98 protein-coding genes, 1 tRNA gene and 1 pseudogene (1 of these 100 running past the window's edge) are annotated in these 106,063 nt (G+C 65.1%); 56 read left to right on the forward strand and 44 right to left on the reverse strand.

Features of this window, described 5'->3' with window-relative positions:
• Positions 1-453, forward strand: the 3' portion of a protein-coding gene (locus J6525_RS15615; RefSeq protein ID WP_057017853.1) for a hypothetical protein. 183 nt of this gene lie to the left of the window's left edge; the window shows 453 of its 636 coding nt (coding positions 184-636); its start codon lies beyond the left edge, outside the window; the stop codon is at positions 451-453.
• Between the two features lie 232 nt (positions 454-685).
• Here the strand turns inward: J6525_RS15615 and J6525_RS15620 are convergent, their stop codons facing one another.
• Positions 686-1,774, reverse strand: a complete 1,089-nt coding sequence (locus tag J6525_RS15620) for a TRAP transporter substrate-binding protein (RefSeq protein WP_057017852.1) — start codon at positions 1,772-1,774, stop codon at positions 686-688.
• Between the two features lie 307 nt (positions 1,775-2,081).
• Between J6525_RS15620 and J6525_RS15625 the strand changes: the two genes are divergently transcribed.
• A complete protein-coding gene (locus J6525_RS15625; RefSeq protein WP_225645338.1) occupies positions 2,082-3,167 on the forward strand; it encodes an NAD-dependent epimerase/dehydratase family protein in 1,086 nt (361 codons plus the stop codon).
• A 232-nt stretch (positions 3,168-3,399) separates the two neighbouring features.
• Here the strand turns inward: J6525_RS15625 and J6525_RS15630 are convergent, their stop codons facing one another.
• The 5 genes from J6525_RS15630 to J6525_RS15650 all read right to left on the reverse strand — a co-directional run bounded on the left by J6525_RS15630 (position 3,400) and on the right by J6525_RS15650 (position 8,789).
• Positions 3,400-4,707 (reverse strand): NAD(P)H-dependent oxidoreductase, encoded by a 1,308-nt coding sequence (locus tag J6525_RS15630; protein ID WP_225645339.1) that lies wholly within the window; start codon positions 4,705-4,707, stop codon positions 3,400-3,402.
• A 130-nt stretch (positions 4,708-4,837) separates the two neighbouring features.
• Positions 4,838-5,638 carry a phytanoyl-CoA dioxygenase family protein gene (locus J6525_RS15635; protein WP_092080650.1) on the reverse strand — a complete coding sequence of 267 codons (801 nt, stop codon included), beginning with the start codon at positions 5,636-5,638 and terminating at the stop codon, positions 4,838-4,840.
• Positions 5,639-5,686: 48 nt separating this feature from the next.
• Entirely contained in the window at positions 5,687-6,361 is a 675-nt protein-coding gene (locus tag J6525_RS15640; protein ID WP_092080653.1) for a GntR family transcriptional regulator, read from the reverse strand.
• Between the two features lie 246 nt (positions 6,362-6,607).
• Complete coding sequence (locus J6525_RS15645; protein WP_225645340.1) at positions 6,608-7,858, reverse strand: M20/M25/M40 family metallo-hydrolase; 1,251 nt, start codon at positions 7,856-7,858, stop codon at positions 6,608-6,610.
• Positions 7,859-7,922: 64 nt separating this feature from the next.
• The gene (locus J6525_RS15650) at positions 7,923-8,789 is read right to left on the reverse strand and encodes a sigma-70 family RNA polymerase sigma factor (protein WP_225645341.1); all 867 of its coding nucleotides are present in this window, start codon (positions 8,787-8,789) and stop codon (positions 7,923-7,925) included.
• A 111-nt stretch (positions 8,790-8,900) separates the two neighbouring features.
• Here J6525_RS15650 and J6525_RS15655 point away from each other — a divergent pair, with 111 nt between their 5' ends.
• Positions 8,901-9,356, forward strand: a complete 456-nt coding sequence (locus J6525_RS15655) for a carboxymuconolactone decarboxylase family protein (RefSeq protein ID WP_225645392.1) — start codon at positions 8,901-8,903, stop codon at positions 9,354-9,356.
• A 161-nt stretch (positions 9,357-9,517) separates the two neighbouring features.
• Here J6525_RS15655 and J6525_RS15660 read toward each other — a convergent pair whose 3' ends face one another.
• Positions 9,518-10,327, reverse strand: coding sequence for an alpha/beta fold hydrolase (locus tag J6525_RS15660; RefSeq protein WP_225645342.1), 810 nt, complete (start codon positions 10,325-10,327; stop codon positions 9,518-9,520).
• Between the two features lie 144 nt (positions 10,328-10,471).
• Here J6525_RS15660 and J6525_RS15665 point away from each other — a divergent pair, with 144 nt between their 5' ends.
• Positions 10,472-11,014 (forward strand): methylated-DNA--[protein]-cysteine S-methyltransferase, encoded by a 543-nt coding sequence (locus J6525_RS15665; RefSeq protein ID WP_225645343.1) that lies wholly within the window; start codon positions 10,472-10,474, stop codon positions 11,012-11,014.
• Between the two features lie 231 nt (positions 11,015-11,245).
• Here J6525_RS15665 and J6525_RS15670 read toward each other — a convergent pair.
• The 4 genes and pseudogenes from J6525_RS15670 to J6525_RS15685 all read right to left on the reverse strand — a co-directional run bounded on the left by J6525_RS15670 (position 11,246) and on the right by J6525_RS15685 (position 15,128).
• Positions 11,246-12,114 (reverse strand): annotated as a pseudogene (locus J6525_RS15670) (MBL fold metallo-hydrolase).
• 315 nt (positions 12,115-12,429) lie between these two features.
• A complete protein-coding gene (locus tag J6525_RS15675; protein ID WP_038385276.1) occupies positions 12,430-13,044 on the reverse strand; it encodes a glutathione S-transferase family protein in 615 nt (204 codons plus the stop codon).
• A gap of 252 nt (positions 13,045-13,296) precedes the next feature.
• A complete protein-coding gene (locus tag J6525_RS15680; RefSeq protein WP_076827518.1) occupies positions 13,297-14,139 on the reverse strand; it encodes a fumarylacetoacetate hydrolase family protein in 843 nt (280 codons plus the stop codon).
• Positions 14,140-14,279: 140 nt separating this feature from the next.
• The gene (locus tag J6525_RS15685; RefSeq protein ID WP_225645344.1) at positions 14,280-15,128 is read right to left on the reverse strand and encodes an MBL fold metallo-hydrolase; all 849 of its coding nucleotides are present in this window, start codon (positions 15,126-15,128) and stop codon (positions 14,280-14,282) included.
• Positions 15,129-15,247: 119 nt separating this feature from the next.
• Between J6525_RS15685 and J6525_RS15690 the strand changes: the two genes are divergently transcribed.
• Complete coding sequence (locus tag J6525_RS15690) at positions 15,248-15,661, forward strand: DUF3775 domain-containing protein (RefSeq protein WP_225645345.1); 414 nt, start codon at positions 15,248-15,250, stop codon at positions 15,659-15,661.
• Between the two features lie 182 nt (positions 15,662-15,843).
• On the opposite strand, the gene J6525_RS15695 is transcribed toward J6525_RS15690, so the two are convergent.
• From J6525_RS15695 to J6525_RS15705, 3 genes are all read right to left on the reverse strand, one after another.
• Complete coding sequence (locus tag J6525_RS15695; protein ID WP_225645346.1) at positions 15,844-16,833, reverse strand: NADPH:quinone reductase; 990 nt, start codon at positions 16,831-16,833, stop codon at positions 15,844-15,846.
• Positions 16,830-17,612, reverse strand: a complete 783-nt coding sequence (locus J6525_RS15700) for an SDR family oxidoreductase (RefSeq protein ID WP_225645347.1) — start codon at positions 17,610-17,612, stop codon at positions 16,830-16,832. Before J6525_RS15700 ends, J6525_RS15695 begins: the two co-directional genes overlap by 4 nt.
• Before the next feature lie 133 nt (positions 17,613-17,745).
• Positions 17,746-18,261, reverse strand: a complete 516-nt coding sequence (locus tag J6525_RS15705) for a CvpA family protein (protein ID WP_225645348.1) — start codon at positions 18,259-18,261, stop codon at positions 17,746-17,748.
• A 111-nt stretch (positions 18,262-18,372) separates the two neighbouring features.
• Here J6525_RS15705 and J6525_RS15710 point away from each other — a divergent pair, with 111 nt between their 5' ends.
• Entirely contained in the window at positions 18,373-19,122 is a 750-nt protein-coding gene (locus tag J6525_RS15710) for an SDR family NAD(P)-dependent oxidoreductase (protein WP_225645349.1), read from the forward strand.
• A 317-nt stretch (positions 19,123-19,439) separates the two neighbouring features.
• On the opposite strand, the gene J6525_RS15715 is transcribed toward J6525_RS15710, so the two are convergent.
• A complete protein-coding gene (locus tag J6525_RS15715) occupies positions 19,440-21,047 on the reverse strand; it encodes a GMC family oxidoreductase (RefSeq protein ID WP_225645350.1) in 1,608 nt (535 codons plus the stop codon).
• 124 nt (positions 21,048-21,171) lie between these two features.
• The gene (locus J6525_RS15720) at positions 21,172-22,605 is read right to left on the reverse strand and encodes a coniferyl aldehyde dehydrogenase (protein WP_225645351.1); all 1,434 of its coding nucleotides are present in this window, start codon (positions 22,603-22,605) and stop codon (positions 21,172-21,174) included.
• Between the two features lie 317 nt (positions 22,606-22,922).
• On the opposite strand from J6525_RS15720, the gene J6525_RS15725 reads away from it, so the two are divergent.
• Positions 22,923-22,999: transfer RNA gene (locus J6525_RS15725), tRNA-Met, on the forward strand.
• A gap of 133 nt (positions 23,000-23,132) precedes the next feature.
• Here J6525_RS15725 and J6525_RS15730 read toward each other — a convergent pair.
• Positions 23,133-23,702: a hypothetical protein gene (locus J6525_RS15730; RefSeq protein WP_225645352.1), complete on the reverse strand. Its 570-nt coding sequence runs from the start codon at positions 23,700-23,702 to the stop codon at positions 23,133-23,135.
• Positions 23,703-23,750: 48 nt separating this feature from the next.
• Here J6525_RS15730 and J6525_RS15735 point away from each other — a divergent pair, with 48 nt between their 5' ends.
• On the forward strand, positions 23,751-24,935 hold the full coding sequence (locus tag J6525_RS15735) for a hypothetical protein (RefSeq protein WP_225645353.1): 1,185 nt from the start codon (positions 23,751-23,753) through the stop codon (positions 24,933-24,935).
• A 166-nt stretch (positions 24,936-25,101) separates the two neighbouring features.
• Here J6525_RS15735 and J6525_RS15740 read toward each other — a convergent pair whose 3' ends face one another.
• Entirely contained in the window at positions 25,102-26,616 is a 1,515-nt protein-coding gene (locus J6525_RS15740) for a helicase HerA domain-containing protein (protein WP_225645354.1), read from the reverse strand.
• Positions 26,617-27,070: 454 nt separating this feature from the next.
• On the opposite strand from J6525_RS15740, the gene J6525_RS15745 reads away from it, so the two are divergent.
• The 3 genes from J6525_RS15745 to J6525_RS15755 all read left to right on the forward strand — a co-directional run bounded on the left by J6525_RS15745 (position 27,071) and on the right by J6525_RS15755 (position 28,689).
• Positions 27,071-27,259, forward strand: coding sequence for a hypothetical protein (locus J6525_RS15745; RefSeq protein ID WP_225645355.1), 189 nt, complete (start codon positions 27,071-27,073; stop codon positions 27,257-27,259).
• 140 nt (positions 27,260-27,399) lie between these two features.
• A complete protein-coding gene (locus J6525_RS15750) occupies positions 27,400-27,567 on the forward strand; it encodes a hypothetical protein (protein ID WP_225645356.1) in 168 nt (55 codons plus the stop codon).
• 48 nt (positions 27,568-27,615) lie between these two features.
• Entirely contained in the window at positions 27,616-28,689 is a 1,074-nt protein-coding gene (locus J6525_RS15755) for an MFS transporter (protein WP_225645357.1), read from the forward strand.
• A gap of 46 nt (positions 28,690-28,735) precedes the next feature.
• Here J6525_RS15755 and J6525_RS15760 read toward each other — a convergent pair whose 3' ends face one another.
• The 3 genes from J6525_RS15760 to J6525_RS15770 form a co-directional block, all read right to left on the reverse strand.
• Positions 28,736-29,926, reverse strand: coding sequence for an OpgC domain-containing protein (locus tag J6525_RS15760; protein ID WP_225645358.1), 1,191 nt, complete (start codon positions 29,924-29,926; stop codon positions 28,736-28,738).
• Between the two features lie 291 nt (positions 29,927-30,217).
• Positions 30,218-30,832, reverse strand: coding sequence for a TetR/AcrR family transcriptional regulator (locus J6525_RS15765; RefSeq protein ID WP_050386137.1), 615 nt, complete (start codon positions 30,830-30,832; stop codon positions 30,218-30,220).
• A 154-nt stretch (positions 30,833-30,986) separates the two neighbouring features.
• Positions 30,987-32,159 (reverse strand): acyl-CoA dehydrogenase family protein, encoded by a 1,173-nt coding sequence (locus J6525_RS15770; RefSeq protein WP_225645359.1) that lies wholly within the window; start codon positions 32,157-32,159, stop codon positions 30,987-30,989.
• Between the two features lie 89 nt (positions 32,160-32,248).
• On the opposite strand from J6525_RS15770, the gene J6525_RS15775 reads away from it, so the two are divergent.
• Positions 32,249-32,665: an AMP-binding protein gene (locus tag J6525_RS15775; protein WP_225645360.1), complete on the forward strand. Its 417-nt coding sequence runs from the start codon at positions 32,249-32,251 to the stop codon at positions 32,663-32,665.
• Positions 32,666-32,777: 112 nt separating this feature from the next.
• Entirely contained in the window at positions 32,778-33,872 is a 1,095-nt protein-coding gene (locus J6525_RS15780) for an asparaginase (protein WP_225645361.1), read from the forward strand.
• Here J6525_RS15780 and J6525_RS15785 read toward each other — a convergent pair.
• The gene (locus J6525_RS15785; protein ID WP_225645362.1) at positions 33,851-34,495 is read right to left on the reverse strand and encodes a sigma factor-like helix-turn-helix DNA-binding protein; all 645 of its coding nucleotides are present in this window, start codon (positions 34,493-34,495) and stop codon (positions 33,851-33,853) included. The two genes, J6525_RS15780 and J6525_RS15785, sit on opposite strands and share 22 nt — an antisense overlap.
• Positions 34,496-34,569: 74 nt before the next feature.
• Between J6525_RS15785 and J6525_RS15790 the strand changes: the two genes are divergently transcribed.
• The 5 genes from J6525_RS15790 to J6525_RS15810 all read left to right on the forward strand — a co-directional run bounded on the left by J6525_RS15790 (position 34,570) and on the right by J6525_RS15810 (position 41,158).
• Entirely contained in the window at positions 34,570-35,550 is a 981-nt protein-coding gene (locus tag J6525_RS15790) for an AraC family transcriptional regulator (protein WP_225645363.1), read from the forward strand.
• 60 nt (positions 35,551-35,610) lie between these two features.
• Positions 35,611-36,417, forward strand: a complete 807-nt coding sequence (locus J6525_RS15795) for an MBL fold metallo-hydrolase (RefSeq protein WP_225645364.1) — start codon at positions 35,611-35,613, stop codon at positions 36,415-36,417.
• Positions 36,418-36,508: 91 nt separating this feature from the next.
• Entirely contained in the window at positions 36,509-38,371 is a 1,863-nt protein-coding gene (htpG, locus tag J6525_RS15800; RefSeq protein ID WP_225645365.1) for a molecular chaperone HtpG, read from the forward strand.
• Between the two features lie 261 nt (positions 38,372-38,632).
• Positions 38,633-39,838, forward strand: coding sequence for a zinc metallochaperone GTPase ZigA (zigA, locus tag J6525_RS15805; RefSeq protein ID WP_225645366.1), 1,206 nt, complete (start codon positions 38,633-38,635; stop codon positions 39,836-39,838).
• A gap of 171 nt (positions 39,839-40,009) precedes the next feature.
• Complete coding sequence (locus tag J6525_RS15810; RefSeq protein WP_057018114.1) at positions 40,010-41,158, forward strand: DUF3095 domain-containing protein; 1,149 nt, start codon at positions 40,010-40,012, stop codon at positions 41,156-41,158.
• A 244-nt stretch (positions 41,159-41,402) separates the two neighbouring features.
• Here J6525_RS15810 and J6525_RS15815 read toward each other — a convergent pair whose 3' ends face one another.
• From J6525_RS15815 to J6525_RS15825, 3 genes are all read right to left on the reverse strand, one after another.
• Complete coding sequence (locus tag J6525_RS15815; RefSeq protein WP_225645367.1) at positions 41,403-41,846, reverse strand: DUF2147 domain-containing protein; 444 nt, start codon at positions 41,844-41,846, stop codon at positions 41,403-41,405.
• A gap of 263 nt (positions 41,847-42,109) precedes the next feature.
• Entirely contained in the window at positions 42,110-43,495 is a 1,386-nt protein-coding gene (locus J6525_RS15820; RefSeq protein ID WP_092080727.1) for an MATE family efflux transporter, read from the reverse strand.
• Between the two features lie 136 nt (positions 43,496-43,631).
• A complete protein-coding gene (locus tag J6525_RS15825) occupies positions 43,632-44,162 on the reverse strand; it encodes a GNAT family N-acetyltransferase (protein WP_092080730.1) in 531 nt (176 codons plus the stop codon).
• 139 nt (positions 44,163-44,301) lie between these two features.
• Here J6525_RS15825 and J6525_RS15830 point away from each other — a divergent pair, with 139 nt between their 5' ends.
• The 14 genes from J6525_RS15830 to J6525_RS15895 all read left to right on the forward strand — a co-directional run bounded on the left by J6525_RS15830 (position 44,302) and on the right by J6525_RS15895 (position 60,252).
• Positions 44,302-44,901 carry a superoxide dismutase gene (locus J6525_RS15830; RefSeq protein WP_016846956.1) on the forward strand — a complete coding sequence of 200 codons (600 nt, stop codon included), beginning with the start codon at positions 44,302-44,304 and terminating at the stop codon, positions 44,899-44,901.
• Between the two features lie 245 nt (positions 44,902-45,146).
• Complete coding sequence (gene crcB, locus J6525_RS15835; protein WP_225645368.1) at positions 45,147-45,533, forward strand: fluoride efflux transporter CrcB; 387 nt, start codon at positions 45,147-45,149, stop codon at positions 45,531-45,533.
• Positions 45,534-46,207: 674 nt separating this feature from the next.
• Positions 46,208-46,921: a protein TolQ gene (gene tolQ, locus J6525_RS15840; protein ID WP_016846954.1), complete on the forward strand. Its 714-nt coding sequence runs from the start codon at positions 46,208-46,210 to the stop codon at positions 46,919-46,921.
• A 34-nt stretch (positions 46,922-46,955) separates the two neighbouring features.
• A complete protein-coding gene (locus tag J6525_RS15845; RefSeq protein ID WP_016846953.1) occupies positions 46,956-47,423 on the forward strand; it encodes a biopolymer transporter ExbD in 468 nt (155 codons plus the stop codon).
• A gap of 30 nt (positions 47,424-47,453) precedes the next feature.
• Complete coding sequence (gene tolA, locus J6525_RS15850) at positions 47,454-48,386, forward strand: cell envelope integrity protein TolA (protein ID WP_092080736.1); 933 nt, start codon at positions 47,454-47,456, stop codon at positions 48,384-48,386.
• 37 nt (positions 48,387-48,423) lie between these two features.
• Positions 48,424-49,782, forward strand: a complete 1,359-nt coding sequence (tolB, locus tag J6525_RS15855) for a Tol-Pal system beta propeller repeat protein TolB (RefSeq protein WP_092080739.1) — start codon at positions 48,424-48,426, stop codon at positions 49,780-49,782.
• A gap of 184 nt (positions 49,783-49,966) precedes the next feature.
• Positions 49,967-52,291, forward strand: a complete 2,325-nt coding sequence (locus J6525_RS15860) for a putative bifunctional diguanylate cyclase/phosphodiesterase (RefSeq protein ID WP_076828017.1) — start codon at positions 49,967-49,969, stop codon at positions 52,289-52,291.
• A 171-nt stretch (positions 52,292-52,462) separates the two neighbouring features.
• Complete coding sequence (locus tag J6525_RS15865) at positions 52,463-53,197, forward strand: N-acyl amino acid synthase FeeM domain-containing protein (protein ID WP_225645369.1); 735 nt, start codon at positions 52,463-52,465, stop codon at positions 53,195-53,197.
• A gap of 271 nt (positions 53,198-53,468) precedes the next feature.
• Positions 53,469-53,951 carry a peptidoglycan-associated lipoprotein Pal gene (gene pal, locus J6525_RS15870; RefSeq protein WP_016846948.1) on the forward strand — a complete coding sequence of 161 codons (483 nt, stop codon included), beginning with the start codon at positions 53,469-53,471 and terminating at the stop codon, positions 53,949-53,951.
• A gap of 250 nt (positions 53,952-54,201) precedes the next feature.
• Positions 54,202-55,242, forward strand: a complete 1,041-nt coding sequence (gene ybgF / locus J6525_RS15875; RefSeq protein ID WP_225645370.1) for a tol-pal system protein YbgF — start codon at positions 54,202-54,204, stop codon at positions 55,240-55,242.
• Positions 55,243-55,289: 47 nt separating this feature from the next.
• Entirely contained in the window at positions 55,290-56,324 is a 1,035-nt protein-coding gene (gene tilS / locus J6525_RS15880; RefSeq protein WP_225645371.1) for a tRNA lysidine(34) synthetase TilS, read from the forward strand.
• Positions 56,325-56,582: 258 nt separating this feature from the next.
• Entirely contained in the window at positions 56,583-58,505 is a 1,923-nt protein-coding gene (gene ftsH, locus J6525_RS15885) for an ATP-dependent zinc metalloprotease FtsH (protein ID WP_057018122.1), read from the forward strand.
• Between the two features lie 39 nt (positions 58,506-58,544).
• Positions 58,545-58,931, forward strand: coding sequence for a DUF3052 domain-containing protein (locus tag J6525_RS15890; protein WP_225645372.1), 387 nt, complete (start codon positions 58,545-58,547; stop codon positions 58,929-58,931).
• A 121-nt stretch (positions 58,932-59,052) separates the two neighbouring features.
• On the forward strand, positions 59,053-60,252 hold the full coding sequence (locus J6525_RS15895) for an ABC transporter substrate-binding protein (protein ID WP_225645373.1): 1,200 nt from the start codon (positions 59,053-59,055) through the stop codon (positions 60,250-60,252).
• Between the two features lie 206 nt (positions 60,253-60,458).
• Here J6525_RS15895 and J6525_RS15900 read toward each other — a convergent pair whose 3' ends face one another.
• Entirely contained in the window at positions 60,459-61,961 is a 1,503-nt protein-coding gene (locus tag J6525_RS15900; RefSeq protein WP_225645374.1) for a hypothetical protein, read from the reverse strand.
• A gap of 395 nt (positions 61,962-62,356) precedes the next feature.
• On the opposite strand from J6525_RS15900, the gene J6525_RS15905 reads away from it, so the two are divergent.
• The gene (locus J6525_RS15905) at positions 62,357-63,031 is read left to right on the forward strand and encodes a TetR/AcrR family transcriptional regulator (RefSeq protein WP_026191806.1); all 675 of its coding nucleotides are present in this window, start codon (positions 62,357-62,359) and stop codon (positions 63,029-63,031) included.
• 94 nt (positions 63,032-63,125) lie between these two features.
• Positions 63,126-63,554: an OsmC family protein gene (locus J6525_RS15910; RefSeq protein WP_016841620.1), complete on the forward strand. Its 429-nt coding sequence runs from the start codon at positions 63,126-63,128 to the stop codon at positions 63,552-63,554.
• A gap of 63 nt (positions 63,555-63,617) precedes the next feature.
• Here J6525_RS15910 and pyk read toward each other — a convergent pair whose 3' ends face one another.
• Together pyk and J6525_RS15920 are read right to left on the reverse strand one after the other, a co-directional pair.
• On the reverse strand, positions 63,618-65,054 hold the full coding sequence (gene pyk, locus J6525_RS15915) for a pyruvate kinase (RefSeq protein ID WP_028340635.1): 1,437 nt from the start codon (positions 65,052-65,054) through the stop codon (positions 63,618-63,620).
• Positions 65,051-65,659, reverse strand: coding sequence for a DUF1036 domain-containing protein (locus tag J6525_RS15920; protein WP_038377731.1), 609 nt, complete (start codon positions 65,657-65,659; stop codon positions 65,051-65,053). The genes pyk and J6525_RS15920 overlap by 4 nt, the downstream gene beginning before the upstream one ends.
• 196 nt (positions 65,660-65,855) lie before the next feature.
• On the opposite strand from J6525_RS15920, the gene J6525_RS15925 reads away from it, so the two are divergent.
• The 3 genes from J6525_RS15925 (at position 65,856) to J6525_RS15935 (ending at position 68,546) form a co-directional block, all read left to right on the forward strand.
• On the forward strand, positions 65,856-66,158 hold the full coding sequence (locus tag J6525_RS15925; protein ID WP_050422684.1) for a DUF1244 domain-containing protein: 303 nt from the start codon (positions 65,856-65,858) through the stop codon (positions 66,156-66,158).
• 174 nt (positions 66,159-66,332) lie between these two features.
• Complete coding sequence (locus J6525_RS15930) at positions 66,333-66,605, forward strand: DUF2312 domain-containing protein (protein ID WP_016841616.1); 273 nt, start codon at positions 66,333-66,335, stop codon at positions 66,603-66,605.
• A 177-nt stretch (positions 66,606-66,782) separates the two neighbouring features.
• Complete coding sequence (locus J6525_RS15935; RefSeq protein WP_225645375.1) at positions 66,783-68,546, forward strand: adenylate/guanylate cyclase domain-containing protein; 1,764 nt, start codon at positions 66,783-66,785, stop codon at positions 68,544-68,546.
• A 36-nt stretch (positions 68,547-68,582) separates the two neighbouring features.
• Here the strand turns inward: J6525_RS15935 and J6525_RS15940 are convergent, their stop codons facing one another.
• The 3 genes from J6525_RS15940 to J6525_RS15950 form a co-directional block, all read right to left on the reverse strand.
• Positions 68,583-70,178 carry a peptidoglycan L,D-endopeptidase MepK gene (locus J6525_RS15940; protein WP_092080762.1) on the reverse strand — a complete coding sequence of 532 codons (1,596 nt, stop codon included), beginning with the start codon at positions 70,176-70,178 and terminating at the stop codon, positions 68,583-68,585.
• Between the two features lie 265 nt (positions 70,179-70,443).
• A complete protein-coding gene (locus tag J6525_RS15945; RefSeq protein WP_225645376.1) occupies positions 70,444-72,741 on the reverse strand; it encodes a L,D-transpeptidase family protein in 2,298 nt (765 codons plus the stop codon).
• Positions 72,742-73,047: 306 nt separating this feature from the next.
• Positions 73,048-74,538 (reverse strand): sigma-54-dependent transcriptional regulator, encoded by a 1,491-nt coding sequence (locus J6525_RS15950; RefSeq protein ID WP_225645377.1) that lies wholly within the window; start codon positions 74,536-74,538, stop codon positions 73,048-73,050.
• Positions 74,539-74,680: 142 nt separating this feature from the next.
• Here J6525_RS15950 and J6525_RS15955 point away from each other — a divergent pair, with 142 nt between their 5' ends.
• The 10 genes from J6525_RS15955 to J6525_RS16000 all read left to right on the forward strand — a co-directional run bounded on the left by J6525_RS15955 (position 74,681) and on the right by J6525_RS16000 (position 83,717).
• Positions 74,681-76,597, forward strand: a complete 1,917-nt coding sequence (locus tag J6525_RS15955; protein ID WP_225645378.1) for a M3 family oligoendopeptidase — start codon at positions 74,681-74,683, stop codon at positions 76,595-76,597.
• A 268-nt stretch (positions 76,598-76,865) separates the two neighbouring features.
• Entirely contained in the window at positions 76,866-77,018 is a 153-nt protein-coding gene (locus J6525_RS15960; protein WP_092080774.1) for an aa3-type cytochrome c oxidase subunit IV, read from the forward strand.
• 146 nt (positions 77,019-77,164) lie between these two features.
• Positions 77,165-78,289 (forward strand): Re/Si-specific NAD(P)(+) transhydrogenase subunit alpha, encoded by a 1,125-nt coding sequence (locus J6525_RS15965; RefSeq protein WP_225645379.1) that lies wholly within the window; start codon positions 77,165-77,167, stop codon positions 78,287-78,289.
• A gap of 11 nt (positions 78,290-78,300) precedes the next feature.
• Positions 78,301-78,618, forward strand: coding sequence for a proton-translocating transhydrogenase family protein (locus tag J6525_RS15970; protein WP_016841609.1), 318 nt, complete (start codon positions 78,301-78,303; stop codon positions 78,616-78,618).
• 43 nt (positions 78,619-78,661) lie between these two features.
• Entirely contained in the window at positions 78,662-80,059 is a 1,398-nt protein-coding gene (locus J6525_RS15975) for an NAD(P)(+) transhydrogenase (Re/Si-specific) subunit beta (protein ID WP_028335992.1), read from the forward strand.
• 10 nt (positions 80,060-80,069) lie between these two features.
• Entirely contained in the window at positions 80,070-80,240 is a 171-nt protein-coding gene (locus J6525_RS15980; RefSeq protein WP_225645380.1) for a hypothetical protein, read from the forward strand.
• 15 nt (positions 80,241-80,255) lie between these two features.
• Positions 80,256-81,068: an alpha/beta hydrolase gene (locus J6525_RS15985; protein ID WP_092080785.1), complete on the forward strand. Its 813-nt coding sequence runs from the start codon at positions 80,256-80,258 to the stop codon at positions 81,066-81,068.
• A 53-nt stretch (positions 81,069-81,121) separates the two neighbouring features.
• Complete coding sequence (locus J6525_RS15990; RefSeq protein ID WP_038387334.1) at positions 81,122-82,219, forward strand: calcium:cation antiporter; 1,098 nt, start codon at positions 81,122-81,124, stop codon at positions 82,217-82,219.
• Between the two features lie 37 nt (positions 82,220-82,256).
• Entirely contained in the window at positions 82,257-82,541 is a 285-nt protein-coding gene (locus J6525_RS15995; protein WP_028340624.1) for a cupin domain-containing protein, read from the forward strand.
• Between the two features lie 264 nt (positions 82,542-82,805).
• Positions 82,806-83,717 carry a hypothetical protein gene (locus tag J6525_RS16000; protein WP_225645381.1) on the forward strand — a complete coding sequence of 304 codons (912 nt, stop codon included), beginning with the start codon at positions 82,806-82,808 and terminating at the stop codon, positions 83,715-83,717.
• Between the two features lie 48 nt (positions 83,718-83,765).
• Here J6525_RS16000 and J6525_RS16005 read toward each other — a convergent pair whose 3' ends face one another.
• Together J6525_RS16005 and rpsU are read right to left on the reverse strand one after the other, a co-directional pair.
• Positions 83,766-84,428, reverse strand: a complete 663-nt coding sequence (locus tag J6525_RS16005) for a tetratricopeptide repeat protein (RefSeq protein WP_225645382.1) — start codon at positions 84,426-84,428, stop codon at positions 83,766-83,768.
• A 113-nt stretch (positions 84,429-84,541) separates the two neighbouring features.
• Positions 84,542-84,838, reverse strand: coding sequence for a 30S ribosomal protein S21 (gene rpsU, locus J6525_RS16010; RefSeq protein ID WP_021078544.1), 297 nt, complete (start codon positions 84,836-84,838; stop codon positions 84,542-84,544).
• Between the two features lie 264 nt (positions 84,839-85,102).
• Here rpsU and aqpZ point away from each other — a divergent pair, with 264 nt between their 5' ends.
• Positions 85,103-85,825 (forward strand): aquaporin Z, encoded by a 723-nt coding sequence (gene aqpZ, locus J6525_RS16015; RefSeq protein WP_225645383.1) that lies wholly within the window; start codon positions 85,103-85,105, stop codon positions 85,823-85,825.
• A gap of 173 nt (positions 85,826-85,998) precedes the next feature.
• Here the strand turns inward: aqpZ and J6525_RS16020 are convergent, their stop codons facing one another.
• The gene (locus J6525_RS16020) at positions 85,999-87,105 is read right to left on the reverse strand and encodes a 5-(carboxyamino)imidazole ribonucleotide synthase (RefSeq protein WP_225645384.1); all 1,107 of its coding nucleotides are present in this window, start codon (positions 87,103-87,105) and stop codon (positions 85,999-86,001) included.
• Entirely contained in the window at positions 87,102-87,590 is a 489-nt protein-coding gene (purE, locus tag J6525_RS16025; RefSeq protein WP_028335999.1) for a 5-(carboxyamino)imidazole ribonucleotide mutase, read from the reverse strand. Before purE ends, J6525_RS16020 begins: the two co-directional genes overlap by 4 nt.
• A gap of 145 nt (positions 87,591-87,735) precedes the next feature.
• Between purE and J6525_RS16030 the strand changes: the two genes are divergently transcribed.
• On the forward strand, positions 87,736-88,452 hold the full coding sequence (locus J6525_RS16030; RefSeq protein ID WP_225645385.1) for a GGDEF domain-containing protein: 717 nt from the start codon (positions 87,736-87,738) through the stop codon (positions 88,450-88,452).
• Positions 88,453-88,466: 14 nt separating this feature from the next.
• Here the strand turns inward: J6525_RS16030 and J6525_RS16035 are convergent, their stop codons facing one another.
• The 3 genes from J6525_RS16035 to J6525_RS16045 all read right to left on the reverse strand — a co-directional run bounded on the left by J6525_RS16035 (position 88,467) and on the right by J6525_RS16045 (position 89,373).
• The gene (locus J6525_RS16035) at positions 88,467-88,718 is read right to left on the reverse strand and encodes a hypothetical protein (RefSeq protein WP_018268738.1); all 252 of its coding nucleotides are present in this window, start codon (positions 88,716-88,718) and stop codon (positions 88,467-88,469) included.
• A 42-nt stretch (positions 88,719-88,760) separates the two neighbouring features.
• On the reverse strand, positions 88,761-88,970 hold the full coding sequence (locus tag J6525_RS16040) for a hypothetical protein (protein ID WP_028336001.1): 210 nt from the start codon (positions 88,968-88,970) through the stop codon (positions 88,761-88,763).
• A 196-nt stretch (positions 88,971-89,166) separates the two neighbouring features.
• Complete coding sequence (locus tag J6525_RS16045) at positions 89,167-89,373, reverse strand: YdcH family protein (protein WP_016847372.1); 207 nt, start codon at positions 89,371-89,373, stop codon at positions 89,167-89,169.
• 240 nt (positions 89,374-89,613) lie between these two features.
• On the opposite strand from J6525_RS16045, the gene J6525_RS16050 reads away from it, so the two are divergent.
• A complete protein-coding gene (locus tag J6525_RS16050; protein WP_016847370.1) occupies positions 89,614-89,799 on the forward strand; it encodes a YdcH family protein in 186 nt (61 codons plus the stop codon).
• A 96-nt stretch (positions 89,800-89,895) separates the two neighbouring features.
• Here J6525_RS16050 and J6525_RS16055 read toward each other — a convergent pair whose 3' ends face one another.
• The gene (locus J6525_RS16055; protein WP_225645386.1) at positions 89,896-90,999 is read right to left on the reverse strand and encodes an NAD(P)/FAD-dependent oxidoreductase; all 1,104 of its coding nucleotides are present in this window, start codon (positions 90,997-90,999) and stop codon (positions 89,896-89,898) included.
• 274 nt (positions 91,000-91,273) lie between these two features.
• On the opposite strand from J6525_RS16055, the gene J6525_RS16060 reads away from it, so the two are divergent.
• The 3 genes from J6525_RS16060 (at position 91,274) to J6525_RS16070 (ending at position 97,642) form a co-directional block, all read left to right on the forward strand.
• Entirely contained in the window at positions 91,274-93,961 is a 2,688-nt protein-coding gene (locus J6525_RS16060) for a sensor domain-containing protein (protein WP_225645387.1), read from the forward strand.
• Between the two features lie 354 nt (positions 93,962-94,315).
• Positions 94,316-95,839, forward strand: coding sequence for an ABC-F family ATP-binding cassette domain-containing protein (locus tag J6525_RS16065; protein ID WP_225645388.1), 1,524 nt, complete (start codon positions 94,316-94,318; stop codon positions 95,837-95,839).
• Positions 95,840-96,175: 336 nt separating this feature from the next.
• Complete coding sequence (locus J6525_RS16070) at positions 96,176-97,642, forward strand: glycerol-3-phosphate dehydrogenase (RefSeq protein ID WP_225645389.1); 1,467 nt, start codon at positions 96,176-96,178, stop codon at positions 97,640-97,642.
• Between the two features lie 343 nt (positions 97,643-97,985).
• Here the strand turns inward: J6525_RS16070 and J6525_RS16075 are convergent, their stop codons facing one another.
• Positions 97,986-99,215 (reverse strand): tetratricopeptide repeat protein, encoded by a 1,230-nt coding sequence (locus tag J6525_RS16075; protein WP_092080822.1) that lies wholly within the window; start codon positions 99,213-99,215, stop codon positions 97,986-97,988.
• 296 nt (positions 99,216-99,511) lie between these two features.
• Here J6525_RS16075 and J6525_RS16080 point away from each other — a divergent pair, with 296 nt between their 5' ends.
• Genes J6525_RS16080 through J6525_RS16090 form a run of 3 tightly spaced genes read left to right on the forward strand, consistent with a single transcriptional unit; the run spans position 99,512 to position 102,338 of the window.
• A complete protein-coding gene (locus J6525_RS16080) occupies positions 99,512-100,612 on the forward strand; it encodes an ABC transporter ATP-binding protein (RefSeq protein ID WP_225645393.1) in 1,101 nt (366 codons plus the stop codon).
• Positions 100,609-101,523, forward strand: coding sequence for an ABC transporter permease (locus J6525_RS16085; RefSeq protein ID WP_225645390.1), 915 nt, complete (start codon positions 100,609-100,611; stop codon positions 101,521-101,523). The genes J6525_RS16080 and J6525_RS16085 overlap by 4 nt, the downstream gene beginning before the upstream one ends.
• Positions 101,523-102,338 carry an ABC transporter permease gene (locus tag J6525_RS16090; protein ID WP_092085061.1) on the forward strand — a complete coding sequence of 272 codons (816 nt, stop codon included), beginning with the start codon at positions 101,523-101,525 and terminating at the stop codon, positions 102,336-102,338. Before J6525_RS16085 ends, J6525_RS16090 begins: the two co-directional genes overlap by 1 nt.
• Positions 102,339-102,430: 92 nt before the next feature.
• Here J6525_RS16090 and J6525_RS16095 read toward each other — a convergent pair whose 3' ends face one another.
• The 4 genes from J6525_RS16095 to J6525_RS16110 form a co-directional block, all read right to left on the reverse strand.
• Entirely contained in the window at positions 102,431-103,282 is an 852-nt protein-coding gene (locus J6525_RS16095) for a carbohydrate ABC transporter permease (protein WP_092085063.1), read from the reverse strand.
• Positions 103,279-104,148 carry a carbohydrate ABC transporter permease gene (locus J6525_RS16100; protein ID WP_038387345.1) on the reverse strand — a complete coding sequence of 290 codons (870 nt, stop codon included), beginning with the start codon at positions 104,146-104,148 and terminating at the stop codon, positions 103,279-103,281. The genes J6525_RS16095 and J6525_RS16100 overlap by 4 nt, the downstream gene beginning before the upstream one ends.
• A gap of 186 nt (positions 104,149-104,334) precedes the next feature.
• On the reverse strand, positions 104,335-105,720 hold the full coding sequence (locus J6525_RS16105; RefSeq protein ID WP_092085237.1) for an ABC transporter substrate-binding protein: 1,386 nt from the start codon (positions 105,718-105,720) through the stop codon (positions 104,335-104,337).
• Between the two features lie 63 nt (positions 105,721-105,783).
• On the reverse strand, positions 105,784-106,063 hold a 280-nt coding region (locus J6525_RS16110; protein WP_225645391.1), incomplete at its 5' end, for a transposase.

The raw sequence follows: 106,063 nt of genomic DNA on the forward strand, positions 1-106,063 counted from the left end.
GCCCCGCCGATCAAGCAGATCGCGCTGACCGACAAGCAGGTCGATGGCGCGCTCGCCGCGGCCAAGGAAATGGACCCGATCACCGCGAAGCTTTCCCAGGACGCCAAGCCGGATCCGAAGATCGTCGGCCAGCTCGAGGGCATCGCCAAGAAGAACGGCTTCGCCAGCTATGACGAGTACAACAACGTCGTCGACAACATCTCGCTGGTGCTCGGCGGCTTCGATCCGCAGACCAAGAAGTATATCGGTCCCGAGGCCGTGCTGAAGGCGCAGATCGCCCAGGTCCAGGCCGACAAGAAGATGTCGGCCAAGGACAAGAAGGACGCGCTCGCCGACCTCAACGACGCCCTGAAGTCGCCGCCGCCCGCGGTCGAGAACAAGGGCAACATCGATCTCGTGACCAAGAGCTACGACAAGCTGATGGAAGAGTTCGGCGGCAGCGACGACAATTAATGCGTCGCATCGAATCAGGAATCGAATCAGGAAGAGAGCCCCGGAGAAATTCTCCGGGGCTTTTTTATTGTCTCGGAACGCGCCCGGCTCAAGATGAACGAAATAATAAGCGCTGCTCCAGCCCCGTCATTGCGAGCGAAGCGAAGCAATCCATCTCACCGCAAGCGGAGAAATGGATTGCTTCGTCGCTATCGCTCCTCGCAATGACGGCAGTGTAAAGCCATCGTCCGGTTCAGGTGCGCGTGCGCATCCGCATCATGAAGCTGTCGAACGAGAGCTCGGCGACCTGCATCCAGGCCAGCGATTCGTTGCGATAGGCGGCCAGGCTCGCATGCATCTTGCCGAAATGCGGATTGCTCTTGGAAAGATCCGCGTAGATCTCGTTGGCCGCGTTGTAGCAGGCTTCCAGCACCTCCTGCGGGAATGGTCGCAACTGCGCGCCGGCCACGATCAGGCGCTTCAGCGCCGGCGGGTTGACCGCGTCATATTTGCCGGTCACCCAGGTGAAGGTGTCCTCGGAAGCCGCCTGGATCGCTGCCTGATAGTGCTTCGGCAGCGCGTTCCACTTGTCCTTGTTCATCACATTGTGGCCCTGGCCGGTGCCTTCCCACCAGCCGGGGTAGTAGTAGAACTTCGCGACCTTGACGAAGCCGAGCTTCTCGTCGTCATACGGCCCGACCCATTCGGCGGCGTCGATGGTGCCTTTTTCCAGCGCCGGATAGATGTCGCCGCCCGCGATCTGCTGCGGCACCCCGCCGACCTTGGCGATGATGGTGCCGGCGAAGCCGCCGACCCGGAATTTCAAGCCCTGGAAATCCGCCATCGACTTGATCTCCTTCCGGAACCAGCCGCCCATCTGGGCGCCGGTCGAGCCGGTCGGAATGCCGATGCAGTTGAATTCTGCGAGCAGATTGTTGAGCAGGTCGGTGCCGCCGCCCCATTGCAGCCAGGAAATGTGCTGGCGCGTGTTGAGGCCGAACGGCAGCGACGTGCCGAAGGTGAAGGCGGGATTCTTGCCCCAGTAGTAATACAGCGCGGTATTGCCCATCTCGACCGTGCCGTTGGAGACGGCGTCCAGCACCTGCAAGCCGGGCACGATCTCGCCGGCGGCGAACGGCTGGATCTGGAAGCGGTTGTCGGTGATCTCGGCGACGCGCTTGCAGAAGAATTCACACCCGCCATAGAGCGTATCGAGTGCCTTCGGCCAGCTCGCCGCGAGCCGCCACCTGACCTCCGGCATCGATTGCGCGACCGCGGGCGCGGCGACCGCCGTCGCAGCCAGGCCGACGCCGCCTGCCTTCAAGAATTCACGACGTTTCATGCGTATCCCTCCTGTGTGCCGATACCTCGACAAGGGGAACGATCTTGGTGTCGTCTTTCTTCGCCGATCGATCGACGTTCTGTGATGAATGTGTCCGGTGGCCCTCGACGGGCTCTTGTTGTGGAAATCCGAGTTTCCGGTTCCGCCGGTCAGGATGATCGTTTGCCGGAGGAAATCAAGCGCCTGCCTTCGTTGCAGGTGCGAAGGACAATCGGCGCTGTCGGTCTCATCCGATACCCGCCGCGATGGCTGCCGGCCCTGCTGCGATCTGCTACGCAGGCGGGTGGGTTGATGGGAGTTCAAGGACATGGCCAACAAGAAAATCGTGGTTGCCGGCGCAACCGGCCTCGTGGGCAACGCCGCCTTGCGACACTTCGGCGCATCCGACGATTGCGAGCGCATTGCGCTGTCGCGCCGCAAGCCACGCGATCTCTACGGCGCACGGCATGTGCGAATCGATCTCACCAGCGTGGAGGATTGCCGTCGCGCCGCGGCCGAGCTCGCCGGCGCAACGCACCTGATCTACGCCGCGCTCTATGAGGCGCCCAGCCTGGTCGATGGCTGGCGCGATGCCGGGCAGATCGAAACCAACGACCGGATGCTGCGGAATTTGATGGGCGTGCTCGAACCCGTCGCGCCCGATCTCAAGCATGTCGCGCTGCTGCAGGGCACCAAGGCCTATGGCGTGCATGTCCGGCCGCTCACGGTGCCGGCGCGCGAGGGCCGTTCCGAGATGTACGAGCAGCCGAATTTCTATTGGGCACAGGAGAATTTCTTGCGCGAGCTGCAGCGGGGCAAGAACTGGCACTGGAGCATCCTGCGCCCGGTCCTGATCATCGGCGAAGCGATGGGCGGCGCGATGGACCTGATCCCGCCGCTCGGCGTCTACGCGGCGGTGCTGCGCGCGCAGGGCAGGCCGCTGGATTATCCGGGCGGCGCGCCGCGCGTCGCGCAAGCGGTCGATGTCGATCTGCTGGCACGCGCGATCGCCTGGTCGGGCGGCGCCGAGGCCGCGCGCAATGAAGCGTTCAACGTCACCAATGGCGACGTCTTCACCTGGGAAAATATCTGGCCGGCGGTCTCGGACGCGCTCGAGATGACGCCGGGCCGGCACGTGCCGCTGTCGCTGGCGCAGGAGTATCCGAAATGGATCGCGCCGTGGGACGAATTGCGCAGGACGCACGACCTGATCGCGCCCGGCCTGGAGGAATTCGTCGGCCTGTCCTTCCAATATGCCGATTACAGCATGCGCTACGGACAGACTGAATCGGGTCCGCCGTCGATCGTCTCGACGGTGAAGATCAACCAGGCCGGCTTCACCGAGATGATGGATACGGAAGCCATGTTCCGGAAGTGGTTCAGGCTGGCGAAGGCGAGCCGGCTGCTGCCGTAGTTAGGAATCAGTCTAGCCGCTCCCTCGCCCCGCTCTTGCGGGGAGAGGGTTGGGGTGAGGGGCATCTATCCGGCGAGCACTTCGCCGCTTGTTGAGCAGTTTGCCTCGCCCCTCACCCGGATCACACCGGACGATGCTTCGCATCGCCGGGGCGATCCGACCTCTCCCCGCAAAGAGCGGGGAGAGGTGAAGGGCACACTCGCTCTTTCGGCGAGCGGAGCGACCGAAGACGTTACCGCGAAAACGCCTGCTCCATCGCCTTGCGCGTCTTGATCGTATCGTTGCTCTCGTCGACCTCGACATCGCTCCAACGCACCACCGCGCCATGGGCGACGTCGCTCTTCAGCTTCACCCGATGGGCGAGCCCGATCGGCAATGCGCCGGCGGCGAGGCTGGCGGCGGCCGGCATCAGCTTGCCCCACACCGTGTAGCCGCCTTCGCCGTCGAGCATCTCGCCGGCGCGCAGATTGCGCTTGGCCACCGCTGCGACGTCGCCGCGGAAGCCGCGCGGCTGCCCGGTCGGCTCGTTGCGCAGCGCCGCCGACAGCACGGAGATGTTCAGCTCGAGTCCGATCAGATGATACGGCTTGTACATCGCCGCATAGCGGCCGGAGGCGTCGGTCTTGAGGCCATACTGCTTGAAGCAATCGGCGGCATAATCGTTGGGCGCCTCCAGCACGACATAAACGCCCCAGCGCAGATCGCGAAACACCGGACGGCCGTCGCGCTCCAGCGACGACACCACTTCGACGATGCCGGATTTCTCCAGCACGCCGCCCTTGTCGCGCGGCCGCATCACATGCGGCAGATCGTCGACGCCGCACGGCGGGAACAGCAATCCCTCCGACGGCACGTCGAGGGTGCAGGCATTGGCGATCGCCGCCATCTCGATCGCGGATTTGGTGCCGTCGAGGAAGGAGTTGAACATCTGCGGATTCATGCCGGCGGATTGCGCCTCGCCGGCGGTGAGCCCGTAATGCTGCCACACACCGTCCGGGGTGACGTCGTGATAGGCCGGCAGGTACTTCGTGCCTTTGCCGGCAGCGACGACGCGGAAGCCTGTCGCGCGGGCCCAGTCGACCATCTCGGCCGTCAGCGCCGGCTGGTCGCCATAGGCCAGCGAATAGACCACGCCGGCCTTGCGTGCCTCCTCGGCGAGCAGCGGCCCCGCCAGCACATCGGCCTCGACATTGACCATCACGACATGCTTGCCGGCGGCAATCGCCGCGCGGGCATGGCGGATGCCGACGGCGGGATTGCCGGTCGCTTCCACCACGACATCGAATGCGCCGCCGGCGATCGCACGTGCACCGTCGTCGGTGAAGGTGGTGGCGCTGATCCGCGCGTCGTCCCAGCCGACGGTGCGGCACGCCTCGCGGGCGCGGTCGCGGTCGAGATCGACGATCACGGGCACCTCAAGCCCCGGCGTGTGCGGCACCTGCGACAGGAACATCGAGCCGAATTTTCCGGCGCCGATCAGGACGACGCGTACCGGCTTGCCGGCGGCGGCGCGGGTTTTGAGGAGGTGATGCAGGTTCATGATGCTTTCCAAACAAAAGGGTCGTTCCGGGGCGCGTGAAACGCGAACCCGGAACCTCGAGATTCCCCGATGCGCAATTGCGCATCTGAGGTTCGACGCTAACGCGCCGCCGCGGAATGACGGCCGATTCTTACTCCGCTGCCTGCCGCGGTGCACGGGCGAGCCGCAGCAGCGCGTCGTCGGCAACCGTCTGGATCGGCCTGAAGTCGCGGTGCGCGATGTAGTCGGGCCGCGTCGGGGTGCGGATGTAGTTCGAGACCGCGTTCAGCGTCAGGTAGACGATCTTGCGCGGATAGGGCGTGATGTTGCCGCTCGATCCGTGCACCAGATTGCCGTGGAACATCAGCATGCCGCCGGGCTTTCCGGTCGGCGCGACGATGCCGCCCTGCTTCACCAGGCGGGTCACCGTCTCTTCGTCCAGCGTCCACAGCGGGTAGGATGTGGTTTCGAGATCGTGCGAGGCCTTTAAATCGCCCGCGGTCTGGCTCTGCGGCACCAGCATCAGCGGGCCGTTGATCGGCATCACCTCGTCGAGGAAGATCGCGATGTTCATCGCGCGCGGCTCCGGCATGCCGTCATCGCGCTTCCAGGTGCCGTAGTCCTGGTGCCACTGCCAGACGTCGCCGGTGAAGGCCGCCTTCGCGTTGATCTTGAACTGATGCATGTAGACCTTCTCGCCGAACAGCTGCTCGATGGGGTCGATCATGCGCGGATGCGCGCCGAGGGTGCCGAACGCCTCATTGTAGAGATGCGCGGCGAAGGCCGTGCGCGGCGCGCCGCTCTTCTCGCGCCACACCTCGGGACGGTTGGCGTCATAGATCGAGACTGCCTCGCGCGCGAGGAAATCGACCTCTTCCTGGCTGAACAGCTCGGGCAGGAACAGCCAGCCTTCGCGATGGAAAAATTCGACCTGCTCTTGGGTCAGTTTCATGGTGCTTTCCTCCTGTTGTTATTGTCATTCCGGGGCGATGCGTGAACGTCACGCCGCCACGTCGATTGCCCTCAGCTTCTCCTCGGTCATCCGTCCTGCCGTCTGCGCATGCGCCAGCGCGGCGGCTTCTGCCGCTGCGGCATTGCCGGAAAAAACATGCGCGGCGATGGTCTCGTGCTCGGTCCAGGCGCTGCCGCGGTAATCGAGCTCGGCGAGCACGGTCGCCATCGAGCGGCGCATATGCGGCCATTGCGGCGCGATCATCTCCTCGATCGCGGAATTGCCGGCGAGGCGATAGATCGCGCTGTGGAAATCGACGTCGAGTGCGATCAGGCGCGCCAGCGGCGTGCCGTCGTCGATCGCGCGTCCGGCTTCGAGCGCGGCTTCGAGCTGCGTACGTGCCGCGGCATCCTCCTTTACACGCGTAGCGGCAAGCCGTGCCGCCAGCGCATCGATGGCGCCGCGGACTTCATAGAGTTCGCGGATGCGCTGCGGATCGAGCTGCGTCACCTCGAAGCCGCGTCTGCCGCTCTCCGCGACGAGGCCCTGGCGATGCAACAGATGTAGCGCGTGCGAAATCGGCTGGCGCGAGACGCCGAGCCGATCGGCAAGTTCGTTCTGGGTGATGCGCTGGCCAGGCAGCAGCGTGCGGTCGATGATCGCTTCGAGCAATCGCCCGTAAACCTGGTCGATGAGATTTGGAAGCGGGTCCAACGGGATCATACCGACTGTCCAGTTTGGAATACGGAATTCCGTGTTCGAAAATGAGGTTACTGCGGGTTGGGGGAGCGGTCAAGGCTCCGGTTTGCGACCACGCTAAGCGATTGAGAATGGGCCGGTTTTTGACCGGGCCGCGCTGCGGCAGCCGTCCCAACGTCGTGATGGCCGGCCGTCCGCGTCTTTTTTGATGTAGGACCAGAGACGCGGATGCCCGGGACAAGCCCGGGCATGACGAGTTTCTCGGAAACGCTACTTCGCCTTGCCCAGCTCCATCAGTATCCGCGTCATCAGATAAAGCCGCGGCACGATCGAGTTGGTGTCGATGTACTCGTCGCGGGCGTGATAGCCCCAGCCGGCGAGGCCGAAGCTTTCGACCACGACGGCCTTGCCGCTGCGCGCGGCGTAGCCGGCGTCGGTCGCGCCGCCGGTCATTTCCGCGATGTCGAGCGTGCGCCCGAGCTCGGTGTAGATCGCCTGTCCCTGCCTGGCGAGCGCGCGGCCGCGATCATCGGCGACGAAGGGCGGACGGCCCGCGACGACCTTCACGGTCACCTCGGTGTCCGCGATCAGTCTGTTCTTCACTTTCTCGTCGAGCGCGGCCTGCAGCTTCTGCACGCCGTCGGGAATGGTGAGGCGGATGTCGGCACCGGCTGTGGCATGATCGGGGATCTGGTTGCGCACGGTGCCGGCCTTCGCGGTGGTCCAGTTCAGCTGCGTGCCCGGAATCGATTTCGCAACGTCCTGGGTCTGCAGCAATTGATGCGCGAGCTCGATCAGCGCGTTGCGGCCGAGCTGCGGCGCGGCGCCGGCATGCGAGGCCTTGCCCTTCACATCGATCGTGCCGGTGGCGGTGCCGCTGGCGCCGAGCAGCAGGCTTTCATTTTTCGCGACCGGCGGCGCCACCGTCGGCTCGAAGGACAGCACCACGTCGTGCTGGTCGGCGAGCTCGGCGATGATCTCGCCGGAGCCGATCGAGCCGACCTCCTCATCCGGATTGAACGACACCGTGAGCTTGGCGTAGTCGCGCCAGCCTGCATCGTTCAGGATCTTCAGTGAATGCAGGATGACGGCGATGCCGCCCTTGTCGTCGGCAATGCCGGGTCCATAGATCCTGTTGCCGTCGACCTTGTAGGGCTGGGTGTCGAGGATGCCGTGCTCATACACCGTGTCCATATGCGCGATCAGCATCAGCTTCTTCGTGCCGGTGCCCTCAAAGGTGCCGATCACCATGCCGGCGCCGGCGCCCTTCGTGGTCTTGCGGCGTTCGGTCTTGGCGCCGAGCGCCTTCAGCCGTGCCTCGGTGTAGTCGGCCATCTTCTTCAGGCCTTCGACATCGCTGGAGCCCGATTCGATCAGCACCATGTCGTGCAGGCTCTCGATCACCGCCGGCTGGGCCTGCTCGGCGGCCGCACGTAGTTTTTCGTCTGCGGCGGCTAAGGCGGAGGAGGAGGCAAGGGCGAGCAGGCCGGCCGACGCGAGCAATTTGATGGACAGTTTCATGATTGTCCTCCCTGCGCAGATGCAGAGAGACATTAGCATTGCGACTTGTCTGCCTCCAGCTGTGTCAGCTGCGCTCAAGCACCTCGACATCGAAGGTCTCGATCTCCGAGGCGTCGGCGGTCGCATCGATCGCCGCGATCCGGTCGCCTGAGATCGTGACCCGCAGCACAATGCGCAGCGCGCCGCCGAAGATGACGGCAACGCCGATCCCGCCGTCGACCAGCGCGGGCTTCGCCGCCTGTGCGCGTCCCTTGAAGCTTTCGGCCACCGCTGTGGCGCCGCGGATCACCGGCAGCGAGCCGAGCCGCTGCGCTGCCTGATCGGCGCGCACCACGACGTCCGGCGCCAGCACGGCCAGCAGCCCTTCGAAATCGCCGTTGCGGGATGCCGCGAGGAAGGCCTCGACGATGCCGCGCTGCCGGCTGAGATCGGCATCCGGTGCGGGCGGCGTACCCTGCACGCGACGCCTGGCACGGCTGGCGAGCTGCCGCGCGGCGGCCGGCGTGCGCCCGACGATCGGCGCGATCTCCTCGAACGGCACCGCGAACATGTCGTGCAGCACGAAAGCCAGCCGCTCGGCCGGCGCCAGCGTTTCCAGCACCACGAGCAGCGCCGCGCCGACGGAATCGGCCATCTCGGTCTCGCGCTCGGACGGATTGTCCGCGATCGGCTCCGGCACATGTGGGCCGATCGGCTCCTCGCGGCGCGATTTGCGCGAGCGCAGCATGTCGAGGCAGATGCGCGCGATCACCGTGGTCAGCCAGCCCCCGAGATTGTCGACCGCCGCCGTGTCGGTGCGGCCGAGCCGCAGCCAGGTTTCCTGCACGGCGTCGTCGACCTCCGCCGTCGAGCCCAGCATGCGATAGGCCACCGCCCGCAAGCGCGGCCGGTTGGCCTCGAACTGTTCGGTGAGAAAATTTCTCTCGTCCATCGGTCACATTCCCTTTGTCCACTCCGTCATGGCCATGACGAACGAAACTGCGCCGATGTGACAACAGATCGGCACGGCGCCGTCAAAAAGGCAAATCAGGAGAATGACATGATGAAAGCCCGCATGAACCACCCGGTGATGGTTGTTCCCGAGGCTATGAAGGCGCTGCAGGCGCTGAGCGAGAGCACCAAGCAGGCTTTGCCGGAAAAGCTGCTGGAACTGGTGCATCTGCGCGCCAGTCAGATCAATGGCTGCAGCGTCTGCGTCGATATGCACCCGAAGCTCGCCCGGCGCGCCGGCGAGACCGACGAGCGGCTGTTCGCGGTCGGTGCCTGGCGCGACGCGCCGTATTTCACCGAGGCCGAGCGCGCCGCGCTGGCGCTGACCGAAGCGGTGACCCGGCTCAGCGACCGCGAGGATCCGGTGACGGACGCGGTGTGGGACGAGGCGGCGAAGCACTTTGACGAGCAGCAGCTCGCGTCCCTGGTGCTGGGGATCGCGGCGATCAACGTCTGGAACCGGCTGAATGTCGCCGTGCGTCAGCCGGTCGGCGCCTGGAAGGTGTGATCTGCTCCCTCTCCCCGTACTTCACGGGGAGAGGGTTGGGGTGAGGGGCTCTCTCCCCGAGTGGTGTGGTCGGATAGACCTGTACCCCCTCACCCGGATCGCATCTCGCGATGCGATCCGACCTCTCCCCGCAAGCGGGGCGAGGTGAAAAGGGGCACCGCCTATGCCGCCAGAAACTCCAGCACGATCTCGCAGTAGCGCTGCGGGGCCTGTTCGAACATCGGATGGGTGGTGCCCGGGATCATCTCGGTGCGCGAACCCTTCACATTGGCGGCGAGCGCGTGCAGCACCTTCGGCAGCACGCCCTTGGTGTTGGCGCCGCCGATGAACAGCGTCGGCGTCTTGATCGCTTCCGCGTCCGCCTTCGAGAATGGCGGGCGCTGGTCGCGGGTCTGGCCGATCAGCGTGGTCGCATTGTCGCGCAACAGCTGCTTGGAGGTCGCCGGAATCCGTTTCCACGCGCCGGGGCCTTCGAGCGCGTCCATGAAGATCTGCAAGCCGCCGTCGATGTCGCCTTTGGCGATCTCCGCCGCGCATGCCGCGAAGCGTGCCGCCAGCGGTGAGGGGCCCGGCTTGAAATCGGGATCGAGGGTTTCGTCGAGCTCGCCGCCGGGCTCGGCAAGGATCAGCTTGCGCAACAGGTCGGGCCGCCGCTGCGCGGCGCGGAAGCAGATATGGCCGCCGCGGGAATGCCCCATCAGGTCGACCGGTCTGGTGTCGAATTCTTCGATAAAGGCGATCACATCGTCGACGTGCTGCGCGATCGAATAGGTGTCGCCGATGCCGTCCCAGTGCGCCGGGAAGAAATGCCGCAGGCTGACCGCGATCACGCGGTGCCGCCGCGTCAGCGGGCCGAGCACCGCCGACCAGATCCGGAAGTCGCACAGCGAGCCGTGCACGCAGACCAGCGGCGGGCCCTCTCCGACATCGAGATAGGGCATGTCGAAACCGTTGACGTGGATGCTGTGCATTTTGGGCTCGCGGAGAGGCAGGAGATGTTGTTGATTTGGCCGAAGTTCCCACGGAATTCGGGTGGATAGCAACATTCTCCAAGCCTAGATTCCGGATCAACAGCAGGCTCACGCGAGAGCCGAAGGGAACATCTGGAGCGAGCCATGACCGGCCAGCATTTTGCAATCTTCGAGACCATGATCGGCGCCTGCGGCGTCGTCTGGGGCGAGCACGGCGTCACCGGCGTGCAGCTGCCGATGGGCACCGAGGAGAAGACTCGCAAGCGGATTGCCCAGCGCAACGGCGAGGTCACCGAGGCGGCGCCGCCGGCCGAAGTGCAGCACGCGATCGACGGCATGATCGAGCTGCTCGCCGGCAAGCCGAACGACCTTGCCGACATCGTGCTCGATCTCGACGGCGTGCCGGAGTTCAACCGCGGCGTCTACGACATCGCGCGGAAAATTCCGCCGGGCAAGACCATGACCTATGGCGACATCGCCAAGCAGCTCGGCGGGGTCGAACTGTCCCGCGATGTCGGCCAGGCGCTCGGCCGCAACCCGTGCCCGATCGTGGTGCCTTGCCACCGCGTGCTTGCGGCGGGCAACAAGCCGGGCGGCTTCTCGGCCAATGGCGGCGTCGTCACCAAGCTGAAGATGCTGCAGATCGAAGGCGCGATCGTGAACCACACGCCGAGTTTGTTTGATTGAGGTGCGCGCGCTCTTATCCTCCCCTGGAGGGGGAGGATCGGTTCGCATGAAATGCGAACCGAGGTGGGGTGAAGGTCTCTCGTAACGGGCGCTGCCCGCGTTGAGAGATCACCCCACCCCGTCTCACATTGCGCTGCGCTTCATGTGAGCCGACCCAGAGAGCGAGCTACGCTCGTCTCGACCCCTCCAGGGGAGGGTGGCAGAATGCGACTATCGCGAGTTTGGCTCACGTCACACCGTCTCGCATACGAACCCGCTGCCCTTCCGCCTGATCTTGCCGATCGACGGCGAAGGGAAATGGGCGGGGCAGCACAGCGTGTCGGTGTCGCAATAACGCTCCAGGAAGCCGCGCCGCGTCTTCGCGGCTTGCGCCTGGTCGACATCGAACTTCGCCGACAGCTCCGGATAATGCGTCTGGATCGGCGAGTGCATCAGATCGCCCGAAAAGACCGCAGCGTCCTTGCCGCGGCCGAAGGCGAAGGCGACGTGGCCCGGCGTGTGGCCGGGCGTCGGCAGGATGCGGGCGTGGTCGCCGATCGCAAAGTCATGGCCGACGATCTCGGCCCGCTTGGCCTCGACCACCGGCAGCACGCTGTCCACGAAAGGCGGGACTTCCGCCTTCGCGTTGCTCTCGGTCCAGTAGTCGAACTCGGCCTTGTCGAACACGTAGCGCGCATTTGGAAAGGTCGGCACCCAGCGGCCGTTCTCCAGCCGCGTGTTCCAGCCGACATGATCGACATGCAGATGCGTGCACATCACATAGTCGATGTCACCGACCGAAAAGCCGGCTGACGCCAGACTGCGCAGATAGTTGTCGTCGTCTTCATGTTCCATTTCGGCCGCGCCGGCCGCGGCTTGTCGTTGCCGATACAGCTGTCGATCAGGATGGTGTGGTGCGGCGTCTTCACGACATAGGACTGGAACGCCAGGATCAAGGTGTCGCTGTCGTCGAGTGCACCGGTGGCCTGCATCCAACCGCGGTTCTCGGCGAGCACGTCCGGCGTCAGTCCGGGCAGCATGTCGTGCGCGGGCAGGAACGTGGTCTCCTGCTCGACGATGCGATGAATGGTGAGATCGCCGGCGGCAAACTTCAGGCTCATGGTGATTCCTTGGGTTAGCGTTTTCGAGCGAGGTGGAGTCCGGTTCGCGTGAAGAAAACGCGCAGGAAAGTTCTAGTGCGCGTCGCGCACGGCGGGAATGATGATGTTGGCAAGGATATCCATCGCCGCAAGGCCTTCCTTCGGCTGGCCGTACCGGGCTGCCGTCGTCATCATCACAAGGTCGAGATCACGACAATGACGGCGAGATATTGACCGGTCGTGGGTTGAGCCCGGCCGGCGATGCACAAGACCTGCGCCGGGAGGTGAGAGTCGGGGAGGCATTCGCGCGTCACATGCTCCCCGCTGTTGCCGTGGTCACGCCGCCGGCGGCGCCGAGATCTTCACCGACGGCCGCTCCAGCATCTTCTGGTAGAAGGCGTCGAGCTTGGGATAGGCCTTGCGCCAGCCGCAATCGGCGAAGCGGAAATCGGCATAGCCGAGCACGCACACGAGGCCGATCTGCGCGATGTCGAAGGACGAGCCGTTCAGCACGTCCGGCCGGTTCTCGAACCGCGCCATGCCGGCCCAGGCCCTGTTCCAGTGATCGTCGTGCCAGGCCTGCCACAGCGAGCCCTGCGGCCGCACCATCTTCTCGTAGCGGCACAGCAGCATGGAATCGAGCATGCCGTTGAGCAGGGAATGATCGGTCTTCAGCTTCCAGCGCCGCGGGCCGTAGCCCGGGATCAGCCGGCCGCCGCCGAGCTCGTTGAGATATTCGACGATGACATAGGAATCCAGAATCACGTCGCCATGGTCGAGGATCAGCACCGGCAGCTTCTTCAGCGGTGAGATCTTGGAATATTCGTCGTTGGCCGTGCCCGGTGCGACGGTCGCCGGCACCAGCTCGATCTTGTCGATCAGGCCAAGCTCGATCGCCGCGATGCGCACCTTGCGGGCGAACGGGGAGGCGGGAGAGAAGGTGAGTTTCATGGAGATGACCTCTTTACGAACACACAGTCGTCATCCTGAGAGACCGTGAATGTATGACTCTCGATGACGCAACATACTCGATGTCGTCCCGGCCTAGTGCGCAATTGCGCACGGGAGCCGGGACCCATAACCACCGAAGGTCATTGTTGCGCGACGCTGGGGCCACAGCCTTCTAACAACTCAACCCTGTGGTTATGGGTCCCGGCTTTCGCCGGGACGACGAGGGGAGAGATTGCGCTGTATCCCCGTAAACTACGCCCCAACGATTTCCTGGCGCTGCTCGCCGAGGCCTTCGATGCCGAGCGTCACGACGTCGCCGACATTGAGATATTGCGGCGGCTTCATGCCGGTGCCGACGCCGGGCGGGGTGCCGGTCGTGACGATGTCGCCGGGCAGCAGCGTCATGAACTGCGAGACGTAGGAGATGCACTTCGCCATCGTGAAGATCATGGTCGAGGTCGTGCCGGTCTGGCGGCGCTGGCCGTTGACGTCGAGCCACATCGACAGCTTCTGCACGTCGGCGATTTCATCCTTGGTGACGAGCCACGGGCCGACCGGGCCGAACGTGTCGTGCGACTTGCCCTTGGTCCACTGTCCGAGGCGCTCGATCTGGAAGTTGCGCTCGGAGACGTCGTTGCAGATGCAGTAGCCGGCGACGTGGTTCAGCGCGTCGGCCTCCGAGACATATTTGGCGCGGGTGCCGATGATGGCGGCGATCTCGACTTCCCAGTCGAGCTTGGTCGAACCGCGCGGCTTCTCGACCGGATCGTTGGGACCGGACAGCGCGGTGTTGGCCTTCAGGAAGAAGATCGGCTCGGACGGGATCGGGTTGCCGGTTTCCTTGGCGTGGTCGGAATAATTCAGGCCGATCGCGACGAATTTGGAGATGCCGGTGACGGGGGCGCCGAAGCGCGGCTTGCCGGCGACGGCGGGCAGGGAGGCGGGATCGAGGGCAGCAAGCTTCTTCAGCGATTCCGGCGTGTAGGCGTCGCCGGTCAGGTCCTTCAGATGGGCCGAGAGGTCGCGGAGCTGGCCGGATTTGTCGATCAGACCGGGCTTTTCCGCACCCTTTTCGCCATAACGAACAAGCTTCATATTGATCACTCCCTACGATGTCCTGAGGATTGTTACTGGTATACCTCGACACGCTTCATGGAACAGCGCGCCAGGAAATTCAACCGCCCTGAGCGCGCTGCATTGCTGCCAAGCCTTATTTCAAGGCCATTTCGGTCCAATCAGCCCAGCGCGATAAACCTGAACGCGTCGCCGTCGCGCCTGATGTGGCCGGCATTGAAATGCCCGCCGATCACCAGCGTGGGCGTATCGGCAAAGCGCGAGAACAATTCGTGCCGCGTGGCGGCCGATTGCTTCTGATCGGAGTCCGCGGTCGACGACCAGTCGAGGTGGTACATCTGGCAGGGATGATGCGCGACGTCGCCGGTCAAGAGGCCTTCCTCGCCGCCGGACCTGATGTGGATGCTGATATGGCCGGGGCTGTGTCCCGGCGTCGGGATCAGCGTGATCTCCTCGGTCAGCCGGTGGTCGCTCGGCACCAGCTCGGCCTTGCCGGCATCCGCGATCGGCTTCACGGAATCGGCGAACACAGCGGCATGCGCGGGATCGTCGCTATGGTCGCGCCAGTGCTCGTATTCGGTCTTGCCGAACACGTAGCGCGCATTGGCGAAGGTCGGCACCCATTTGCCGCCGACGAGCTTGGTGTTCCAGCCGACATGGTCGACATGCAGATGCGTGCACAGCACGGTGTCGATGCTGTCGGGCGCAAATCCGGCGGCGGTCAACTTCTCCAGGAACGGATCGCTGCGGTTGTTCCAGGTCGGCACGTTGCGGCCCTGCTTGTCGTTGCCGAGCCCGGTGTCGACGATGATGCGCTGCTCCGGCGTCTCCACCAGCAGCGAATGGATCGACATTTTCAGCCGGCCGTCCTCGTTGGCGAAATGCGGGATCAGCCAGGGCAGGCTCTGGATCTCCTCCCGGCCGGCCAGCGGCAGGATGAAGCGGGTGCTGCCGACGGTCTCGAGCTCGACGACTTTCGTGATCCTGACCTTGCCTACGGTCCAGTGCATGCGGCGTGTCCTCTATTTTTTTGTTGCTCTTGCCGGACCATGCGGGTTTCCGCACGCCGACGCAATGGATCAAGTCGGCGCCTCCTGCGTTACCGCCTCGTTGGACGAAGGAGTGTGCAATGCCGGAACTCGCAATCTCCCCTGAAAAGGTCGGCTTCTTGATCGAGAAGGCGCGCGAATTCGACGTCAAGGAGGGGCTCGTCGATCCCGACTCCGGCTCGAACGGCGCCGACGACGACATGATCGATGTGCTGGAAGATGACGGCAGGGACCCGGTGGCGCGCGAGATCACCGGCTTCATCAACGCGCTCAGCGAGGACGAGCAGGTCGACCTCGTCGCCCTGATGCGGCTCGGCCGCGGCGACGGCACGATTGAGGAATGGGCCGATCTCCGCCGCGAGGCGGCGCGCGGACGCACCGGCCATGTCGCCAACTATCTGTTGGGCGAGCCGATGCTCGGCGATCTCCTAGCCGAAGGACTCGACGAGTTTGGCCTGGGGCCGAGCGACGAACGCATCACGCCGATCCACTAAGGATGCGGCTCCTTGCTTACCTCGCCCCGCTTGCGGGGAGAGGTCGGAATTCAAGCGTAGCTTGAATTCCGGGTGAGGGGGGCCTCCGCAATCTTTGCCTTCACCGTCTTTGCGGTGACAGCCCCTCACCCCAACCCTCTCCCCGTAAGAACGGGGAGAGGGAGTAGGAAGGAGAAACCGTGCTATCGCGCGCAGTCGACGATCACGGTGCCGATCTTGTCGCCCTTCTCGACGGCGAGATGGGCGTCGGCGGTCTCGGCGAGCGCGAATTGCCCGGCGATATTGTGCACGCGGGTGCCCGACGCCAGCCATTTGGTGACGTCGGCCTGCGCGGCCGCGAGCAGCGGCGGCGGCAGCGCGAACAGCACCAGCGAGCGCACGGTGATGCATTTCTCCATTAATTCGCGCACCGGCAGCGTGGGGGTGCGGTTGCCGTTGGTGGCGTAGACTGCGATCGTCGAGTTCATCGCCATGATCTTCAGCGTGGTCGCGAGATTGCCGCCGAAATCGACGTCGATCACGCGGTCGACACCGCGGTTCTCGGTGAAGGCCATCACCTTCGAGACGACATCCTCGGTCCGGTAGTTGACGACCGTGTCGGCGCCGGCAAGCCGCGCCTCGACGTCCTTGACTTGCGAGCTCACCGTCGCGATTACGCGCGCGCCGCCCCACTTTGCCAATTGCACGGCATAGTGGCCGACTGCGCCGGCGCCGCCGGTAACCAGCACCGTCTGCCCCGAGATCGGGCCGTCCGCAAACAGCGCGCACCACGCCGTCATGCAGGGGATGCCGAGCGTAGCACCTGCCGCGAACGACACGTCCTGCGGCAGCGGCGTCACCAGGTAATCGGCGAGCGTGATGTATTCGGCCGCGGTGCCGAAGGCGCGGCCGTTGCGCTGGCCGTTGAACAGCCAGACGCGGTCGCCGACGGCAAAGCGCGTGACGCCTTCACCGACCTGGTCGATGATCCCGGCACCGTCGCTGTTCGGGATCACGCGCGGGAATTCCATCGCGCGATAGTTGCCGCTTCGGCGGCCGACATCGGCCGGGTTGACGCCGGACGCCTCGAGGCGAACCCGGACTTCACCGGGACCAGCCTCGGGCGTCGGCATCTCGCCGACGGTAAGCACCGTCGGCGCCGCGCCGGTCCGTTCGTACCAAACAGCTCTCACAACGTACCTGGGAAAGCACCGCCGTCGAGCAGCAGGTTCTGCCCGGTGATGAAGCCGGCCTTGGCGCCGCACAGGAATGCGCAGGCATAGCCGAATTCGTCGGGATGGCCGAAGCGGCCCGCGGGATTCAGCTTGGCGCGTTCGGCCAGCACCTGCTCGGCCGAAATGCCGCGCTTCTCGGCCTCGGGCTTCGCGGTGCCGCGCAGGCGGTCGGTCTCGAACGGGCCCGGCAGCAGGCCGTTGATGGTGACGTTGTTGATCACGGTCTTGCGCGACAGGCCGGCGACGAAGCCGGTGAGGCCGGCGCGGGCGCCGTTGGACAGGCCGAGGATCTCGATCGGTGCCTTCACCGCGGCCGAAGTGATGTTGACGATGCGGCCGAACTTGCGCGCCATCATGCCGTCGACGGTCGCCTTGATCAGCTCGATCGGCGTCAGCATGTTGGCGTCGATCGCCTTGATCCAGTCGTCGCGGGTCCAGTTGCGGAAATCGCCCGGCGGCGGCCCGCCGGCATTGTTGATCAGGATGTCCGGGTCGGGGCAGGCCTTGAGCACGGCTTCGCGTCCCGCCGCCGTCGTGATGTCGCCGACGATCTCGGTGACGGTGACACCGGGATGCGCTTTGCGGATTTCGTCGGCGGTCTGCTTCAGCGCCTCGGCGCCACGTGCCGTCAGGGTGACATGCACCCCCTCATTGGCGAGCGCGATCGCGCAGGCGCGGCCCAGTCCCTTGCTCGATGCGCATACGATGGCGCGGCGGCCTTTGATTCCAAGATCCACGGTTCACTCCCTGTGATGTCGGTCGGTTTGTAAAGGTTTGATGGCACCAGTCTAGCCAAGCTCGGCGGCGCCGATAAGGGACGTGCAATGCATATGTGCATGCCGGACAGGAACAGTGCGGTGGGCTGGCGCCCTAGATGCGTTGCTCGCGCCGCAGCCGCTCGATCGCCATGGTGGCTTCGGGCGGCAGCGAGCGGAAGCCGGCCTGTCCGGCCGCGGAGAACAACGGCCGCAATTGCGATCCGTTGAGGAATTGCGGCTGCCTGGCGAGCGGCACCAGCTGATCGAACACCAGCACCAGCGTGGTCACGACGAGACCGACCCTGATGGCGCCGAGCAGCGCGCCGCCGAGACGGTCGCCGATCCCGATCTCCGCGCCGATAGTGTCGTCGAGCATCGTCCGCGCCATCTTTCCGAGGATGACGCCGATCACGAGAAAGAGGCCGAACAGCAGCACGCCATTGGGCGGAAACGGCGACGACGGCAGCGTCGCGATGTGAGGCCCGATCATCGCCAGCGCGGCGACAGCAAGCGGCATGGCGACGAGATAGGCCAGGATCGTGACCGCGCTGCGCAACAGGCCGGTCGTGAAGCCGGTCGCCACCGCGAACACCAATCCGAGGATGACGGCAAGGTCGAAGAGATTCATGGATGAGGAATTCCTGCCCCAATCTCCTACTGTCCCCTGGGTTGATCAAATCTGCTTACATCAGGGACAATTGTCGCTATCACTCGTCCGCTTCAATCCGGGAACCTGTCGATGTCCGACCTATTCGATGTCAGTAAAGAAATCATCCTCATCACCGGCGCCTCGCAGGGGCTCGGGCGGCAATTCGCCCGCGTGCTGGCGGCACATGGCGCCGCGGTGGTGCTGGCCGCGCGCCAGACCGCGAAGCTGAAAAGCCTCGAGGAGGAGATCAAGGCCAAGGGCGGCCGCGCTGCCGCGGTGCAGATGGACGTCGCGGATACTTCCGGCATCGCGAAAGCACTCGACGCCGCGGAAGCCGCGCTCGGTCCGGTCACTGTCCTGATCAACAATGCCGGCATCGCGATCGAGAAGCTGTCGACGGAGCAGACCGAGGCGGATTGGGACGCCGTGATTGGCGCTAATCTGAAGGGCGCCTACTTCCTCGCCACCGAACTTGCGCGGCGCATGATGGCGCGCAAGCAGCCGGGCAATATCATCAACGTCGCGTCCGTGCTCGGACAGGGCGTGCTCAAGGCGGTGTCGCCCTATGCGATCTCCAAGGCCGGCATGATCCAGGGTACCAAGGCGATGGCGCTGGAGCTCGCCGGCAACAACATCCGCGTCAACGCGCTGGCGCCGGGCTATATCGATACCGAGATGAACCATGATTTCTGGTCGACGCCGGCAGGCGAGCGGCTCGCCAAGCGCATCCCGCAGCGCCGGGTCGGTGCCGAGTCCGATCTCGACGGCGCGATCATGCTGCTCGCCTCCAACGCCTCGCGCTACATGACCGGGACGGTGGTGACGGTGGATTCTTGCTGAACTAGCTTTGTAGCCCGGATGAAGCGTAGCGAAATCCGGGGAGCATGCGTGAAGGTCCCGGATTAGCTTCGCTTCATCCGGGCTACGATTCCAACGCATCAGGTCACGAGCACGGCCCGAGGCAGTCGGCGCGGTTTCTGGATAATAGAAGAATGCCGCTGATTTGCCCGACGAGTCAAGTCGCCGTGTCGAAGCCGGCAGCCCCCCGGCTCCTTTGCATGGGGTTGTTTTCGATATTTTGGCAATGCGGCCCTGCGACGGCAGCCTCATAGGGTGGGCAAAGGCGCTCTTGCGCCGTGCCCACCCTACGCATTTGGTCACCCCGCCCGCATCTCCGCCTTGATCATGTCGGCCGCCTTCTCGCCGATCATGATGGTCGGTGCGTTGGTGTTGCCGCCGATCAGGGTCGGCATGATCGAGGCGTCCACCACGCGCAGGCCTTCGAGCCCATGCACGCGCAGCTTCGGATCGACCACCGCGAGCGGATCGGCGGTGCCCATCTTGCAGGTGCCGACCGGGTGATAGACGGTGTCGACGCGCTCGCGCAGGATGCTGCGGATGTCGTCGTCGGTGCGCACGTTGGATGTGAAGACATCCTTCTGCTGCAGGGCGCGCAGCGCCGGCGCCTCCATCAGCCGCCGTGTGGTCTTGTAGCCCGCGACCATCGATTCGAGATCGTCTTCCTCGCCGAGGAAGTTCGGGTCGATCAGCGGCGCCTGCATCGGGTCACTGCCGGCCAGCGCGACGCTGCCGCGGCTTTTCGGCCGGAGCAGGCAGACATGGCAGGAGAAGCCGGTGCCGCCGTGGCGCTTGCGGCCGTGGTCGTCGACCATCGCCATGCCGAAATGCAGCTGGATGTCGGGGATGTCGAGATCGGGCCGCGTCTTCAGGAAGCCGCCGCATTCGGCGAAGTTCGAGGTGAGGGGACCGCGGCGCTCGCGCCGATATTGCATGATGGCGCGGATGAGCCGCGGCATGCCCTTCAGCGAGATGCCGGCGAAGTTCGGATTGTCGGACATGTAGCCGAAGATGAAGTCCGGATGGTCCTGCAGGTTTTGGCCGACGCCGGGCAGATGATGCACGCTGGCGAGGCCGTGCTTGCCGAGCGCTGCGGCATCGCCGACGCCCGACAGCATCAACAGCTGCGGCGACTGGAACGCGCCGGCGGCAAGCAGGACTTCGCGCCGCGCGCGGATTTGCTTCAGCTCCTTGCCCTGCCGGTATTCGACGCCGACCGCGCGCTTGCCCTCGAACAGGATGCGCGTCGCGTGCGCATTGGTTTCGACGCGCAGATTGGCGCGCCTGCCGATATGCGGATGCACATAGGCGCGTGCCGCGCTCCAGCGCTCGCCGTTGCGTTGCGTCACCTGGTAGATGCCGAGGCCCTCATGGTCCTCGGCATTGAAATCCTCGCGGATGCGGAATTGCGCCTCCTGCGCCGCCTGCAGGAAGGTCTGCTGGATCGGATTGCCGGAGCGCAGCTTGTTGACGGCGAGCGGGCCGCCCTTGCCGTGATACTCGCCGTCGAAATCGGAATTGTCTTCCGAGCGCTTGAAATAGGGCAGCACGTCGGCGAACGCCCAGCCGGCATTGCCGAGCGCGGCCCAGTGGTCGTAGTCGGCGCGATGGCCGCGAATGTAGACCATCGCGTTGATCGCCGAGGAGCCGCCGAGCCCCTTGCCGCGCGGCTGGTAGCCGATGCGGCCGTTGAGCCCCTTCTGCGGCACCGTGTTGAAGGCCCAGTTGTTGACGGTGCCCGCGACCATCAGCACCAGCGCGCCGGGCGTGGTGACGACCCAATTGTCGTTGGTGCCGCCGGCATCGAGCAGCGCCACCGACGTCGCCGGATCCTCCGACAGCCGCCCCGCCACCGCGCAGCCGCCGGAGCCCGCGCCCACCACCACGAAATCGAATGTGTCAGTCACGTTTACCCCATTTCCTATTTGTCATTCCGGGGCGATGCGTCAGCATCGAACCCGGAATCTCGAGGTTCCCCGATGCGCAATTGCGCATCTGTGGTTCGCTTCGCGCCCCGGAACGACAGCACTTCTACGACAACATCCGCATCAGCTTCTCCAGCCGCGCGACCTTCGCGCCATAGGGCGGATAGAGATCGGCAAGCCGGTTGAAGCGCGAGCGGTAGAACACCGGCTTGAATTTGGTCAGCGTCTTGAATCCCCACTCGCCGTGATAGGCGCCGGTGCCGGAGGCGCCGACGCCGCCCATCGGTTGATAGGCCTGCGCGAAGTGGAACAGGCAATCATTGACGGTGACGCCGCCGGACACCGTACGCGCCAGCACCGCATCGCGGGCGGCGCTGTCGATGCCGAACCAGTACAGCGCCAGCGGGCGATCGCGGCTGTTGACGAAGGCGATCGCCTCCGCCGCATCGCGCACGCCGATGACCGGCAACAGCGGCCCGAAGATCTCCTCCTGCATCACCGTCATGTCCGGCGTCGCGTCAACGATCACGGTCGGCGGAAATTTGCGCCTCGCCTTCCACTCGCAGTCGTTCGGCATTGCCGGCTGCATGATGGTCGCGCCTTTCGCGGCGGCGTCGGCGACCAGCCCCTCGAGCCGTGCATAGTGCCGATCCGAGACGATCGACGTGTAATCGGCGTTATCGGGATCGGTACCGAACATGTGCTGCATGTGACCCTGCAGCCGCATCGCGAAGGGCTGCACCGTGGCCTGCGGCACCAGCGCGTAATCGGGTGCGATGCAGGTCTGGCCGGCATTGAGCAGCTTGCCATAGGCGATGCGCTGCGCGGCTTCGTCGATGTCGGCGGAGCCGTCGACGATCACGGGCGACTTGCCGCCGAGCTCGAGCGTCACCGGCGTCAAATTGCGGCCACAGGCTTCGGCCACCAGCCGGCCGGCGCGGGTCGAGCCGGTGAAGATCAGATGATCGAACGGCAGTGCGGCAAACGCCTTTGCGATTTCGTCGTCGATATCGGTGACCGCGAGCTCGGTGACGTCGAATTTTTTGGCGATCGTCTCCACCAGCAGCTCGGCGAAGCGCGGCACCAGCTCGCTCGGCTTGATGATGGCGCGGTTGCCGGCCGCGATCGCGGCGACCGCGGGCGCCAGGGTCAGCTGCAGCGGATAATTCCACGGCGCGATGATGCCGACCACGCCGAGCGGCTGCGGCATCAGCCGGTTCTTGGCCGGCGCGAACCGCACCGTGGTCGGGACCCTCCGCGGCGCCATCCAGCCCTTGAGGTGCCTGGCCGAGTGCCTGATCTCGCCGAGCACCAGCATGGTCTCGGCGATCGCGGTCTCGACGGTGGAGCGGTGGCCGAAATCGGCCGAGATCGCCGCCTCGAATCGCGCCTCATTCTCGGTCAGCGCGGCGCGCAGGCGGCGCAGCCGGTCGAGCCGTGCCTGCAATGTCGGCGCCGGCTCGCTGCGCGACAGCTCGAACTGGCGATGAAAGGCCTCCTCAAGCGCATGCAGCCCCGGGCTCTTCAATGGCCGGTCCATGGCATTTCCCCCTCGGATGACGTTTTCTTGACGGTTTTGTTGCGCGCCAAGCTCCGCTTTTGCGCGCGGTCTGGCAAGGCCCGGTTCCCGGCGGTAAATCCTGCCGGGACAGCCGGCGATTTCGACGTCACAAAATCCTCAAAAACCCGCATCCGGGGCTTTCCAAACCGGGCTCACGTTGATACATACGCCCCGCACCCGATGGCCTCGGCCCGGGTCGCCTTCTCAGGAAGCCCCTGGACGGATCGATCGGCGCCGTTGAAAAGCGTTGGCCGGCCAGTTGAGGCACCCTTTCTGCAAGGCACGCAACGGTTTAACGCGGGGTGGAGCAGCCCGGTAGCTCGTCAGGCTCATAACCTGAAGGTCATAGGTTCAAATCCTATCCCCGCAACCAAAGTCCGGACCAACCGGTTCCGATAAAATGGCCCGCATTTCGCGGGCCATTTTTGCTTTGGGAGGACAATCGGGCCTCGTGTCGTCGACCGTTTGAGCGCAGATCACGGCGTTTCCGCAACTCGGGCCGCTCCCTAGACGATGAAATGGAATTCGTGCCACGCACTCCAGCTGATGCCATCGCTGGCGCGAACCCAGAGGTCGTCAGGCACGGTACCGCCCTGGAATGACGTGCTCGCAATTTGGGCCGCGCTGACGTTGATGGCGGTGCCGGTGGGCTGCGCATTCCCGCCAATGCTCCAGTGGCCGCTGCTTGCCGACGGCGTCGAATCCCAGAGTTGATATTGTGCGATGCTGTCACCGTCGGCATCCGTGACTGAAAACAGGCTTAAGGCCGCCACGCTCTGATTGGCCGTCGCATGGAAGTCGGACGCGGTCACTGACGGAGCGCTGTCAACCGGCGCGGTGACGTGAAATTCCTTCCACGCCCCCCAGGCAAAGCCGTCGTAAGCCCTCACCCAGAGATCGTCCGAACCCGAGCCGCTTTGAAAGCTTGTGCTCGAAAGTTGAGCTGCCGTGACATTGATGGCGGCATTGGTGCCTTGGGCGACTCCCCCGACCACCCAGTGCCCGCTGCTCGCATCCGCCGTCGAATCCCACACCTGATAGTTTGTGATGGTGTCGGCAACGATACCATCACCCAATACGCCTTCTGGGATACCGGTGGAAACGGCCACTGGGTGGTGAATGGCGTGGCCCAGGCCGCCAACACCGAGATCGATGTCAGCGCGGCGAACCTGTCGCAGGTGAGCTACGTGTTCGGTCCCGGCGGTTCGACGCCCGATACGCTCTGGGTCAAGGCCAATGACGGCAGCATGTGGAGTGCGTGGAAGAGCTTCACGGCAACGCCGGGACCCGACATTGCTCCGGTCGTTACCGCATCGAACGTGACCGGAATTCACGGCCATTCGATCGCGGCCACGAGCCTGTTCGGGGTCTCGGACAGCGAAAGCGACACGATCACCCAGTATGCCTTCTGGGACACCGGAGGAAACGGCCATTGGGTTGTGAACGGTGTCGCCCAGGCCGCCAACACCGAGATCGATGTGAGCGCGGCGAACCTGTCACAGGTGAGCTACGTCTTCGGCCCCGGTGGCTCGCCATCGGATACGCTCTGGGTTAAGGCCAATGACGGCAGCATGTGGAGTGCGTGGAAGAGCTTCACGGCCACCGCAACGAACCAGGCGCCGACAGTCGCGGTCTCGAACGTGACGACGGTCTCGGGGCAGGTCTTCGCGGCTTCGAGCCTGGTCAGCGCGACGGACGCGGATGGCGATACCATAACGAAATATGCGTTGTGGGATTCCAACACGAACGGGCGTTGGAACGTCAACGGCGTGAACCAGTCTGCGAATACGGAGATCGACGTCACTCCGGCACAACTTGCCCAGACGACCTATCAGGCCGGCTCCGGCACCGACCAGCTCTCGATCCGGGCCTATGATGGTAGTGCGTGGGGTGCCTGGCAGCCCTTCAACGTAACGGGAGAGAGCCCCAGCAGCGCCACCATCGCAGCGGGCACCACCCTGGAATTGACGGGGGCTTCGAACGCCGCCGTTACGTTCCTGGGCAGCACGGGGACGCTGAAGCTCGACAATTCCGCGAGCTTCACCGGAACTGTCGCCGGGATGTCCGGTTCGGACACGATCGATTTCGCGAATATCAATTTCGCGACCGTTCAGACGCCGACCTTCAGCGGTGACAGTACGCACGGAACGCTCACGGTGACGGACGGCACCGTCACCGCCAGCATTGCGCTGCTGGGTAACTACATGGCTTCCACGTTCACGGCCTCGAGCGACGGCCATGGCGGTACCTCGGTTGTCGATCCGCCGGCGATGCAAGTCAGTCAGCTTGCGCAGCCGCAGCATGCGTAAGCGCTTGAGATAGGGCGGCCGTGGAGGGCCTGTTGCGGGCCCTCCGCAACCAAAATCCCTCAACCTGCAAAGATGAAAAGGCCCGCCTCCTGGCGGGCCTTTTTCCTGTCTTGCAGCGCTTCCGCGACGCCGCGCGACACCTAACGCCTGGTTGCTCAGTACCTGATCACAGCGACGAGCCGTTACAGGCTGCCTCCGCCGCCTGGTCGTCTACATTCGGGTCGGCCGCGGCCGTGGCCCAGGCGAGCTCGACGAGAGTCACGATCCGCCGGCCGGCACCGTCGAGCTGGCAGACGATCAGGCCTTGTTCCTCGATGTAGGTCAGAAGATGCCGGGCGCGGCGCAGCGAATGCGTGCCGTAGGCGCGGGCGATCGCGGCATCGCTCGGGCACGGCCAGCCCTCCTTCGCGGCGCGGGCGATCATCATGAATACGCCCTGCATGTCCTCGGGCAGCAACGCGGCGCGCAGCGACACGTCCTGCCAGGCGTCGTCGTCCGCGACATCGGCGCCGAGCCCGGCGCGGGCGCGCGTCAGCATCCGGCGGAAATCGGTCAGCTCCGGCACCACGGCACCAAGGCCCTCGATCCGGCAGCGGACCACGAACTCCTGATAGAGCACGCCGATGGCGCGGAAGCCGGCGTCGGGCTCGGCGAGGATAGCGCGCAGGATACGGTCCAGCCGTTCCCGCCGCTCGGCCAATTGCTCGGCGCTCGGCGGCGGCTCCGCGGCTTCGGGATCTGGCTCCGCTGCCGGCTGCTTGGCGGCCATCAACTGGCTGAGCAGATCGGGCGACGGCACCCGGCGCTGCGGCCGCACCGCTTCCGGCGGCGGAGCGGCTAGGATGATCGCGCGTGCGTCCTCCAGTGCCGCTTCAGGCAGCGGCATCAACCGCGGCGCCGCGTTGCGCGGCTGGGTGTCGGTTGGACCGATGCGCAAGCCCAGCGGACGGCGGGACAGCGCAGGTCCCAGCGCCATGAATTGCCCGCGCTCGAGGTCGCGGAAGGCTTCCGCCTGCCGCCGTTCCATGCCGAGCAAGTCGGCGGCGCGCGCCATGTCGATATCGAGGAAGGTGCGGCCCATCAGGAAGTTCGACGCCTCGGCCGCGACATTCTTGGCGAGCTTCGCCAGCCGCTGGGTTGCGATGATCCCGGCAAGCCCGCGCTTGCGGCCGCGGCACATCAAATTGGTCATCGCGCCGAGCGAAAGCTTGCGCGCCTCGTCGGACACCTCGCCCGCGACCGCCGGTGCGAACAGCTGCGCCTCGTCCACCACCACCAGCATCGGATACCAGTGGTCGCGGGCGACGTCGAACAGCCCGCCGAGGAAGGCCGCGGCGCGCCGCATCTGGTTCTCGGCGTCGAGCCCTTCGAGATTGAGCACCGTGGAGACGCGATGGATGCGCACGCGCTCGCCGGCGACCTGCAGGCTGCGCTCGGTGTGGTCCTCGGCGTCGATGACGAGGTGGCCGAATCGTTCCGCCAGGGTGACGAAATCACCTTCGGGATCGATGATGGTCTGCTGCACCCAGGGTGCGCTCTGTTCCAGCAGCCGGCGCAGCAGATGGGATTTGCCGGAACCCGAGTTGCCCTGCACCAGGAGGCGTGTCGCCAATAGCTCCTCGAGGTCGATGGCCGCCGAAGCGCCGGCCGTCGTTTGTCCCATCTCGATCGCTACGGTCATGTCCCGACTCAAATTGCCCTTGCGGAGAGGCGGCTTAACAAGCTGATCGCGCCGCGTCGAGCGAACCGCACCATCATCCCCAGGCACGGCCGGGAGGCGGACAATGCTGATGCTCGCCAGGCGAGATGAAGATTGATCAGGCCACTACAACGTGCTTAGCTCGCGTGTCTGATGTAGATTTTTTCGAACCAGTTCCCGTTCAGCTGCGCGATCCGGCCAGGTTCGGACCCGCTCTTATTCAATCAGCCCGTCGAACTCTCAGCCCGTCGAACTCTCAGCCCGTCGAACTCAATGTCTGAGTTCAACTACGACGCATTCATTTCCTGCATTCTTCCCGATCCAAACGGGATTGATCCCTGCTTGCAAGGCTCGCGCTGTCGAAGGCATCCGCCAAAAATCGAAGGTTTCACGGATCTTATCCCCGCTCACGCGTGCATGCGGCGGAGCGATCCTGATGTCGGCAGCGCGACGTTCGATCGCGCAAATCTTCCTGGTGCCGGTGCTGAACTTCGCCGTTATCGCGTTCGTGCTGGTCTCGGCGCTGCTCGGCGACGGGATCCGGGACCAGGCCTCCTGGATCGCACTTGCCGTGTCGCTCGTCATCGCTTTCTACATATTCCGGCGTTCCGCGCGTCCTTCGTAGAATGAGCGAGCGTTCGCGGTGACGCCGAAGTGATCGGCGTCGCTATTCTTATGCCGGATACCTCCGTCCCGTTTGCCCGTGGTGTCTCGGCGCGCAAACCTCGGCATAGTCCGCCGCACAAAAGAAACGTGCGAGGAAACATGACTGAGAGCATCGTTGATGCCGTAGCGCCGTCGGTCGCGGCGCCTGGCGCAGTGTCGCCGCGAAAAGTGTTTTGGGCGACCTGGTTCGGCTGGATGCTCGATGGCTTCGATTCGTCGATGCCGCTGGCCGGCAGCAATTCGCTCAACGCGCCGACCAGGATGTAGGCGTACATCGAGCCGAGCAAGGCCAATATCGGCATCTATGGCGGGCTGTTGTTCTCGATCTTCATGCTGGGCTGGGCCTGCTCGATGGTCTGGGGCTGGGCTGCGGATCGTTACGGGCGGGTCCGGATCATGTGCTGGACGGTGCTGGTCTACTCGCTGTTCACGGCGCTATGCGGGCTTGCGACCGGTATCGTGATGTTCGCATTGTTTCGCTTTGTTGCCGGCTTCGGCATCGGCGGCGAATGGGCCGCGGGCACGCCGCTGCTGCAGGAATCCGTGCCGGAGAATACGCGGGTGCGGCTCGCCGGATGGCTGCACACGGCAACGCCGACCGGGCTGTTCCTCGCCGCCGCCGTGACGCTTGCGGTCGGCAGCACGCTCGGCTGGCGCGGCATGTTCCTGCTCGGCATTCTGCCCGCGCTGCTGATCGCGTATCTGCGCAGCAACATTCCCGAACCCGAGCGCAGCGCTGCGCATGAGCAGCCTTCGGTCGCCGCCTTGTTTGCCGGCGACCAGGCGCGCACCACCTGGGCCGCGGCGCTGATGATGGCCTGCATCATCTTCGGCCTGTGGTCGTCGAACTTCTGGGCCCCGACCGTGATCTCGACCAAGCTGGTCGCCGCGGGCGCGACGCCCGCACACGCGCAGGAGATGGGCGCGGTGGCCGGCCTGATCACCAATGTCGGCACGCTGATCGGCTGCCTCCTTGTACCATGGCTCACTACCTGGCTCGGCAGCCGGCGCCGCACCGCGGTGCTGTTCTTCATCGGCGGGCTGATCTCCGTCGTGGTCTCCTATGAAGTCGCGATCGAATGGCTCGACAGCCTGACGCTGTTCATGGTGCTGCTGCCGGTGCTCGGCTTCTTCACCAACGGCGTGTTCGGCCTGTTCACGATCTGGCTGCCGGAGATGTTTCCTTCAGCGCTGCGCGGCTCGGGCTCCGGCTTCGCCTTCAGCATGGGCCGCGTGCTCGGCGCCGCCGGCCCGACCCTGATCGGCGCGCTCGCCGCCCGCACCGGCAGCTTCCCGCTGGCGATTTCGATGCTGTCGCTGATCTATGTAGTCGGCCTGCCGCTGATCGCCCTGGCGCCGGAGACGGCCGGCAAGCCGCTGGCGAGATAGCAGGCTCCTTTGCGCGTTGCGCGCGGCTTCGGCCGCGCGCCGTCACTTACTCCGCGGGCTTCGCGGTCGCTGGCGTCTGCGCGGCCACGGGCGTCTGCGCAGCTACGGGTACCTTCGCCGGCGCCTTGTCGACCTTCTTCGACCAGGAGCGGTAATAGGCGAGCGCGGTCATCAGCACGATGCCGACGATGCTGACCGCGATCTGCATCCAGATGCTGCCGGAGACCTCGACCAGCACCACATGCGCGATGACCGCGAGGAAAACGCCGGTGCAGAATACTTCGAGCGACTGCTGGCCGCATTTGATGATCGGCTGGAAGATCGGCCATTCATACCCGGGCCACTCTCGCGGCAGGAAGCGCGTGACGAAGAAGGCGAGGACGATGAAGTGCAGCACGCGATACGGCGCGAGGTTGGTCTTGTCGTTCGGATTGAAGGCGTCATACAGCCAGGCCGGCATCGCCTGTCCGAGCTCCGGGAAGCGGCCCGCCAAGGTCATGACCAACGCGAACAGCAGATAGGCGCCGCCGAGCCAAAGGAAGGCGCGCGAGCGGATGAACGTGATCGATTCGCTCGCGCCGCCGAGCGCGAACCAGCCGCCGAACACGAACAGGAACTGCCAGCAGAACGGATTGAAATACCATGAGCCGGACGGATAGGCCGGCAGGTTCCAGCCGAATTGCCGCGCCGCGAGATAGAGCAGGAACGAGGCCAGCAGCGTCAGATTGAGCTTGCGCAGCATCGCCCACAGCACCAGCGGATAGCACAGCATCAGCGCGATATAGAGCGGCAGCACGTCCATGTTGACCGGTTTGAACGCCAGGATCAGGCCCTGATAGAGCGTCTCGGCCGGATTGTGCATGAAGCCCGCGACGTTGAATTCGTCCTGCAGGTTCGGGTCGTGGTAGCGCTGGGAGAGATAGCCGATCTCGGCGATATAGATCACGAACAGCAGGACGTGGGCGACATAGATCTGCCAGGCGCGCTTGATCAGGCGGGTGGCGCCGATCACGGTGCCGCGCTCGAGCATCATGCGCGCATAGACGAAGGATGCGGTGTAGCCGGAGATGAACACGAACAGATCGGCAGCGTCGCTGAAGCCGAAATTCTTCTGCGTGATCCAGTTCACCGCGTTGTTCGGGATGTGATCGAGATAGATCGCCCAGTTGGCAAAGCCGCGCAGTAGATCGAGGCGATAGTCGCGGCCACGCGGCGGCAGAACAGCCTTGACGTCCATCGGTACGCTCCCATCCCGAGTGCCCGCGTGTCCGGTCGCGGGTCGCCCACGACGTCATACTAGAGCAGGATTTCGACGGTTGTGTATTGGTTTTCCGGAAAGGTGGCAGTCAACGCTGCCGAACCACGATGAATTTGGATCAAATCGTTCAAGCCGCGAACCACGCGGTGCGTAGGATGGGTAGAGCGAAGCGAAACCCATCACTCCGTGCCGGCCTGACGAATGATGGGTTTCGCTTGCGCTCTACCCATCCTACGAGAGCCTGCGAGAACCGGCCGCGCACCGGCGCGGCTAACGCTGCACGAACCCGTTATGCAGCGTGGTGAACAACGCCTTGCCCTTCTTCACCAGATCGTATTTGCGGCCGTAGAGCAGCCAGACCGCGGTGAGGTGGCACATCCCGCCCATCATCAGCGACATCGCGGTGTAGGGATCGAGATTGCGGCGATAGGTGCCGGCGCGGCTCGCCTGCTTGATCAGCTGCACATAGCGCAGCGCGTATCTGTCGACCGCCTTCTTGATCCGCGGTTCGGCGGCAAGCACGCTCGGCCAGATCTCGAGGAAGAACACCCGGCCCCAGCTCGGGTTGTCCTTGATGTACTGGAAGTTGGTGAGGAAGATGATGCGGAGCTGCTCGACGGGATCGCCACCCTTGAGCAGCAGCGGCTCGGTCTTCTGATACAGCGCCTCGAAATTGCCCTCGGGCACATCGAGCACCAGCGCGCGCTTGTCCTCGAAATAATCATAGATGCTGGAGAGCGGTACTTTCGCCGCGGCGGCGACCTCGGTGAGCGAGGTTCCGTCGATGCCTTTTTCGCCAAACAGCTTGGTGGCCGCCGTGAGGATCTGCTCGCGCCGGTCGCGGCTGCGTTGCTGCTTGAGCTTGAGTGTCGTCCCCGAAGCCACGGTGGTCTCCAAGAGCGTTTTCGCGCGAAGTGGATACCGGTTCGCGCAAGGAAGACGCGTCAAAGCAGGAATCTCATCCCCGTAAAAAACAGTAAGGCAGCGGGATCGGAACACAAGTGCTATTGCGACGGGATACAGCGGTAAAGCCTGCGGGTCAGACCGGCGCGTTCCGCCGCTCGTGTGTGCGGAACGCGTTGCGGGCAATGATCTGACGCATGATCTCGGAGGTGCCGTCCAGAATGCGGACCACCCGTGTTTCCCGCCAGATGCGTTCGATCGGCAGGTCCCTGGAATAGCCGGCGCCACCGAACAGCTGCATGGTCGTATCGGCGACGCGCTGCACCATGTCGGCGCCGGTATATTTGGAGAGCGCTGCCGCGGCGGTGCGGGCGGCGGCATCGCCCTGGTCGTAACGCCAGGCTGCCTCATAGGCGACAAGCCGCGCGGCATGCAGCGAACTCGCCATGTCGGCGATCTGCCACTCGATGCCCTGATGGTCGCGCAGCTTGCGTCCAAACGTCTCGCGCTCCGAGACATGGTCGAGAGCGTAGTCCAGCAGCTGGCTCGCCGCGCCGACGCAATAGGCGCCCCAATGGGTGCGCCCGGCATCCAGGCACCGCATCGCGATGGCGAATCCTTCGCCCTCCTGTCCCAGCAGATTCTCGCGCGGAACACGGCAATCCTCGAAGATCACTTCGGCGTGCTCCGAGCCGCGTCCGGCAGCCATCTCGACCAGGCGGCCGATGGCAAGGCCCGGCATCTTTGCGTCGACGACAAAGGCCGCGATGCCCTTGGCGCCGGCGGAGGGATCGAGCGTGGCGAACACCGTGAAGACGCCGGCTGCCGGCGCATTGGTGATATAGGTCTTGCGGCCGTCGAGCACGTAATGATCGCCATCCCGCCGCGCCCGGGTCTGGATCCGGGCGGCATCGGATCCGGCATTCGGCTCGGTTAGCGCGAACGCGCCGATCATCCGTCCGCTGGCGAGCTCCGGCAGCCATCGGTCGCGAACCGCCGGCTGCGCGTAGAACTCGATCGCCTTCGAGCCGATGTGAACGTTGACCCCGCTCAGATAGTAGAAGGCGGTGTGGGCCTTCGCGAGCTCCTCGATCGCGATGCAGCTGCCCAGCATCGAGAGGCCGAGGCCGCCGAATTGCTTCGGCGTGTTGGTGCCGAACAACCCCATCCTGCGCAGGCCGGCCATGGCGCTGTCCGGCACCTTGCCGGTCGCCTCGATCGCGGCATCGTGCGGCTGCAGCTCGCGGCGCACGAATTCGCGCACCCGGCCTTGCAGAACGCGGAGATCGTCAGGAAGCTCAAAATGCATGGCGCACCAAAAGTCGAATAATCTTCGAAAAATGTTGCGCCGCCTTCCGGCAGATGTCAAGGTTTTGCGGAAGTTCCGGAGGACACGGCATGCTCGCAGGCTTGATGCAGCAGGTGCCGCTCACCCTCAATCTGGTGAGGGAACGGGTCGCGGATCTCTATCCGAACAAGACGGTGACGACGCGGTATTACGACCGCATCCATGTCATCAGCCATGCGGAACTGCTCGGCCGCGCGGGCCAACTCGCCAACTTCCTCGCCGAGATCGGCGTCGAGCGCGGCATGCGCGTTGCCACGCTGGCCTGGAACTCGCACCGTCACCTCGAGCTTTATCTCGCCGTGCCCTGCATGGGCGCGGTGCTGCACACCATCAATGCGCGCCTGCACGCGCTCGATATCGCAAGACTGCTCGCCCATGCCGAGGATCGGGTGCTGTTCGTCGATCGTTCGATCTGGCGAACCGTCGGAACGGAGATCGAGCTGCGCAACGCGTTTGGAGCTCACTAAACGCTTCAGCCCGGCTTCCGACCATCGCATCTTCCGCCGCAACTTTGTCCACTTGTTACGGGACAAAACCACGAGTTGTGGACTGGCGACCTGTCGCTTTGGGGAGAAGATCATGCCACGTTCGTTTCAATCCAATTATTCCGTTCGGCTCTTCCTCGGCCTCGCCGCAGCCCTCATGATCGGGCTTGCCTCGCCGGTATCGGCACAACAGGCCACCGGCACCGCGCTGGCCCGCGTGCTCGTGCTCGGTACCGGCGGCACCATCGCCGGGCAGGCCAGCGCACGCGCCGGCAACGCCTATGACTCAGGCAAGGTCAGTGCAGCGAACCTGGTCGCGGCGATCCCGGGCATCGACAAGCTCGCCCAGATGTCGGCCGAGCAAATCTCGTCGATCGGCTCGCAGGACATGAACGACAAGGTGTGGTTCGACCTCGTCAAGCGCATCCGCGCGGCCATCGACAACAAGGAGGTCGACGGCGTCGTCATCACCCATGGCACCGACACGATGGAGGAGACCGCGTTCTTCCTGCAAAACGTACTCGACACCGACGTCCCGATCGTGCTGGTCGGATCGATGCGGCCCTCGACCGCGATCGGCGCCGATGGTCCGGCCAATCTCTACGAGGCGATGCGGGTCGCATCGGCCCCGGAATCTCGCGGCCGCGGCGTGCTCGTGGTGCTCAACGACACCATCCATGCCGCGCGCTGGGTGCAGAAGACCAACACCACCAGCGTCGAGACGTTCCGCTCGCCCGATGCCGGCCCGGTCGGCTATGTCGACACCGGCTCGCTGCGCTTCCTGCAGCCGGCCGCTCCAGCCAGGGGTGCCAAGCTGAAATTGCCGGATGCGCCGCCCTTGCCGCGGGTCGACATCATCTATTCGCATGCCAACATGGACGCCGCTGAGGTCGAGGATGCGGTCAAGCGCGGCGCCAAGGGCATCGTGCTGGCCGGCGTCGGCGACGGCAATTCATCGAAGGGCGCGATCGATGCGCTGGCTGCCGCGGCGAAGCAGGGCGTCGTGGTGGTGCGTTCGACCCGGGTCGGCTCAGGCTTCGTGAACCGCAACGTCGAGGTCGAGGACGACAAGCTCGGCTTCGCGGTCTCGCTCGATCTCAACCCGCAGAAGGCGCGGGTATTGCTCGAGCTGCTGATCGCGAACGGCATCACCGAGCCGTCGGCGGTTCAACAGGCGTTCGCGCGGTAGACCACCGGTTTTGAGGCGCCTGCCGGCTTCGCCTGCGCGGCCTTTTTCGCCGCGCGCCGCGCCGCGAGCAGCAGGGCGCGCGCTTCCGCGATGCGCGACATCACGGTAGTGACGGGAATGCCGGTGACTTCGGCGATCTCCTTGTAGGAGAGATCGATCATCTCGCGCAGCGCGATGACCTCGCCGAGCGAGGCGGGCAGGTCATGGATGAGTTGCCGGATGGTCGGGGTGTCGCGCCGTTCCGGCGTTACATTGTTGCCGGAGGGTTTCCGGTCGAGTTTCTCTTGGCAGACGGCTTTGAGGATCGCGAGCAGCCACGGCCTGATGGCCGGGCCGCGAAAGCTGTCGAACTCACGCAGTGCGCGCAGATAGCATTCCTGCACGGCCAGTTCGGCGTCCGCCTCGCTTCGCATCAGGACCTGGGCGAACGCGTAGGCATCGTCGAGACACGGCAGCGCCGCGTCGCGAAACTGCTGCGCCGTTTTATTCCCGGCTTTCGCACTTCGCATCATAGGGTTGCATCTCGTGAATAGCTTTACCGGCAATCGGCGCAGTGGTATCAGGCTCCGCGCCGGAGTCGTGGACCGTCGCGCCAAGCGTAGGGACAGGAACGACGTGCGCACACGACATGCGCGTGTCGGGCAGCAAGCGAGCGATCGTGTCAGCCTTGATCGATCGGGCGTTCGGAGCACGGATCATGTCCGAGACACAGGTGCCCAACCGGTTCTCGATCTTCCATCATGGGCTGGCGAAAGGGCCGGCCTATGAGGCCTGGCGCGAAGGGATTTGCCGCGGCTTCTGCCGGCTCGACGTCGGACCGACCGACGACAACCGCATCGATTGCCACAACGAGTTCACGCTGCTGCATACGGTCGCTATCGCGACGCCGCGCGGCGGCTCGGCCCGCTTCGCCCGCACCCGCGCGCTTCTGAATGACGGCTGCGACGATCTTGTCCTGATCTTCGCGACGCGCGGCACGGTGCAGGTCACGCAAGCAGGCAAGGCGATCGAGCTTCAGCGCGGTCAGATGTGCCTCACTGAAATGAATATCGTCGGCACCGCCGATCTCACCCGGTCGGGCAGCTTTACGACGACGCGGTTTCCGCGGCGCCTGCTGCTCCAGATCGCACCCTCGGCGGAGACGCAACTGGCGCGCCCGCTCGGGCGTGATCCGGCCTTGAGCGCGATGATCGAGCGCTATTCCGCGCTCTGCACCGAGCTTGCCGGCGATCTCGACCTGGCGGGCCAGCGGGCAGCGGCGCACCATCTCGCCGACCTGGTGGGACTCGCTCTCGGTCGCAGCGCCGAGACAAAGCAGCTGGCGGCACGCGACGGCGTGGCGAAGGCGCGGCTCGATCTGATGAAGGCCGATGTTCTCAAAAATCTCGACAACGGTAAGCTCACGATCGAAGCCATAGCAAAGGCGAATGCGCTGAGCACCCGCCAGGCGCAGCGCCTGTTCGCGTCCGCAGGGACGACGTTCTCGGAGTTCGTCCGCGAGCAGCGCCTGCTGCTGGCGCGCCGGCTGCTGCTGCACGAAGAGGGCGCCGGCCGCAAGGTCAGCGACATCGCCTATACGGTCGGCTTCAACGACCTCTCTTATTTCCATCGCGCGTTCCGCCGGAAGTTCGGCGTAGCACCGGCGGAGATGCAGATGGAACTGGGGCGGCGGCATTGAACGCCGCATGTCGCTGACGTAGATCAGGAGACCAGCTTCATCCCAATGAGGGCGCTGCCAATGCCTCTGTGGACCTGCGAACAATGCGGCGCGCAATTTCCTGAAACCGCGGCGCCACCGCCGGCTTGCCCGATCTGCGAGGACGAGCGGCAATATGTGAATTGGAAGGGGCAGGCGTGGCTGACGCGCGAGGAGCTCGCAGAGCGGCACAGACTGGTCTGGCGCGACGATCTCGGCCTCGTCGGGATCGCGCTCGAGCCGTCTTTTGCGATCGGGCAGCGCGCGCTACTGGTGCCGGACCGCGGCGGCTGCGTGATGTGGGACTGCGTGCCGCTGGCAACCGCAGAGGCGATCGCGCATGTCAGATCGCTCGGCGGGCTGAAGGCAATCGCGATCTCGCATCCGCACTATTATGGCGCGGTCGCCGACTGGAGCGCGGCGTTCGACAATGCCCCGGTCTATCTGCACGGCGACGATGCACAATGGGTGACGCGGCCTTATCCGTCGATCGTGCCGTGGCGGGGCGACAGCCATCGCATCTCCGACGACATCCTGCTGGTGCGCGGCGGCGGGCATTTCACCGGCGCCACCATGCTGCATTGGCGCAACGGCGCCGAGGGGCGCGGCGCGCTCTTGACCGGCGATATCGCGATGGTGGCGATGGACCGCCGCTCGGTCAGCTTCATGTATTCCTACCCGAACTATATCCCGCTCAATGCATCAGCGGTCCGCCGCCTCGCGCGCGCGGTCGAGCCGCTGGCCTATGATCGGATCTATGGCGCCTGGTGGGGCAAGAACATCGCCTCCGACGCCAAAGTGGCGTTCGACCGCTCGGTGCAGCGCTATCTCGCGGCGATCTCGGACTGACGGTTCCGGCCGCTTTTGGCAATCTTGCCACGCGGCGCAATCGCGCTATATCAGGGCTTTCCCGCCCCTTACCGATTGTCCGAGTTTCCGCATGACCACAACTGCCGCTGCCGAATCCCAGCCGTTCCAGGCCGAGGTTGCCGAATTGCTGCACCTGATGGTGCATTCGGTCTATTCCGAGACCGATATCTTCCTGCGCGAGTTGATCTCGAACGCGTCGGATGCCTGCGACAAGCTGCGCTACGAGGCGATCGCCAATCCGTCCCTGATCACGGACGGCACGCCGCCGGAGATCAGGATCGTCCCGAACAAGGCGGCCAACACGCTTGCCGTGGTTGATACCGGCATCGGCATGGAGCGCCAGGAGCTGATCGACAATCTCGGCACCATCGCGCGCTCCGGCACCAGATCGTTCCTGTCGAAGCTCACCGAGGCCAAGGACGGCGCCAACCTGATCGGCCAGTTCGGCGTCGGCTTCTATGCCGCGTTCATGGTCGCCGAGAAGATCGTCGTCACCAGCCGTCGCGCCGGCTCGGACGAGGTGTGGGTGTGGTCGTCGGAAGGCGGCAGCGGCTTCGAGATCGCGCCGGCGAGCGAAGAGGCCGCCCAGCGTGTCGCGCGCGGCACCGAGATCGTGCTGCATCTGAAGAAGGACGCCGCCAAATATCTCGAGACCTACGAGATCGAGCGCATCGTCCGCGAATATTCCGACAACATCCAGTTTCCGATCCTCCTGGTGCCGGAAGAGGGCGAGCCGCGCCAGATCAATTCGGCGAGCGCGCTGTGGCAGCGCTCGAAATCCGAGCTCAAGCCGGAGGATTACGCCCAGGCCTACAAGCAGATCGCCGGCGCGTTCGACGAGCCGGCGATGACGCTGCATTACCGCGCCGAGGGCCGGCAGTCCTACGCCGTGCTGCTGTTCGCGCCGTCGCAAAAGCCGTTCGACCTGTTCCAGGTCGAGCGCAAGGGCAAGGTCAAGCTCTACGTCCGCCGCGTCTTCATCGCCGACGATGCCGAGCTGCTGCCGGCTTACTTGCGCTTCATTCGCGGCGTGATCGACAGTGAGGATCTGCCGCTCAACATCTCGCGCGAGATGCTGCAGAACAATCCGCAGCTCGCGCAGATCCGCAAGGCGGTCACCGGCCGCGTGATCGGCGAATTGGAGACGCTCGGCGAGAAGGAGCCGGAGACCTTTGCAAGGATTTGGGACGCGTTCGGCCCGGTGATCAAGGAAGGCCTGTGGGAGGACTTCGAGCGCCGCGACAAGCTGCTGGCGCTGGCGCGCTTCACCACGACGTCGGGCGAGAACCGCTCGCTGAAGCAGGTTGTCGACGACTTCAAGCCGAACCAGACCGAGATCTATTATCTGGTCGGCGACAGCGTCGAGCGGCTGAAGTCGAACCCGAAGCTGGAATCGGCGCGCGCCCGCGGCATCGAGGTGCTGCTCCTGACCGATCCGGTCGATGCGTTCTGGACCTCGGCGCCGCTCGATTTCGGCGGCAAGCCGCTGAAGTCGCTGAGCCAGGGCGATGTCGATTTCGGCCTGATCCCGCTTGCCGACGACAAGGACGACAGGAAGGACGAACCCGCGGCCGACGCCGCGACCACGATCGCCGTGATCAAGGACGCGCTCGGCGAGCGCGTCTCCGACGTCCGCGCCTCGCAGCGGCTGACCGCGAGCGCGTCGTGCCTCGTCGCGGGCGGCAATGCGCGCGACCGCGCGCTGGAGCGGCTGCTCGCCCAGCAGAACCGCGGCGCGATCACAAAGCCGGTGCTCGAGATCAATTTGCGCCACCCGCTGGTCGCGGCGCTCGCGACCGATAGCGCGCAGGCGAAGGACCTGTCGCTGCTGCTGTTCGAACAGGCGCAGATCCTCGACGGCGAGATGCCCGACGACCCCGCCGCGTTCGCGGGCCGCATGAACCAGCTCGTGCTGCGCGGATTGGGGAAGTAGGGCGTGAACTCTGAACCCGTCATCCTGAGCCCGTAGCCCGGATGGAGCGAAGCGCAATCCGGGGTCTCTTCGTTCGCGGAGGCGAGCCCCGGATTTCGCTGCGCTTCATCCGGGCTACGCATTTCCGAGAATGACAAGCTGACTGCGCCTCACCCAGGCGCTTGACAGGCCGCAGCTCATTTATGTTATGTTATAACATAACATAAAGCGAATGCCCCATGTCCCGCCGCCGCCGATCCCTCCAGCAACTGTTTGATCTCGATGCAAAAACTCCCCGTCACCATCTTGTCCGGCTTCCTCGGGGCTGGAAAGACCACTTTGCTGAACCACGTCCTGAACAACCGCCACGGCCTGAAGGTTGCGGTGATTGTGAACGACATGAGCGAGGTGAACATCGACGCCGACCTGGTTCGCGATGGCGGTGCGAACCTGTCCCGGACTGACGAGAAACTGGTCGAGATGAGCAATGGCTGCATCTGCTGCACCCTGCGCGACGATCTGTTGAAGGAGGTGCGCGCGCTCGCCGAGAGCGGCCGCTTCGATTATCTCCTGATCGAATCGACCGGCATTTCCGAGCCGCTGCCAGTCGCCGCGACCTTCGAGTTTCGCGGTGAAGACGGCCAGAGTCTCTCCGACATCGCGCGGCTCGACACCATGGTCACGGTGGTCGACGCCGCCAATCTCCTGAAAGACTACGCCTCGACCGATTTCCTCAGCCAACGCGGGGAGGCGCTCGACGGCGACAAGCGCACGCTGGTCGATCTGCTGGTCGAGCAGATCGAATTCGCCGATGTCGTGGTGCTGAACAAGGTCGATGCCGCGACGCAGGCCGAGCGCGAGGCCGCCCGCACCATCGTGCGCGCGCTCAATCCCGAGGCCGACATCGTCGAGGCGAATTTCGCAAAGGTCCCGTTCGACCGCGTGCTCGACACCGGCCGCTTCGACTATGAGCGCGCGCAGCAGCATCCGCTCTGGCACAAAGAGCTCTATGGCTTTGCCGGGCACGTGCCGGAGACCGAGGAATACGGCATCACGAGCTTCGTCTACCGGGCGCGGCGCCCGTTCGATCCGCTGCGCTTCCACGCCTTCCTGCGCGAGAGCTGGCAAGGCGTGATCCGCGCCAAGGGCCATTTCTGGATCGCGACGCGCCCGGATTGGTGCGGCGAGCTGAGCCAGGCCGGCGCCATCGTCCGCACCGAAGGGCTCGGTTCGTGGTGGGCCGCGATCCCGCGCGAGCACTGGCCGGATCATCCGGACTGGCGGCTGATGATGCAGCGGAGCTGGAACGATCTCTACGGCGATCGCCGGCAGGAGCTGGTGTTCATCGGCTCCGGCATGAACGAGGACGACATCCGCCGCAGGCTCGATGCCTGCCTCGTCACCGGCAAGCCCGGCATGGACCCGCAGGCCTGGGCCGGGCTGCGCGATCCGTTTCCGCCGTGGAGCAGGGCAGGCGAGGCGGCGTGAGACAGTCACCGTAGCCCGGATGGAGCGGAGCGCAATCCGGGGTCTCCCGCCGCTTGAGAGGTTCCCGGATTTCGCTGCGCTCCATCCGGGCTACGCTTCTAAAACCGGTCCCAACCCGCGCCGTATCTGCTAGAGAATCCCGCATCAGGGCGGAAACGGCGCGGCGTTGCGATGGCTGGCGGCAGCGATATCTTCTACGGCGGCATTCCGGTGTTTCGCGGCTTCGCGCGGCTGATGGACCCCGCGCTGTATGCGCCGTTGCCGGATGACTGGACGGTCGGCGTCGCCGACATCGTGGAATCGACCAAGGCGATCGCAGCGCAGCGCTACAAGGCGGTCAACATGGCCGGCGCCGCGGTGGTCGCCGCCGTCACCAATGCGCTGGAGGGCCGCGAATTCCCCTTCGTGTTCGGCGGCGACGGTGCGAGTTTTGCGGTCGCGCCCGCCGATCTCGACAAGGCGCGCGAAGCCCTGGCCGCGACCGCGCGCTGGGTGCACGACGACCTCGATCTGGTGCTGCGGGTGGCGCTGGTGCCGATGGCGGCGATCCGCGCCGCGGGCGCCGATGTCCGCGTCGCGCGCTTCGGGCCGTCGGCCAATCTGTCCTATGCGATGTTCTCAGGCGGCGGTCTTGCTTACGCCGATGCCGCGATGAAGCGCGCCGAGTTCGCGGTCGATCCGGCGCCTCAGGGCACGCAACCCGATTTGTCCGGCCTGTCCTGCCGCTTCGAGGTGATGCCGTCCGCGCGCGGCGTCATTCTGTCGGTGCTGGTGCTGCCGGCGAAGAACGCCGATCCCGCGTCCTTCCGCAAGGTGATCGAGGATATCGTCGTCCGCGTCGAGAAAAGTCCCGATGCCGGACGGCCGGTGCCCGCCAGCGGTCCGCCGCTGCACTGGCCGCCGCAGGGAATGGAGTACGAGGCGCGCGCACGGCGCCGCGGCCCGCTCGCGCTGCGGCGCGCCGTGGTGCTCACATTCACGCTGTGGGCCTATACGCTGATGCGGTTCAACATCCCAGTCGGCAAGTTCGCGCCGAAACGTTATCTGCAGCAGGTCGTCGAGAATTCAGACTTTCGCAAGTTCGACGACGGCCTGCGCATGATCCTGGATTGCACGCCGGAGCTCGCTTCCGACATCGAGCAGCGCCTCGCCGCCGCCGCGGCGCAGGGCATCGTGCGTTATGGCCTGCACGAGCAGGATGCCGCGATGATGACCTGCTTCACCCCGTCGGTGATGCGCGCCGACCACGTCCACTTCATCGACGGCGCCCGCGGCGGCTACGCCTCGGCCGCGACGGTGCTGAAGGCGCGCGCGGTGTAGCAATTTTTCTCACCTCTCCCCGCTCGTTTGCGGGGAGAGGTCGGACGCCACGCCTCGCGTGGCTTCCGGGTGAGGGCAGGCAATGCGTGGCCGCAAGGAGATATTCATCCGACTCGCGAGATCGACGGTGAGCTGACTACAATTCAGATATGGCTACGCGGATAGAGCCCCTCACCCCAACCCTCTCCCCGCAAGAGCGGGGCGAGGGAGCACGGTCCCGTCGCGGTTGCCGCTCGGCTCAGAATTACCGCCCCACCCGCGTCCAGGTCTCGCCGCCGCACAGCGCGCCGACGCAGCCTTCGACGCGCAGCGTGCTCTCGCCGGTCACCGAGATGCTGCTCGCATAGGTGCCGCCGTCGTCGGCGTTGTAGATCTGGCCCGACCATTTGCCCGCGGCGACCGGATGCATGCCGGAAAACAGCGGCAGCCCGATGATCGGCCGGCTGGACAGCGACGGATTCGGATTCTTGTTGTCGACCTGGGGCTTGCCGGTCATCGGATCGATCGGGTCGCGCAGGCTCACCACCACGCCGCAGATGCCGCCGCCGCATTTGCTGATCTTGACGCGGGCATCGCCGGCCTGGGTCTGCCAGACGCCAACCGGCTCAGGCGTGCCTTGCGCATGCGCGGCGGGCACGGCAAGCGCCGTCGCAATGATTGCGATCATGAATTCGAATCTGCAGGCCATGGCTCATTCCCCCAGAGCATGATCCGGAAAAGTGCGAAGCGGTTTTCCGAAAAGATCATGATCAAACAAAGAGCTAAAGCGCGATGACGATTCGACCCAATCTCATCGCGCTTTAGTGGTCGGCCTGCATAACAAGTCGAAGAATTTCTGCAATGTCATATTCGCGGCGATCAGGTGAGCGCGCTCCCAAAAAAAAATCTGGTGCCTGTTTCAGGAGCAGTCATGCTCAGGCAACGCTCCGGTGCGAGGGCGCTGCGTCGTATTTATTTCCAGCGGGTCAGCCGGATCGAAATGATGGTGGCCAGGCCGAACGCCACCATTGCACCGCCGACCAGCGCAAACAGCGTCCACGCCGGGGCGCTCACGGTAGCGAGCCACCAGCCGCCGATACCGACCAGCAGCAGGCGGATGGTGCCGGCCAGCACCGGTCCGCCGACCTTGGCCGCGCCCTGCGAGGAGAAATAGAGACAGACGCCGACGCCGAAGAAGCCGAAGCCCGGGCCGGCCAGCGCGAAATAGGACGAAGCCGCGGCGGTCACGCCGGGATCGGTGGTGAACAGCGCAATCCACAGCGTCGGCTTGAGCGCGACCACAAGTCCGACGAAGCCAACGACAAGTCCGGCGACGGTGCCGGCGGTCCACGCCACCTTGCGGGCGCGCGTCACGAGTCCCGCGCCGATCGCCATGCCGACCATCGGCACCGAGGCGACGCCGACCGCGAACGCGATCGGGATCAGCAAAAACTCCAACCTCGAGCCCATGCCGTAACCGGCCAGCGTCTCGGTGCCGAAGCTGGCCAGGATCTTGGTGAAGATCAGGATGGTCAGCACGCTCTGCAGCGGCGATAGGCAGGAGATCGCGCCGACCTTGAGAATGTCGAGGAACATCGCGCGCTGGAAGCTGAAGGCGGCGAAGTCGAGCTTCAACCGGCTGCGGCCGGAGGCGAGATACCACGCGAGGAAGATCGCACCACACGTGAAGGCCGTGAGCTGTCCGGCGGCGACGCCGCGCATGCCGAGACCGGGCATGCCGAACAACCCGAGACCAAGCACGCCGCCGACCGCGATCTGGATCATCGAGACCGTGATCAGAGTCATCGAGGGAATCCGCATGTCGCCGGTGCCGCGCACCACGGAGGCGAGCGTGTTGACCAGCCAGATCGAGATCGCGCCGGAGAACAGCACCTGCGAGTAATGCATCGACTGCTCGAGCACGCCGCCATGTCCGCCGAGCAGCGCATAGAAGTTGCGGCCGAAGCCCAGCATCATCACGGTGAAGAACAGTCCGGCGCATCCGCCGATGATAGCCGCATGCAGCGCCAGATCGGCGGCGCGGTCGCGGTCGCCGGCGCCGAGCGCGCGGCTGATCGCCGACGAGACGCCGCCGCCCATCGCGCCAGCCGACATCATCTGCGTCAGCATCGCGAACGGAAACACCAGCGCAATGCCGGCCAGCGGCTCGGTGCCGAGCCGGCCGATGTAAGAGGTCTCGGCCACCGCGACCAGCGTCGAGCCGAACATGGCGATGGTGTTCGGGATCGCGAGGCGAAGCAGCGTCGGCAGGATCGGCGCGGTCAAGAGGTCATTGACCGGCGTGGCGGGCGCGGCCGGGGCCGGCTGCACGTCGTCGATCGAGGCATCAATGGTCATGCGTCACGGCTCACTTCGCAAGCGGGAGAGGGGCGCACTGCAATCCAACGCCAGTGAACCGGGCTCGCAATCAATAAATGATGATCGACATGTTACGAGGTTGCACCGTCCATCGCCACCGCCGCCGATGCAGGGGTCACCACGGCAGGCCGCATAGGTCGATCTTGCCCTGGCGCGGCGCGCGGACGATGTCGTTGACGAACGGCGCCATCGCTTCGAAGCGGATCTGCCCGGAAGGCTGCTCGCAATAGACTTCGCCGCTGAAGGGATGCCAGCCGCGCGCCTGGTAGAACGCAAAATTGTGCGGCTCGCAGAATAAGATTGCAAATTTCACCGCGTCGTTGGCACGAATGGTGTGCACGGCGGCATCTAACGCCAGCGACGCATAGCCGCGCCGCCGGCAGTCCGCGCGGGTCGAGACTCCGCCGATGCCGCCGACATGCACCTTGTGGCCATTCCAGGTGACGGTCCGGAAATAGATACCGACATGGCAGGCCAGCCCGCTGTCGTCGGGCGCATCGAGCAGTACGCGCAGATCCGCGTGGGCCCATTTGATATCGGCCCAGGCTGGTTTCTCGACCGCATCCGGGCTCCAGACCGCCTGGAGCAGCGGCTCGGCGCGCTTCCACGATGCATCTCCGTTGAGAATGTCGATTTCGATGCTCATCGTCTGGGTCCTTGGTCTTGGTTCGGGCTGTGCCGATCTGTCATGGGCGATCCGAAAATGCGGTGTTTCTCCGCCATGGAACCTTCTATAAGGGGGACCCGTTAAGTGTAGTCTCCCACCCTCTGTTGGACATTACCCCATGACCTTCACGCTACCCGATCTGCCCTACGCCCACGACGCCCTTGCTCCCTACATGTCCAAGGAAACGCTGGAGTTTCACCACGACAAGCATCACCAGGCCTACGTCACCAACGGCAACAACGCGATCAAGGGGACCGAATTCGAAGGCAAGTCCCTCGAGGAGATCGTGAAGGGTTCGTTCGGCAAGAACGCGGCCGTCTTCAACAATGCCGGCCAGCACTACAATCACATCCATTTCTGGAAGTGGATGAAGCCGAATGGCGGCGGAAGCAAGCTGCCCGGCCGGCTCGAGAAGAAGATCAACGAGGACCTCGGCGGCTTCGACAAGTTCAAGGCCGACTTCGCCGCTGCCGGCGCCGGTCAGTTCGGCTCCGGCTGGGCCTGGCTGCAGGTCAAGGGCGGCAAGCTCGAGGTCGCCAAGACCCCGAACGGCGAGAACCCGCTGGTTCACGGTGCGGTGCCGATCCTCGGCGTCGACGTATGGGAGCACTCCTACTACATCGACTACCGCAACCGCCGTCCGGACTATCTGAAGGCGTTCGTCGAAAACCTCGTCAACTGGGACTATGTCGACGAGCTGTTCGGCAAGGCCGGCTAAGCGCGGCTTCGACCGTCGCATATTTCTTCACCCTCCCCTGAAAGGGGAGGGTCGTTTCGCATGCAGCGAAGCGAAATGCGAAACGGGGAGGGGTCATCTCTCAGCACGAGCAGTCTCTCAATGGAGAGACTGTGACCCCGCCCCGCCGCTCATTTCATTCGCGTCGACCCTCCCCTTTCAGGGGTGGGTGATTTGAGTGTGCGGCAAGATGCGCCCTCACTCGACACACACCAGCGGGGGCATTGGTGGGTAACGCGGCAAGCTATCTCCTCGTCTTCTTCGGCGGCGGTCTCGGTGCGACGTTGCGCCAATTGATCAACGTCACCTGCGCGCGCTGCATCGGCACCGCGTTTCCCTACGGCACCTTCATCATCAACATCACGGGCTCGACCGTGATGGGCCTGATCGCCGGCTATCTCGCCTTCAAGGGCGACGCCTCGCAGCCTTGGCGGCTATTTTTGATGACCGGCATCCTCGGCGGCTACACCACCTTCTCCGCCTTCTCGCTCGACACCGCGCTGCTGTACGAGCGCGGCGAGCTCGGCCTTGCTGTGCTGTATGTCGCGGGCTCGGTGGCGTTCTCGATCGCCGGCCTGTTCGCCGGGCTCGCGATCATCAGGCATTTGACGTGAGATGCGCTCGGCGTCATGCCTCAGGGCGCGCTCTCGCGCGCGCGTGCCGCACGCAAGGCTTTTTACCTTTTGCACGGGGCCCATGGGTGCGATCGGCACCCGGCTTTCCCTGCGCCCTTTGATCAAGGGAGGGCGGAATGAGATGCAAAGCTCGGACAAATCATGTCGCGAGAATGTGGATGTGTGACTCATAGACCGCGCCACACACGCAATGTCGTCCTGGCGAAAGCCAGGATCCATTACCCCAAATCTCAATTGTTGCGCGACGCCGGGGCCACGATCCGATTCATCACTGAATGCGGTGGTTATAGGTCCTGGCTTTCGCCAGGACGACGCGCGGGAGGAGTCGTCCACTACCCCGCCATCCGGCGGCACCCCATTCATCTCCGGAACCCGCCAACCTCCTCCGCCGGCGGCATTTCCCGCCTCCAAATTTCCCTTTGGTAACCTCGCCTTAACCATGATTAGCGTTTGGTTAGGGTCGGAATGACGCGTGAAAAGCCCTCGTTTTGACATGTTGGCAGGGGAAGCAGGGCCCGGCTTTGGACGGGCCCCCCATGCGACAGATGTAAGAGGCTCTCGCGCAGTTTTGCCGCGCCGGGCGCGCGGCCGTGGAAGGGGTGCCGATTGGCGGCCCGCCGAATTGGGACACTTGCGTTGAGAGGATATTGCCGATGAATCCCGCCGACGTGGCTCAGTCAACTCTGCCACTGGCATCGAGCGACGTGTCGCTGATCGCGCTGTTCTGGCAGGCCCATTGGGTCGTCAAATGCGTGATGTTGGGACTTCTGTCCTGCTCGGTGTGGGTCTGGGCGATCGCAATCGACAAGATCCTGCTCTACGCCCGCACCAAGCGGGCCATGGACAAGTTCGAGCAGGCGTTCTGGTCCGGCCAGTCGATCGAGGAACTCTACCGCGCGCTGTCGGCCAAGCCGACCCAGTCGATGGCGGCCTGTTTCGTCGCGGCGATGCGGGAGTGGAAGCGCTCCTTCGAGAGCCAGTCGCGGTCCTTTGCCGGCCTGCAGGCGCGGATCGAGAAGGTCATGAACGTCTCGATCGCCCGGGAGGTGGAGCGGCTGGAACGCCGGCTGCTGGTGCTCGCCACCGTGGGCTCGGCAGGCCCCTTTGTCGGCCTGTTCGGCACCGTCTGGGGCATCATGTCGAGCTTCCAGTCGATCGCGGCCTCCAAAAACACCTCTTTGGCGGTGGTGGCGCCCGGTATCGCGGAAGCGCTGTTTGCCACCGCGATCGGCCTGATTGCCGCAATTCCGGCGACTATTTTCTACAATAAGTTCACTTCGGAGGTGAACCGGCAGGCCGCGCGCCTGGAGGGGTTCGCCGACGAGTTCTCCGCCATCCTGTCCCGTCAGATCGACGAGCGGGGTTGAGTTAGATGATGGTCACTTTTGCGGGTGTGCGATCATGGCGATGAGCATGGCAGGGTCCGGCGGTGGCAGACGCCGCCGCGGCGGGCGCAAGCCGGTCATGGCCGAGATCAACGTCACGCCGATGGTCGACGTGATGCTGGTGCTGCTGATCATCTTCATGGTGGCGGCGCCGCTGATGACGTCGAACATCGACATCGACCTGCCGGTGGCGAGCGGCGGCAAGTCGATCTCGTCGAACCAGCCGCCGCTGACACTGTCGGTCAAGCGCACCGGCGGCGGCTGCAACTCGAATGTCGAGCTCTATCTGGGTGACGCGCCGGTCACGGCCGCCGATTTTCCGGCCAAGATCAAGGCGATCGGTGACGCCCGGTCGGATGCCGAAAAAGTGGTCTATCTGCGTGGCGACAAGGACGTCTGTTACACGGATATGATGAAACTGCTCGGGGAGGTCCGGGCCGCGGGATTCAAGGCGAATATCGTCATCATCCCGGAAGGCGGATAACCACCATGCCAAGGCACGGGGAAGCCTGATTTGAAGGTCAAGGTCGACAAGACTCTGGCGGCATCGATTGTCCTGCACGTCCTCGTGATCGGGTGGGGCCTCGTGTCGTGGTCGACCAAGGCGTACGTGATGCCCGAAGAGGAATCGGTTGCCGTCGACGTGATCTCGCCCGACCAGCTCTCGCATGTCATGGCCGGTCAGAAGGACGGCAAGAAGGAAAATCCCAAACCGCTGGTCGACAAGGTCGCTGAAGCCAAGCCGGTCGACGACACCGTCGGAAAGGTCGAGGAGAAAAAGCCCCCTGTCGTGACCGACACCGCGCCGCAGCCGGCGCCGAAGGTGGAGAAGCCGGAAGACAAGAAGCCGGATCCGCCGAAGAAGGTCGAGAACAAGCCGAAGGAAGAGCCGAAGCCGGTCGAGAAGAAACCCGATCCGGTGAAACCCGACCCGATCGCGGAAGCGATCAAGAAGGAAGAGAAGAAGCCGCCGCCGAAGCCGGTGCAGCAGGCCGCCAAGCCGCCGCCGGAGCAGAAGCCGAAGGATCGCGTGTTCGACCAGAGCAAGATCGCAGCCCTGCTCGACAAGCGTGACCCGACGCGGGCCGCGGCGACCGGCGATACGCTCAATGCCAATGCGGCGCTCGGCACCGCGAAGGGCAAGGCTGCCGACAATTCCGCGACCTGGGGCGCGATGTTCCGGCAGCAGGTCGAGCGCTGCTGGAAGAAGCCTTACGGTGGAATTGAGGCACAGATGGCAGAAGCCGTGTTCTCCATCCATTTGAAGCGCGACGGCACGCTGGAAGGCATGCCGGTCGTGGTAGGAAACGCGAAGACGCCTTATCTTCGGGTGTATCAGGAGAGCGGCTTGCGCGCGATCATCGAGTGCCAGCCCTATCGATTGCCTCCAGCATTCTTTGAGGAGTGGCAGTTCTTCGAGCCAGCCTTCACCGAGAGGCAGAGCTGAAATTGCACGCTACCGTTTACGAGCATGAGTTCGAACGATGATTGACAAGACCCGCTTGCCTCACACGCTATTCCGTCCGAGCCGCCGGCAGATCCTGGCCGGAATGGCGTCCGCCGGCGCGATGCTGGGTGGTCTGACCGGCCCCGCATCCGCCCAGAAGCGGATCACCATCACCGAGGGCGAGTTCGCGCCGGTGCCGATCGCGATCCCGAACTTCGCCGCCGGCACGCCTGGCGATGCTGAAGTCGGCGTCGGCGTCACGCAGGTGATCACCAACAACCTGAAGCGCAGCGGCTTGTTCGCGCCGATCGATCAGGCCGCCTATCTCGAGAAGCAGATCAACATCGACGCGGCGCCGAACTTCAACAACTGGAAGAGCATCAACGCGCAGGCGCTGGTGACCGGCCGCATGACGCGCCAGGGCAACGGGCGAGTGAAGGCGGAATTCCGGCTCTGGGACGTCAACACCGGCCAGCAGCTCGCCGGTCAGCAGTACGACACCTCGGCCGAATACTGGCGGCGGATCGCGCACATCATCTCCGACCAGATCTATGAGCGCATGACCGGCGAGAAGGGTTATTTCGATACCCGCGTCGTGTTCGTCGACGAGAGTGGCTCGGCGGATCGCCGCGTCAAGCGCCTCGCGCTGATGGACCAGGACGGCGCCAATGTGCGCTACCTGACCCGCGGCTCGGATCTCGTGCTGACGCCGCGCTTCTCGCCGTCGACCCAGGAAATCACCTATATGGAATTCGGGCAAGGCGACCCGCGCGTCTATCTGCTCAACATCGAGACCGGCCAGCGCGAGATCGTCGGCAACTTCCCGGGCATGTCGTTCTCGCCGCGCTTCTCGCCCGACGGCCAGCGCGTCATCATGAGCCTGCAGCAGGGCGGCAACTCCAACCTGTTCGTGATGGATCTGCGCTCGAAGTCGATGACGCGGCTGACCGACACGCCGGCGATCGACACCTCGCCGTCCTACGCGCCCGACGGTACGCGGCTCTGCTTCGAATCCGATCGCGGCGGCAAGCCGCAGATCTACGTGATGCCGGCGACCGGCGGCGGTGCACAGCGCATCTCGTTCGGCGACGGCACCTATTCGACGCCGGTTTGGTCGCCGCGCGGCGACTACATCGCCTTCACCAAGCAGGGCGGCGGGCAGTTCGCGATCGGCATCATGAAACCCGACGGTTCGGGCGAGCGCATCCTAACCTCGGGTTTCCACAATGAAGGCCCGACGTTTGCGCCGAACGGACGCGTCGTGATGTTCTTCCGCGATCCCGGCGGCAACAGCGGCCCGTCGCTGTTCACCATCGACGTCTCCGGCCGCAACGAGCTGCGGGTGCCGACCCCGGGCTTTGCCTCCGACCCGGCCTGGTCACCGCTGTTGTCGTGAGCCGGGTGCAGAGCTGCTCCGGGAACCTCGGCGGCGGTCAGCACTTCTCACCTAGCGCACTGAATTTCATGGTGAATTCCGGCCGTCGCCTGGGCGCGGCAAGGACTTGCTAACGATGTTCGCTCAGAAAGACTTCACCTGCGATCAGTAAGAGTGCGAGCTGAAAAGGACGCGCGCTCTCACAATGCAGTTTGCAAGTCAGACGGGTGAACCGGACCGGTCGATGTCGCCGACGATTTCGGCGGCACTGGTCGATTCCCTGTTCATGAACCCAGCGCCCATGATTTTCGGCGCCTTCGGTCCCGCCATTGCGGGCGCCGTGATTGCGGCTGTCACGAGCAATCTGTTGTGCTGGCTGTGCGTGCCGCTGTTCATCGTGGTGGGGCTGGCGCGCGCGCTGCAGATGTACCGCTACCAGCAGCGCAATTCCCGGCTCACCGTCGAAGAGTCCGTGACCTGGGAGAAGCGCTACCGGATCGGCACCATCGCCTACGGCATCTCGCTCGGCATCTGGGGCGTCACCGTGCTGCTCACGACCAATGATGCCGCCGCGCACATGCTGTGCGTGACCACGGTGGTCGCCTACACCTCGGCGGGGGTAGGGCGGACCTTCGGCCGGCCGCAGATCTTCCACCTGCATCTGTTGATGTCGATCGGTCCCTTGATCCTGGCGCTGATGTATGTCGGCGGCCCCTATCACATCGCCCTTGCGCTGCTCAGCCTGGTGTTCTTCAGCGCCATCCGGCACCTGACCTCCAGCCTGCAACGCATCTACGTCAACGCCTGGATCGCCAAGGAGCGCGAGGCCGCGCTGGCGGGCCAGTTCGATACCGCGCTGAACAACATGCCGCACGGCCTGTGCATGTTCAGCGCCGACGGCCGCGTTGCGGTGATGAACCACCGCTTCATCGAGATGATGCAGCTGTCGGACGATTTCGTGCAGCGCGGCGCCAGCGCCACCGACATCTGCAACGCCTGCGTCCTGTCCGGCTCGATCTCGGCCGCGGCCGCACAGCAGATCCTCTACGAGATCGAGAGCTCGCAGCGCGGCGATATCGTCACCAGCGACCCCGACCCAACCAAGAACCGCTCGCTCGACTGGACCTTCCAGCCGATGGCCGGCGGCGGCACTGTGGTGCTGGTCGAGGACATCACCGAGCGCAAGGACGCCGAGGCCCGGATCAGCCACCTCGCGCGCTACGACGAGCTGACCGCGCTGCCCAACCGCGTCAATTTCCGCGACGAAATCGGCCGGCTGCTCGCCATGCAGCACGGCGACCATCGCTCCGCATTACTGTTCGTCGACCTCGACCAGTTCAAGCAGGTCAACGATACGCTCGGCCATCCCTGCGGCGACCAGCTGCTCTGCGCGGTCGCCGAGCGGCTGCGCGAGATGCTGCGGCCGGAGGATTTCGTGGCGCGGTTCGGCGGCGACGAGTTCGTGGTGTTCCAGCAGAACATCCACTCGCACGAGGACGCTGCGGCGCTGGCTCGGCGCATCGTCGACCGCCTCAGCGAGCGCTACAAGATCGACAACCATTTGGTCGAGATCGGCGCCAGCGTCGGCATCGCGATGACCGCGCCCGGCGTCGGCGCCGACACGCTGCTGAAGAACGCCGACATGGCGCTCTACCGCGCCAAGGCCGACGGCCGCGGCACCTTCTGCTTCTTCCGCGACGAGATGGCGCAAACCGTCGAGGCCCGCCGCATCCTCGAGCTCGACCTGCGCAAGGCGCTCGCCAACGAGGAATTCGAGCTGTTCTACCAGCCGCTGATCAACCTGAAGTCCGGCAAGGTGAGCACCTGCGAGGCGCTGTTGCGCTGGAACCATCCGGCGCGCGGTACGGTCTCTCCGGTCGACATCATTCCCGTTGCCGAGGACATGGGCCTGATCGTCGATCTCGGCCGCTGGATCCTGCGCAAGGCCTGCATGGAATGCATGAAGTGGCCCGAGGCGGTCAGTGTCGCAGTCAACTTCTCGCCGCAGCAGTTCCACCAGCGCGACGTGCTGAGCGAGGTTCGCTACGCGCTCGAGGTCTCCGGCCTGCCGGCGCACCGGCTCGAGATCGAGATCACCGAATCCTCGCTGCTGCACAACACCGAGCTGACCCACGACTTGCTGTCCCAGCTGCGCTCGCTCGGCGTGCGGATCTCGCTGGACGATTTCGGCACCGGCTACTCGTCGCTCAGCTACCTGCACAATTTCCCGCTGCAGAAGGTCAAGATCGACCGGTCCTTCCTCGAGGGTATCGACAGTGACCGTCCGCTGACCCTGCTGCGCGGGGTGGCGCGGCTGTCGGCGGATCTCGGCATGTCGGTCGTGGTCGAGGGCATCGAGACCAATGAGCAGCTCGAACTGATCAGCGCCGATGGCGCGGTGACCGAAGCACAGGGATACCTGTTCAGCCGGCCGGTTCCCTCCGTCCGCATCCGCCAGCTGCTCAATGCCTCGCACGGCCGGCGGACCGACGAGCAACTGCACGTGGTTCCCTCGCGCTCGATCGCTTGATCCGGCGCAATATACTCAATCGATAGTTGTGAGAACCTTCGACTGCACCATTCGTAGTGTGCCCTTGGGTCGGAGGTTAACTGTATTGCCTCGATTACTTTGACGGAAATTAAGAAGCTGTTAATCTTTTGGCCGCGCGTTGAAGTTGTTGCGTTGTTCAGGGAGTACCAAATGAGGTCCGCGGCCGAAGCCATCAAGCCCGCGACAGGAAGGCTTGCGGACCCTCTGGATCAAGTCGATTACCGCCTCGCTCAGACCTCGGAACAGAAAGACGAGATCTACCGGCTTCGCTATCGCGCCTATCTGCGCGAAGGCGCGATCCGGCCCTCGGCGGACGAGCGGGTTGTCGATCAGTTCGATGATGCGCCGAATGCCTGGGTGTTCGGTGTCTATCTGCAAGGCGAACTCTGCAGCTCGATCCGCATCACCGTGGTGACGCCGGAGTGGCGAACCTCGCCGACGCTCGAGGTGTTCGGCGACGTGCTGCTGCCGAAGCTTGATCAGGGCCTGGTCTTCATCGACTCGACGCGCTTCGTCGCGGATCCCGAAAAGGCCCGGAACGTTCCGGAACTGCCCTATGTCACCGTGCGTCTCGGCTCGACCGCGGGCGTGCACTTCAATGCCGATTACGGCCTGGCGCCGGTCCGGCCCGAGCACATGGCGTTCTACCGGCGTGTGTTCCTGCACGAGACCTGGTCGGAGCCGCGGCTCTATCCCGGGCTGGTGAAGCCGGTCGGCTTGATGGCGTCGCACCTGCCGACGGTGCGGGAACGCGTGCTGGCCCGCTATCCCTTCCTGCGCTCCAGCGCCTTCGAGCGGCGCATGCTATTCGACCGCGAAGGCCAGTTGCAGCCCGACGGCGTCGTGCAGCCGTTCGAGCGCGCTTCGATCGTGCCGAATCCCTGAGGGAAACGGCATTCTCATCGATTCAGTGTCGATCGACTGTTGCGCGCAGGCCAAATTGTCCTGCAAAAGCGGCCGGTTCCCGCGAACCTTGCCTTCCCTTCACCATCGCGCCACATTTGCCACCCATTAACCATCGGGGGCGCTTTTCGCCATTGCCTGGCATTTGATGGGGTTCAGCAAGGTCTCGTCAAGGTTGACGGAACGTTCGCTTAACCATCGCCCTGTAGACCGATTGGGTAGTACGAAGAGCGCGAGCGTGGAGGCTCCGGGAATGAATTATCTCCAGGGTATGAAGCTGGTTGCGGTTCTGGCGGTGGCGCTGTCGATGGGCGCATGCGCCAACAAGAACCCGTTGGACGCCAATGGCGCGATTGGGGGCGCCGCGACCCCGGGCAGCCAGCAGGATTTCGTGGTCAATGTCGGCGACCGCGTGTTCTTTGAGAGCGATCAGACCGATCTCAGCCCGCAGGCGACGGCGACCCTCGACAAGCAGGCGCAGTGGCTGCAGACCTATAACCGTTACTCCTTCACCATCGAAGGTCATGCCGACGAGCGCGGCACCCGCGAATACAACATCGCGCTCGGTGCCCGGCGTGCCCAGTCGGTCCGCGCTTACCTCGCCTCGCGCGGCATCGATCCGAGCCGCATGCGCACCATCTCCTACGGCAAGGAGCGTCCGGTCGCGGTCTGTAACGACATCTCCTGCTGGTCGCAGAATCGTCGCGCCGTCACCGTGCTGAACGCCAGCTCCTGACGCGAACCTGAATGAGTGTTTTCAAGCCGGCGCCTTCGGGCGCCGGTTTTGTTTTGGCCGCGTGAAGGCCCGGCCCGCCGTCATCAAGATGAACGAAGCTGCGCGCAATTGGCCGCTTGCTTGTTCCAGCGTCCGTACTAAACCGGTATCCCGCGACGCTGTCCCGGATTTGAAGTGCCAGTCACAATTCCGGCGTACTCCGTCTTTCAATGTCGCTCGCTTTTCACGTCGATCTCGTCGTCAGGGCAAAATGTCATCCAGGATTCATTTTCTTTCCTCCGCCGCGGCGATCGCGGCGTTGCTCGCCGTTTCCGCGCCAGTGTTTGCCCAATCCGACGATTCCGATGCTGAAATGCGGATCGAGCGGCTCGAAAACCAGCTGCGGCAGCTGACCGGCCAGAACGAGGAACTGCAATACCGTAACCGCCAGCTCGAGGAGCGGCTGCGGCAGCTTGGCGGGCAACCGCCCGGCCCAGCTGGACAGGCTCCGGCGGGCCAACCCGTTGCGGCGGCGCCACCGGCGCAGCCGCCGCAGGCCTACCCGCAAGCGCAGCCGGGTTACGCCCAGCCCCAGCAAGGCTACGGCCAGCCGCAGCAAGGATATGGCCGGCAGCCGCAGGGCGGCTATGACCAGCAGCAGCAGATCGCGGCGCCTGCGCCGATCGCGCAGGAGCCGGCGCCGGCGGCTTCCGGCCGCCGCGGCCGCGGCGATGCCTTCGATCCGAACCAGAACCCGAATGCCCCAGGGGCGCCGCGCGCACTTGGCGGCGGCGGGATGCCGATGCCCAGTGAGGCGGCGGTTGGCGCGCCCGGCGGCCGTGGGGCAGGCGAGCCGCTCAATCTCGGCAACACCAGCCCGCAGCGTGCGCCCGGCGCGAGCGCAGCCCTGACCACGCTGCCGCCGTCGGCGACGTCGAAGGACGAGTTCGACCTCGGCATCGGCTATATGCAGCGCAAGGACTATGCGCTCGCCGAAGAGACGATGAAGAACTTCGGCCAGAAGTATCCGAACGATCCCCTGGTGGCGGACTCGCAATACTGGCTCGGCGAAAGCTATTTCCAGCGCCAGCAATATCGCGATGCTGCGGAGACCTTCCTCGGCGTGACCACCAAGTTCGACAAGTCCGCGAAGGCGCCCGACGCCCTGCTGCGGCTCGGCCAGTCGCTGGCGGCGCTGAAGGAAAAGGAAGCGGCCTGCGCCGCGTTCGGCGAGATCACGCGGAAGTACCCGCGCGCGTCCGGCGGGGTCAAGGCTGCGGTTGATCGCGAGCAGAAGCGCGTGAAGTGCTAAACCAGATGCGGGAAGGCCCGGCCTCTCCGCCAGCAGCTGGTTTTGCGATGCCCGACGATCAATCCGCCATCCCGGCAAGGGACGCCAAGCGCCTGTTCGCAGGCCTTGCGGGCGCGCCGGCGCTCCTGCTTGCGGTGTCCGGCGGTCCCGATTCAGTCGCGCTGATGTGGCTCGCCGCGCGCTGGCGCCGCGCGCTCGCGCAGGGACCGCGGCTGGTGGCGGTCACGGTCGATCACGGCCTGCGTCCCGAAGCGGCTCGTGAGGCGCGCGACGTCAAGCGGCTGGCGCGAAGTCTCGAGCTGCCGCATCACACGTTGCGTTGGACTGGACCAAAGCCTGGAACCGGCGTGCCGGCAGCGGCGCGCGCGGCCCGCTATCGACTGCTCGCGCAGGCCGCACGCAAGCATGGCGCCACGCATATTTTGACCGCGCACACCCGTGACGATCAGGCCGAGACGCTGTTGATGCGGATGCTGCGCGGCAGCGGCGTTGCGGGCCTCTCGGCAATGGCGCGCGAGACCGAGCGCGATGGCGTCTTGCTGACACGGCCGCTGCTCGACATCTCCAAGGCCCAGCTGATCGCAACGCTGCAGAAGGCGCGCATCGGCTTTGCCGACGATCCGACCAACCGCGATCGGTCCTTCACGCGTCCGCGGTTGCGCGCGCTGATGCCGATGCTCGCGGCGGAGGGCGGCGACGCGCGGAACCTGACGCGGCTTGCCGCAAGGATCGCGCGCGCCAACGCCGCCCTGGAGGTGCTGGTCGACGGCGCCGAGCACTATCTTGCGTTGAAGAGTGAGGATAACTCCGGCACGGGCTTCGATGCTGCACTGTTCGCAGTAATGCCCGAGGAAATCCGCGTCCGTCTGCTCAAGCGCGCCATCGACCGCGTCGGACATGAGGGCCCGGCCGAGCTCGGCAAGGTCGAAACCCTGCTCGCCGCGATGGACGAGGCCTTGGATGGGGCTTTGGGAAAACGCGAATCCAGGCTGAAACAGACCCTTGCCGGAGCGGTCATCAGCATCGCCGCCGGCCGGATCAGGATCGGCCCGGCACCGCCCCGCCGGGGGCGCTCTCGCTGAGCCGGGTTCGATTGTTTCAATCGCTGTCATAATCGGGCAAAGAGGCTTAACCACCCCGGAAAAACACCGGATTCAGCGCCATTTTTTGACCGGGAATCGCGCTAGGATGCGGTAAATAGTCGTGCGTGGTTCCCTTGGCATCTACCCCAGCGGCACCTAAATTGTATGCCATCGACGGGATGGATTCCCTGGGGATTCCCACAGAGCCTGCCCAAGGATAGAGAGAGGCCGCGATCCGCGCGACCACGAAGGAAGACCATGAACGCCAATCTGCGGAATTTCGCCCTCTGGGTCATCATTGTCCTGCTGTTGCTGGCGTTGTTCACGCTTTTCCAGAATCCTGGCCAGCGCTCGTCGTCCTCGGACATCTCGTTCTCGCAGCTTCTCACTGAGGTCGATCAGGGCCATGTCCGCGACGTCGTGATCCAGGGGCCGGAGATTCACGGCACCTTCAACAACGGCACGAGCTTCCAGACCTACGCGCCGAGCGATCCGACGCTCGTGAAGCGCCTCTTTGACGCCAAGGTGCAGATCACCGCGAAGGCGCCCGGCGACAACGTGCCGTGGTTCGTCTCGCTGCTCGTCTCCTGGTTGCCGTTCATCGCGCTGATCGGCGTGTGGATCTTCCTGTCGCGGCAGATGCAGGGCGGCGCCGGCAAGGCGATGGGCTTTGGCAAGTCGCGCGCCAAGATGCTGACCGAGGCGCATGGCCGCGTCACCTTCGAGGACGTCGCTGGTGTCGACGAGGCCAAGCAGGACCTGCAGGAGATCGTCGAATTCCTCCGCGACCCCGGCAAATTCCAGCGGCTCGGCGGACGGATTCCGCGCGGCGTGTTGCTGGTCGGCCCTCCCGGTACCGGCAAGACGCTGATCGCGCGCGCGGTCGCGGGCGAAGCCAACGTGCCGTTCTTCACCATCTCCGGTTCAGACTTCGTCGAGATGTTCGTCGGCGTCGGCGCGAGCCGCGTCCGCGACATGTTCGAGCAGGCCAAGAAGAACGCGCCCTGCATCATCTTCATTGACGAAATCGACGCGGTCGGCCGTCATCGCGGCGCCGGCCTCGGCGGCGGCAACGACGAGCGCGAGCAGACGCTGAACCAGCTGCTGGTCGAGATGGACGGCTTCGAGGCCAATGAGGGCGTGATCCTGATCGCGGCGACCAACCGTCCCGACGTGCTCGATCCCGCGCTGCTGCGTCCCGGCCGCTTCGACCGCCAGGTCGTGGTGCCGAACCCGGACGTCGTCGGCCGCGAGCAGATCCTCAAGGTTCACGTCCGCAAGGTGCCGCTGGCGCCGGATATCAACCTCAAGACCATCGCGCGCGGCACCCCGGGCTTCTCGGGCGCCGACCTGATGAACCTCGTCAACGAGGCTGCGCTGACCGCCGCCCGCCGCAACAAGCGGATGGTGACGCAGGCCGAGTTCGAAGAGGCCAAGGACAAGGTGATGATGGGCGCCGAGCGCAAGTCGCTCGTGATGACCGAGGAAGAGAAGCTGCTGACGGCCTATCACGAGGGCGGCCACGCCATCGTCGGCCTCAACGTCGTCGCGACCGATCCGATCCACAAGGCGACCATCATTCCGCGCGGCCGTGCGCTGGGCATGGTGATGCAGCTGCCCGAGCGCGACAAGCTGTCGATGTCGCTCGAGCAGATGACTTCGCGCCTTGCCATCATGATGGGTGGCCGCGTCGCCGAAGAGCTGATTTTCGGCCGCGAGAAGGTGACCTCGGGCGCCGCCTCCGACATCGAGCAGGCGACCCGCCTTGCCCGCATGATGGTGACGCGCTGGGGCCTCTCGGAAGAGCTCGGCACCGTCTCCTACGGCGAGAACCAGGACGAGGTGTTCCTCGGCATGTCGGTCTCGCGCACGCAGAACGCGTCCGAGGCGACCGTGCAGAAGATCGACTCCGAGATCAGGCGTCTGGTCGAGGAAGGCTACAACGAGGCAACCAAGATCCTCACCGAGAAGCGCGAGGACCTCGAGGCGCTCGCCAAGGGCCTGCTCGAGTTCGAGACGTTGACCGGCGACGAGATCATCGACCTCTTGAAGGGCAAGAAGCCCAATCGCGAGTCGGTGCTGGAGCCGTCGACGCCGCGCGCATCCGCCGTGCCGCCGGCCGGCAAGCCGCGCCCGCGTCCCGATCCGGACACCGGCATGGAGCCGCAGCCGCAGGCGTAAGCCTCGCCCGCGATGGCCGGCACGTCCGGCAGACCAGTTGTGCAAAAGCTCGGCCTCAAGCCGGGCTTTTGTATTTTTGTCGACGGGTTGTCCGTTCCCTACGGCGACGTTGTCGGCGAACTGCCCGCCGATGTGCTGGTGACGAATACCGCAAGGGCACCGCTCGATGTCGTGCACCTGTTCGCCGCCAGGGCCGAGGGGCTTGCGGCCAAGCTGCGGCGTTATCGTCAGGCGATCGCCCCTGACGGCATGATCTGGGTGTCGTGGCCGAAGAAGAGTTCGGGCGCCGCGACCGACCTTACGGAGAGACAGGTCCGCGCAACCGGGCTCGCGAACGGCCTGGTCGACGTCAAGGTCTGTGCGGTCGATAACGTCTGGTCGGGGCTGAAATTCGTGATCCCGGTCAGGGACCGCGGCAAGCGCTGAAATCGCGCCTTTCGAATATCCGTGGCCTCCGCTGCAACGCCGTGACATCCTCCCGCCAAGCCGTCAAACGGCACGGCCGCGTTGTCTGAAGGCGCGGCAAGGAAAAGGTGAGGGGAGGCCGATGCGCAAGGCATTCGGCGCGCTTGGCGCCATTTCGTTCCTGCTGCTGCCCACGTCTTCTCTCGCCGCCGAGATGCGCGGCGTCACATCAACCGAAATCAGGATCGGCCAGACCATGCCCTATAGCGGGCCGGTGTCGGCGTTCGGCGCACTCGGCAAGGGCGAAGCCGGCTATTTCAGGATGCTGAACGAGCGCGGCGGCATCAATGGCCGCAAGATCAACTTCATTTCGCTGGACGATTCCTACGCGCCGCCGAAGACGGTGGAGCAGACGCGCCGCCTGGTCGAGAGCGACGAGGTCGCGCTGATCTTCTCCTCGATCGGCACCGCGCACAACACCGCGATCGCAAAGTACCTGCAGGGCAAGAACATCCCGCAGCTGTTCCTGGCCTCCGGCGCCTCGAAATTCGGCGACGTCACGCAATTCCCGCAGGCGACGATGGGCGTGCAGGCGCCGTTCCGCTACGAGGCACGGCTATATGCGCGCTATGCGCTGGCGAAGAATCCGAATGCAAGGTTCGCCGTCATCTCGCAGAACGACGATTACGGCCGCGACTATCTCGCCGGCCTCAAGGACGTGCTCGGCGAGAAGTATGAGTCTCTGGTCACGGTTGCGACCTATGAGATCACGGACCCGACGATCGACTCCCAGATCGTCAAGCTGAAGGCCACCAATGCCGACGTCTTCGTGATCGCGGCGACGCCGAAATTCGCGGCGCAGTCGATCCGCAAGGCCTTTGAGATCGGCTGGCGGCCGATGACGTTCCTGTCCAACACAGCGGTGTGGATCTCGACCGTGATGCAGCCTGCCGGCCTCGAGGCCGGCACCGGCATCATCTCCACGGCCTATGTGAAGGATCCGGACGACCCGGCATGGAGCGACGATCCCGGCATGAAGGGCTGGCGCGAGTTCATGACCAGATACGTGCCGGAAGGCGACCAGCACGACACCAACTACGTCAACGCCTACAACAGCGCGATGGCGCTGGAGGCGGTGCTGAAGGCCTGCGGCGACGATCTCTCGACCGAGAACATCCTGCGTCAGGCATTCGCGATCAAGGGCTTGGAATTGCCGATGCTGCTGCCGGGCATCAAGGTCAACACCTCGCCGGCCGACCACGTGCCGGTCGATCAGATGCAACTGATGCGCTTCAACGGCAAGACCTGGGATCGCTTCGGCGAACTTCAGACAGGGAATTGAGGGTGGGGCTGATCGCGCTTGAACTGTGAGCGCCGGGGATCAAACCCGTCATCCTGAGGAGCCGCGCAGCGGCGTCTCGAAGGATCGACGGTCCGACTGGTGGCCGATTCATCCTTCGAGGCTCGCCCAGCGGCGCAATTGCGCCGCAAGGCTCGCACCTCAGGATAACGGGACGACGATGCGATTTTGGACTTATGCAGCGTCGGTTAGTTCGTGCTCTGACCCGCCGCCGCCGCGCCGGTCCTGGTCTCGTCCGAGCGCACATGGATCACCGCGATGTCATCCTTGTACAGCCGCTTCCAGCCCTTCAGGTGATCCAGTGCGTTGCCGGCGGGAGAGTCCGAGCTCAGCAGCGTGGCATCGATCCGGTATTTGTCGAGCAGATCTAGCAGCCGGCCGACGTCGCGGGCATCGAGCGCGTCGTAATAGTCGAGCACGAATTGCTCGCCATAGAGCTCGGCGCGGCCGTCGATGAACACCTTCATGTCGCGGCTGACCATGTAGCCGCCGAACGGCGCCGTGCTGAACACGCGCTGCGCCTTGTGCTGCTGCAGCACATCGACCGCGGCAACGGGCGAAAACATCGGCAGGAATTTGAACTGATGCTGCGCGACGAACATCGCCGTCGTCACCCACGCGCCGATCACCATCGCGATCACAGCCAGGATCGTGACGACGGGGAATGCGCGCGTTTCTCCGAAGCGGGCGGCGGTGGCGCCTGCCGTTCCCCATTGCTCGGCGATCGGCTTGGCGAGCACCAGCGGAGCGATGAACGCGAACACCTCGATGTTGCGGACATGGCTCAGCGCCATCCAGATCAGCCCGAGCAGCAGCAGGATCCGCGGCACCGACAGCGTCAGCCTGCGATAGCAGATCAGGCCGATCAGGCCGAGCAGCGTGGCTTCGAAGAAGCTCGGCTTGCTGAAATCCGCCGGCTTCCATTCCCCGATCAGCGTCAGCAATTTGCCGAGGCTGAGGATCTTGGTCGCGCCGAGCAGGCTGTTCCAGCCATAGGGCGTCACACAGCTCGCGGCCAGCGCGGCGAGGCCGAACAGGCCCCATCGCACGACAAGCTGACGGCGGCGGCTGCGCTCCGCGTTCCACACGGCCTCCAGTCCGATCGGTCCGATCAGCGCCAGGCCGAGAACGAAGCCGCCATGCAGATTGGCCCACAGCGTCATCAGCGGCAGCAGCCACCATGACGGTGAGGCGCGGCGATCCGCGGCCACGAGCAGGCCGCCGATGAACGCCAGCAGCACCGGCAGCGCCAGCACATGCGGCCGCGCCAGAAAGTGGATCGTCGACAACAGCAGCGCCAGCGCCGCGATCAGGAGCGCGCGCGCCGGATCGAAATATGGGCTCAACAGATGCAGGAAGATCGCGACTGTCGCGCCGATCGCCATCGACGACAGGATCACCGGTCCGGCCCAATCGCCGCCGTATACGAGCGCGTACACCACCTGCGACAGCCACGAGCTCGAGATCCAGGGCTCGCCGAAACGGGTGAACGAGAACACGTCCGATGTCGGCATCGCGCCGTGTTCGAGGATCCACTGTCCGACCCTGATCTGCCACATCGTGTCGGAATCGCGCAGCAGGATTTCGCCGGCCGAGAGATAGAACAGATAGGCGCCCACGGCGGCGCACAGCGGCACCAGTCCTCGCGCCGCGCTACGGCTGCTCACGCTGCTGGTGATGGAGAGTGACATGCGCTTTCTTGCTTGTTTCGGCCGGGGGCATCCAGAGCCAACGCCACGCGTGATGCTGGCGCGCACTCGACCACGGCTTCCGATAAATTCGGGTAAATGCCGCGGCGATATTGCGAGTGTGCGCAAGATCAGATGTCTCGATTTCGAGCGATCACCTTAGCCGGCGATTTACCATCGCGGCCCTGATCCGGTCGGGGAGGGGTCGGGCCGCCGCCGGCTCAATCAGAGGTGGTACCAGAGGTTGCAAAAAATCCTTACAATTCCAGCTTGTCATTCAGTCTGAATAGTTGTTCACTTCTTCAGGCGATTGCGGGATCAATCGCTCAAAACGTTGAAGACTCGTGTGTTCTGCCGGTGGGCGCCGGCGGGGGCGCACGGCGGGGGGACGGAACGCCATGGTTTACCGGCGAACTCATCAGGTGGTGAAACGGCTGGCCGCGCGGCGCAGCGCCATCCTGTCGGCTGCGCGGGACGCGGCGGCGGCGGGCGGTATGGCAGCGGTCCAGATCGCACCCGTCGCGGTGCGGGCCAATGTCGCGGCCGGAACGGTCTACCGCTATTTCCCGTCGAAGGCCGAGCTGATCTCGGAATTGATCACGGAAGTCTCGCGCGACGAGCTCACGGCGATCCGGCGTGCCGCCGATGCCGCGCCAGGGCCGTCATCGGCGCTTGCCGCCGCGGTGACGACGATCGCGGTCCACGTGCTGTCGCAGCGCAAGCTCGCCTGGGGCATTTTGGCCGAGCCGGTCGACGTCGACGTCACCGCCTCGCGCCTCGCCAGCCGCCGCGACATTTCCGGCGAGCTTGCCATGCGCATCGATGCCGCGGTGCGCGCCGGCCACCTGCCGGCGCAGGACACGGCGCTGGCCGCCACCGCCTTGCTCGGTGCGCTGCACGAAGCGCTGGTCGGTCCGCTGGCGCCGGCCAATCTCGACGATCCGATCAAGCTGCGTGACGCGGTGCAGACCGTGACGCTGCTTGCGCTGCGCGCGGTCGGCGTGATGGACGCACGCGCGCGTGGCCTCGTGGTGCAGGCGACGACTCCGGCGAAGGCACTGGTCGGCGCCTGAGGCCAGGGTGAGGCCAGCGCGCGCGAAGAACACTTCTGTCGCATTGGCGTTGTAGTTTTGCGGGCTGGGTTCAACCAACCTCACGGAGCAACGCATGACGACGACCCATGGCTCGGCCAAATGGCAGGGCGGCATCAAGGACGGCAAGGGCGCGATCTCGACCAAGAGCGGCGCGCTCTCGGATTACCCCTACGGCTTCGCCAGCCGTTTCGAGGGCAAGCCCGGTTCGAACCCGGAGGAGTTGATCGGCGCTGCGCATGCCGCCTGCTTCACGATGGCGCTGTCGCTGATCCTCGGCGAAGCCAAGCTCACGGCGGAGCATATGGAGACCAAGGCCGACGTGACCCTGGAGAAGGTCGCCGACGGCTTCGCCATCACCGCGGTGCACCTGACGCTGTCGGCAAAGATCCCGGGCGCTGACAACGCGACGTTCCAGGAACTGGCCGGCAAGGCGAAGGCCGGATGTCCGGTGTCGAAGCTGCTCAACACCAAGATCACGCTCGACGCGTCGTTGCAGGGCTGATCGCGGCGCGGGCGGGTTAGAGCGGGCACCGGTACGCGTGAAGAAAACGCGCCAAACAGGAATCTAGAGCTGCGCGTCGCCCCTCGGGCCGACCGAGGCGATGCGCAGCATGTTGGTGGTGCCGGGGGCGCGGAGCGGCACGCCGGCGACGATGATGACGCGCTGGCCGGCCTTGGCAAAACCGTCGCGGAACGCAATCGAGCCGGCGCGGTCGACCATGTCGTCGAGATCGTGCGCGTCCTCGGCGACCACGCAATGCACCCCCCACACCACCGACAGCTTGCGGCCGGTGACGAGGTTCGGCGTGATCGCGACCACCGGCACCTTGGGGCGCTCGCGCGCCACGCGGATCGCGGTCGAACCTGATGACGTCCAGCAGATGATCGCCGACAGGTCGAGCGTCTCGGCGATCTGCCGCGCGGCGTCGGCAATGGCGTCACCCACCGTCGCTTCGGGATCGACGCGCTGCGCGTTGATCACGTTGCGATAGGTCGGGTCGCGCTCGACCTCCTCGCCGATGCGGTTCATGGTGGAGACTGCCTCCACCGGGAATTTGCCGGCGGCGGATTCCGCCGACAGCATGATGGCGTCGGCGCCTTCGTAGACGGCGGTGGCGACGTCGGAGACTTCGGCGCGCGTCGGCACCGGCGCCTGGATCATCGATTCCAGCATCTGGGTTGCGACCACCACCGGCCTGCCGGCGCGGCGCGCCATCCGGATCATCTGCTTCTGCAGGCTCGGCACCCGCTCCAGCGGCAGTTCGACGCCGAGATCGCCGCGCGCCACCATCAGCGCGTCCGACGCTTCGATGATGTCGGCAAGGCGGTCGATCGCCTGCGGCTTCTCGATCTTGGCCATCACGGCGGCGCGGCCGCGGATCATCTTCTTGGCCTCGATCACGTCCTCGGCACGCTGCACGAAGGACAGCGCGACCCAGTCGATCCCCTCCGGCAGCGCGGCTTCCAGGTCGGCGCGGTCCTTTGCGGTCATCGCCGACACCGGCAGATCGGTATCGGGCAGGCTGACGCCCTTGCGGTCCGACATCTTGCCGCCGATCACGACGCGCGTGACCGCGCGCTCGGGCGAGGTTTCCTCGGCGATCAGCCGCACCTTGCCGTCGTCGAGCAACAGCGCATGGCCCGGGCGGAGCGCCGCGAGGATCTCCGGATGCGGAAGCTGGACGCGGCTGTTGTCGCCCGGCGTCTTGTCGGAATCCAGAATGAAGCTCTGGCCGTTCTTGAGCTGGGTCGAGCCTTCCGCGAACGAGCCAAGCCGCAGCTTCGGCCCTTGCAGGTCGACCAGGATGCCGATCGGCCGGCCGTAGCTCGATTCGACATTGCGGATGGTCTTGACCAGCTCCCGCATCTTGTCGTGCGGGGTATGGCTCATGTTGATGCGGAAGACGTCGGCGCCCGCCTCGAACAGCTTGCGGATCATCGCGCTGTCTGAGGAGGCCGGGCCGAGCGTTGCGAGGATCTTGATTCGACGCAGTCGTCTCATGGTTTGTTTCCGGGTGGTGCGGCTGGCGGCAGACCAGACGCGCCCGGAGGCGCTGCGCCCGGCGGCGGGTTGGGCAGGCCCGGCATCGCCCCGGGACTTCCTGGACCCACGCCGCCCGGCATTCCCGGTACTTTCTGCGGCTGTTGTTCGTTGGCTTCGGTCAGCTGGACGGTCCATGCACGCTGCTCGCCGGTGTCGACCTCGAAGAAGCCGGTGCGGTCGAACCCGCGCGCCAGGCAATTTTCGGTGCCCTTGATGGTGAATTCCTTGTCGCGCGAGCACATGAAGGCCTGGCCGGACCATTCGCCGCCGCGATCATAGTCGAGAGCGTAGATGTAGTAATAGCGCGCCACAAGGTTGCCGCGCAGCAAGGTCTCGCAGGTGCGCGACGACACGTTCCACCAGCCCTCGGTGGTCCAGCCCTCGGCGTCCTTGTAGCCGAGCGCGATGCCGACGCGGCTCGAGGTGTTGTTGCAGAGCCGGAAATCGGCCGCCGCCGGACTCGTCCACAAGCAGGCCGCGACCAGCGCCAGCACCGGCAGGAGGCCGGCCAACGTCAGGCGGATATTGCGGGGAGCTGAGGCGAGGGAATCTGTTGGGCTCATGCAGCGAAGCTATATCAAATCATGGACGATTTCGCGTGCCCGGCCGGCACTGTCAACGGGCGGGCGCCCGTCTGCGATGCTGTCGGACCATGGGCGGGGTGGCCGGACCGGTCCGTTTTGCGCGCCGATATGGCAAAATCTGTGACAATTCCCACCTGATATCAATATGGTGAGCGCGACACACGGGATCACGATCATGAGCATTGACGACAAAACCAGAACGGAACTCGAGGCCGCGGTCTTCCGGCGTCTCGTCAGTCACCTGCGCAACCGCACCGATGTGCAAAACATCGACCTGATGAACCTCGCCGGCTTCTGCCGCAACTGCCTGTCCAACTGGATGAAGGAAGAGGCCGACGCCAAGGGCCTTGCGGTGAGCAAGGACGAGAGCCGTGAGGCGGTCTACGGCATGCCGTATGAGGAATGGAAGGCGAAGTATCAGGGCAGCGCGACGCCGGAGCAGCTCGCGGCGATGAAGAAAGCCCAAAGCGGGCATTAAATCTCAGCCTCTGTGACGTCAGTTCCGCGGCCGTCCGCATCTCCTGTGGGCGCGCTGTGGATGAGCGCGATGTTTCCTTGACGGAACGCGCGCCAAAATCGAGGGTCGCCCGCAGCAAGCGGTGCGCAAGGCGCGTATTCGCGTAACATTTTGATACCTGTTCAGGAGTGCGCGATGGCCACCACGTCTGCCGCCGTCAAGGAAGAGCCCGCAACGCGATTTGCCAAGGACCAGCTCAAGTCCATCATCGAGCGCATCGAGCGGCTGGAAGAAGAGAAGAAGACGATCTCGGACGACATCCGCGACGTCTATGCCGAGAGCAAGGGCAACGGCTTCGACGTCAAGGCGCTGCGCGCCATCATCCGTCTGCGCAAGCAGGATCCGAACGAGCGCCAGGAGCAGGAGACCATCCTGGAGACCTACATGCAGGCTTTGGGGATGCTCTGAGGCGGCCGGCGGCCCACTCTCTGCCGGGCGTTCGCCAAGGGCGGCCCCCAAAGGCGTCCTCCAAGGCGCGCCCCTCAAAGGCTCAGGTCAAAGCTGCTGGAAGGCCTCCTGTCGAGGCTTGGGTGAAATCCCGGGATTTGCTACACTGCCGGCGAGGCAACCGGGCAGATCGTTCAGATGGACGTGCCAGGACCAGAGCGCCGGCTCGCTGCGGTCCTCGCCGCCGACATGGTCGGCTATAGCCGCCTGATGGAGGCTGACGAGACGGGCACCCTTGCGCGCCTCAAAACCCATCGCATCGAGCTGATCGATCCGGCCATCGCCAAGAATCGCGGCCGCATCATCAAGACCACTGGCGACGGCCTGCTGGTTGAATTTCATAGCGTCGTCGATGCGGTGCTGTGCGCGGCCGAGGTCCAGAGCCGGATGGCGAAGCGCAACGCCGACGTCGCACCGGCGCGGTGGATGCAGTTTCGCATCGGCATCAATCTTGGCGACGTGATCGTTGACGGTGCCGATATCTTCGGCGACGGCGTCAACGTCGCGTCCCGCCTGGAGACGCTGGCCGAGCCCGGCGGCATCTGCATTTCCGGCGCGGTCCGCGATCAGGTCGGGGATCGCCTGGAAGATCTGAGCTTCGAGGATCTCGGCGACCAGACCGTCAAGAACATCGCGCGCCCGATCCGGGTTTTCCGCGTCCATCTCGAATCCGGTGCCAGGCCCGTTTCGGAGCACCCGAGTGTTGTGACCGGCCCTGTCGTCGCCAAGAAGCCCTCCATCGCCGTGCTGCCGCTCGTCAACATGAGCGGCGATCCCGAGCAGGAATTCTTCGCCGACGGGCTCACCGAGGACATCATCACCGAGCTGTCGCGCTTCCACGATCTGCTGGTGATCTCGCGCAACTCGAGCTTCGTGTACAAGGGCAAGGCCGTGAAGGTGCAGGACGTCGCGAAGGAATTCGCCGTCGACTATGTGCTGGAAGGCAGCGTGCGGAAGGCGGGCGGCCGGATCCGCGTCACCGTGCAGCTGATCGACGCCGTGGCCGACCGGCACGTCTGGGCCGAACGCTACGACCGCGAGCTTGCCGACATCTTCGCGATCCAGGACGAGATGACGCGCGCTATCGTGGCGACCTTGCCGGGGCGCGTCGAGGCTGCCGCGCATGACCGCGTCAAGCGCAAGCCGACCGACAACATGGCGGCCTATGAATGCGTGCTTGCCGCCAAGGTGCTGCATCATCGCTCGGCACGGGACGACAACGCGGAGGCGCAGCGCTTGCTCGAGCGGGCCATCGTGCTTGACCCAAACTATGCCCATGCCCACGCCTGGCGGGCCTGCGTGCTCGGCCAGACCTGGGTCTACAACTGGTGCACCGACCGCGACGCGACCATGGCGCAGGTCGCCGCAGAGCTCGAGATCGCGCTCAAGCTCGACGACAATGACAGTGACGTGCACCGGATCCTCGCCGCGCTGAACCTTAACCGCGACGACCACGACAAGGCGGCCTTCCACCAGGAGCGCGCGCTCGCGCTGAACCCGAACTACGACCTCGTGGTCGTGCAGCAGGGCGAGCTCCTGACCTGGCTCGGGCGGCCCGAGGAGGGCATCGACTGGATCAAGCGGGCGATGCGCCTCAATCCGTTCCATCCGGAGCGCTTCTGGAGCCATCTCGGCCGGGCCTGCTATTGCGCCGAGAAATACGCCGACGCCGTCGAGGCGTTCTCGCGCATCACGCGCCCCGACCACACCCATCATGCCTTCCTCGCGGCGACCTTCGCGCAGATGGGCAACACGGTGGCGGCCTCTGCCCACGCCGCCGAGGTGCTGAAGCGCGAGCCGAGCTTCTCGGTTGCCACGCACCTGACAACGCAGCGCTACAAGTGCGAGCCCGATCGGTCGCGTTACGAGGCCGGCCTGCTCAAGGCAGGGCTGCCGGCCTGAAGGGGCGGAAAGCTATCTTGTCGGCAGAAGCGCGGCTCAGCGCAGCGAGGCGGTGCGGAGCACGAAGGACTGGGTCGTCAGGAGGGCGGTCGCCGAGCCCGAGAAGCGGTCGCAGGTCATGCCCATCATCGGATCTTCCGAGAAGGTCATGACGACGGCGGCCTGCGGCTTCACGAAATGAGCCCGCATCATGGTCATGTCGGTGTCGCCAAGCACCGTGGTCAGCATGGCATTGCTGGCGCTCGGCGCCAGCATCACCACGCGCATCCAGATATCGTTGCCCTTGGCGGCCGAGATCCGCGCGGAGGTGGTAATCACGCCCTGGCTCGGTGCGCCCTTGGCAACGACGGTGTTGATTTCGGTGCTGGGACCCGCGGCATTGCGCGTCGGGCGCACGTTGCGCGGGATCGGCGCGGTCGCTGCGACGATGTTGGCGCGATCGACCGGTGACGCCGCGGGCGCATAGGCCAGTGCCTTGTTGAAGTTTTCGGTCGTCGTGCTGGCTGTGGTCTGCGGATCGCTACCGCCGACCGCCTCACGGGCCTTCAGCGCGGCTATCTGCGCCGCCGACGCCTGCTTCGGCGCCTCACCCTCGTCACCCCAGAAGCCGCGGGCATTGATGATGTCGGCAGGCGATTGCGGCGCGGTGTTCTCGGCCACCTGCACCATTTGCACCGCGGGCTTCGCCTTCGGCATCGGAACGAGTTGGGCGTCGGCGGCGGCGAGCTGGATGGCGGCGGCGAACTGCGGCTTGGCGCGCGGCAGCGGAACCGGATCGGCGGCTTTGGCGGGCGCGGCGGCGGCCACCACGGTGTTGGCGGCGGGCTTGTCGTTCACGCTGGCCGCGCCTTCGTCTTCATCGTCACTCGACTTGCCGCCACCGAACAGCTTCGCGAACAGGCTCGGCTTGCCGATGGTCGCGGCATCGTCACCGTTGCCGCGGCGCTCGATATCGGCCTTGGCAAGCTCATAGCCCTTGAGCGGCGTGCCGTCGGTCGGGACATGGACGGTGCGGCCGTCGGGGAACACCCTGACCAGCTGATCGCGGGTCATGCGCGGCCAGTGGCGGATGCTGCCGGTGTCGAGATGGACGAACGGCGAGCCCGAGGTCGGATAGAAGCCGACGCCGCCGCGCTGCAGGCGGAGGCCGGCGTAGCGGATCTGCTCCAGCGGCACGCCCGGGATGAAGAAGTCCATCGCATGCCCCAGCATGTGCTGGCTGTGGCGCGCAACGCCCGAGGAGCGGCGGCGGAGCATGGCGTTGGTGGCAGGGGCGCGATAGGCGGAGATGATCTGGATCGGCTGCTTGCCGCCGACGTCGTTATAGACGTCCCACAGGATGTCGAAGAGGTGACGGTCCATCACCGTTTCATCCTGGGAACGCCAGTCGCGCAGGAAGTGGTTGAGCTGCTTCAGCGCGCCTTCGTCGTAGCGGCCCTCGCGCTTGAAGGTGACGGTGAGGTCTTCGCCGGAATGGGTGTGGTGGAAGGAGAGGGTGCGGGTCTGGTTCAGCGCGGTGGCATCGTGCACCGATCCCGCGCCCGCCAACAGCAATAGCGCAGTCAGGCCGACTTGGTATCCGGCCTTAGGCAACGACAGCGGATTGCAGCGGCGTGCGAAGACAGCCAGCACTATGAGCCCACCCAGTCGACGAGCGTTCGGTCGGCATCTTTCGCAGACCCCCTGCGGAAGACGGTGAACGCTTTCTTAAAGCGGGAGGGTTAACCGAGGTTTACCGACCCGCCCCCAAGTTAGGCTTAACTAACTGGGCGACTGTGGCAAAAGATAGCCCTGCTCCCCGGCCGAGACCCGAAATGGTTAACGTAAACGATCTCGCCTTTTGAGCGAGATCGTTGATTTTGCTTCAAAATTTATCCCAATCGGGCGGAAATGCAGATTAGCGGGTGATCACCCGGCGCTGCTGCTGGGCCTGCCCGCGACGGATCGGCTGCGGCTCCGGCTGTCCGAATCCTCCGAACAGGCGCTCGAAGAAGTTTGGTCCGGAGGAGCCAAAGCCGTTGTCGCCGGCGACATTGACGCCGGCGGGCAGGCTGCTGCTCGGCGGACGCGAGTAGCTCGGCTGGGCGTGCGCCACCACCGTCTCGAGATCCTTGCCGCGGCCGTTCCTGAGCAGCGACAGCATGGCGGCGTCGCGGCCGTAAACGTCTCTGCGCAATTGCAGCTTGCCGGTATCGTCCACGAACGCGGTCTGGTAGGTGATGTTTACCGGGATCGGCGTCGGGAATTTCAAGTCGACCTCGCTCGAACCGTACATGCTGCGGATCCGCTCCGGCGTGTAGTGCTGGTTCGGCTCGGTAATGTTGAGCAGGACGGCGGCGTACTGATCGGGATTCTGCACGCGCATGCAGCCGTGGCTGAAAGCGCGCTCGTCCTTCGCGAACAGGTACTTGTCCGGCGTGTCGTGCTGATAGACAAGGAACTTGTTCGGGAAGTTGAAGCGGATGCGGCCGAGCGCGTTGGCCTCACCCGGTGGCTGCGAGATGTGAATCGAGCCGTCGCGGTTGCGCTCGAGCCTGAGGCCCATGCGCTGCAGCACCGTCGGATCCTGCTGCAGGGCCGGCAGATACTCGTTGTAGATGATCGACGGCGGCACGTTCCAGGTCGGATTGACCGTGATGTACTTCATCGTCTCGGTCAGAAGCGGCGTGGCATGCTGGCCGGGCTTTCCGGTGACGACGCGGGTGGTCCAGACCGGCGCGCCGTTCTGCATCACCTTCAGCGTGTAGTCCGGGATGTTGAGGATCACATAGGCATTGCCGACACTGGCGGCGCCGAGCTGGCGCGGCAGCCAGCGCCAGCGCTCCATGTTGACGATCACGGTGTCGATCTGCCGGTCGCGCTTCGGATTGTTCAGCGCCTTGACCGTGCGCTCGTCGAGAACGCCGGTCGGCTTGAGGTCGACGCTGCTCTGGAATTTCTCCACCGCTCGCGCGACCGTCGCGTCGTACTTGGTGCTGTCGGCATCCTCGGTGATGCCGAGCTTGTTGCGCAGGTCGGGCACGCGCGGATCGTCCATCTCGACCGCAGCCTGCTTCTTGCGCGCCGGCAAATATTTCAGCGCCGGGCCGTCGGCGATCGTGATGACCGGGCCGTCGCCCTGGCCGCGCAGCTCGGCGAGCTTCTTCTTCAGCTCCTTGTAGAGCTTCTGCGGCGGGTTGTAGCCGTCGAGCGCGGCGGAGGCGTCTTTCGCGGAGGTCACATTGGCGAACACTTCCGCCGGATCGATCGGGTGCTCCGGATAGAGAATGTCAGCCGACACCTGCGACCAGTGCATGCGGCCGCTCTGGGCCTGGCGGGCATAGTCCAGCATGCTGGACGCGAGCTTCAGCTCCGCGTCGGCCAGCGCGTCCGGCGAGGTCGCCGCGGCGAAATCCGGCACCGGATAGTCTGATGCATCGAGGCCGTCGGCGGCCGCGTCCTTCAGCCGGGCGATGACGCCCTTGCCGGCGTCGGTCAGCTTGCCGGCCTTGGTGAAGACCGGCGCGTATTCGCGAGCGGAATAGAACTTCTCGGCCGCTGCGCGCTCGTTCTTGCGGTCAAAGCTACGCAGCGACTTGCTGGCGAGCAGTTCGCGCAGCTTGTCGGCAACCGGCTGATCCTCGGCGGCAACGTTGCTTGCCGCCTTCGCCGGTTCGCCCGCCGGCGCTGCGGCGGTCGCCGGAGCAGGAGCTGTGGCCGGCGCCGCCGCCGTTGCAGGCGCGGGGCTTGTGGCAGGCGCGGTGGCCGTTGCGGGGGCGGGGGTGGCCGCCGCCGGCGCGACGGCGGTATCGGTCTTCGGTGCATCGGCGGGCTTCGTCGCCGGCGCGGTTACGACATCGGCGGGCTTCGGCTCGACGGCCTTTGCAGTCGCGCTCGGCTCTGCCGGCCTGGCGTCGACCGGTTTTGTCTCAGCGGGTTTGGCCTCGGTGGCGTGCACATCCGCTGGCTTCACGTCGGCCGGCTTGGCTGCATCGGGCAGCGCGGCGGTGGTGTCGGCCTTGAAATCGCTTGCGGTGGGGGGCGGCACGTTGGCCGGTTCGGGGCGCGGGATCGCCGCGTCGATCGCGAGTTCCGAGGCGCTGGAGTGCGGCGTGTCCTGCGCGAAGGCCGCGGTCGCGGACACCGTGAGGAAGGTTGCCGCGACGGCCATCAATACGCGGTCAAATCCTCGACGGTTGTTCGAACAGTCACGCATCGTCACACCCCCTGGGTGAAACTGCCCCTCATCAAACTGGAACAGTTCAAATCAGAATTTGGTTTCATAGCTTGCGCGAAGCGCCGGCCTCTCGATCGACTCGCACGCCTGCACACAACGAACGCAGACGATACCTTTGCCCCTCTCATGCAGCCAGCGCCATGCGGGGCAACTCACGACAAACTGACCTCGAAGCAGCTGATTTCGCTCCGGGCTGTGCGTTTTTGCCACGCGGCACAGCCTTTGTCTGTCACCGCCACGACACGGTTCAAAAGGTTCCCTGGTGCGGCCTGTCGGCCTCGAGGGCTAGGTGGCGTCGCTTGCGCGCGCGCCGGCCGCAGCTTCGTCGAGCTTGCGGTAGAGCGTCGAGCGGCCGATCTTGAGGCGGCGCGCGACCTCCGACATCTGTCCGCGATAATGCGAAATCGCGAAGCGGATGATCTCGTTCTCGAGATCTTCCAGCGGGCGCACCTCGCCCGCCGCATTGAGCATGGAAAGGCCGCCGGCGGTGGGCAGGGAGGCGACAACCGGTATTTCATTACCGGAGATCATGGCGGGGGCCGTGGATGGCGACACCACCAGCGGCTCGCCCTGCAGCGATTTGCCCTCCGGCGCCGGATGCGCCGTTCCTTGCGGGAAATCGGCGAGCCCGAGCTGGTCGCCATCGCTCATCACCACGGCGCGATACACCGTGTTCTCGAGCTGGCGGATGTTGCCCGGCCAATCGAGCTGCGAGAGGTGGGCCATCGCCTCGCCGCTGATGCCGGTGATGTTGCGGTTCTCCTCGGCGCAGAACCGCGCCAGGAAATGTCGCAGCAGATGCGGGATGTCTTCGCGTCGCTGTCGCAGCGCCGGAATGGTCAGCGGCAGCACGTGCAGGCGATAGAACAGGTCCTCGCGGAACTGGCCGCCTTTCACGAGATCAAGCAGCTTGCGGTTAGTCGCCGAGATGATGCGAACATCGACCTTGACCGGCTTGCGGCCGCCGACCGCCTCGACGGTGCCTTCCTGCAGGGCGCGCAGCAATTTCACCTGCGTGGCCAGCGGCAACTCACCAACCTCGTCGAGGAACAGCGTGCCACCATGGGCTTCGACGAACTTGCCCTGATGGCGCTCGGTGGCGCCGGTGAAGGCGCCCTTCTCGTGGCCGAACAGGATCGATTCGACGAGATTGTCCGGGATCGCGCCGCAATTCACCGCAACGAACGGCCTGGCCTTGCGCTCGCTGCTGCCGTGAATGGCGCGCGCGAACAGTTCCTTGCCGACGCCGGATTCGCCCTCGATCAGCACCGGGATCGTCGAGGACGCGGCCTTTTGCGCGGTGCGCAGCACCCCGGCCATCGCCTCGCTGCGGGTGATGATGTCGGAGAAGGTCAGCCGGCCCTCGCGGCTGTGGCGGATCCGCTGCAATTCGCCCTTCAGCGCCGAGGCGTTGAGGGCGTTGCGCAAGGAAACCTGCAGCCGCTCGAAGCCGACCGGCTTGACGACGAAATCCTGGGCACCGGCGCGCATCGCCGACACGACATTGTCGATGCCGCCATGCGCGGTCTGCACGATGACCGGGACGGTCAAACCAGCTTCACGAATTTTTGCGAGGACTCCAAGTCCGTCGAGGCCCGGCATCACGAGGTCGAGCACGACGGCGTCAATCGCCTGCGTCTCGGATGCGGTCAGGGCCGCGATCGCCGCGTCGCCACTGTCCACGACGAGGGGCTCATAGCCGCACTTCTGCACCATGTTTTCAACCAAACGGCGCTGTACTGCGTCGTCATCGGCGATCAAAATGGTGGCAGCCATGGTTTTCCCCGCACGCTACGTTTATTTGTCTCGAATCGGGGCAATGTCGCCGATGCCGATTAACGCACTCTTAAATGTTGCAAACCCGCATTCATTCCGCCGCCGCCGACATCTTTCCGACTGAACCAAGGTTACGAACAAGATGACCTCGCGCTCCAAAACTGCATCCAACAAGTCTGCCCTCAGCAAGGCCGCTCTCCGCAAGGAAGCCGCGTTGCGCAAGACGGCCGCGCAACGCAAATCGTCCACAGGCGGCCCGGCGGCGAAAAAGGCAGCCAGCAAGACCGGCAAGCTTCCGGAATGGAATCTGGCAGATCTCTACTCCGGTATCGATGCGCCTGAGGTCGCACGCGACTTGCAGAAAATGGACGCAGATTGCGTCGCGTTTGAGACCGACTACAAGGGCAGGCTTGCCGAAAATACCGCCAAGGAAGGCGGCGGAAAGTGGCTGGCCGAGGCGATCAGGCGCTACGAGGCGATCGACGATTTGGCTGGCCGTCTCGGCTCTTACGCCGGCCTGGTCCATGCCGGCGACAGCGTCGATCCCGCGATCTCGAAATTCTACGGCGATGTCTCCGAGCGGCTGACCGCCGCGTCGGTGCATCTGTTATTCTTCTCGCTCGAGCTCAATCGCGTCGACGATGATGTGATTGAGCGCGCGATGGCCGAACCCGAGCTCGGCCATTACCGGCCGTGGATCGAGGATCTGCGCAAGGACAAGCCGTACCAGCTCGAGGATCGCGTCGAGCAGCTGTTCCACGAAAAGGCGCAAAGCGGCTACGCGGCCTGGAACCGGCTGTTCGACCAGACCATCTCCAGCCTGCGTTTCAAGGTCGGCGGCAAGGAGCTCGCGATCGAGCCGACGCTGAACCTGCTGCAGGACAAGGCGGGGGACAAGCGCAAGGCTGCCGCGCAGGCGCTGGCCAAGACCTTCAAGGACAATGAGCGCAGCTTCGCGCTGATCACCAACACGCTCGCCAAGGACAAGGAAATCTCCGACCGCTGGCGCGGCTTCCAGGATGTCGCGGATTCCCGCCATCTCAACAACCGCGTCGAGCGCGAGGTGGTCGATGCGCTGGTCGCCTCGGTGCGCGCGGCCTATCCGAAGCTGTCGCACCGCTATTACGCGCTGAAAGCCGGCTGGTTCAAAAAGAAGAAGCTGCCGCACTGGGACCGCAACGCCCCGCTGCCGTTCGCGGCGACCGGCACCATCGCCTGGCCCGAGGCGCGCAACATGGTGCTGTCGGCCTATAGCGGCTTCTCGCCCAGGATGGCCGAGATTGCCGAACGCTTCTTCGACGATCGCTGGATCGATGCGCCGGTCCGTCCCGGCAAGGCGCCCGGCGCGTTCTCGCATCCGACCACGCCGTCGGCGCATCCCTATGTGCTGATGAACTATCAGGGCAAACCGCGCGACGTGATGACGCTGGCGCATGAGCTCGGTCATGGCGTCCATCAGGTGCTGGCGGCGAAGAACGGCGCGCTGATGGCGCCGACGCCGCTGACGCTGGCGGAAACCGCAAGCGTGTTCGGCGAGATGCTGACCTTCAAGCGGCTATTGTCCCAGACCAGGAACGCCAAGCAGCGTCAGGCGCTGCTCGCGGGCAAGGTCGAGGACATGATCAATACCGTGGTGCGGCAGATCGCGTTCTATTCATTCGAGCGCGCGGTTCATACCGAGCGCAAGAACGGCGAACTCACCGCCGAGCGGATCGGCCAGATCTGGCTCAGCGTGCAGGGCGAGAGCCTGGGGCCGGCGATCGAGATCAAGCCGGGCTACGAGACGTTCTGGATGTACATTCCGCACTTCATCCACTCGCCGTTCTACGTCTATGCCTATGCGTTCGGCGATTGCCTCGTGAACTCGCTCTATGCGGTCTACGAGCACGCGTCCGAAGGCTTTGCGGAGCGCTATCTCGACATGCTCGCCGCCGGCGGCACCAAGCACTACTCCGAGCTGCTACGGCCGTTCGGGCTCGACGCCAAGGACCCCAAATTCTGGGACGGCGGCCTGTCCGTCATCGCCGGCATGATCGACGAGCTGGAGGCGATGGGCTGAGGCCCATCGGCGTTCCGGCCGGGCCGGGCGGCAGCCGGTCCCGTGCCAGTTTCGTTCGGCGTTTTTTGCGCCTGGCGGCATGATCGTTCCATGATGCCTGCGTTTGGGAGGGCAATCCTGCCGAGGGGCTGCCGCGGCGTCGCCGCTCGAACGTGGATCGGGGACGATTTGCGCTTCAAATCGCCCGATCGGGACCGCGCCGTTGCCCTGCCTATCCGTTTGCGGTAATGGCTCGCGGAGGAACGCGAATTTCTGACTGGGGACAGCGATGGCAGACCATAGCGAAGTGGCCTACACGACCGCCGACGGCAACGATTACGTGGCGCATGAGCAGACCTATGAAGGGTTTCTCATGCTGGTCAAATGGGGCACCATCAGCGTCGCCATCATTCTCGCCTTGATGGCCTATTTCCTGGTCTGATCCTTAAGATCGGCTAGCGGCGCCGCCGTCCCGCGGCGGTGCCGGAATTTCCTGTCGAAACCCGGATGTAAAAACCGGGTATCCAAATCTGGCGAAAATAACGCTAGTTTGAAGACGCGTGCGCCGGTCGCGCCGCCGGAGGGCCCATGAAGATTGCCGTTGCCAAGGAAATTGATCCGTCCGAGCCGCGGGTTGCGGCCTCGCCCGATACCGTGAAGAAGTTCAAGGCACTCGGCGCAGAGGTCGCGGTCGAGCCGGGCGCGGGCATCAAGTCGGGCCTTCCCGATTCGGAGTTCACCGCAGTTGGCGCCACCGTCAGCGCGGACGCGCTCAAGGACGCCGACATCATCATCAAGGTGAAGCGGCCGGAAGCCTCCGAACTCTCCAAATACAAGCGCGGCGCGCTGGTCATCGCGATCATGGATCCCTATGGCAACGAGGCCGCGCTGAAGGCGATTGCCGATGCCGGCGTGTCCGCCTTCGCGATGGAATTGATGCCGCGCATCACCCGCGCGCAGGTGATGGACGTCTTGTCCTCGCAGGCTAACCTCGCCGGCTACCGCGCCGTGATCGAGGGCGCCGAGGCGTTTGGCCGCGCCTTCCCGATGATGATGACCGCCGCCGGCACCGTTCCGGCCGCCAAGGTGTTCGTGATGGGCGTCGGCGTCGCCGGCCTGCAGGCGATCGCGACCGCGCGGCGGCTCGGCGCCGTCGTCACCGCGACCGACGTGCGCCCGGCCACCAAGGAACAGGTCGAATCGCTCGGCGCGAAATTCCTCGCCGTCGAGGACGAGGAATTCAAGAACGCGCAGACCGCCGGCGGTTACGCCAAGGAAATGTCCAAGGAGTACCAGGCCAAGCAGGCCGCGCTGACCGCCGAGCACATCAAGAAGCAGGACATCGTGATCACGACCGCGCTGATCCCGGGCCGTCCGGCACCGAAGCTCGTCAGCGGCGAGATGGTGAAGTCGATGAAGCCCGGTTCGGTGCTGGTCGATCTCGCGGTCGAGCGCGGCGGCAATGTCGAGGGCGCGAGGCCCGGCGAAGTGGTCGAGACCGATGGCATCAAGATCGTCGGCTACACCAACGTCGCCGGCCGCGTCGCGTCGTCGGCCTCGAGCCTCTACGCGCGCAATTTGTTCTCGTTCATCGAGACGATGGTCGACAAGGCCAACAAGGCGCTCGCGGTCAATTGGGACGACGAGCTGGTGAAGGCCACCGCGCTGACCAAGGATGGCGCCGTCATCCATCCCAACTTCCAGCCGAAGTAAGGAGAGAAGCCATGGAGCATCTCGCGCAGGCCGTCGATCCGTTCGTGTTCCGGCTGTCGATTTTCGTCCTCGCCGTGTTTGTCGGCTATTTCGTGGTTTGGTCGGTGACCCCGGCGCTGCATACGCCGCTGATGAGCGTGACCAACGCGATCTCCTCGGTGATCGTGGTCGGCGCGCTGCTCGCGGTCGGCGTCGGCATGGTTTCGAGCGGTTCGGGCTGGGCCCGCGGCTTCGGCTTCGTCGCGCTGATCTTCGCCTGCGTGAACATCTTTGGCGGCTTCCTGGTCACCCAGCGCATGCTCGCGATGTACAAGAAGAAAGCCAAGTGAGCGGCAATCACCTCGGGGTGATGAGGATTTTGGGGGACCTGAGATGAGCGCCAATCTCTCTGCACTGTTGTATCTCGTGGCGGGGGTGCTGTTCATCCTGTCGCTGCGCGGCCTGTCGAGCCCGGCGTCGTCGCGCCAGGGCAACATGTTCGGCATGATCGGCATGGCGATCGCCGTCGGCACCACGCTGGCGAGCCATCCGCCGGCCGACGGCGTGGCCTGGCTGCTGGTCATCCTCGCGGTCGCGATCGGCGGCGGCATTGGCGCCGTGATCGCGCGCCGGGTGCCGATGACCTCGATGCCCGAGCTCGTCGCCGCGTTCCACTCGCTGGTCGGCATGGCCGCGGTGCTGGTCGCCGCCGGTGCGTTCTATGCGCCCGAGGCGTTCGACATCGGCACGCCCGGCCACATCCATCCGCAGAGCCTGGTCGAGATGTCGCTCGGCGTCGCGATCGGCGCGCTGACCTTCACCGGTTCGGTGATCGCGTTCCTGAAGCTGTCGGCACGGATGAGCGGCGCGCCGATCATCCTGCCGTTCCGCCACGTCATCAACATCGTGCTGGCGCTGGCGCTGGTGTTCTTCATCGTCGGCCTCGTGATGAGCGGCAGCGCGCTCGACTTCTGGCTGATCACCATCATCGCGCTGGCGCTCGGCGTGCTGATGATCATCCCGATCGGCGGCGCCGACATGCCGGTCGTGATCTCGATGCTGAACTCCTACTCCGGCTGGGCCGCGGCCGGCATCGGTTTCACGCTCGGCAATTCGGCGCTGATCATCACCGGTGCGCTGGTCGGCTCCTCCGGTGCGATCCTGTCCTACATCATGTGCCACGCCATGAACCGCTCGTTCATCTCGGTGATCCTCGGCGGCTTCGGCGGCGAGACCGCGGCGGCCGGCGGTGGCAGCGGCGAGCAGAAGCCCGCCAAGCTCGGCTCGGCGGATGATGCCGCCTTCATCATGAAGAACGCCTCCAAGGTCATCATCGTGCCCGGCTACGGCATGGCGGTGGCGCAGGCCCAGCACGCGCTGCGCGAGATGGCCGACATCCTGAAGAAGGAAGGCGTCGAGGTGAAATACGCCATTCACCCGGTCGCGGGCCGCATGCCCGGTCACATGAACGTGCTGCTGGCCGAGGCCAACGTGCCCTATGACGAGGTGTTCGAGCTCGAGGACATCAACTCGGAGTTCGCCCAGGCCGACATCGCCTTCGTGATCGGCGCCAACGACGTCACCAACCCGGCGGCCGAAGAGGATAAGACCTCGCCGATCTACGGCATGCCGGTGCTGCAGGTCTGGAAGGCCGGCACCGTGATGTTCATCAAGCGCTCGCTCGCCTCGGGCTATGCCGGCATCGACAACCCGCTGTTCTACCGCGACAACACCATGATGTTGCTCGGCGACGCCAAGAAGGTCACCGAGAACATCGTCAAGGCGATGTAAGGCGGTATCGATGGCGTTGAACCGGGAGTGGCATCGAGCGCATCGCATGCCGCCCCGGGCGACGCGCGAGCAGCGCATCAAGTGGCACGTCGCGCATGCGGCGGCGTGCGCGTGCCGACCGGTCCTCGACAGCATCAAGGCAGACGTCGAGAAGCTGCGCAAGCACCGCGGCAAGACATAGCCGCGGCCACCGCTGATGGCACTCGCAATCCTGAAATGGTTCCTGATCGCCGCGGTCGTCGTCTATCTCGGCGGGCTCGCGGTGCTCTACGTCAAGCAGCGCGAGCTGCTGTTTCCGATCCCGCCGGTCGGACGGACTGCGCCGGCAGCCGCGGGCCTTCCCGAAGCGGAAGAGCATGTCCTGGCCACCGGCGACGGCGAGAAGGTCATCGTCTGGCACGTGCCGGCGAAGCCGGGCCGGCCGGTCGTGCTGTTCTTTCATGGCAATGGCGATTTCCTTGCCGGGCGCGTGGCGCGCTTCAAGGCCATCACGGCCGACGGCACCGGGCTGGTGGCGCTGTCCTTTCGGGGTTACGCAGGGTCGAGCGGGTCTCCGAGCGAGCAAGGACTGCTGCAGGACGCCGCGGCGGCCTACGCCTTCACCACCGCGCGCTACCGCGCCGAGCAGATCGTGGCCTGGGGATTCTCGCTCGGCAGCGGCGTTGCGGTCGCGCTCGCCGCCGAACATCCCCTCGGCAAGCTGATCCTGGAGGCGCCCTACACATCAACGGCTGACGTCGCCGGCGCGCATTTCTGGTATGTGCCGGTCAGCCTCCTGATGCGCGATCAATTCCACTCCGACCGGCTCATCGCGCAGGTCAAGGCGCCGCTCCTGATCATGCATGGCACCGACGATCCGGTGATCCCGATTCGCTTCGGCGAGCGCCTGTTCGATCTCGCCCATGAGCCCAAGCAATTCGTGCGACTGCCCGGTGGCGGGCACGACAATCTCGACGATTTCGGTGCGATGGCGACGGCGCGGCGGTTTATCGGCGCCGCAAGAGGCTGACGGCGGCGATTGTCTGTCGCATAATCGCGCCACCGAAGTGAGGGGACCCCACGATGAGTGCACACGGACCGATGCCGCGGTCGGCCTGGCTGTATCCCGTTTTGGCGGTGCTGTTGTTTGCCGCGGTCACGGCCACCGGTTACAGCTTCGCGCCATCGGCCGGGGGCTGGGTGTTTGCGGCGGTGCTGCTGGTCATTCTGTTCGGCACCGTGTTCGCGGCGGTCCACCATGCCGAGATGATCGCCGAGCGGATCGGCGAGCCGTTCGGCACATTGCTGCTGACGCTCGCGGTGACGATCATCGAGGTGGCGCTGATCTCGACCATCATGCTGGGCGAAACGCCGGCGCCGACCCTGGCCCGCGACACGGTGTTTGCGGTGGTGATGATCGTCTGCAACGGTCTGGTCGGGCTCTGCATCTTCATCGGCGGCCTGCGCTACAAGGAGCAGGATTTCCAGATCACCGGGGCGAACCTTTACCTCAGCGTGCTGTTCGTGCTCGCGACCATCACGCTCGATATGCCCAATTTCACGCTGACCTCTCCGGGCCCGGTGTTTTCCACGGCCCAGCTCGCCGTGGTCAGCGTCGTGACCGTGCTGCTCTATGCGGTGTTCCTCTACACCCAGACCATCCGTCACCGCGATTATTTCGTCAGCGGCGCCAATGAGGCAGCGGCGCATGGCGAGGTGATGTCGGACCGCATGACGGCGATCAGCGTTGCGCTGCTGCTGATTTCGCTGCTGGCGGTGGTGCTGCTGGCGAAGAAATTCTCGCTGGTGGTCGATGTCGTCACTGTCAAGATCGGCGCGCCGCCGGCCTTTGCCGGCCTGGTGGTGGCGGCCCTGATCCTGTTGCCGGAGAGCGTTGCCGCAGTGTCGGCAGCGCGCAAGAACGACCTGCAGAAGAGCATCAACCTCGCGCTCGGCTCGTCGATCGCCACCATCGGGCTTACGGTTCCCGCGGTGGCCGTAGCCGCCTATGCGCTCGACAAGCAATTGGTGCTCGGGCTCAGCAACCAGCATATGCTGATCCTGCTGCTCACCTTCATGGTCAGCATGCTCACCTTCGGAACCGGCCGCACCAACATCCTGTTCGGGCTCGTTCACATGGTGGTGTTCGCGGTGTTCGTGTTCATGGTTTTCGTGCCGTAGAGCATGATCCCTTTAAGAAAAATTGGAGAGAATGACGATGCTCAGTGCCAAATCGGATGTGCAGGTGGATACGGCGGAAGTCCGGGTGACCGAATGGCGCCTCGCGCCGGGCAGCGCCACCGGCCACCACACCCATGAGATGGACTATGTCATCGTTCCGATCACGGCGGGCGAAATGACGATCGTGGCGCCGAACGGCGAGCGCTCGAAGGCGCAGCTCGGAGCCGGCAAATCCTATTTCCGCAAGGCCGGGGTCCAGCACGACGTGCTCAACGAGACGGCCAGCGAGATCGTGTTCCTCGAGGTCGAACTCAAGCCCTGACGCGGCGCGAGAACCAAGCAAGGAACCCTGCACCCGCCGAATGGCAGGTCCGAGCCGGCGCGGCTGTGGAAATTCATAACCCGTTAACGGCTGCGCGATGATCTAGAAGGCGGATGCGGCCTGCGCAGGGGACGCCTCCGGCTGAAACCAAAGCGACACCAAAGGTGACGTCGGAACGGGGGTTTGCCACCGATCCGACGCAGTTGATCCCTGAATGTGCCTCAAAGTTCCAGCATGTAATACCGGGGTGGGGAGTGGCAGGTCATGCTGAGTTACCTGAAGAAATTTGTGATGGACATCTTACCCTCGGTGGCAGCGACCATCATCGGGGCGTACATCGTTAATCACTACATCGTGGCCAAGCCGGAAGCACCGGCAGCCGCAGCCGTGACCGCCGCAGTCAATCCCAAGGCAGATCCGAAAGCCGCCGCCAAGCCCGCCACCGTCGTCAGCAGCCTCCCCGAAGCCGGCGTGAAGGCCAAGGGCATGTCCGAGCGCACGCTGATCGAGCGGTCGGCGTCCGAGAAGGCCACCGTCACCGAGAAGGCCACCGTCACCGAGAAGCCTGCCGAGAAATCGGCCGACCCCAAATCGGCCGACGCAAAGCCTGACGTGCCGGCCGATACCGCCAGCATCCCGGCCGACACCCGCCATCATCCGGCGGCGCCGAAGGCCGTTGCGAAGGTCGCGCCCGCCGCGCCGCAGCCGGCCGCGCCCGCGACGTCAGCCGTACCGGTCGAGGCTGCTGTGACGCCTGAGGAAAGCCGCGACGCCAACGACCTCGCACGCGCCGCCATCGAGCGGCTGCGCAAGGAGCGTCCGCAGGAGGCAGCGCGGTCCCAGGATGCCACGCGCGCCGATCTCGCTCGCCTGCCTGAGGCGCAGCGTCCGGCAGCCACGTCGGCGATCCGGCCGTTGCCGCCGCCGATCATGGTGTCGAGCCCGTCCACTGACAATGTCGATCAATCCTCGCAGCCGCGTCCGCCCTATGCCGGCGGCGGCCAGGATTCCAACCGGCTGACGCCGCCGGCCGACATTCCGGTCCCGGTGGTGCAGGCCCCGCTCGACCTGCGCGCCGAGGCGATCATGCCGGCGCAGAAGAACGAGCGCACGTCGGTGACCGACGACATGTTCTCCGGCATGAAGTCGATGTTCCACGCCGTCCTGCCGAAGTAGCCGCAGCGCCGCTCGATCGTTCCTGACGGGTTGTCTTCACGCCAAGCGCTAGCCGCCGGTGCGCGCCAGTCCGCTGCGCGCATTGCCGTCGCCTGGCCGCAGCGCGAGCGCGCGATTGTAGGACGCCGCCGCCTTGGCCTTGTCGCCGAGCCGCTCATAGGCCTGGCCGCGCGTGCTCCACGCCGCAACATTGCCGGGATCGGCCTGCACGGCCTCGTCGAGATCGCTGGCGGCCTGCTTGGCCTTGTCGAGCGCGAGGTAGCTGGTGGCACGGCCGACCAGGGGCTCGGCCCTCTGCGGCGACAGCCCGCTGGCTGCCGTGAAATCGTCGATCGCCTGCTGATGCTGTCCGCGGCCCTGATAGATCAGGGCGCGGCCGTAGAGCGCCTGGATGTTGTAAGGGTCGGCCGCCAGCGCCTGTTCAAACTCCGCCATCGCCTCGTCGAGCTTGCCGGAGCGCGCCAGCACCTGAGCACGCGTGGTGTGATCCTTGGCGCTGTTGACGTCTTGCGGGGTGATGGTGTCGGCGGCGGGCTTGTCGGCGGTGGCAGCGGGCTTCGGCTTGTCGTCCGAGGAGCCCCATGAACCGAGGTCGAAGGAGCAGCCGCCGAGCGGCAGGCCGAGAACCACTGCAATGATGACGAGATGCGGCGCGCAACGGCGGTGCGCGGGTCCTGGAAAGAGCGGGCGGGATACCGGATCAGCCGTCATGCAAAATGCTCTTGCCGGTCGCTTTGCATGGGTACCCCGGAACGCGGCGTGCTTCAAAACGACAACGCGGGCCCGTGGCCCGCGCTGTTAGACTTCCATACAGGCAAAACGGCTCAGCGAGGGCCGCGACCGGCGCCTGCACCGCCCGGACGGCCGCCGCGGTCGCCACCGGGGCCAGCGCCGAACACTGGCTTCGGCTTCATCGGCAGCAGGCCTTCGCGCTGCAGCTTCTTGCGCGCCAGCTTGCGTGCGCGGCGCACGGCTTCGGCCTTTTCGCGGGCCTTCTTCTCAGACGGCTTTTCGTAATGACCGCGGAGCTTCATCTCGCGGAAAATGCCCTCGCGCTGCATCTTCTTCTTCAGCGCCTTCAGGGCTTGGTCGACATTGTTATCGCGGACGAGAACCTGCACGCGGCATCCTCTTTTGAATTGATCGGTTCGGAATTCTGGCGAGGTGAAGGGGCGGCAAAAGGCCTGCCTCTTAACCCTAGGCGCGCGCATGTATCAGACAAACGCGCAGATGTCCACCGGTCGAGTGACTTTCGGGCCTAGTAAAGCCACGAAATAGGGCGAAAATGCCATTGTGCGGCCCCGATTTGGGTGGTTTGGCGCCCAGATGAGGGCCGCTCCCGGCGTTTTGGATAACCCGGACATTGGAAATAGGGGAGATGCGAGATGGAGATGAAGAAATACGCTGCCGAGGCCATCGGTACGTTCTGGCTCACATTCGCTGGTTGCGGCAGCGCGGTGATCGCGGCCGGCTTTCCGCAGATCGGGATCGGCCTGGTCGGCGTGTCACTGGCCTTCGGGCTGAGCGTAGTGACCATGGCCTATGCGATCGGCCATATCTCGGGTTGCCACCTCAACCCGGCGGTGACCGTCGGGCTCGCCGCGGGTGGGCGTTTCCCGGGCGGCCAGGTGCTGCCCTACATCATCGCGCAGGTTGTGGGCGCGATCATCGCGGCCTGGCTGCTCTATGTGATCGCGAGCGGCGCGCCCGGCTTCGATGTCAGCAAGGGCTTTGCCTCCAACGGCTATGACGCGCATTCACCCGGCCAGTACAACATGGTGGTGTGCTTCATCACCGAGGTGGTGATGACCATGATGTTCCTGTTCATCATCATGGGATCGACCCATGGCAAGGCGCCCGCCGGCTTCGCACCGCTAGCCATCGGCCTCGCGCTGGTGATGATCCATCTCGTCAGCATTCCCGTCACCAACACTTCGGTGAATCCGGCGCGCAGCACCGGGCCGGCGCTGTTCGTCGGCGGCTGGGCGCTGGGACAGCTCTGGCTGTTCTGGGTCGCACCGCTGATCGGCGGCGCGCTCGGCGGCGTGATCTATCGCTGGCTCAGCGACGAACCGACCGGCATCGTCGCCGGCGCGAAGACGGCGTGATCGGCGAGAGCGTTTTCGAGCGAAGTGGACGCCGGTTCGCGTGAAGAAAACGCGTAAGCAAAAATCCAGAATATCGGTTCTGATTGAATCAGAACCGATGCTCTAATGGATCGTGGTTGCCACGATCCCATTTCCATCGATGCGACGAAGGCGGCTATGGGCCGCGTGTGGAATTATCCCTTGCGGGCCGGCGTCACTTCGGTGACGTGCCCCATCTTGCGGCCGGGGCGCGGCGTGCCCTTGCCGTACAGATGCACCGTGGCGCCGGGAACGGTGAGCCACTGCTCGTAGCTCAGGATGTCGTCGCCGATCAGGTTGGTCATGACGACCTCGCCGTGGCGCACCGGCTTGCCCAGCGGCCAGCCGGCGATCGCGCGGATGTGCTGCTCGAACTGTGAGATCGAGGCGCCGTCGAGCGTCCAGTGACCGGAATTGTGCACGCGCGGCGCGATCTCATTGACCAGCACCGTCGCCTTGCTGCCGTTGCCGGGCACCGCGAACATCTCCACCGCGAGCACGCCGACATAGTCGAGCGCCGAGGCGATCTTTTCGGCGATCGCGCGCGCCTGCACGGCAAGCTCATCGGGGATTGCGGCCGGCGCGCGGGAAATTTTCAGGATGTGGTCACGATGCTCGTTCTCGGTGACGTCGAAGCATTCGACTTCGCCTGAAGCGGAGCGGGCCGCGATCACCGAGATCTCGCGCTCGAACGGCACGAAGGCCTCGAGGATGGCCGACTTGGTGCCGAGGTCCTCCCAGACCTGCTCGAGATCGTCGCCGTCGCGGATGATGGCCTGGCCCTTGCCGTCATAGCCGAAGCGGCGGGTCTTGATCACCGCTGGCAGGCCGATGCGTTCGATTGCCGTGCGCAGCGTGTCGACCGAGGACACGTCGGCGTAGTCGGCGGTGCCGATGCCGAGCTTGCTGATGAAATCCTTCTCGATCAGCCGGTCCTGCGTGGTCTCCAGGATTTTGTAGGCCGGCAGCACCGGGCGCCGCGCGGCGAGCACCATCGCGGTCGCGGCCGGGACATTCTCGAATTCATAGGTGACGACGTCGACGTCGTTGGCGAACAGTTCGAGCGCCTCGACGTCGGCATATTCCGCGCAGGTCGCGTTCTGCACCACGTCGAACGCCGGGGAGTCCGGATCCGGCGAAAACACCTGGCAGCGGAGCCCGAGGCGCGCCGCGGCCATCGCCAGCATCCGGCCCAATTGTCCGCCGCCGAGGATTCCAATGGTGTCGCCCGGCTTCAGCTTCACTGCGTTCGAAGCCGTCACGCCGCGCCCTCCGGATGCTCGTTGACCGCGTCGGTTTGCTGCTTGCGCCAGGCCGCAAGGCGGGCTGACAGAGCCGGATCGTTGAGTGCGAGCACGCTCGCCGCGAGCAACGCGGCATTGATCGCGCCGGCCTTGCCGATCGCCAGCGTCCCGACCGGGACGCCGGCCGGCATCTGCACGATCGAATAGAGCGAATCGACGCCTGACAGCGCCTTCGACTCGACGGGAACCCCGAACACCGGAAGCTCGGTCAGCGCGGCCGTCATGCCCGGCAAATGGGCGGCGCCGCCGGCGCCGGCAATGATCACCTTGTGGCCGGCTGCCTTGGCGCCCTTGGCAAAGGCATAGAGCCGATCCGGGGTGCGGTGGGCCGAAACGATGCGCGTTTCGCAGGCCACACCGAGCGCAGCCAGCGTCTCGGCGGCATGGCGCATGGTTTCCCAGTCGGACTGACTTCCCATGATGATGGCGATCGGAGCGGTCATCTCTTCAATTCTGTGCAGGAATCCAAAAGCATAGGCCGATTATAGGGACGGCCCGGGCGTCATCCAAGGCGTGGCAAGGGAGTTAGAATGGACTATCCTGTCTTGGTGAATCCCGGCAAGCCTTCATAAGCAGGCCTCAACAAGGATGCGCATGAAGAAGAAGACGACGTCGGCCGCCTCCGGGGCCGCGAAACGACGGAAAGGCGCGCCCGCCGCGCGCAAATCCAGGCCGGGCAAGACTGCAGCCAAGCGGGCTGGCACCAAACGGGCTGGAACCGGAGCTTCCACGCGAGGCGCGGTCGCATCCGGCGACAAATCGACCATCCGCAGCTTGCGGGCGCAGCTGGCGCGGGCGCAGGCCCGGATCGAGGAGCTGCAGGCCTCCGCCGAGACCGACTTCCTGCTCGACATCGTGAACCGGCGCGGATTCGAGCGCGAGCTCGCCCGTTCGCTCTCCTTCATCAAGCGTTATCAGGCGTCCGGTGCGCTGATCGTGCTCGACGTCGATCGCCTCAAGCCGATCAACGATGCCTTCGGCCACGCGGCGGGCGACGAGGTGCTGAAGGCGATCGTTGCCGCGATATCGGATCAGGTGCGCGCTTCCGATGTGATCGGCCGTCTCGGCGGTGACGAGTTCGCCGTGCTGCTGTGGAATCTCAGCGAGATCGATGCCCGCGCCAAGGCGGCTGCGCTGGAAGAGGCGATCGATCGGTTGACCTTCATGTTTCGTAACAGCCAGGTCACCGCAGGCGCCTCCGCGGGCGTTGCGATCCTCACCGCGCATTCGGATATCGATCGCGTTCTCGATGAGGCCGACCGTGCGATGTATGTGCGCAAGGCGCAGCGGCGCCATGAATCCTAGAGGATCGGGGCGGGTTAGAGCGCGCTCAGATCCTCCGGCACATTGCCGTAGGCCCGCAACAGCTTCGCATCGCCGAATTCGCCAATCGCGGGATCGCCGGTGCGGCTGAACGCAACAGCGCCGATGCTGCCGGGCATCCGCGACATGGTCTCCGCGCGGCGCAGCGCGACCGCCGAGCTCTGGCATTCCTCGGCATTGCCGGCGACCGGCGTGCCGTCATCATCCTGCATGAAGGGCAGTGCCACGTAATAGGTTACATCGGCCATCGCTGTGCTCCCTGAAGATCAGGCCAAGGATCAGGCCAAGGATCAGGCGGCATCGCTCGCCGCCCGGGTCTGCGCCGGCACGCAACCGGCGGTGATCGCTGCCTGCAATTCCTCAAGCTCGGCTTCCAGATATTCGTTGGCCATGATCAGCGCCTTGATGGTGCTGCGCAGGTTGCCGTCGCACATCGCGATCGCCTGATCGCAGGCCTTCTCGTAGCGGCTGTTGTCGGGCAGGGAAGGCGGTGCGGACATGGCGAAACTCCCTCTAATGGCTGGCGGCTGGGCCGGCATGTTCTCTTTTTGTTCATGTGGAGTCAAGCGCCGGGAAACCGCCTTGCGTCCGTTGCCGCGAACGTGAAGCCGGTGAGGCGCTGTGGATGACGGGGAAAACCGCCGCCCGGCCTGAACCGAAAGCGCCGAACCGCGAAGGCCCGCGCCGCGGCGCGCGTCAGGCAATGATGTCGGGCGTGATCTGGTCTTCGATGAAGGCGATGCGATCGCGCAGTTGCAGCTTCCGCTTCTTCAAGCGTTGCAGCATCAAGAGATCCGGCGCCGGCGACTGGTGCAGCGCGTCGATCGCGGCATCGAGGTCGCGGTGCTCTTGTTGCAGCCGCGCGAGCTCGGCGATTAGTTCGCGCTCATCCTGATCGTTCATGGTTGTGTATTAACTGATAAGCACGATAAGGTTGTTGCGGCGGAAGTCGCCGCTCGCCGGAATATCCTCCTTGAACGCGCGCCGCGCAAGCCGGACCGGTTCCATAGTCACGATTGGTTACAGATAAACCGAAATGAGTGCGTGCGGCATTTCGCGTCCCCCATCGACAGCGCCGTCCACTCGTGTACACTCGGCGGTCCGGATCGAACCTGAGGTTTAACGCACCGAGGAGTGTTCGCAATGGCAATACAGGCCCATCTCATTGAGCTGGAGCGTAAACACAAAATACTCGAGAACGAACTGCACGAAGCGCTCGTTCACCCCTCTGTAGACGACCTGCATATTTGCGAGCTGAAGCGCCGCAAGTTGATGGTCAAGGATCAAATCGAGCGGTTGAGACTGTCCGCCGACGACACGGTCCACTAGACCGCCCCCCTGCAAATTAGCAAATAGCCTGGCCTTTCACCGAGGGATGAACGCCCAAGCGCGCGCGCATCCCCCGGGAGGCCTTACTGTATTTGCTCAGAGTTCCGCCAGCTCGCCGACATGGTCGGCGACCGCGAGCGATGACGTCAGTCCGGGCGATTCGATGCCGAACAGGTTGATCAGGCCCGCGACGCCGTGATCGGCCGGCCCCTGGATCAGGAAGTCCTGGGTCGCCACCGCCGGCGGCACGATCTTGGGGCGGATTCCCGAATAGCTCGGCATCAGCGCGCCGTCCGGCAGGGCCGGCCAGTATTTCCGGATCGCCGGATAGAACCGCTCGGCCCGATCAGGGTCGACGGCGTAATCGATGTGATCGATCCATTGGACGTCGGGCCCGAACCTCGCCTGGCCGGCCATGTCGAGCGTCAGGTGCACGCCGAGCCCGCCGGGTTCCGGCACCGGGTAGATAAGCCGCGAGAACGGCGCCCTGGCGCTGCAGCTGAAGTAATTGCCCTTGGCCAAATAGGCCGTTGGAATCAATTCGATCGGCATGCCCTCGACGTTGCGCGCGACTGCCGTCGCGCCGAGCCCGGCGGCATTGACCAGGAGATCGCAGGCCAGCGTCATCGGCGCGGCGCCGCCGGCCTCGATCTCGAACCCGTCGGCGGTGGCCCTGGCGTGGAGCAACGGCGTATGGAAGGCGAACGCCGCCCCGGCCGCCTCGGCGTCACCGCGCAGCGCCAGCATGTAAGCATGGCTGTCGATGATCCCGGTCGAGGGCGACAGCAGCGCTGCGTCGCAATTCAGCGCCGGCTCCAGGGCGCGCGCCGCCTCGCCGGACAACAGCTGCATGTCGTCGACGCCATTGGCCTCGGCATGCGCGCGGATCGACTGCAGCTTCTCGGTGTCCGCAGGCGTGGTGGCCACGATCAGCTTGCCGCAATTCTTGTGCGGGATGCCGTGCTCGGCGCAGTAGCGGTAGAGCGCCCGCTTGCCGCTGACGCACATCCGCGCCATCAGGCTGCCGGCGCGGTAGTAGATGCCGGCGTGGATCACCTCGCTGTTTCGCGACGAGGTCACCGTGCCGATCCCCTCGGCCTCCTCGAGCACAATCACTTCGCGGCCGGCCTGTGCCAGCCGCCGCGCCACGGCGAGGCCGATCACCCCCGCACCGACGATCACGCAATCAACCCTGTCCATCTCGTCCTTCAGGTCCGAAAAATTCCGTCCGGCCACACCCTGACCGTTGCCGCCAACATCGTTCAGCCGATCCGGCCGCTTTGAGCAAGTGCTTATTAGGCAAGTGCTTGGGCCATCTCAAAAAGTTGGGAAGCCATGCCCTGTTAGTGGAGCATTAATCATGTCAGGGCAATTGCCATAAATTAAGTCAGCATTTTCCGGTTGCATCAGTACGCGTTTACCCGATCCAAACCGCCGAAGCCGGACACTCGCCCCGGAAATCCGCGGGTGATCGATGGTTGGCAGGAAGGTGCAGGCGGGCGGGAAGAATTCGATTCCGGCAAGGGCCGTGCTCTGCCTGATCGCCGCCGTCGTGCCGTGCGCTGCAGCCCGGGCCGGCACCGGTGCGTTCGCGCCGTCGAGCTATCTGGGCAGCCTCGATCCCGGCCTGGTCTGGGAGCTCCTGATCGGCAGCGTGGTGGTCGCGTCCTTTTTCGGTGCGGTCGGGCTGTGGATTCTCTCGGCGCTGCGCAAGGCCAAGCGCGCGCAATTGCGGCGCAACGCCTTCGTCTCGTCGGCACTCAACCATTTGAACCAGGGCGTGGTGATGACCGATGCGCAGGAGCGCATCGTGTTCTGCAACGACCGCTATCTCGACATCTACGGCCTGTCACGCGCCGACATCAGGCGCAACATGACCGGCGTCGAACTGCTGGAACTGCGCCGCGACCGCGGCGTGCTCGACCTCAGCGCCGAGGATTTCTTCGTCAGGGCCGCGGCGCCCGACGGACTGGTTACCGAGCTGCCCGGCGGCAGGTCGGTGCTGGTGAAGTATTTTCCATTGCCGAACGGCGGCTCGGTCGCGACCCATCTCGATTGCACCGACCAGCGCAAGCTGTCGCGCAAGCTCGCCTCGACCACGCAATTCCTGGAATCGGTGCTCGACAATGTTCCCGTCTGCGTCGCGGCCAAGAACATCGAGGACGGCCGCTACATCTTCGCCAACCGCGCATTCGAGCGCTTCTCGCGCTTCTCGCGCGATCACATCGTGGGCAAGCGCGCCGACGAGATCTTCCGCCCCGAGACCGCCGCCAGCATCGACACCGCCGACCGCGCGGCGCTGAACGCGGCGGAAGGCTATCACCGCAGCGAATTCTTCGTCGAACGCGGTTCGGACAAGCGGATCCTCGCCTCCAACCGCGTGATCGCCCGCAACGAGGCCGGCGAGCCGGAATTCCTGATCGCACTGTTCGAGGACGTCACCGATCGCCGCTCGCTGTCGCGCGAGCTCGAGAACAACAAGAAGTTCCTCGAGCTCGTGGTCGACAACATCCCGGTCTCGCTGATCGTGCAGCGGGTCAGCGACGGCCGCTACCTCCTGGCCAACCGCAGCGCCGAGACGATCCTCAATCGCCGCCGCGAGGACGCCGCCGGCCTGACCGCGTCCGACATCTTCAATGCGCGTGAAGCCAAGCTGATCATCGCCCGCGACGAGGCCGCGATCAGGAAGCGCAGCATGATCGCCGAGGAGCATCCGATCTCGACCAAGGACGGCCTGCGGCTGTTCCTGACCCGCCGCATGACCGTGCTCGACGATGTCGGCGAGCCACAATATCTGATCAAGACTCATGAGGACGTCACCGACCGGCGCCAGACCGAGTCGCGCATGGCGCACATGGCCTATCATGACGGCCTGACCGATCTGCCGAACCGCGCCGCCTTCCTGCAGGCGCTGACCCAGATGATCGAGGCCTGCGACGGCACCGACGAGGAGTTCGCCGTGCTCTGCGTCGATCTCGACGGGCTGAAGGAGATCAACGACGTCTACGGCCACGCGATGGGCGACAAGGTGCTGATCGAGGTCGCGCAGCGTTTGCAGGCCGTGGCGCGCGGCGGCGTGGTGGCGCGGCTGTCCGGCGACGAATTCGGCCTCATCATCGACGGCAAGCAGCCGGTCGCCGGCATCGCGCTGGCCGAGCAGGCCGCCGAGGCGCTCGGGCAGGATTTCCTGATCGACGGCAAGTCGGTGCGGACCGGCCTCACCACAGGGATCGCGGTGTTCCCGGACAATGGATCCGACGCAGCCTCGCTGCTGGCCAATTCCGGCGCGGCGCTGTTTCGCGCCAAGGCGAAGTCGCGCGGCACGATCTCGATCTTCGAACCGGAGATGGACCAGCAGATCCGCGATCGCCGTGTGCTGCACCAGGAGCTGTCGGTCGCGATCAAGAATGGCGAATTGTCGCTCTACTACCAGCCGCAGGCCGCCGCGGGCGGCCGCGTAGCGGCCAGCCAGATCATCGGCTTCGAGGCGCTGGCGCGCTGGCACCATCCGGTGCGCGGCTTCGTGCCGCCCGGCGACTTCATTCCGCTCGCGGAAGAAAGCGGCCTGATCGTCGAAATGGGCGAATGGATCCTGCGCGAAGCCTGCCGGGAGGCAGCCTCCTGGGCGATCCCGCTGCAGGTCGCGGTGAACCTGTCGCCGGCGCAATTCACCCATGGCGACCTCGTCGGCCTCGTGCATTCGATCCTGCTCGAGACCGGGCTCACGCCCGACCGGCTCGAGCTCGAAATCACCGAGGGTGTGCTGATCGAGGATTTCGACCGCGGCCTGTCGCTGCTGCGGCGCCTGAAGGCGCTCGGCGTGCGCATCTCGATGGATGATTTCGGCAGCGGCTATTCCTCGCTGAGCTACCTGCAGGCGTTTCCGTTCGACAAGATCAAAATCGACCGTGCCTTCGTCATCAATCTCGGCCGCAACCCGCAATCGGCCGCGATCGTGCGCGCGGTGATCGATCTCGGCCACGGCCTTGAAATGTCGATCGTCGCCGAAGGCGTCGAGACCGAGGCGCAGCTCGACTTCCTCGCCGAAGAAGGCTGCGACGCGGTGCAGGGCTATCTGATCGGCAGGCCGGCCCCGATCGGTCAATTCGCCGCGCTGGTCGGTGGCGACCAGCTTGCCGAAACCGTGCGCAGAGCCGGGTAATTGCCCCGAATGGGCGGGCCGGCACGGCCGGCTGTGCTTGCCATCCGCTGCACGTCCGGCTACATCTCGGCCCACCACATCATTTCAGCCGAGAAAGGAGGGCCGCGTCGTGGCGAGATACACCGATCCCCACCTCAAGCGTGGCCCCGTCAACGCCCTGCAGATGCGTTTGCAGGGCTGACCGGAAACTCGCGCTAAATCCTTCCTGGTCTGCCCTTCGTGGCCGTGCGGCGTCGAACGTTTGAGCGTTCGCGCCTGCACATCAATCCCTCGCCGCGCTTCGACCCGCACATCCGATGATGGCTGGATGCCTCTGGATGTCGTCGTGATCGCCGGCAAGACCAGAGAACGATCGTGACCCTCATCAATGTCCGCAATCTCGGCGTGACGCTGAACGCGCCGCTGTTTTCCGAACTGAATTTCGTCGTCAATGCCGGCGACCGGATCGGCCTCGTGGCCGCCAACCGCCGCGGCAAATCTACGCTGCTGCGCTGTATCGCCGGCCGCATGGAGCCCAACGAGGGCGACATCACCCGCGCGCGCGGACTGACCGTCGGCCATGTCGAGCAGGATGCGCCGCCAAGACTGCTGGATACGCCGTTCCACGCCGCCGTGCTCGAGGCGCTTCCCGCCGAGCAGCGCGCCAGCGAGGGCTGGCGGGTCGACGTCGCCTTGCAATCGCTCGAGGTGCCGGAGGAGCTGTGGACGAGACCGCTGAAGCAGCTGAGCGGCGGCTGGCTGCGGCTTGCGGTGCTCGCCCGCGTGCTGGTGACCGAGCCCGACGTGCTGCTGCTCGACGAGCCGACCAACCATCTCGACCTCGCCAAGATCGGCCGGCTTGAGGCCTGGCTGAACGCACTGCCGCGCGAGATGCCGGTGGTGATCGCAAGCCATGATCGCGCCTTCCTCGATGCGACGACCAACCGGACGCTGTTCCTGCGCCCGGAGCGGTCGCAGCTGTTCTCGCTGCCCTATACCGCGGCGCGCGCGGCGATCGACGAATTCGATGCCTCGGACGAGCGGCGCTATCAGCGCGACATGAAGGCCGTGCGGCAGCTCCGGCAGCAGGCCGCGAAGCTCAACAATCTCGGCATCAATTCCGGCAGCGACCTTCTGCTGTCGAAGACCAGGCAATTGAAGCAGCGCGCCGAGAGACTGGAGGAGACGGCGAAGCCCGCGCATCTGGAACGCTCGGCTGGAACGATCCGGCTCGCTAACCGCGACACCCATGCCAAGGTCCTGATCAGGCTGGACAACGCCGGGATCGCCACACCCGACGGCCGGCTGTTGTTCAGGACCGGCCAGCAGTTCATCTGCAAGGGTGACCGGATTGCGCTGCTCGGGCCGAATGGCGCCGGCAAGACCCGCTTTGTCGCGGCGCTGCGGCTGGCGATCGAGAATGCCGGCGCGGCACCGGCCGAGCTCCGGGCCACCGAGTCATTGGTGCTTGGCTATTGCGACCAGGCACTGGCGGATCTCGCCGATAGCGACACGCCGATGCGCATGCTGACGCGGCGCTTCGAGGTCGGTGATCAGCGGGCGCGCGGCCTGCTCGCCGGTGCCGGGCTCTCGATCGAGATGCAGGGCCGTCCGATCGGACAGCTGTCGGGCGGGCAGAAGGCCCGCCTCGGCATGCTGGTGCTGCGGCTCACCCAGCCGAACTTCTATCTGCTCGACGAGCCGACCAACCACCTCGACATCGAGGGTCAGGAGGCGCTGGAAGACGAGTTGATGGAACAGCAGGCCAGCTGCCTCCTGGTGTCGCACGACCGCCAGTTCGTGCGCACGGTGGCCAACCGATTCTGGGTGATCGACGGCAGGAAGCTGATCGAGGTCGATGGACCGGAACAGTTCTTTGCCGCGGCCGGCGCGGACTAGCACGTGATGGAGTCAGATTGGATAGCCGTCGCGAAGACGGTGTGCCTCTCCCGCTCGCGGGGCCGTCGCAGGAGGAGCGCTGCCAAAATATCGAAAACAACCCCATGCAAAGTAGCCGGCGGCGGCCGGCGTTCGAGCGGGCTACTTGACACGTCGGGCAACTCAGGGGCATTATTCCAATATTCCGAAATCGTGCAAACGTACGATCGCCCCGGCAAGCGGGAAGGTGAGTGTGCCGTGATTCACCCGGACATCATGTAGTTCAGCGCCGCGCCTTGACGCATTTTTCGTGCGAACCCGTCTTTTGTTCGCATTGAAATGCGATAGGCGTTGCGCATGGCGGACTACGACGTCGCGATCATCGGCGGTGGCCTGAACGGCACGAGCATTGCCCGTGATGCCGCCGGCCGCGGCCTGCGCGTGATCCTGCTGGAGCAGGGCGATCTCGGTTCCGGCGCATCGCAGGCTTCGCCGCGGCTGGTCCATGGCGATCTGGCCGGGCTGGAACGGCGGGAGTTCTTCCGCGTCCGCCGGGCGCTGAGGGAACGCGACGTGTTGCTGCGCATTGCGCCGCATCTGGTGCGGCCGGTGCGCTTCGTGATCCCGGCGCATGCCGAGGAGCGGCCGCCGTGGCAGTTGCGGTCGTTGCTGCTGCTCTATGAACGGCTGACTTCGCGCAGCGGTCTGCCGCGCTCGGCGACGCTCGATGTCACCCACCATCCGGTCGGCAATGCGCTGAAGCGGCCGTTCGGAACCGCGTTCGAATATTCCGACTGCGTCGTCGACGATTCCCGGCTCGTCGTGCTCACCGCCGTCGATGCCGCAGCGCGCGGCGCCGATATCCGCACCGGCGCGCGCGTGACCCGGGCCGAGCGCGGCGAGACCTGGCGGCTGGTCGCGATCGACCGCGGCTACCGGCGGGTGATCACGGCGCGGGCGCTGGTCAGCGCGACCGGCGCGTGGAGCGCCTCGGTCGCCGACATCGTGCTGCGCGTGCCCGCGCCGCAGCTTGCGACCGTGCAGATCAGCCAGATCGTCGTGCGCCGCCTGTTCGACTGCGACAACGTCTATGTGTTTCAGAACCCTGACGGCCGGTTGATCTTCGCCAGTCCCTACGAGCGCGACTTCACCCTGATCGGCAGCGTCAGTCATCCCTTCAAGGGTGATCCGGCGGTGGTCGCAATTGGTGTGCGCGAGGAGGCCTATCTCTGCGACGCCGCCAATCGCTACTTTCGCGAACAGATCGCTCCAGTCGATGTGCTGCGGACCGTCTCCGGTGCCAATTCCGTGCTCGTGCCCGCGCGCCGGCACATGAGCGATGGCGCAGCGCTGCTCGATATCAGGCGCGGCAAGGCGCCGCTGCTCACGACCTTCGGCGGCGACGTCACCACCGCGCGGCGCCGCGCCGAGCGGGCAGTGTCGGAGTTCACGCGGTTTTATCCGATGACGCCGCGCTGGACCGCAACGGCGCCGCTGCCGGGCGGCGAGTTCGCGTGGCAGCGCTTCGAGACCGAGGTCGACATCGCCCGCGACCGCTGGCACTTCCTCGGCGAGGCGCAGGCGCGGCGGCTGGTCGCCGCCTATGGGCTGAACGTCAGAGATGTTCTGGGCGACGCCAAAGAGAAGGCCGATCTTGGCCCGGCCTTCGGTCCCGAACTGACCGGCGCCGAGGTGCGCTACCTCATGCGCAAGGAATGGGCGCGCTTTGCCGACGATATCCTGTGGCGCCGCTCCAAGTTCGGGCTGACCATGCCGCAAGCCGATCGCGACGCGCTTGCGGCGTTTATGGCGAAGGCGGATTGAGCTCGCTTCAAACCTCCCCTTGAAAAGGGGAGGTCGCTTTGCTCGCCAGAGCAAAGCGGGTGGGGATCTGCTCTCTCAGCTAGCAGCGGTGTCTGCGGCTTGACCCCCATCCCGACCTTCCCCTTTCAGGGGTAGGGCAATCGCATATAGCCGTTTGAGGCGATCGGAGTTCCCACAAACTCGTCATGCCCGGGCTTGTCCCGGGCATCCACGTCTTCGTTTCCACGCGAAGAAAAGACGTGGATGGCCGGGACAAGCCCGGCCATGACGGTGCGGAAGAATCGGTTCATTCCATATGCGATTGCCCTGCTTTCAGGGGGAAGGAGAGTAGCTCGAGCAGCGGCTATTGCCGGGCCGCCTCCTGTGACCAGGCGAGGTCGCGCCGGGACGGACGGCGATGCAGCCGCTCCGAGATCAGGCTCGTTGCCTGCCGGCCCTGGCCGGCGCGCAGGCACGCGACGATGAAGGTGTCCTCCCACAATTCACGTTGCGCATGGCTGCCGCCGATCCGCACCAGTTCGGGCATCAGCGGCGCAAGGATGCGCACGGCGGCGTCGTGATCGCCGGCGGCGAAGGCCGCGATCCCGCGGCCGAGCCCGATCGCCGCGGAGCCGGGCGCCAATCTGCCGTCGGCGTCGCGCGCCGCCATCTCGACCAGCCGCGCCTCGAGCGCGTCGTTGTTGGTCGTGGCTGCGACCAGCGCGTGGTGCACGTCGGCGAAATGCGCGCCGGCCTTCGGGAAGTAGCCGTCGCCATAGGCGGCGACATCCTTCCAGTGCTGCTCGAGACCGGTCTTGCCGGCGACCGTCAGCCGCCACAGCAGCGAGGCCGTGTCGGTGAAGATATTGAGCGGCGGATAGGGGCGGCCCGCCGGCTTGATGTGCTGCTCGTAAATGTCGAGCGCGCTGTCGGCGTCGCCTTCCTCGATCGCGATCAAGGCGAGGTGCCAGGCGAGATGGCCCTGCAGGAAACTCGTCCGGTCATTCGCCGGCAGCCACGCGGAGAGGAAGCTGCGGCCTTCCGCCCCATTGCCCTGCTCGAACAGCGCGTGCGCCACCGCGTGCGCCGCCCCGGAATTCTCCGGCTTCAGCGCGTAGCCGCGCTCGGTGACGGCGCGGCCCGAGATGAGGTCGCCGGCCTCGGTCTTCGACCAGCCGAGATAGGTGAGGAACCACCAATCGTCGCCATAGTCGCCGGCGTAACGCTCGCAGACGGCAAGCCGCGCGGCGTCATGATCGGGCCGGCCGGAGAACGCATAGAGGCCGAAGGCGCCGAGCAACAGCGACAGCACCTGCGCATCGCGCGGATATTCGCTGAGATGCTGCTCGGCCGCGGCCATCGCCTTCTTGCCTTGGCCCTCGATCACAGACGCCATGATCTCGATGTGCCGGCGCTCGCGCGGGCTTGCGGCCGCGGCCAGCTGCCGTGCATCGGCCGCCTTGGCGCGGGCCTTGGCGCCTTCCATGTTGAGCTGGTGCACGCGGGCACGGCCGATATGGGCCATTGCGAAATCGGGGTCCTCGGCGATCGCCGCCTCGAACGCCGCATCGGCGCCATGCAGCGCCGCCAGCATGCGATCGACGCCGTCGACATAATAAGCGGCGGCGCGGTCCGAGCTCGTCGTCAGCGGCAGGCCGTAGCGGTCGTGAATCATCGGTTGCCCTCCCGGATTTGGCTGTGGAGTCTAGCAGAGGTGCGGACGCCGACAATATTGCGGGAGATGTCCGTGAGGCGGTTGAGCCGGTGGCGATCCACCGCTAGCTTGCCGCAAGAATCGGACCTTACGGGGAATCGGGGCTGACGGACGTGACATCGGGCGAAGCGAGTGCGGAGGCGGCAAGGCCGTTGCCTGAACCGGCCGTCTCGGACATGCCGCTGCTGCGGGTCGAGGGTGTCGCCAAGTCGTTCGGCAATTTCCGCGCGGTCGACAAGCTCTCGCTCGATATCCGCGCCGGCGAATTCTTCGCGCTGCTCGGCCCGAGCGGCTGCGGCAAGACCACGCTGCTGCGCATGCTCGCCGGCTTCGAGACGCCGGACGAGGGCCGCATCCTGCTCGGCGGCAGCGACATCGCCCAGGTGCTGCCGCACGAGCGGCCCGTCAACATGATGTTCCAGAACTACGCGCTGTTCCCGCATCTGTCGGTGCGCGACAACATCGCCTTCGGGCTGAAGCGCGCCGGCATGGCGCGCGCCGACATCGCGGCCCGCGTCGCCGAGATGGTGGCGCTGGTCAAGCTCGAGGGGATGGAGAAGCGCAAGCCCGACCAGCTCTCCGGCGGCCAGCGGCAGCGCGTCGCGCTGGCGCGCTCGCTGGCGCGGCGCCCGCAGGTGCTGCTGCTCGACGAGCCGCTCGCCGCGCTCGACAAGAAGCTGCGCGAGAGCACGCAGGCCGAATTGATGGAGCTGCAGCGCCGGCTCGGCATGACCTTCATCATCGTCACCCACGACCAGGAGGAGGCGATGACGATGGCCGGCCGCATCGGGGTGATGGATGCCGGCCGTCTGGTTCAGGTCGCAACCCCGCGCAATCTCTACGAGGCGCCGGCCTCGCGCTGGATCGCCGAGTTCGTCGGCGACATCAATCTGTTTAACGGCGAGGTCACGTCCCGCGAGAACGGGCGCCTGACGGTCGCGACGGCTGATGCGGGCAGGCTGGCGGTCAGCGAACTGTGGCCGCCGGTGACCAAGCAGGTCGTCGCCGTCGCGATCCGCCCCGAGAAGGTGAAGCTGTCGCGCCGCGCGCCGGCAACGGACGGCGGCGCGTCGCAGGCGATCAACCGGCTGGAGGGCGTCGTCACCGATGTCAACTATCTCGGCGGCGTGACGAGCTACCGGGTGAAGCTGGAGACGGGCGCGGTGGTGCGCGCGTCGATGGCGAACACCGCCCGGCTCGATGTCGATGCCTATCTCGCCGGCCAGCGCGTGGTGGCATGGTTCACCGCCGACGATTGCCTGGTGCTCGAGCAATGAGCGCGCGCCGCATCTTCGCCCGCCCAGCGCGGTTCGCCGCGATCGCGCCCTATCTGTGGATGGTGCTGTTCTTCCTGGTGCCGTTCGGCTTCGTGCTGAAGATCAGCCTGTCGCAGACCGCGATCGCGCAGCCGCCCTATACGCCGGTGTTCGATTTCACCGAGGGCCGCGCCGCGCTGGCCGCGGCGTTCGCGCAATTGTCGTTCGACAATTTCCGCCTGCTGATCTCGGACAATCTCTACATCCTGTCCTATCTGCGCAGCCTCGTCGTCGCGGTGACCGCGACGCTGATCCTGCTCCTGATCGGTTATCCCATTGCCTACGGCATGGCGCGGTTGCCGCAGCGTTGGCAGGGCGTGGCGATGATGCTGGTCATCGTGCCGTTCTGGACCTCGTTCCTGATCCGCATCTATGCCTGGATCAACATCCTGCAGCATGACGGCCTGCTCAACCAGGTTCTGCTGGCACTGCACATCGTGTCCGCGCCGGTGGTCTGGCTGTCGACGGACAGCGCGATGTATCTCGGCATCGTCTATTCCTATCTGCCGTTCATGATCCTGCCGCTCTATGCAACGCTCTCCAGGATGGACGCGTCGCTGCTGGAGGCCGCGGGCGATCTCGGCGCCTCGCCGTTGCAGGCGTTCTGGCTGGTGACATTCCCGCTGTCGCTGCCCGGCGTCGGCGCCGGCGCGCTGCTCTGCTTCATTCCGATTGTCGGCGAGTTCGTGATCCCCGATCTGCTCGCCGGCTCCAACTCGCTGATGATCGGGCAGACGCTGTGGCTCGAATTCTTCACCAACAAGGATTGGCCGGTGGCGTCAGCCGCCGCGATCGCGCTGTTGCTGCTGCTGGTGCCGCCGCTCGTGCTCTACGACCGCCTGCAACGGCGTCAGCTGGAGGCGGGCCGCTGATGGCGCGCACCGTCACCAGGCTCACCCGCTTCAACATGACGTCGCTGGCGCTCGGGCTGGCGTTCCTCTATCTGCCGATCGTCATCCTCGTGATCTACTCGTTCAACGCCTCGCGGCTGGTGACGGTGTGGGGCGGCTGGTCGCTGCGCTGGTACCGCGAGTTCTTTGGCGACCGCGCCATGCTGGAGGCGGCGTGGATGAGCCTGTCGGTCGCCGCGGTGTCGGCGACGCTGGCGACGCTGCTGGGCACGCTGGCGGCGGTCGGGCTGGCGCGGGGTGAGCGGTTCCGGGGGCGGGCGCTGTTCTCCGGCATGCTGTATTCGCCGCTGGTTATGCCCGAGGTGATCTCCGGCCTGTCGCTGCTGCTCTTGTTCGTGGCGCTGAATGCCGAGCGCGGCTTCTGGACGGTGACGATCGCCCACACCACGCTGACGATGTGCTTCGTCACCGTCGTGGTGCAGTCGCGCCTCGCCACGCTCGATCGCAGCCTGGAGGAGGCCGCGATGGACCTCGGCTGCGATCCGGTGCGAGCGTTCCTCCTGGTGACGCTGCCGCTGATCGTGCCGGCGATCGTCGCCGGCTGGATGCTGGCCTTTACGCTGTCGCTCGACGACGTCGTGATCGCGAGCTTCACCACCGGCCCGGGCTCGGCGACGCTGCCGATCCGGATCTATTCCGAGGTCCGGCTCGGCGTGAAACCCGAGATCAACGCGATCTGCACGCTGGTGATCGCGCTGATCGCCGTGATCATCGTGATCGCCTCGTTCGCCTCGAAACTGTCGAGCGCGCGCGGCGAGAGCGCCGCGCCGCTGTAGTTTCCGTCATTCCGGGGCGATGTGAAACATCGAACCCCGAATCTCGAGATTCCGGGTCTGGTGCTAGCGCACCATCCCGGAATGACAGCGCGTCACGACTTGACGGCGCCGGCGGTCAATCCGCCCACCATGTAGCGCTTGAAGGCGTAATAGACCGCGGCCGGCGGCAGCGCGTAGATGAAGCCGGTGGTCATCAGGAGCTCCCACGGCGAGTCGTCCGCGGCGAGGAAGTTGCCGAGCGCGACCGGCAGCGTGATGTCGGTGTCCTTCGACAGCAGCAGGAAGGCGTAGAGATATTCGTTCCACGCGAGCAGGATCGCATAGGTGCCGACCGCGACCAGCGAGGGCATCATCAAGGGCACGTAGACCAGGCGGAACAGCTGAAGCGTGGTGGCGCCGTCCATCGTCGCGGCTTCATCCAGCTCGACCGGCAGCTTGTCGGAGGCCTGCTTCAGGACCCAGATCGCGTAGGGCGCCGCGATCGTCACCATCGCCAGGATCAGCGACCAGTGATTGTTCAAGAGGCCATAGGTGCCCATGGTGCGGTACATCGGCACGGCGAGGAACGCGGCCGGGATGAAATAGGTGAACAGCGCCAGATTCATCACGGCGCGGCCGCCGGGCACGCGCAGCCGCGAGATCGAGAACGCGGCGGCGGTGGCGACGAACAGCGTCAGCGCGCCGACCGCGAGCGCGATCACGGTCGAATTCCAGAACTGGATCCAGAAGTCGCGCAGGAAGTAGTGCTGCTGGTTGAACACGATCTCGAAATTGTGCAGCGTCGGATGCGACGGCCATAGCTTGCCGGAGAACGCGTCCTCCTTCGGCGAGATCGCGAACACGAACATGTGGTAGATCGGGATCATGGTCCAGATGAAGACCGGGATGCCGATCAGCAGCAGCTTGGCTTCGGTGCCGACTTCGCGGAGGGTGGGCAGCTTCATCGCGACAACCGTTTCATCATGTAATAGACCAGCGGCAGCACGAACGGCATCGCGCAGACGATCGAGGCCATCGCCAGCGAGAGCTGGTCGAGGCGCAGATAGCGGATGCCGAGGGTCGACAGCACGTGGGTGAGGTCGGCGGGCCCGCCGCCGGTGAGCAAATAGACGCTGTTGAAGTCGCCGAGCGTCCAGATCATCGAGAGCAGCGTGCAGGTGACGTAGAGCGTCTGCATCGACGGCCACGTGATGTAGCGGAATTTCTGCCACCAATTGGCGCCGTCGACGTCGGAGGCCTCGTACAGATCGTGCGAGATCGCGAGCCGTCCGGTCAGCAGGATCAGCGTCCAGAACGGCAACGACTTCCAGATGTGCACGCCGATCGCCATCGCCAATGCGACCGACGGATCGTTCAGCCAGTTCGGGCCGTCGTCGCCGGTGAACTTGAAGATCAGCTGGTTGACCACGCCCCATTCCGGATTGAGCATGAAGCGCACCGACAGGATGGTCGGGATCGAGGGCACCGCCCAGGGCAGGATGAAGATGACAGACAGCCACCTGATCCAGGGCCGCTGCTGGGCGAAGAAGCCGGACAGGAACAATGCGATCAGCATCTTGATGTTGATGCCGATGACCAGGAAGATCAGCGTGTTGATCGCCGCGCGCGCGAAGATCGGGTCGTGATAGAGCGCGACATAGCTCGCCGGATGGCGCGCCAGCCACAGGCCGTAGCCGACCGGATAGACCACGAAGGCGAGGAAGACGAGCAGATAGGGCGCGAGCAGCACGATGCCCCAGACCTGCGGCGGCGACAGCCGCGCCGACAACGGCGGCGAGGGGACATCGGATGCGGAGAGTGTGATCGCCATTCGGTTACTCTAAGATGTCGCCTACGTCGTCGTCCCGGCGAAGGCCGGGACCCATAACCACAGGGCCCGGCCGTTGCCAGAAAGCCGTCGACCAGCCTGCTCCCAAATTACTGCCTCGGCGTATGGGTCCCGGCTTTCGCCGGGACGACGCGGAGCAAGTGTCGGCAGTGCCGGTCATCGTTGATGTTACCCCGCGACCTGCTTGATGCGGGCGATCAGTTCGTCGACGGCCTTGTCCACCGGCACCTTCTCGCTGACGACGCGGTTCATGGCCTTGGCCCAGACGTTCTCGTTGTTCAGAATGGTGAACTTCCAGTTCTTGGTAAAGTCGAACGGCGCGGTGCCGCCGGTGAACTGATTGTAGACCGCCTTGCGATGCCGGTCAGCCTGCCAGAACGGGCTCGCTTGGCTGGCCTTGGTCACCGGGAACCAGCGGCCGAGCGCGCCCTCGACATAGGGCCGCAAATTGTCTTCCTGCATCAGGAAGGCAATGAACTGCTTGCCTTCCGCCTTGTTCTTGGCGTTGGCGAAGATCAGCCCGGTCTTGACGTCGGAGCGGTAGCGGATCGTCGATCCGTCCGGCGCCTTCGGGAAGGACGCGGTGATGATGTCCTGCTCATAGGCCTGCTTGCCGGCGGCGCGCTGCGCGTCGGTCAGTGCCGGGTTGGTGGAATCCTCGAACCACTTCGCTGCGATCGAGATCGTGAAGTTGTGGGTCATCACGATCGTCTTGTTGTGGAACGCGACGTTGTTGTCCGGGTCCTTCCAGGTCGTGGAGGAGGGCGGCGAGCAGGCCTTGATGTAGGTGTCGGTGTAGTCCTTCAGCGCGTGGATCAGGCCGTCGCGCACTTTGGGATCGTCGACCAGGAGCTTGCCGTCGTCGTCGACCAGCTTGACGTGATAGGCGTCCATGAAGGTGTAGAACGACTGGAACGAGTCGGTGGATTCCACGCCCATCGGCTGGCCGACGCCGTAGATGCGCTGGCCGGTCGCCTTGCGGATCGCCGGCTGCACCTTGTCGCACCAGAACGACCAGTAATCCTCCCACTTGGTCGGGATGTCGGCGGCCTTGAAGCCCGCCTTCTCCAGCATGTCGCCCCAGATCTGGACGTGCATGCTCTGCTGCTTCAGAGGGAAGCCGTAATAGGCCTTCTTCTTGGCGACGTCATTGTAGAGCAGCGCCGTCTCCAGCGTGTTCGGCGCGAACGCATCCTTCATCGGCAGCAGGATGTCGGAGAGATCCTCGAGCTTGCCTTCATAGGCCCATTTGCCCTGCGCCTGCACGTCGTAGGAGTCGGAATAGGCGACGTCGGGCACGGTGCCGGAATCGAGCGCGGCGACCGTCTTCGGAATCATGTCCTGGATCGCGTATTGCGACAGTTCGACCTTGATGCCGGTCTTGGCTTCGAATTTCTTGATCGTCTCGAGCAGCGCGTCGTCTTCGGATTTGTAAAATCCCTTGCCCCACCAGACGGTGATCGTCTTGCCCTGGGCGAGAGCGGGTGCAGTTGCGGCGAACAGGCCGACCGCGGCGACCGCAATTGATAGCGCACCGATAACCTTGGATCTCACGTTGTTCTCCCTCATGAGGCCGGCTTTTTAACCGGTTGGAGAAAACACTAGGTGGTGTGGACATTAGCGCATCCATAGAACAATGGCAGCGAGAGTGACGACGGCGCGATAGTTCCGTGCCGTCTTTTCGAAGCGGGTTGCGACGCGTCGGAACTGCTTGAGCTTTGAGAAGCAGCATTCGACGAGATGACGCTGGGCATAGAGATGCTTATCGAGAGGGTATTTGAGCGCGCGCGACGGATTGTTGGGAATGACGGCGAGCGCGCCTTTGGCGGCGATGGCTTGGCGCAAGTGATCGGCGTCATAGGCGGCGTCGGCCATGACGACTTCGGCGGATAAGCCT

It is taken from the genome of Bradyrhizobium australafricanum, assembly GCF_020329495.1.
GTDB lineage: Bacteria > Pseudomonadota > Alphaproteobacteria > Rhizobiales > Xanthobacteraceae > Bradyrhizobium > Bradyrhizobium australafricanum.

Bases quoted from the DNA above. Each gene is read 5' to 3' on its own strand.
- J6525_RS15620 (WP_057017852.1), bottom strand. From the start codon at position 1,774: ATGAAACGTCGTGAATTCTTGAAGGCAGGCGGCGTCGGCCTGGCTGCG.
- J6525_RS15625 (WP_225645338.1), top strand. From the start codon at position 2,082: ATGGCCAACAAGAAAATCGTGGTTGCCGGCGCAACCGGCCTCGTGGGC.
- J6525_RS15630 (WP_225645339.1), bottom strand. From the start codon at position 4,707: ATGAACCTGCATCACCTCCTCAAAACCCGCGCCGCCGCCGGCAAGCCG.
- J6525_RS15635 (WP_092080650.1), bottom strand. From the start codon at position 5,638: ATGAAACTGACCCAAGAGCAGGTCGAATTTTTCCATCGCGAAGGCTGG.
- J6525_RS15640 (WP_092080653.1), bottom strand. From the start codon at position 6,361: ATGATCCCGTTGGACCCGCTTCCAAATCTCATCGACCAGGTTTACGGG.
- J6525_RS15645 (WP_225645340.1), bottom strand. From the start codon at position 7,858: ATGAAACTGTCCATCAAATTGCTCGCGTCGGCCGGCCTGCTCGCCCTT.
- J6525_RS15650 (WP_225645341.1), bottom strand. From the start codon at position 8,789: ATGGACGAGAGAAATTTTCTCACCGAACAGTTCGAGGCCAACCGGCCG.
- J6525_RS15655 (WP_225645392.1), top strand. From the start codon at position 8,901: ATGAAAGCCCGCATGAACCACCCGGTGATGGTTGTTCCCGAGGCTATG.
- J6525_RS15660 (WP_225645342.1), bottom strand. From the start codon at position 10,327: ATGCACAGCATCCACGTCAACGGTTTCGACATGCCCTATCTCGATGTC.
- J6525_RS15665 (WP_225645343.1), top strand. From the start codon at position 10,472: ATGACCGGCCAGCATTTTGCAATCTTCGAGACCATGATCGGCGCCTGC.
- J6525_RS15675 (WP_038385276.1), bottom strand. From the start codon at position 13,044: ATGAAACTCACCTTCTCTCCCGCCTCCCCGTTCGCCCGCAAGGTGCGC.
- J6525_RS15680 (WP_076827518.1), bottom strand. From the start codon at position 14,139: ATGAAGCTTGTTCGTTATGGCGAAAAGGGTGCGGAAAAGCCCGGTCTG.
- J6525_RS15685 (WP_225645344.1), bottom strand. From the start codon at position 15,128: ATGCACTGGACCGTAGGCAAGGTCAGGATCACGAAAGTCGTCGAGCTC.
- J6525_RS15690 (WP_225645345.1), top strand. From the start codon at position 15,248: ATGCCGGAACTCGCAATCTCCCCTGAAAAGGTCGGCTTCTTGATCGAG.
- J6525_RS15705 (WP_225645348.1), bottom strand. From the start codon at position 18,261: ATGAATCTCTTCGACCTTGCCGTCATCCTCGGATTGGTGTTCGCGGTG.
- J6525_RS15710 (WP_225645349.1), top strand. From the start codon at position 18,373: ATGTCCGACCTATTCGATGTCAGTAAAGAAATCATCCTCATCACCGGC.
- J6525_RS15720 (WP_225645351.1), bottom strand. From the start codon at position 22,605: ATGGACCGGCCATTGAAGAGCCCGGGGCTGCATGCGCTTGAGGAGGCC.
- J6525_RS15740 (WP_225645354.1), bottom strand. From the start codon at position 26,616: ATGACCGTAGCGATCGAGATGGGACAAACGACGGCCGGCGCTTCGGCG.
- J6525_RS15745 (WP_225645355.1), top strand. From the start codon at position 27,071: ATGTCGGCAGCGCGACGTTCGATCGCGCAAATCTTCCTGGTGCCGGTG.
- J6525_RS15750 (WP_225645356.1), top strand. From the start codon at position 27,400: ATGACTGAGAGCATCGTTGATGCCGTAGCGCCGTCGGTCGCGGCGCCT.
- J6525_RS15760 (WP_225645358.1), bottom strand. From the start codon at position 29,926: ATGGACGTCAAGGCTGTTCTGCCGCCGCGTGGCCGCGACTATCGCCTC.
- J6525_RS15770 (WP_225645359.1), bottom strand. From the start codon at position 32,159: ATGCATTTTGAGCTTCCTGACGATCTCCGCGTTCTGCAAGGCCGGGTG.
- J6525_RS15775 (WP_225645360.1), top strand. From the start codon at position 32,249: ATGCTCGCAGGCTTGATGCAGCAGGTGCCGCTCACCCTCAATCTGGTG.
- J6525_RS15780 (WP_225645361.1), top strand. From the start codon at position 32,778: ATGCCACGTTCGTTTCAATCCAATTATTCCGTTCGGCTCTTCCTCGGC.
- J6525_RS15790 (WP_225645363.1), top strand. From the start codon at position 34,570: ATGTCCGAGACACAGGTGCCCAACCGGTTCTCGATCTTCCATCATGGG.
- J6525_RS15795 (WP_225645364.1), top strand. From the start codon at position 35,611: ATGCCTCTGTGGACCTGCGAACAATGCGGCGCGCAATTTCCTGAAACC.
- htpG (WP_225645365.1), top strand. From the start codon at position 36,509: ATGACCACAACTGCCGCTGCCGAATCCCAGCCGTTCCAGGCCGAGGTT.
- zigA (WP_225645366.1), top strand. From the start codon at position 38,633: ATGCAAAAACTCCCCGTCACCATCTTGTCCGGCTTCCTCGGGGCTGGA.
- J6525_RS15810 (WP_057018114.1), top strand. From the start codon at position 40,010: ATGGCTGGCGGCAGCGATATCTTCTACGGCGGCATTCCGGTGTTTCGC.
- J6525_RS15815 (WP_225645367.1), bottom strand. From the start codon at position 41,846: ATGGCCTGCAGATTCGAATTCATGATCGCAATCATTGCGACGGCGCTT.
- J6525_RS15820 (WP_092080727.1), bottom strand. From the start codon at position 43,495: ATGACCATTGATGCCTCGATCGACGACGTGCAGCCGGCCCCGGCCGCG.
- J6525_RS15825 (WP_092080730.1), bottom strand. From the start codon at position 44,162: ATGAGCATCGAAATCGACATTCTCAACGGAGATGCATCGTGGAAGCGC.
- J6525_RS15830 (WP_016846956.1), top strand. From the start codon at position 44,302: ATGACCTTCACGCTACCCGATCTGCCCTACGCCCACGACGCCCTTGCT.
- tolQ (WP_016846954.1), top strand. From the start codon at position 46,208: ATGAATCCCGCCGACGTGGCTCAGTCAACTCTGCCACTGGCATCGAGC.
- J6525_RS15845 (WP_016846953.1), top strand. From the start codon at position 46,956: ATGGCGATGAGCATGGCAGGGTCCGGCGGTGGCAGACGCCGCCGCGGC.
- tolB (WP_092080739.1), top strand. From the start codon at position 48,424: ATGATTGACAAGACCCGCTTGCCTCACACGCTATTCCGTCCGAGCCGC.
- J6525_RS15860 (WP_076828017.1), top strand. From the start codon at position 49,967: ATGCAGTTTGCAAGTCAGACGGGTGAACCGGACCGGTCGATGTCGCCG.
- J6525_RS15865 (WP_225645369.1), top strand. From the start codon at position 52,463: ATGAGGTCCGCGGCCGAAGCCATCAAGCCCGCGACAGGAAGGCTTGCG.
- pal (WP_016846948.1), top strand. From the start codon at position 53,469: ATGAATTATCTCCAGGGTATGAAGCTGGTTGCGGTTCTGGCGGTGGCG.
- ybgF (WP_225645370.1), top strand. From the start codon at position 54,202: ATGTCATCCAGGATTCATTTTCTTTCCTCCGCCGCGGCGATCGCGGCG.
- tilS (WP_225645371.1), top strand. From the start codon at position 55,290: ATGCCCGACGATCAATCCGCCATCCCGGCAAGGGACGCCAAGCGCCTG.
- ftsH (WP_057018122.1), top strand. From the start codon at position 56,583: ATGAACGCCAATCTGCGGAATTTCGCCCTCTGGGTCATCATTGTCCTG.
- J6525_RS15895 (WP_225645373.1), top strand. From the start codon at position 59,053: ATGCGCAAGGCATTCGGCGCGCTTGGCGCCATTTCGTTCCTGCTGCTG.
- J6525_RS15900 (WP_225645374.1), bottom strand. From the start codon at position 61,961: ATGTCACTCTCCATCACCAGCAGCGTGAGCAGCCGTAGCGCGGCGCGA.
- J6525_RS15905 (WP_026191806.1), top strand. From the start codon at position 62,357: ATGGTTTACCGGCGAACTCATCAGGTGGTGAAACGGCTGGCCGCGCGG.
- J6525_RS15910 (WP_016841620.1), top strand. From the start codon at position 63,126: ATGACGACGACCCATGGCTCGGCCAAATGGCAGGGCGGCATCAAGGAC.
- pyk (WP_028340635.1), bottom strand. From the start codon at position 65,054: ATGAGACGACTGCGTCGAATCAAGATCCTCGCAACGCTCGGCCCGGCC.
- J6525_RS15920 (WP_038377731.1), bottom strand. From the start codon at position 65,659: ATGAGCCCAACAGATTCCCTCGCCTCAGCTCCCCGCAATATCCGCCTG.
- J6525_RS15925 (WP_050422684.1), top strand. From the start codon at position 65,856: ATGAGCATTGACGACAAAACCAGAACGGAACTCGAGGCCGCGGTCTTC.
- J6525_RS15930 (WP_016841616.1), top strand. From the start codon at position 66,333: ATGGCCACCACGTCTGCCGCCGTCAAGGAAGAGCCCGCAACGCGATTT.
- J6525_RS15935 (WP_225645375.1), top strand. From the start codon at position 66,783: ATGGACGTGCCAGGACCAGAGCGCCGGCTCGCTGCGGTCCTCGCCGCC.
- J6525_RS15945 (WP_225645376.1), bottom strand. From the start codon at position 72,741: ATGCGTGACTGTTCGAACAACCGTCGAGGATTTGACCGCGTATTGATG.
- J6525_RS15950 (WP_225645377.1), bottom strand. From the start codon at position 74,538: ATGGCTGCCACCATTTTGATCGCCGATGACGACGCAGTACAGCGCCGT.
- J6525_RS15955 (WP_225645378.1), top strand. From the start codon at position 74,681: ATGACCTCGCGCTCCAAAACTGCATCCAACAAGTCTGCCCTCAGCAAG.
- J6525_RS15960 (WP_092080774.1), top strand. From the start codon at position 76,866: ATGGCAGACCATAGCGAAGTGGCCTACACGACCGCCGACGGCAACGAT.
- J6525_RS15965 (WP_225645379.1), top strand. From the start codon at position 77,165: ATGAAGATTGCCGTTGCCAAGGAAATTGATCCGTCCGAGCCGCGGGTT.
- J6525_RS15970 (WP_016841609.1), top strand. From the start codon at position 78,301: ATGGAGCATCTCGCGCAGGCCGTCGATCCGTTCGTGTTCCGGCTGTCG.
- J6525_RS15975 (WP_028335992.1), top strand. From the start codon at position 78,662: ATGAGCGCCAATCTCTCTGCACTGTTGTATCTCGTGGCGGGGGTGCTG.
- J6525_RS15980 (WP_225645380.1), top strand. From the start codon at position 80,070: ATGGCGTTGAACCGGGAGTGGCATCGAGCGCATCGCATGCCGCCCCGG.
- J6525_RS15985 (WP_092080785.1), top strand. From the start codon at position 80,256: ATGGCACTCGCAATCCTGAAATGGTTCCTGATCGCCGCGGTCGTCGTC.
- J6525_RS15990 (WP_038387334.1), top strand. From the start codon at position 81,122: ATGAGTGCACACGGACCGATGCCGCGGTCGGCCTGGCTGTATCCCGTT.
- J6525_RS15995 (WP_028340624.1), top strand. From the start codon at position 82,257: ATGCTCAGTGCCAAATCGGATGTGCAGGTGGATACGGCGGAAGTCCGG.
- J6525_RS16000 (WP_225645381.1), top strand. From the start codon at position 82,806: ATGCTGAGTTACCTGAAGAAATTTGTGATGGACATCTTACCCTCGGTG.
- J6525_RS16005 (WP_225645382.1), bottom strand. From the start codon at position 84,428: ATGACGGCTGATCCGGTATCCCGCCCGCTCTTTCCAGGACCCGCGCAC.
- aqpZ (WP_225645383.1), top strand. From the start codon at position 85,103: ATGGAGATGAAGAAATACGCTGCCGAGGCCATCGGTACGTTCTGGCTC.
- purE (WP_028335999.1), bottom strand. From the start codon at position 87,590: ATGACCGCTCCGATCGCCATCATCATGGGAAGTCAGTCCGACTGGGAA.
- J6525_RS16030 (WP_225645385.1), top strand. From the start codon at position 87,736: ATGCGCATGAAGAAGAAGACGACGTCGGCCGCCTCCGGGGCCGCGAAA.
- J6525_RS16035 (WP_018268738.1), bottom strand. From the start codon at position 88,718: ATGGCCGATGTAACCTATTACGTGGCACTGCCCTTCATGCAGGATGAT.
- J6525_RS16040 (WP_028336001.1), bottom strand. From the start codon at position 88,970: ATGTCCGCACCGCCTTCCCTGCCCGACAACAGCCGCTACGAGAAGGCC.
- J6525_RS16045 (WP_016847372.1), bottom strand. From the start codon at position 89,373: ATGAACGATCAGGATGAGCGCGAACTAATCGCCGAGCTCGCGCGGCTG.
- J6525_RS16050 (WP_016847370.1), top strand. From the start codon at position 89,614: ATGGCAATACAGGCCCATCTCATTGAGCTGGAGCGTAAACACAAAATA.
- J6525_RS16055 (WP_225645386.1), bottom strand. From the start codon at position 90,999: ATGGACAGGGTTGATTGCGTGATCGTCGGTGCGGGGGTGATCGGCCTC.
- J6525_RS16060 (WP_225645387.1), top strand. From the start codon at position 91,274: ATGGTTGGCAGGAAGGTGCAGGCGGGCGGGAAGAATTCGATTCCGGCA.
- J6525_RS16070 (WP_225645389.1), top strand. From the start codon at position 96,176: ATGGCGGACTACGACGTCGCGATCATCGGCGGTGGCCTGAACGGCACG.
- J6525_RS16075 (WP_092080822.1), bottom strand. From the start codon at position 99,215: ATGCTGGCGGCGCTGCATGGCGCCGATGCGGCGTTCGAGGCGGCGATC.
- J6525_RS16080 (WP_225645393.1), top strand. From the start codon at position 99,512: ATGCCGCTGCTGCGGGTCGAGGGTGTCGCCAAGTCGTTCGGCAATTTC.
- J6525_RS16085 (WP_225645390.1), top strand. From the start codon at position 100,609: ATGAGCGCGCGCCGCATCTTCGCCCGCCCAGCGCGGTTCGCCGCGATC.
- J6525_RS16090 (WP_092085061.1), top strand. From the start codon at position 101,523: ATGGCGCGCACCGTCACCAGGCTCACCCGCTTCAACATGACGTCGCTG.
- J6525_RS16095 (WP_092085063.1), bottom strand. From the start codon at position 103,282: ATGAAGCTGCCCACCCTCCGCGAAGTCGGCACCGAAGCCAAGCTGCTG.
- J6525_RS16100 (WP_038387345.1), bottom strand. From the start codon at position 104,148: ATGGCGATCACACTCTCCGCATCCGATGTCCCCTCGCCGCCGTTGTCG.